Origin of the sequence: Kitasatospora sp. NBC_01246 (genome assembly GCF_036226505.1) — a bacterium.
Classification (GTDB): Bacteria; Actinomycetota; Actinomycetes; order Streptomycetales; family Streptomycetaceae; genus Kitasatospora.
Genome location: NZ_CP108484.1, coordinates 2,855,236 through 2,968,322 on the forward strand (window position 1 = coordinate 2,855,236; position 113,087 = coordinate 2,968,322).

A 113,087-nucleotide genomic window follows, 5' to 3' on the forward strand; every position below is an offset into this window, starting at 1 on the left:
ACCCCGCTCACCGTGACGTCCCCCTTGGCGTCCAGCCCGCCCTTGACGTTCGAGACCGCCGAGGAGGCCGCCGCCTGTGCCGAGGCGGCCACCGACGCCACCGCGGAGGAGGCCGCCGAGGAGAGCCCGCTCGCGGCCGACTCCACGGCCGAGGCGGCGGCGGAGGCGGCGGCCGAGAGGCCCGACTGGACCGCGCCGGCGGCCGAGGAGACGGCCTTGCTCGGCTCGCTGTCCGAGGAGCAGCCGGCCAGCGCCGCCGTGCCCAGGGCGGCCGCGGCCAGGACACCGGCCACCGCCCGGCGGGGACGGCGCACCACCGCGGCGGTGACGTCCTGGGCGGTGGTGCGGGTCGGGTGGGTCGGGCCGGTCGGGCGGTTCGCCCGGGTCGGCGACTGGCGGTCCATGGGTCCTCGATTCTGCGCGTCGTCGTCCGCGCTGCTTCGTCTCCGCGCTGCGGCGGCTCTGCTCCGGCTCGGCGCCGGGCTGCCCGGCACACCTCACGCCCACCCTCCGAGGGCGCGACCGCGCCCGCCAACAGGGTGGGCATCCGGGTGAGGGTCGCGGCGGGCCGCGACCGCGGGGTTCCGCGCACCGCCCCCGGCGCGCGGAACTCCGGTGGGGCGGTTTCAGGACAGCCCCGAGCCCTCCTGCGTCTGCGCCTCCACGGCGGCCCGCTCCTCGCGCAGCCGCACCACGTGCCGGCGGCGGGCCACCACGCCGTACGCCGAGGCGGCGCTCGCGGCGAACGCCACCAGGCCCACCCAGGGCCGGTCGAAGGCGTGGCCGGTCAGGTGGTCGAGCGAGTACCGCCCCGGGCCCGCCAGCCCCAGCGCGAGCCCGGTCGCCCCCAGGAACGCCGGGTACTCGTAGCCGCCCGACATCACGAAGAAGCCGGACGGGGCGTGCACCGCGACCGCGCCCGCCATGGTGCCGGCCACCACCGCGCCGGCCGCCGGGGTGGCCAGCCCGGCCACCAGCAGCGCGCCGCCGCCGGCCTCGCCGAGGCCGGCCGCCAGGGCGCTCTGCCGGGCCGGGTGGAAGCCCATGTGCTCCATCGCCTGGGTGGTGCCCTCCAGGCCGCCGCCACCGAACCAGCCGAACAGCTTCTGGGTGCCGTGCGCGATCAGCACCCCGCCGACGGCGCCGCGCAGGGCCAGCAGGCCGAGATCCTTACGGTTCAGACACATGTCGAGTCCTCGTTCCAGCGGAGGTGATCCCCTCGTTCCAGCGGAGGTGATCCGGCTTCCATAGGAGCCGAAAGGGCGGGCCGGCTCGACCCGGGGCCGCCATCCGGGCGAACATCGGAGCACCGAGGAATGGAGGAACGATGGCCACCGACCCGCCCGCGCCGCCGCCCGCCTACCAGCTGGACGGCCACGCGATCACCGACCGCGTCGCGTTCTACACCGCCCTGGGCGCCGCCCTGAACGGCCCCGGCGGCTACTACGGCAGCAACCTCGACGCACTGGCCGACTGCCTGCACGGCGGCTTCGGGCCCGCTCCCCCGTTCACCCTGGTCTGGCGGGACGCCGGCACCGCCCGGCGGCACCTCACGGGCACCGTCGTCATCGGCGGGCGGCGGCTGAGCTACTTCGACGCGATCCTCGACACCCTGCGCACCGAGGGCGTGGCGGTCGAACTGCGCTGAGCGTCCCGATCATGCTTGGCCCATGTTCGTCTTCAACCTGAGCAGCGCGTTCATCGCCTTCTTCGCCGTCGTGGGCCCGCCGAAGGTCCTGCTGTCCTTCGCCCGGCTGGCCGCCACCCGCAGCACCCACGAACTGCGGCGGCTGGCGGCCTGGAGTTCCCTGATCACCGCCCTGATCGGCCTGGTGCTCGCCTACAGCGCGGACTTCGTGACCTCGCTGTTCCACATCAGCGACCAGTCGCTGCAACTGGCCGGCGGGACGATCTTCTTCGTCTACGCCGTCGCCCTGGTCCTCGGCATCCACCTCGGCGCCGGCACCGGCGAGGACGACGACCACCTGCCGAACCCGATGGTGGACGGCATCCGCGAACTGATGCTCCCGTACGTGGCCAGCCCGCTGGCGGTCACCGCGGTGCTGGTGGGCTCGCTCAGCAAGGACGACTGGGGCTGGCGGACCACCGTCGTCGGTGCCTACCTCGCCGTGGTGGCGATCAACTACATCTGCGTGGCGGCGCTCGCCCCGCTGATGCGACGCACCCACCGGACGTCGCTGGAGGTGCTCTCCCGGCTGCTCGGCCTGCTGCTGGCGGCGGTCGGCGTGGAGCTGTTCCTGAACGGCCTGGCGGGGCTGGGACTGCACCTGCCCGAGGCGCACTGAGGGCGGCGCGGCGCCGGCGCGGGCGTCAGGGCGCGACCACCGGCCGCCAGGGCACCGGGCTGGAGAGGATCATCGAGCTGGCCGGCTGCCCATAGCCGCCGAGGCGGTCGATCAGTGCCTCGAAGGCGGCCATCGCGGGGACCGCCACCAGCAGCACGCAGCAGGCCCCGCCGGTCACCCGGTGCAGTTGGAGGACCTCCGGCCACCGCGGCACCTCCGGGTCGCGCAGCACGCAGCGCGGGCCGTAGCACTGGAGCTGGACCAGCGCGGTGATCGGCAGCCCGGCCCGGGCGGGGTCGACGTGGGCGTGGTACCCGCTGATCACCCCCTCGGCCTCCAACCGGCGCACCCGTTCGGCGACGGCGGGTGCGGAGAGGCTCACCCGGCGGGAGAGTTCGTTGTACGAGAGCCGGGCATCGGCCTGCAGCTCGGCCAGCAGGCGGCGGTCGACGGCGTCCATGGCGGCTCCCGGAGAGGTTGATCGACTGGCTGGATCCCGCTCTTTTGCGATCGTAAAGGGAATCGGTGGGAAGACCTCTCGATCGGCAGGTCCGGCTGCGGTTGCCGTGCCCGGTGCCCATTCAAGAGGGGGCAGTGACCGCCGCACAATGGGGCCCCGGCCACTACGGACCAGCAGGCGGCCGCGTCACCGGTAGGGCGGCATCCGCCGGCCGGGTCATCAGGAGGGATCGGGATGGGGCACGACACGGTGGAGACACCCAACCTGTCGTTCGGTCGGGGCGGTGAGCCGGGTCGGGGCACCCCCTACGCCCGGTACGCGCGCCTGGAGGAGCTGCACAGCCTGCAGCAGCCGCGCAGCAAGGTCCCGGCCGAGCTGTCGTTCATCGTCACCACCCAGGTGATGGAGCTGCTCTTCGGCCTGCTCCGGCACGAGTGGACGCTGGCCCAGCAGGCCATGCGCGAGGACGACCTGCCGGCCGCGCTGGCCGCGCTGCGGCGCGGCACCCATGTGCAGGACGTCCTGGTGGAGTCCTGGGACCTGCTGGCGACCATGACCCCGCAGGAGTTCAACGCCTTCCGCTCGGTGTTCGGCGAGGCCTCCGGGTTCCAGTCATCGGCCTTCCTGCACCTGGAGTTCCTGCTGGGCAACAAGAACGCCGGCCTGCTTCGGATGTACGACGAGATACCCGAGACGCGGGCCGAGCTGAGCGAGGCGCTGCGCGCCCCCGGTCTGTACGACGACGCCCTGGCGCTGCTCGCCCGGCGCGGACTGGCGGTGCCGCACGAGCCCTCCGAGCAGCGGCACCGGGCCGATCCGGCCGTGGAGGCCGCCTGGCGGCAGGTCTACGCCGACCCCGCGCACGCGGCGCTGCAGCCGCTCGCCGAAGCGCTGCTGGACGTCGCCGAGCGGGTCACCCGCTGGCGCCAGCGGCACCTGGCCGCGGTGAAGCGCGCGATGGGCGCCAAGCCCGGCTCGGGCGGCTCCAGCGGCCTCACCTGGCTGCGCAAGGCCGCCGAGCAGGACGTGTTCCCCGAGCTGTGGACCGTACGGGACGAGCTGTGAGCGAGAGAGTGGGCAGGACGTTGGGCATCATGACGCGCGAGGAGTGCGCGGCGCTGGACGCCGTCGACCCGCTGGCGGCGTTCCGCAAGGAGTTCGCCCTGCCCGAGGGCGTCGTCTACCTGGACGGGAACTCGCTCGGAGCGCTGCCGGCCCGCACCCCGGAGCGGGTGCGGCAGGTCGTCGAGGAGGAGTGGGGCCGCGAGCTGATCCGCAGCTGGAACGAGGCCGGCTGGTTCGAGCAGCCCTACCGGCTCGGCCGACGGATCGCGCCGCTGATCGGGGCCGGCCCCGAGGAGGTCGTGGTCTGCGACACCACCTCGGTCAACCTGTTCAAGGTGCTGACGGCCGCGCTGCGGCTGCGCCCCGGCCGGCACACGGTGCTCGGTGACGGCGCGGCCTTCCCCACCGACCTCTACATCGCCGAGGGCGTGACCGGGCTGTTCGAGGGCGCGCGCAGCGTGCTGACCACCCCCGGGGAGCTCGACCGGCACCTGGACGCGGACGTCGCCGTCGTCGTCCTCTCGCATGTGGACTACCGCACCGGCGAGCTGCTGGACATGCCCGGGATCACCGCCCGGGTGCAGGCCGCGGGCGCCCTGATGATCTGGGACGTCTGCCACTCGGTGGGCGCCCTGCCGATCGAACTCGACGCGAGCAACGCGGACTTCGCGGTCGGCTGCACCTACAAGTACCTGAACGCCGGCCCCGGCGCGCCGGCCTTCCTGTACGTGGCCCGGCGCCACCTCGCGGCCGGCCCGCGGCAGCCGCTGAGCGGCTGGTTCGGCCACGCCCGCCCGTTCGCCTTCGAGCCCGGGTACGACCCGAGGGAGGGCATCGGGCGCTTCCTGACCAGCTCGCCCTCGCTGCTCGGCCAGGCCGCGCTGGGCACCAGCCTGGACATCTGGGAGCGCGCCGACCTGGACGCGGTACGGGCGAAGAGCCTGGCCCTGACCGACCTCTTCATCGCGCTGGTGGAGGGGCTGGAGGGGATCGAGGTGGCCACCCCGCGCGAGCACGCCCGGCGCGGCAGCCAGGTCGCTCTGCGGCACGCCGACGGCTACCCGGTGGTGCAGGCGCTGATCGAGCGCGGGGTGATCGGGGACTTCCGCGCACCGGACCTCATGCGCTTCGGCTTCACCCCGCTGTACCTGTCGTACGTGGACGTCTGGGACGCCGCGCGGCAACTGGCCGAGGTGCTGGAGACCGGCGAGTGGCGGGCGGAGCGGTTCGGCCGGCGCGGCGAGGTGACCTGACCGGAGCGGACCGGGGCCGGCTCCGGTGCGGGGCCGGCTCCGGTGCGCACCGGCTCCGGTGCGGGGCCGACGCCGGAGCCGGGTCGGCGGTTCGGCCGCGGTTCGGCTGCGGTTCGGCGCCAACCAGGGCGGGCAACACCTTCTATGACTGGACATCAGGTCCTAGGGGGAGCAGATGAACTTCGAGCTCGGTCCGCTGAAGCCCGGACCCGGCCAACTGATCGTCGGCCTGATCTGCTTCCTCCTGATGGTCCGGGTGCTGGGCCGCCGGGTGCTCCCGCGGATCGAGCGGCTCCAGGCCGATCGCCGGGACGCCACCGAGGGCGGCGTGGAGCGGGCCGAGGCGCTCCACGCCGAGGCGGACCGCGTCTACGAGGCCTACCGGAACGAACTGGCGGACGCGCGGCACGAGGCGGCGCGGATCCGGCAGGAGGCCGCCGAACAGGGCGCGGCCGCCATCGCGGCGGCCCGCGAGGACGGGGTCCGGGAGCGCGACCGGCTGGTCGCCGAGGCCCACGCCCGGATCACCGTCGACCAGGCACTCGCGGCCGTCGCCCTCCGGCAGGACGTCGGCGAACTGGCGGTCGACCTGGCCGGCCGGATCGTCGGCGAGTCGCTGGCGGCCGTCGCCGCCGAGCGCGACACGGTGGAGCGCTTCTTCGCCGAGCACTGAGCCGGTGCGGCGCACGCCCGTTCGCACCGGCCGAACGGCCCCGCACCCGCCAGGGCGGGCCTGCCCGGGCCGGTCGATCCGGTGGCCAGCTCAGATCACCGCAGGTCACCGCAGGGCAGCCCCCGGACCGGGGCCCCGGCCGACGGCGCCGGAGCTCCGTCGGGTCGCCCGGTCGGCCGACCGGGCGACCCGACGGAGCTCCGGCGCCTCGGCGGTCAGGCGCCTCGGTCCGGTGGGGCCTGCGGGTCTGGTGGGGCCTGCAGGCCCTGCGGGCTAGCTGTGGCGTCCGCGTCGGCGGGCGACCAGGACGGCGAGGCCGCCGAGGCCGAGCACGGCGACACCGGCCAGGCCGAGCACGACCGGGCCGTCACCCGCGCCGGTCGACGGCAGCTGCCCGCCCCCGCCGGTCGACGAGCCGGGAGCCGGCAGATGGCTGGTCGGCCGGTGGCTACTGGGCCGGTGGCTGGTCGGGTGCTCGCTCGGACCGGTCGGAGCGGGGCTGGACGACGTGGGGGCCGGGGTGCTGGACGTGGAGGTCGGCGACGCCGGGGAGGGTGAGGCCGAGGTCGGGGAGGGTGAGGCCGAGGTCGGAGACGGCGAGGTGGAGGTCGGCGTGGGGCTGGGGGAGGTCGGCGACGGGCTCGGCGAGGTCGGCGACGGGCTGGGCGTCACGGCGCAGTCCGGCAGGTCCCCGTCGAACGGGTAACCGTGGATCTCGTAGCCGCCGTTGCCGGTCTGGATCAGATTGCCCGCCAGGTAGACCCGGCCGTTCATGCCGGGCTGGGCGAGGGTCGTGGTGCCCCCCGCGTTGCCCGCCATGACCGAGCCCTGGAACTGGGCGCCGCCGAGGATCCGCGCGTCGGTGGCCGTGGGGAAGTTCCACATCAGCCTGGAACGCATCTCGGTGGTCTGGTCCCCCGGGAGGCCGGTACCGGTGTAGGTGTTGATGACCGGGTCGGCCGCCAGCATGTTGACGACCACGGTGGCGCCGGCCGGGACGCCGGTGAAGACCAGGCCGATCTGCCGGGTGGCCGAGCCCAGGTTCCCGGTGACGTTGAAGACCTGCTTCATGCTGGTCCCGTCCCCCGCGAAGGTGGCCTCGCTGCCGGTCACCGTGACCGTGCCGGTGGCGGTCGCCCTGGCGACGCAGGCGGAGACCTCCTCGATCTGGTTCAGCACCGAACGGTAGGGCGCGGCGGCGTCCGGATCCGCGATCGACCGGCCGGTGGGGTCGATGTCGACGGTGCCGGTGACCGTGCCCGCGTGACGGAGGTTGCCGAAGGCCGCGCCCTTGGAGTCGCTGCCGCCGATGAGGATCCGGTTGCCGGCCTTGACGTCCACGGCGCCGCCGACGGTCACGAAGTCGCTGCCGTTGGGCGGCACCACCCGCGAACCGACCCCGACCACCCCCATGTTGAAGGCGCCGCCGCCCTGACTCTTGTCGACGGTGAGGTCCCCCAGGGTGACGATCTTGCCCTCGACCTCGGCCGCCCGGCCGTTCACGGTGTAGTCGCCGCCGGTGAAGACGTTGATCGTGGCGTCCCGCCCGGCGAAGTCCCCGTTGTGCGGCGGCGTCGGCCAGACCGCCGGGCAGTCGGGCCCGGAGCACGCCCCCAGCGGCGGGGCCAGTGGTGCGGCCGAGCCCACCGTCAGCACCGCGGCCATCGGGAGCGCGGCGACGGCGGTCGCCACCGCCAGTCGGACCGCCCCGCGTCCGCGGACGGCCGACGGCCTCCGGTCGGCGGCCGTCCTGCGCTCCGGTGAACCCATGCCCTGATCCATCGACACATTCCTCCGCACAGAGAGAGCGGCGGGTCGCACAACCCGCCACGTTTCAGTTGATCCCATCTGATACACGACAGATCCGGTACATCTAACACCAAATCGGACGAACCACACCCTACAGACCGTCAGGATCGATCCCAAGCAGTCCGGGCGGGCGCCGATCACGCCCGCGGGCGGCCACGACCACGGGCGGCCCCGCTAGGTTGGGACCATGACTTCCGAGGACCAGGACCCGCAGGCTCCGCTCGCCGCCGTCTCGGCCAGCGCGGACGTCCTGCGGCACCCCGAAGCCGGCGACCACCTGCTCACCGCCCTCGAACACGAACGCGCCGCGCGCTTCCGGCACGAGTCGGGGCGGGTCGACTTCACCGCCGCGCACATCCTGGTCCGGCTCTGCGCCGCCCGGCTGCTCGGCGTACCGGCGACCGGGCTGACGCTGGCCCAGAACTGCCCCGACTGCGGCAAGGGCGACCACGGCCGGCCCTACCTGCCGGACCACCCGGACGTCCAGGTGAGCCTCTCGCACACCCGCGGCGTCGTCGCGGCCGCCGCCGGGTACCAGCCGGTCGGCGTCGACGTCGAGCTGACGGCACGGAGCGGCTCGCTCCTCGACGTCGCCGCACGGGTGCTCAGCCCGGCCGAACTGCGGCAGGTCGAGGCGCACCCGGAGCCCGGGCGGGCGTTCCTGCGCCTGTGGGTGCGCAAGGAGTCGCTGATCAAGCTCGGCCGGGCCAGCCTGGACACCCTGGCCGGCGTCGACCTCTCCGCACTGCCGCTCGACGTGCCGGCGGGCGAGCCGCTGCACAGCCGCTACCAGGACCTCCACCTGCTCGACTGGGCGGACGTCCGACAGGGAGCGGCCGTCTCGGTCGCCAGCACCGCCGCCCCCCGGGTCGTGGTGCTGACGCCGCCGGCCGGCTGACCCACGGGCCCGCCCGCCCCTGGAACCGTGGTCCCACCCGCGCGGCCGGGGCCCGGATAAGCGGTGTTAGCGTGCCTGCTCGGGGCTCGGAAACCGGACGCCCCGGCTGCCCGCGCCGCGTCCCCGGCGCGCAGCCCCCGTTGGATCAAAGGGTGTTCCCGCCATGGCCAAGTTCCTGCTGAGCCTGCACGTCCTCGCCTCGGTGCTGTTCATCGGCCCGGTGGCGGTGGCCGTCAGCATGTTCCCGCGCCGGGCCGCTGCCGCACTGGCCGGCGGACCGGAGCGGGCCGCCGAGGCCGGCACCCTGCGACTGCTGCACCGGATCACCCAGGTCTACGCGCTGCTGGGGATAGCCGTCCCGATCCTGGGCATCGGCGTCGCCCAGGTGATGGACGTGCTCGGGCAGTCCTGGCTGATCGTCTCCATGGTGCTCACCGCGCTTTCGGCGCTCGCGCTGCTGCTGTTCGTACTGCCCGCGCAGCAGGCCGCGGTGGACGCGCTCGACCTCGACGCCGGGGCACCGGAGCACGGCAAGGCCGTCCAGGGCCTGCGGCTGCTGCCGATGACGGCCGGGGTGTTCAACCTGCTCTGGGCCGTGGTCGTCGTCCTGATGGTCATCCGGCCCGGTTCGACCACCGGCGCCTGACCTGCGGCCGCCCCGCCGGGGGGATACCGGCGCGGGGGATACCGGTGCGGGGGATACCGGTGCGGGGGCGCTGCCGCGCGCCCGGTGCCGCGAGCCGGTTCAGGGCCGTGGTCGCGGACGCCGCACCGGGACGCCCGCCCGCTTCACCGCGCGGGCGACGATCGCCGTCTCGGCCCGGTCGACGCCGAGTGGGCCGAGCGTTCCGGTGAGGAAGCGGTAGAGACCGCCGTGGTCCACGCAGAACAGGGTGGCCACCAGGTTCGCCGGACCGCTGGTCGCGAACACCCCGTGCACCTGGGGGTGGCGGGCCAGCGCCGTACCGACCTCGGCGAGCCGGCCCGGCGGGACGTCCAGCCAGAGGTTGGCGTCCACGGCCATGCCCAGCAGCCGTGGATCGACGGTGGCGTGGGTGCGCAGCAGCCCGGCGCCGGCGAGCCGGTGCAGCCGGCGGCGGACGGTCGACTCGGGAGCGCCGACGGCCGCCGCCAGGGCGGCGTGGGACTGCCGGGCGTCCACGCCGAGGCGGGCGAGCAGCGCGTGGTCCAACGCGTCGAGCGGGGGCTTCTCCGGGGCGGTCGCGACGGGCGGCGGGGTCAGGGCGGCCACCTCGGCCTCGTCCAGATAGCCGGCCCGCCACTGCCCCGCGTCGGAGAAGGCGTGCAGCACCGCGTGCGCGGTGGTCTCGGTGACCGCCGCGGTGGCGGGCAACCGCCCGTACAGCAGTTGGTCCCGCCCACCGGCGTCGCCCAGCATCACCGCACCGATCTCCTGACCGCCGAGCATGACGTCGACGAAGGGAACGTCCGGGCGGTCGGCCAGGGCCTGGGCGATGGTGTCGGCCTTGCCGCGCAGCACCCGGACGCGCAGCAGCAGCGCACCGACGGCGGCGTCCTCGACGTCGGGCATCCGGACCACCCGCAGCAGCCCGGTCTGCTGCAGCCGGGCCAGCCGGCGGGTGACCGTCCGCGTGGAGACGCCGAGCACCTCGGCGATCCGGCCGGTCTCGGCCCGGCCGTCGACCTGCAGCGCGCAGACCAGGCGGCGGTCCAGCGCGTCCAGCATGCTGTCCGGATCAGCAGTCGAGAGGTCCATGAAGTCCGATCTCCGCCGGAACCACCCGGCCGTCCGTCCTGTTCGGCAGCACCGACGGTACCCCTGGTAGCCGACGGCCGGGGGTTCCCCTCCCGGCGCGCGACGGATCGGAGGACGGCCATGGACGAGGTACGGGCGCTCAGGGAGCTGCTGCCCGGGGTCGAGGCGGCGGTGCGCGAGGTCGGCGCGGAGCTGGCGGCGGCGCGGCCGGCCGGGCCCACCCCCGGGCGGACGCTCGGGGAACTGACCGCGCGCTTCGCCGAGTTGGACGACCCGGCCGCCGCCCGCCTGCGGGCCCGGCTGGGCGCGCTGCGTCCGCAGGCCGGCTGGGTGAGCGACGAACCGGCGGGCACGCTACCGGCCGAGGGTGAGTGGTGGCTCTGCGACGCGACCGACGGCGCCGTGCAGTACCTGCTCGGCCAGCAGCAGTGGGCGGTCACCGCCACGCTGGTCCGGGACGGCGTCGCGGTGCTGGCCGTGGTGCACACCCCCGAGCTCGGCGGGCGGACGTACCGCGCGGTCCGCGGCGGCGGCGCCGAACTGGACGGGCGGCCCGTCGCACCGCTGGAGCGCGACCCGGCGGTGGCCGTCGCCGGGACGGCGCAGCCGCCGCCGGTGGCCGCGGACCCGGTGGCGCTGCGCCGCGCGGGCGAGTCGCTCACGGCGGTGCTGGGCTCGGTCCTGGCGGTCCGCTGCCTCGGCCCGACCTCCTTGCAGGTCGCCCAGGTCGGCTCCGGACACCTGACGCTGTTCTGGGAGTACGGAGCGGACGCGGGCAACCTGCTGCCGGGCGCCCTGATCGCGGCCGAGGCGGGCGCGACGGTGACGGACGCCGCCGGGGCGGCCTGGACGCCCGGCGCGGACAGCTTCCTCGCCGCCGCGCCCGGGCTGCACCCGGCCCTGGTGGAGGTGCTGCGGACCGTGCGGTGACCGGGGCGTGGTGGGTGCCCGGCCGGGCCGGCCGGGCACCGGGCGGGGTGGGCCAGGGCCGGCCTGCCGCCAGTCAGCCCGCCACCGGTCGGTCCGCCGGGGTCAGCCCTTCGGGGTCAGCCCTTCGGGGTGAGCACGAAGAGTGCGGCCGCGTTGTCGTGGCAGACCGCCCGCAGCCACTCCTCCCCCAGTCCCAGCCCGGCCAGCGCCTCCAGCTGGTGGACGTACCGGTACGGGATGTTGGGGAAGTCGCTGCCGAGCAGGACGCGGTCCTGGAGCGCTCGCAGGCGGGGCAGTTCGCTGCGCGGGAACGGGTCGTCGGCCTCGACGAAGTCGGTGAACGCCATGGTGGTGTCCAGCCGGACGGACGGGTGGCGCTCGGCGAGGTCGAGGAAGTCCCGGTACTCGGACATGCCGAGGTGGGCGACCACCAGGACCAGCCCCGGGTGCCGGTCCAGGACCTCGCCGATCGGGCCGGGGCCGGTGAACTTGCCCGCCACCGGCCCGGATCCGCAGTGGGTGACCACCGGCGTACCGGTCTCGGCCAGCAGCCCCCAGACCGCGTCCAGCCGGCGGTCCGTCGGGTCGTAGCCGCCGACCTGGAGGTGCGCCTTGAACACCCGGGCGCCGTCCTCGACCGCCCGCGCCACGTAGCCGGGCGCCTCGGGTTCGGCGAAGAAGGTCGCGGTGTGCAGGCAGTCCGGGGTGCGGGCGGCGAAGTCGGCGGCCCAGGCGTTCAGCCAGACCGCCATCCCGGGCTTGTGCGGGTACAGCATGGAGGTGAACGCCCGGACGCCGAACTCCCGCAGCCGCTCGACCCGTTCGGCCTCGGCGACGCGGTAGGTGATCGGCCAGGGCCGGTTGACGAGCGGACCTGCCAGGTCGAAGTACGCCCACACCTTGTCGAGGACGTTCTTCGGCATGAAGTGGGTGTGCACGTCGATCAGGCCGGGGAGGCCGAGCGCCTGCCAGAAGCCGCGGACCGCAGCGGCCTCGTCCGCTTTGGTTGCCTTGTCTACCTCGTTCGCCTCGTTTACCTCGTTCGCCTCGTTCGCCTCGTTCGCCTCGTTCGCCTCGTTCGCCTCGATTGCCTCGATTGCCTGGATGGCCTCGGTCGCCGTGTCCGCCTCGGCCACCTCGGCGGTCTCGGCGGTCTCGGCGGTCTCGGCGGTCTCGGCGGTCTCAGCCGCGTCGTCCGCGCTCATGCGGGCACCGGGCGGGCGCGGTCGATGATCGCCCCGGCGTCGAGGCCGGCGGGCAGGGTGCCGAAGGCCGCGCCGTGGTCGCCGCCGAGGCGGGAGGCGCAGAAGGCGTCGGCCACCGCCGGGTCGCCGTGGCGGACCAGCAGCGCTCCCTGGAAGGCCAGCGCCATCGCCTCGACCAGTCGGCGCGTCCGGTACTCCAGATCGCTCGGATCGGTGAGCTGCTTGCGGAGTTCGGCGACGGCGGCGTCCAGCCGGCGGTCCGCGCCGGCGGCGGCGTCCAGCTCGCCGAGGAAGGCCTCGACGGTCTCCGGGTGCTTGGCCATGGCACGCAGCGCGTCCAGGGCGGCGACGTTGCCGGAGCCCTCCCAGATCGAGACCAGCGGCGCCTCGCGGTAGAGCCGGGGCATCCCGGACTCCTCGACGTAGCCGTTGCCGCCCAGGCACTCCAGTGCCTCGGCGGCGTGCGCCGGGCCGCGCTTGCAGACCCAGTACTTGGCGACGGCCAGCCCCAGCCGGCGCACCAGCGCCTCGGTCCCGTCCCCCGCCAGCGCCCGGTCGGTGGTCTCGGCGAGGCGCATCGCCACGACGGTGGCCGCCTCGGACTCCACCACCAGGTCGGCGAGCACGTTGCGCATCAGCGGCTGGTCGACCAGCGCCTTGCCGAACGCCCGCCGGTGCAGGGCGTGCTGGACCGCCCGAGTGGCTCCCAGGCGCATGCCGGAGGCGGCGCCTACGGTGCAGTCGAGACGGGTCATGTTGACCATCTCGATGATGGTCCGGACCCCCCGGCCCTCCTCCCCCACCAGCCAGCCGACCGCGCCGTCGTACTCGAGCTCGGCGGAGGCGTTGGACTTGTTGCCCAGCTTGTCCTTGAGCCGCTGGAGGTGGAGGCGGTTGCGGGTGCCGTCCGGCAGGACACGGGGCAGCATGAAGCAGCTCAGCCCGCCCGGAGCCTGGGCGAGCGTCAGGAAGAGGTCCGACATCGGCGCCGAGGTGAACCACTTGTGGCCGGTCAGCCGGTAGGTGCCGTCCGCCTGCGGAGCGGCGGTGGTGGTGTTGGTGCGGACGTCCGAGCCGCCCTGCTTCTCGGTCATCGACATGCCGGCGATCAGTCCCCGTTTGCCGTGCGGCTCGCGCAGCCCGAAGTCGTACTCGGTCGCGGCCAGCAGCGGCTCCAACTCGGCAGCCAGCGCCGGGTTCGCGCGCAGGGCGGGGACGGCGGCGTAGGTCATCGAGATCGGGCAGGTGTGACCGGCCTCGACCTGGCCCCAGACGAAGAACTTGGCGGCGCGGGCGGAGTGCGCGCCCGGCCGGCCGTCCTGCCAGGGCGTGGCGTGCAGACCGTGGCCGACGGCGGTGCGCATCAGCTCGTGCCAGTACGGGTGGAACTCGACCTCGTCGATCCGGTGACCGAACCGGTCGTGGGTGCGCAGCACGGGCGGGTGCTCATTGGCCAACCGCCCCCAGTCGGCGGCCTGTTCGGAGCCGGCCAGCCGGCCGAGCTCATGCAGCTCGGCCTCGGCCCAGCCCGCGCCGGCCCGGTGCAGGCCTGCGAGCAGGGTCGGGTCGGCGGCGGTGTCGTGCCCGTACGGCAGCGGCACCTGGTTGGTGACCTCGTGCGTCCGGGAGGGCGCGTACACCGGAGCGAGGGCCACCGGAGTGGGTGCGGTCACGTCGGGTGCGGTCGTGGCGGGCGTGGTCGTGTCAGGCGTGGTCGTGTCAGGCGTGGTCGTCTCAGGCGTCGCTGTCATCGCGTCCTCCCAGGGCACGCAGGGTGAAGGAGACCAGGGCGGGGACCACCTCGGGCGGGGTGTCCCCGGAAACGGGTGCGTGGGCAGCGGCGAGCGGACCGGCCAGCGCCTCGCCCACGGCGCCGACCAGGGCGGCCGCGGTCAGCTCCGGGTCCTGCCGGGGCAGTTGGCCGGCCGCCACGGCGGCGGCGATCTCGGTGGCGATCACATCGCGGAACGCACGCCGGAACACCAGCCGTTCGGCGTCCACGACGGCGTCGGCCGGCTCGACCAGCAGTACGTGGGCGAGCCTGGGCGCCCGCAGGGCGCGGGCGGCGAAGGTCTCGACCACGGCGGCTATCCGCCGCTTCGGGGTCTCGTGGCGGGCGACGGCCGAGGTCACCGCGGCGATCTCGCGGTTGACCACCCGGCGGAACAGCTCGACCGAAAGCTCGGCCTTGTTGGCGAAGTGCTGGTAGAGGCTGCCGGTGGCGATCCCGGCGCGGTCCGCGACGGCGGCCATCGAGCAGCCGCCGTAGCCGCGCTCGGCGAGCAACCCGACCGCAGCCTGCAGGACCGCCTCGCGCTGGGCGTCCAGTCGGGCTTGTACGGCGGGGGTGCGTCGATAGGCCATGAAAGTATTGAAGCACCGATTCATTGCTTCGGGGAGGGGGCACGCGGCGTTCTCCGCGTCCGGCGGGGGGCCTGCGTCCGGCGGAGGCTCCGGGCCGGGCAGACGTTCCGCAGCGGCGGGGACGCCGAAGGGCCACCCGTCGCGATGGCGACGGGTGGCCCCGGTGGGTCGGTCGGCTCACGCGTGACACTCGGTGATGCGTGACGGCCGGCGACGCATGACAACCGTGCCGTGGCGCGTTACAGCCGTGGCGCGTTACAGCCGAGGCGCGTTACAGCCGGTGGTGCTCCAGCTTGAGGCCTTCCTCGTCCAGCGGCCCGAACGGCGGGATCTGGTGGGACTGCGCGAGGGACTTGGCGGCGGCCGGGTCGGCCAGGCCGGCCCACTCCAGCACCTTGGCGGTGGCCTGGACCGACTCGTCGGCCTTCAGCTTGCCGATGTTGGACCCGTGGTTGCCGCCGGCCACGGTGTAGACGTAGCTGTCCTCACTGCCCCGGCCCAGCCGGAACGGCTCGGCGCCCCACGGGTCGTTCTGGCCGTAGACGAAGATCATCCGCTCGGCGGAGTGCTTCACCCAGCGGTCGATGTCGCGCATCGCGGACGCGTCGAAGCGCATCGGGATGTTCTTCGGCACGTACGTGCGCGGCGAGTACAGCTCCTTGTAGTCGTAGTGCTGCAGGCCCTTCAGGTGCGAGACGTCGAAGGACGGCGAACCCAGCTGGGTGCCCGCCTGGTAGTAGTATGCGGTGTACTGGGCGAGCGACTGGTCGCTGTTGCCGGTGATGCCGGACTGGGTGTCGAACCACGCGTACAGCTCGTCGTCGGTGGCGGTGGCCGCCACCGGGACGGCGGCGCAGTCCGCCTCGGTGCTGTACTGCCAGAACGCCCAGACGACGTCGAGCACGCCCGCCTCGTAGGCCCGGTCGGCGCTGCCCGTGGTGGCGAAGGTGGAGCCGGCCGCCGCGTTGTCGGCCACGTAGCGGGCCTCCAGGCGGTCGCGGCGGACGAGCAGCTCGCGCTGCGCGGCGGCGAGCGTGGCCCGGCACTCCGGGGTGCCCACGGTCCGGAAGAACTCGGTGTAGGCGGAGTCCTCGCGGTTGTCGACGTCGTTCGGCGCGACGTACGCGATGGTGCCGTCCACGTCGTCCGGGAAGAAGCGGCGGTGGTAGGTCGAGGACATACCGCCCTTGCTGGCCCCGGTCGACAGCCACGCGCGGTGGTAGACGCGCTTCAGCGCGGTGATGATCCGGTGCGAGTCGGTGGCGGCCTGCTCGATGCCGGCCTTGGTCCAGTCGGCCGGCTCCGGGCGGGACGGCGAGAAGTAGCGGTACTCGATCGAGACCTGGTTGCCGTCGGTCAGCCGGGTCGGCTCGGTGCGCGAGGGGTTGGTGCCGAGCGTGTAGCCGTTGGTGTAGAAGACGGTCGGGCGGTCGTACCCCCGGTGCAGCACGCTCAGCCGCTGCTGGAAGGTGCCCAGCCAGGGGCGGAGGTGGTCGATCGGCTGGGTGTAGGTGAGCAGGAAGTAGCGGTGACCGGTGGTGGTCGGCTTCTCCTCGGTGACCGTCATCCCCGGGATCGCGGCCAGGCGGTCCTTGATGTCGGCCGCGGGGTTGTCCGCGGCCGACACCGGGCCGGCCGACGCGTCGGCGCCGGCCGCCAGGGCGGGCGTCGCCAGACCGAGGCCGAGCAGCGGCATCAGCAGAACGGAGACCAGCAGCCTTCTGAGCTTGGTGGACATCAACTCTCCATCGGGTCAACGGAACTGTTCGACACTCTCCGGCAATCGGCGCCCGACTGCCGGACGATCGGCCGTCCGGTAGACGGCCGAGTGGGCCACCCGCGGGATCGCGGATGGCCCACCGGGGAAAGATGTGCTGATCAGGGGCGCGGCAGGGTGCAGCCGGCCCGGGTGAGGTCGAGGCGGTTCCCGGCGGCGAAGCAGGCCGGGATGCCGTAGGTCTCCTGGGCATAGTTGATGCCCTGGCGGACGGTCACCACACCGTTCTGGTCGACCTCGCACGGGTTGTTGTCCGTGCAGCGCTCGCCATCCTCGTTACCCGTGTTGTTCACGGCGACGACCTGGCCGGTGCTGGTGTCGATCACCGGGGAGCCGGAGGTACCGCCGATCGTGTTGCAGCTGGAGGTGTAACGGACCGAGTCCTTCCAGGTCCAGGAGCCCTCCTTGAGCCGGTAGACGAAGCCGTCGACCGAGCACGAGTAGGTCTTCTTCCAGTACCCGGAGACGACCTTGATAGAGGTGCCCTGCACCGGGTGGCTCGCGGAGATGGTCAGCGGGGCGATGCCGTAGCTCGACTGGATCGCGGCATAGGTGGTGTTCAGCTGGTAGATCGACACGTCGGTGTCGGTCATCGTGCCGTAGACCACCTTGTTCGCACGCAGCGTGGCGACCTTGGAGCCGGTGCCGTTGAGCAGCGAGAACGTGCGGCTGGAGGACTGGTTGACGACCACCTGGCCGGGGCCGGGGAACCCGGTCTCCAGGCAGTGGCCGTTGGAGAGGATGAGCGCCGGGTCCGTCGCGGCGGAGGCCGGGAGCCGGACGAGCGAACCGGAACAGTTGCTGAGCGCCACCGTCCCGGCGAAGTTCACGGCAGCCCGGGCCTGCTGGTCCTGGGACGAGGCCTGGAGCTGGGGGTCGGCCAGGGTCTGGGCCGCGACCTGTGCCTCGGTCGCGGCCGCGGGGGCGGTCCGCGCGTCCGCGGGCGACGAGGCGACGGCGGCGGGGGCGCCGGCCAGGGCGGTCGCCCCGGCGAACAGGAGCGCGGCGAACGTGCCTATGAGCGGCTTCTTCATGAGAGACCTCTCGTTGTGGGGGTGCACCAAAACTGGCGCGGACATGACGAGTTGTCAAGGGTCCACCACGAGGGGAGGTCAGACGGAGGAAGGCCTCGGGGGCTGGGGAGCGGGGCGGGGACCGGGGCGCGGAGCGGCGGGAGTGGGGCGGCGGGAGTGGGGCGCGGCGGTGGGGCGCGGCAGTGGGGCGCGGGACCGAGCCCGGCGCGCGGGCGGTGCCCGGCGACGCGCCCCGGGTGGGGCCGGCACCGCCGGGCAGGGCTACCGTCAGCCGCCCTGCCAGTGGCGGCGACCGAGGCTGATCAGGCGCAGCTGCAGTCGGGCGGTGGCGGCGATGTGCCGTTCGCGCGCCGGGTCGACCTCCTGCGCCTCCAGGAGGGCGGCAGCCGTGGAGACCATGTGGTCGACGTACAGCTCGGCGAGCATCCGCAGATCCTCCTCACTCCACCCCTGCGACACCGGTTGGAGCGCGAGCGCCGCACCCACCTCCGTGGCGAAGCGCCCGAGTTCGACGTCGATCGCCTCCCGTACCTGCCGCACTCCCCCGTGCCGCTCGCGTGCCAGGAAGCGGACGTGCGGCCGGTGGTCCCGCACATGCTGCTCGATGACGTCCACCGTCCGGTCGATCAGCTCGTCGGACCCGCCCGCACCGGCGAGTACGGAACGGATCATCACATGGAGGCTGGCGAGCGACTCCTCGACCAGGGCCACCCCGAGGGCGGCGAGGTCCGGGAAGTGCCGGTAGAAGGCGGCCGGCGAGAGCCCCGCCTCCCGGGTGACCTCGCGGACGCCGACGCTCGCGAGGTTCTGATCGGCCAGCAGGTGCAGCCCCGCGTCCAGCAACGCGCGCCGACTCTGCTGCTTCTGGGCCTGTCTGGCCCCAACGGTGTGACTCACGCCATTCAGTAAACAATCGTTTGCCGAAAATGGCCAGCCCGCGTAGAGTGACAGAGGATTCAGCGAACACTTGTAAACCCAAGGCGGTGGAAGCCGCCGGAAGGGACCGCCATGATCCTGCTCACCGCCCTGGTCGCCATGGGCGTCCTCATCGGCGCCGCCGCGCACACCACGCTCCCGGTCTTCCTCACCGCCGCCGCTGCCATCGCCGCCTGGCTGCTCGCGTTCGGCGCCCGCGAGGGCATCGCCCGCCTGCGTCAGCGCTGACCCTCTCGCCACACCACCGTCCCGGAAGGACACCCGCCGTCATGAACACCGCCACCGCCACCAGCACCGGCGCCGCTGTTCGGCGCCACCGCACCGCCGAGGCCGACAACCTGGCCGTCGCCTCCTTCCTGCTCGGCCTGCCGGGCCTGCTGCTCTTCAACATCGTTCTCGGCCCCCTGGCCATCACCCTCGGCACGCTCGCCCTCGTCCGGGGCACCCACCGCCGCGGGCGCGCCCTGCTCGGCATCGTCCTCGGCGTCGCCGCGCTGGTCGTCCTCGCCGTCACCACCGCCACCAGCCACGGCGTGCTCTGGCAGATCGGCGACTGACCTCGGCGCCGGTCACGCCGCACTGACGGCCCAGCGGCTCCGGCGTCCTGGCGGCCCCCTCGGCCCTCGAACGCCCTGGTCGCCCTGGTCGCCCTGGCCGCTCCGGTCACCCTGGTCGCCCTGGTCACCCTGGTCCCAACGGCGGAACCGAGCCGCTCGAACGACTGATCCAGCCAACCTGCGGCGCGAAGCCCGTCCGCCCCCGTACTGTGGCGGCATCGGCCGGGTGACGACATGGGGGCTGGAGTGACGACCGAGTACCAGAGTGACGCGCAGTCGGGGCGGACGGGAGGCCCCGGACGGGCCGGTCGGCTGCTCGCCGTCAGCGATCTGCACGTCTCCTACCAGGAGAACCGCGACCTGGTGGCGAAGCTGCAACCCGACTCGCCCGACGACTGGCTGATCGTCGCCGGTGACATCGCCGAGATCAGCACCACCATCGAGTGGTCCCTGAGCCTGCTCGCCGAGCGCTTCGCCCGGGTCATCTGGGCCCCCGGCAACCATGAGCTCTGGACCCACCCCGACGACCCGGTGCAGCTGCGGGGTGTCGCCCGCTACGAGTACCTGGTGGACCTCTGCCGCCGACTCGGTGTCGTCACTCCCGAGGACCCGTACCCGGTCTGGGAGGGCGCCGGCGGACCGGTCGCCATCGCGCCGCTGTTCCTGCTGTACGACTACACCTTCCGGGCTCCCGGTACGACCACCAAGAAGGAGTCCCTGGAAGCCGCGTACAACAGCGGTGTGGTCTGCTCGGACGAGCGGATGCTCCACCCGGACCCGTTCCCCGACCGCGACTCCTGGTGCCGTGAGCGCGTCCGGCTCACCGAGAAGCGCCTGGCGGCCTGCGACCCGGAGCTGCCGCTGGTCCTGGTCAACCACTACCCGCTGGTCCGCCAGCCCACCGAGATCCTCTGGTATCCGGAGTTCGCCCAGTGGTGCGGCACCGAGCTGACGGCGGACTGGCACCGGCGCTTCAACACCGCCGCGATGATCTACGGGCACCTGCACATCCCTCGGGTGACCAACTACGACGGCGTCCGCTTCGAGGAGGTCTCGCTGGGCTACCCCCGCGAGTGGCGCCGCCGCGGCCTGCCGGACCCGCTGCTGCGTCAGGTGTTCCCCTAGCTCGACCGAGCGCCGGACCCGGCCGGGTTGGATCCGCCCGGCCGGGCACCGGGGCGACCCCGGTGCCCGGCTGGACGGAACGCCGGTCGGGCCGAGGTGACCGAGCCGGCGCCGGCTCGGACCGGTGGCCGGGGGCCAGGTGGGCCAGGTGGGCCAGGTGGGCCAGGTGGGCCGGGTGGGCCCACGGCGCGTGACGGCCCGCCGGCTCACCCACCCTGCGCTCACCCGGCCGCCGCCCCGACGGCCGTCACCTCGTCGTCCTGTCACCCCGCGCCTCCTCATGCCACACCTCCTCATTCCGTCGCGATCGCCCTGAGGATGTCGAGCCGCGCCGCCCGGCCTGCCGGGCGCAGGCCCGCGACCGCGCCCGCCGCCAGTCCGGCCACCAGCACCACCGCGAGCTGTCCCGGCGGGATCGCGAACGAGGCCGTCCCGGCACTGTCCGAGGCCCGCACCAGCGCCCAGCCGAGGAACGCCCCGAGACCGAGCCCACCGACCGTCCCGAAGGCCGCCACCAGGACGGACTCCCAGCGCACCATGCCCCGCAGCTGCGCCCTGGTCTGGCCGACCGCCCGGAGCAGCCCCAGCTCCCTGGTCCGCTCGTGCACGGCGAGGGTCAGGGTGTTGGCGATGCCGAGCAGGGCGATCAGCACCGCCAGGGCCAGCAGCGCGTAGACCACCGAGAGCATCATGTCGACCCCGCCGGCCGCGCTCGCCGCGTACTGCGCCCGGTCCTGCACCTGAGGGTTCCCGAAGGGGGCGGCGGCTTTCTCGACGGCGGCCCGGCCCGCAGCGAGCGGCACGGAGGCCTTGAGCCCGACGGCGACCATGGTGTCCGCGTCCTGCCCGCGGTGCGGCGCCCACGCCTGGCGGGTGATCAGATAGTCCCCGGCCAGACCGCTCTCGTCGTACAGGGCGCGGATCGTGAAGGGGCCGCTCACGCCGTCCGTGAAGGCGACGGTCACGCTCTGGCCGAGCCGCCAGCCGCGCTGCTCCGCCTCGCTGCGAGCCACCGCCAGGCCGTCGGTGCCGAGCGCGTCGAGGGCGCCGTCGACGCGGCCGAGGTCGACGATCCCGGTCAGTCGCGCCGGGTCGGTGACGTCCAGGACCCGCCCGTGACCGTCGATCCGCGCCACGCCTCGGCCGAGGCCCACCGTCTGTCGCACCTCCGGCAGTTGGGCGAGCGCGTCCGCCAGCTTGGGGCTGACCCCGCTGCCGCCCGCACCGAAGGAGGGCGCGGTGACGGCGAGGTCACCGGCGAAGGACGAGCTCACCGTGGAATCCAGGGTGGCCTTGACCGAGGCGCCGAACACCGTGAACAGCGTGACCACCGCGACGCCGATCATCAGGGCACTCGCCGTGGCCGCCGTGCGGCGCGGGTTGCGGGCCGCGTTGCGCCGGGCGAGCGTGCCGGACACCCCGCGCAGCCGTGGCAGCGGCGCGCCCAGCGCCCGGACGGCGAGTGCCGCGGCGACCGGACCGAGCACCACCACACCGGCCAGGACGGCCAGCCCACCCCCGGTGGTCAGGGCGACCGACGGCCCGTCCGTCGCGCCGAGAACGGTGACCGGGACACCCGCCGCTACCAGCAGGCCGCCGAGCCCGACCCGGGCCCTGCCGGACCACCCCTCGGCCGCCCGGTCCACTCCCGTCTCGCGCAGCGCCGCCAGCGGCGCGGTGCGCCCGGCCCGGACGGCCGGCAGGAGCGCCGAGCCGACCGCGACCAGCGTGCCCACGAGCAGCGGCAGCACGACCGCGGCCGTACTGATCACCATGCCGCCCGTCGGCAGCGAGAAGCCGAGTGCCGAGAACAGTGCCTTGAGCCCTGCGGCCACGCCGATCCCGGCGAGCAGCCCGCCGAGCGAGGCGAGCGCACCGACGACCAGCGCCTCCGCCAGGGTCGCCCCCAGCACTTGGCCCCGCACCGCCCCGAGCGCCCGCAGCAGGGCGTTCTCCCTCGTCCGCTGGGCGACCACGATCGCGAAGGTGTTGTGGATGGTGAAGGTCGCGACCAGCAGGGCGATCCCGGCGAAGACCAGCAGCAGGGTGGTGAACATCGTCAGGAACCGCCCCGAGACCATCGCGGTGCTCTCCTGGGTGGCCGCCGTACCGGTGATCGCCTCCACCCCGCCGGGCAGCTCCTGGGCGACCCTCCTCACCAGCTCCTGCTGGGAGATCCCGTCCGCCGCCCGGACCTGGATCGAGCCGGCCTGACCGGCGCCCTTGGGAGTGAGGTGGCGTTCGGCGTCGGCCAGCGTGAGTGCGGTGAAGGTGCTCGGGCCCATCCCGTCCGCGCTGTCCCCGAAGGTGGCGATGCCGACGACGGTGACGGTCACCGGGTCAGGGGTGCGCAGCACGGTGGTGGAGCCGATGTGCAGCCCGCCGGCCTTCGCCGCGCCGCGGTTGACCACGGCCTCGCCGGGCGCCTGCGGCGGGTGTCCCTCGGCGAGCCGGTAGGGGTTGAGCCGGCTGTCGGTGAGCCAGTTCCCGGCCAGGGTCGGCGGCCCCTGCCCGCCGACCGGCTTGCCGTCACTGCCGACCAGTTGGCCGGCGCCCTGGATCGACGCCTCGGCGGCGGCCACCCCGGGGACGGCCCGCAGCCGCTCGGTGAGCGCCGTGTCGACGGGTGCCCGGACACCTCCGGGTGTCCCGGGGGAGTCCAGGACGTCGGCGCTGCGGACCACCACGTCGGTACCGGCGTTGGCGTCGGCGAACAGCGTGTCGAAGTTGGAGCGCAGGGTGTCGCCAAGCACCATCGTCCCGGCCAGGAAGGCGACCCCGAGCAGGATCGAGAGGAAGGTGCCGACCAGGCGCCGCTTGTGCGCTCCCAGGGAGCGCACACTGAGCCGGGCGGCAGCGGTCGCGGCGGCCGTCGTGGAACTCATGACCGCCCCCGTTCGAAGGCCTTCATCCGGTCCAGCACCCGGTCGGCGCTCGGCTGTTCCATCCGGTCGACCAGCCGGCCGTCGGCGAGGAACAGGGCCTGGTCGGCGTAGCCGGCCGCGGTCGGGTCGTGGGTGACCATGACGACGGCCTGCCCCATCTCGTCGACCGCCCGGCGCAGCAGGCCGAGCACCTCGCCGCCGGTGCGGGAGTCGAGGTTGCCGGTCGGCTCGTCGGCGAAGACCACCTGGGGCCGCCCGGCAAGCGCCCGGGCCACGGCGACGCGCTGCTGCTGGCCACCGGAGAGTTCGCTCGGGCGGTGGTGCAGCCGGTCGCCGAGGCCGACGATGTCGATCAGCGCGTCCAGCCAGCCCCGGTCAGGTGCGGCGCCGGCCAGGTCGAGCGGGAGGGTGATGTTCTCCCGGACGGTCAGTGTGGGTACCAGGTTGAACGCCTGGAAGACGAAGCCGATCCGCTCCCGGCGCAGCAGGGTGAGGCGCCGGTCGCCGAGCGGGCCGAGCTCGGTACCGCCGATGTAGGCCCGGCCCGCGGTGAGGGTGTCGAGGCCCGCCGCGCAGTGCATCAGGGTGGACTTGCCCGAACCGGACGGCCCCATGATCGCGGTGAACCCCCCGGCCGGGAAGTCGACCGTGACGTGGTCCAGCGCCCGGACCACGGTGTCGCCGACGCCGTAGACCTTCACGGCGTCGACGACCCGCGCGGCGGTGTCGCGTACGACATCGAGTGTGCTCACTTCCCCGCGCCCCCTCGGCCCTGCTCGCGCCCGCGCCGGCTCTCGGTGAGGACGGCCCGCTTGGCGCGGTACTCCTCCGCGTCGATGGCGCCCTCGGCGTACCGGCGGCCGAGGACGGCCAGCGGGTGGTCCGCCCCGGCACCGCAGCCGCGGCGCCAGACCGTCCGGCGCAGCACGACGATCACAAGGAACACCACGGCGGCCCAGGCGAGCGGGATCAGCAGGATCCAGGGACCGGGCCAATGCCCGTCGTGGTCGGCCAGCAGCGTGTACATGGTGGTTCATCTCCTCGGCGGTGGGCTTCAGCCGCTTCGGGGTGCGTCCCGAAACGCCTAGAGCGTCCCGCCGGGGAGCCTGCTCCCGCGTCCTCCGGGCAGCGGCCGTTGAAGTACTCCCGCGGGAGTACGGACGGTCCGGCAGCCGCGCTTGGGAAGTAGCGGACAGGCACGGGGAAGGGGTGTACGACGTACCGGCCCAGGGCGTGCGGGACGGCCCAGGGCATACGAGAAGGCCCGGGCCGGGACGTCGTCCAGACCCGGGCCCCCACCCGCCGGAAGCCGCGCTCAGCCCAGCCAGCCGGGCCGGACCAGCCCCGACTCGTAGGCCAGCACGACGAGTTGCGCCCGGTCCCGCACGCCGAGCTTCACCATCGCCCGGCTGACGTGCGTCTTGACGGTCAGCGGGCTGACCACCAGTCGGCGGGCGATGTCCGCGTTGGACAGCCCCAGACCCACCAGCGCCAGCACCTCCCGCTCCCGCTCGGTGAGCGCCGAGACGTCCGAGAGCCCCGCCGGGGTCTGCTCCGGCGCCTTGGAGCGGGCGGCGAACTCGCCGATCAGACGGCGCGTCACCCCCGGCGAGAGCAGCGCGTCCCCCGCGGCCGCGACCCGCACGGCACGCAGCAGCTCGGCCGGCTCGGTGTCCTTGACCAGGAAGCCGGCCGCCCCCGATCGCAGGGCCTCGAAGACGTACTCGTCCAGCTCGAAGGTGGTCAGCACGACCACCCGCACCTCGGTCAGGGCCGGATCGGCGGCGATCCGCCGGGTCGCCTCCAGCCCGTCCGTCCGAGGCATCCGGATGTCCATCAGGACGACGTCCGGGCGGAGTTCGCGGGCGAGTCGGACGGCGGCGTCGCCGTCGTCCGCCTCACCGACCACCGTGAGGTCGTCCTGCTGGTCGAGCAGCGCCCGGAAGCCCGCCCGCACCAGCAACTGGTCGTCCGCCAGCAGTACCCGAATCACTCGTCCTCCGCCAGCAGTACCCGAATCACTCGTCCTCCGCACCGGTCGTGGGCAGCCTCGCCCGGACCCGGAATCCGCCGCCGACCAGCGGCCCCGCCGTGATGGCGCCGCCGAACGCGGCGGCCCGCTCCCGCATGCCGATGAGCCCGCTGCCGGTGCCACCCGCGTCGCCGACCGCGGCCGGACCGGGGTCGTCGACCGTGACGACCAGCGCGGTCGGGTCCGACCAGTCCAGACCGACCGTGGCCCGCCGGGCCACCGAGTGCCGGATCACGTTGGTCAACGCCTCCTGGACGATCCGGAACGCCGTGAGGTCGACGCCGGCGGCCGGTGCGCGCCGGTCACCCGTCTCGCGCACCTCGACGGCCAGCCCGGCCCGCTGCGCCTGCTCGGTCAGCTCGTCGAGCCGGGCCAGCCCGGGCGCCGGACCGCGCGGCGCGGCCGTACCCGGCCCGCGCAGCGTCCCCAGCACCTGGCGGACCTCGCCGAGGGCCTCCTTGCTGGTCGCCTTGATCGTCGTGAGCGCCGTACGGGCCTGCTCCGGCCTGCTGTCGATCAGTTCCAGCGCGACCCCGGCCTGGACCGTGATCAGCGACAGGCTGTGCGCCAGGATGTCGTGCAACTCGCGCGCCATCCGCAGCCGTTCCTCGTCGGCCCGGCGCTGCTCCTGCTGCTGGCGGTACTCGCGGTGGGCGGCGAGCTGCTCCCGCCGGAACCGGACGATCTCGGCCACCGACAGCACCAGCAGCAGCCAGGCCACCAGCCCGAGCTCCTGCCACCAGGCGATCTGCTGCGGCTCCGTACGCAGCCAGTCGGCCGGCACCACGAAGGTGATCAGCACATGGGCGAGGTAGACCCCGCCGAGGCCCGCCCAGGCGGCCTGACGGTGCCCGGAGGCGACCGCCACGCAGCAGGCGATCACCCAGCTGGCGAAGACCGGCCCGTACGGATAGCCGGCGGCCAGGTACAGCACCGTGACGGCCGAGCTCCCCGCCACCGCCGCCACCGGCCACCGGCGGCGCAGCACCAGCAACGCCGGCCCAAGGAGCAGCAGCAGGTAGCCGAACGGGTCCAGCTGGACCCGTCCGCTCTGGTGGCCGGCGGCCGCCGTGGACCCCACCACCTGCACCGCCGCGACGACCAGCGCGGTGGCGACCGGCCAGCCTGCCTTCGCCGCCCGCACCCACGGCGGGCGCCAGGGCTCGGCCCGCCCGCCCTCGGGCATGGCGGACCCCGGCCGGGGATGCTCTCCCGCCCCAGGGGGCATTCCCGACACGGGCTGCTCCTCCGACGACGACGGCCCGGGGTGCGCCCGCGACGGCTTGGGTGTACGCGGCGTCATGCCCGGAAGGCTAGACCCCGGGCCCGGCCCACCGCGTCACCCCGGGGTGGCGTTCGGGCGTACTCCCGCGGGAGTACGCCCGAACCTCGCTGACCGGTCCGACCTGGTCCGCACCGGCAGAGCCGACCGCACCGCTACTGCGGATCGGCGGCCTTCGCCCAGGCGTCCTCCGCCTTCGCCGAGGGCTCCGGCCGGGCCAGCGCCACCACCAGCTCGCCCCCGTCCACCTCCGCGATCAGCGTGTCCCCCTCTCGCACCGTGCCGTCCAGCAGCAGGTTGGAGATCCGGTTGTCCAGCTCGGACTGGATGGTGCGGCGCAGCGGCCGCGCCCCGAACTCCGGCTGGTAGCCCCGGTTGACCAGCCACTCCTTGGCCCCGTCGGTGATCTCCAGGTCGATGTTCTGCGCCTTCAGCCGGCGCCGGCTCCGCTCCAGCATCAGGTCGACCACCTTCAGGAGGTCCTTGCGGGAGAGCGCGTGGAAGACGATCACCTCGTCGATCCGGTTGAGGAACTCCGGCCGGAAGTGCGTCCGCAGGTCCCCCATCAGGTCGTCCCTGATCTCGTCCACGTCGCCCGCGTGCTCCAGGATCCGCTGCGAGCCGATGTTGCTGGTCATGATCACCACGGTGTTGCGGAAGTCGACCGTGCGCCCCTGGGCGTCCGTCAGCCGCCCGTCGTCCAGCACCTGGAGCAGCAGGTTGAAGACGTCCGGATGCGCCTTCTCCACCTCGTCGAAGAGCAGCACGCTGTACGGCTTGCGGCGGACCGCCTCGGTGAGCTGCCCCGCCTCGTCGTAGCCGACGTACCCGGGCGGCGAGCCGACCAGCCGGGAGACGGTGTGCTTCTCCTGGAACTCGCTCATGTCGAAGCGGATCATGCGGTCCGGGTCACCGAACAGCAGCTCGGCCAGCGCCTTCGCGAGTTCGGTCTTGCCGACGCCGGTCGGCCCGAGGAACAGGAAGGACCCGGTCGGCCGCTCCGGGTCGCCCATCCCGGCCCGGCCGCGCCGCACCGCCTGGGCGACCGCCGTGACGGCCTGGTCCTGCCCGATCACCTTCCGGTGCAGGTGCTCCTCCAGCTGGAGCAGCCGCTCGCGCTCGGTCGCGTTCAGCTCCGCGACCGGGATGCCCGTCCGGCCCGAGAGCACCTGCGCGATGTCCTCCGCGGTGACCGCGACGACCTCCTCGCGCGACTCCCTGACCGCGGCCAGCTCGTCCTCGGTCTGCCGCAGCTCGGTCTTGAGGTTGGCGGCCCGCACGAACTCCTCGTCCGCGACGGCCTCCTCCAGCTCCCGGCGCAGCTTGGTGATCCGGTCCTGCACCGGCATCGCCTCGGTGGAGCCGCTCAGGCTCCGCAGCCGCACCCGCGCACCGGCCTGGTCCAGCAGGTCGATCGCCTTGTCGGGCAGGAAGCGGTCGCTCACGTAGCGGTCGGAGAGGCTCGCGGCGGCGTCCAGCGCCTCGTCGGTGAACCGCACCTGGTGGTGCGCCTCGTAGGCGTCACGCAGCCCGTGCAGGATCTCGACCGTCTCCTCGACGCTCGGCTCCGGCACCAGCACCGGCTGGAAGCGGCGCTCCAACGCGGCGTCCTTCTCCACGTGCTTGCGGTACTCGTCCAGGGTGGTGGCGCCCACCACGCTCAGTTCGCCGCGGGCCAGCGCCGGCTTGAGGATGTTGCCCGCGTCCATCGAACCCTCGCCGCCACCGCCCGCGCCGACCACGGTGTGCAGCTCGTCCAGGAAGAGGATCACGCTCTTCTCGGCCGCCGTGACCTCGTCGATCACGCTCTTCAGCCGTTCCTCGAACTCGCCCCGGTACTTGGAACCCGCCACCAGCCCGGTGAGGTCGAGGGCGACCACCCGCTTCTCCCGCAGGCTCTGCGGCACGTCCCCGGAGACGATCCGCTGCGCCAGACCCTCCACGATGGCGGTCTTGCCGACGCCGGGTTCGCCGATCAGCACCGGGTTGTTCTTGGTCCGGCGGGAGAGGATCTCGACGGTCTGCTCGATCTCCTCGGCCCGGCCGACCACCGGATCCAGCCTGCCCGCCCGCGCCTCCTCGGTCAGGTCCCGGCCGTACTCGTCCAGCGTGGGCGTCTGGCTCGGCCGCGCGCCGGTGCCGCTGCGCTCACCACCCGTCCCGCGCCCTTCCATCACCGTGCGCAGCGCCTCCGGCGAGGGCGCCGCGTTGCGCAGCGCCGTGCCGGCGCCGGAGCGCTCCTCGTCCAGCAGCGCGCCGAGGATGTGCTCCGGCCCGATGTACGACGCGCCGGCCTCCTGGGAACGGGCGTGCGCGGCGAGCAGCGCGCGCTTGGCGGACGGCGTGAGCGCCGGGCGGCCGCCTGGCGTCTGCGCCCCGCCCCCGGACGGCAGTTCCCTGCCCAGGTCCTCGGCGAGCTGCTCGGGGTCGATGCCGGCACGCTCCAGCATCCGCCGCGAGGCCTCCACCTTGGTGGCGGCCCAGACCAGATGAGCGGTGTCGAGGTCGCTGCTCCCGTCCTCGGTGGCGCGTCGCGCGGCGAGCGCCAGCAACTCCTGCGAGGACTCGCTCAGCAGCCGCCCGATCGGCACCCGCTGCACGGCGGGCGGGGAGGCCGTCGGACTCATGCCGAAGAACCGGCTGAGCAGGTCGGAGAACGGATCGCTCGATCCGAACGGGGGCATGGTCACCGTGGTTCACCTCTCCCAAGCAGTCTGCGCTCACACAAACACAGCCTCCCTGGCCCCGCACCTGCTCGGACGCCGGTCAGGTGCCGGTCAGCCGCCCGTCACCCGATCGAGCAGGACACCGCCGCTGTAGGTGACGACCATCGCCAGCGAGCCGCCCGCCACGTTCCGCAGCACTGCCCGCAGCGGCCCCGCGCCGCCCAGCCGGGCGCTCACCCAGCCCGACGCGGTGAGCGCCAGCAGGACGGCCGCCACCGTCACGCCCAGCCGCCAGGACTCCGGCGGCAACAGCACGGCGAGCAACGGCACCAGCGCCCCCAGCGTGAACGCGGCGGCGCTGGCGAACGCCGCCTGCCAGGGGTTGGTGAGCGCCTCCGGGTCGATCCCCAGCTCGGTGTGCGCGTGCGCCGCCAGCGCGTCCCGCTCGGTGAGCTCCACGGCCACCCGACGGGCCAGGCCGTCGTCGAGCCCGGCGCCCCGGAAGAAGTCGGTCAACTCGTCCAGCTCCCCCTCCGGATCCTCCGCCAGCTCGCGCCGCTCCTTCGCCAACGCGGCCTGCTCGGTGTCACGTTGCGTGCTGACCGAGACGTACTCCCCGGCCGCCATCGACATCGCCCCGGCCAGCAGACCCGCCACCCCCGCCACCACCAGCGCCGTCCGCGAACCCGACGCCCCGGCGACACCGGTCACGATTCCCGCCGTCGAGACCACACCGTCATTGGCCCCGAGCACGGCCGCCCGCAACCAGTTCAGCCGCGACGACAGCTCGGCCCGACTCTCACCCTGCGCCGGCCCGTCAGCCTCCCCGGCCACCTCGGCCGAAGTCTGTCCGCCCATCAGCGATCACCTCCGATCATGCCCCGGGGCTACCCGCTCCCCCGATGATCAATCCGCCCACCCGCCCCCTCCCCGCAAACGCCTGCGGCCCAGACCAGAACAACCGTCCCGACCTGGGCCGACGATCGTCCGGGCCCACCACGAGTCGTCCGGACTGGCCGCGAGAGCCTGACTCGGCCGCTCCCGGGGCGGGTTGAGCAGCAAGGTCCATGCCGCTGTCGACTCCGCGGGCCGACCGGTGGATTGCGACATCTGCACCGGCGACCAGAAAGGCCTTGGCAGGGACTCTACGATGACGTCGCTTCCCTCTGAAGCCGCGCTGGTGGAGGAGCACTCCGTCGCCCGCACCACGGTGAAGCGCGCGCTCGATGTTCTGGCTGTTCTGGCTGCCAAGGGCCTGATCCGATCGCAGCCCGGTGTCAGTTGGGTCGTCGCGGGCGCCGAGCCCAAGGTACCCCGGTGCTCGACCGACTCACCGCGATCGCTCAGACGCTCGACTCGCCCAGAGGACTGGTGCCGCTCGGGAAACTGTCCGGCACGCGCTCGCGCAGCTGGAAGGGGCCGACGTTCTCGATGTACGCATGGGAAGGGCGGACGGGTCCGGGCTCTTCCCGCCAACCTCACCTGATCACGTGGCCCAGGACACCCAGCGCGAGGCGCTCGGGAACATGGACCGACTGCTCAAGCGTCGTCACTGATGTCGGTCTGAGGTGTCAAATGCCCCGGACCATGATCGGTCCGGGGCATTTGGGCTGGTGGGCGCGGACGGTTTCGAACCGCCGACATCTGCTTTGTAAGAGCAGCGCTCTACCACTGAGCTACGCGCCCCCCGTCGCGGCCCGGTGGGGGCACGACGACTGCCTAGAGTACCTGGTCCCGGGGGTGGTGTGGTGCGGGCGCTCGGGGAGTGGGACGGGTGGGGGTGCCGGTGTGGTGGGGCGATCGGGAACAATGGGCAGTGGATCAGCGGTCGGAACAGGGAGCGCGCAGTGAGGGTGGCCGACGGGAGTGGGTGGGGGCGGCGGCCGGGGAGTGCGGTGGCCGAGGCCCTGGTGTTGCCGCTGGTGATCGCGGGCGCGCTGGGCGCCGCCGGGGCGGCGTCGTTCGGTACGGGCGGGGGCTGGTGGGGCCGGCGCGGCGGCGAGGGGGTGCGGGCGGACGCGAAGGCGGCCCGGGACGCGGCGCAGCAGGCGTTCTACGAATTGGACTCCACCCAGCGCGAGGTGCGGCTGGCGGTGGAGACGGTGCGGGCGGCGGAGGACGGCGCGACGGCGCAGCGGGCGGCGGCGGATTTCGAGGCGATCTCCGGCCGGGTGGACCAGGTGACCGTGAACTACCTGGCGGCGCTGGACGCGCACGATCTGGATGCCGAGGAGCTGGAGTCCGGTGCCGCGGCGCGGGCCCGGCACCAGTTGCAGGACGTGAAGGGGCAGCTCGGGTCGGCGCAGGCTGAGCTGGACGGCTTCCTGCAGCGGTTGCAGCCGGTGCTGCAGCACGCCGAGTCGCAGCTGATGCGGGTGACCCCGGCGGTGGAGGGGGCGAAGCGGTCGTTGCTGACCGCGACCACCACGCTGGAGGCGGTGCGCGGCGCGGGGCTGAAGGCGGACGACCTGGCGGCCCGGTTGGCGGAGCTGAGCCCGGAGTTGGGCCGGCTGAACGAGGGCGCGGGTCGGCACGGGGTGGCGGCGACGCTGCAGCGCGCGGAGCGGGTGAAGGAGCGGGCCGACGCGATCACGGCGGACGCGGAGCACCTGCCGGAGCGGGCCCGGGAGATCGACCGGCGGGTGGCCAGCCTGCGGACCCGGATCCAGGCGCTGGAGACCAAGGCCGGCACGGTGGAGCCGGCCCTGAGCGAGCTTCGGCGGCGGTTCGCCACGGCGTGCTGGCAGGACCTCCAACGAGTGCCGGACCAGGTGGCGGAGGCGGGGCGGGCGGCGGAGCAGAAGCTCGCCGAGGCGGCGCGGGCGCGCGACGAGCAGCGCTGGCCGGACGCGACCGGCGCGCTCGGCACGGTGCGCGCGCTGCTGGACACCGCGGACGGCTCGGTGGTCGCCGTGAACGAGCGGCTGCGGCAGCTGAACGAGGTGCAGCACGATCCGAACCGGGAGATCGAGCGGACCCGCTTCGCGCTCCGGGACGCCCAGCGGCTCGCGATGGCGGGGCGGCAGGCGCCGGACCCGCGGCACGCGGCTCCGCTGGACGCGGCGGTCGGCCGGCTGGACCGGGCGGTCGAGGCGCTGGAGACGGCCGGCCGGCACCCCGACTACTGGCACTTCCTGACCGAGCTGGCGGCGGTGCGGGAGACGGCGGCGCAGGTGGTGGAGCTGATCCGCGAGGACCTGGGCGGCCATCGGTAGCGCGAGCCGCCCCCGGCCACCCGGCCGGCGGCCCCGGCAGCCCCGGCAGCCCCGGGGACCCCGGGACCTTGGCGGCCCCGCCGACCTCGGCGGCCCCCCACGGATCGTGCGGGCCCCCTGCACCGCCGGCCCGCGCCGGGCTACCCTGCGGGTATGCCACGCTACGACTTCCGCTGCCGCTCCTGCGGGGCCACCTTCGAACTCCGCCGCACGATGGCGCAGGCCAACGACCCCGCGGTCTGCCCGCAGGGGCACGAGGACACCGTGAAGCTGCTGTCGGCCGTCGCCGTCACCGGCGGCGCGTCCGGCGGCGCCGCGCAGCAGGCCCCGTCCGGTGGCGGGGGCGGCTGCTGCGGCGGCGGTTGCTGCGGCTGACCTGAGCGCGGAACGGCCGGCGGGCACGGGGAGCGGCTGACCTGAGCGCGGAACGGCCGGCGGCGCCGGGCCTCAGCCCTTGGCCACGGACTCCAGCGAGCCGGCCTCCGGCCCGCCGTCCGAGTCGGCGGTCCGCGAGACCTCCGCACCGACGGTCCGCGGGCCCTCCGCACCGACGGTCCGCGAGACCTCCGGGCCCGCACCCACACCCACACCCACGCCTGCCCCGCCCCGGACACGGGCCAGGAACTGACGGATGATCTCCTCCCCCGCCGCCACGCCCACCTGGTCGAGCGCGGTGACCCCGGGGGCCGTCCAGCCACTGTCGGCGAGTTCCCCGTGCCCGGGGCGCCAGGCCGCGTCGGCGGCCAGCAGCAGGTCCGCGTCGAGCAGCGAGTCGCCGGCGGCCAGCACGGTGGCGCCGCCGACGCGCCGCTCGACCTCGGCCAGCGCCGCGCTCTTGCTCAGCGGCGCCGGGACGGCGTAGACCTTGCGGCCCTGCAGCGAGACCGTCCACCCGCGCTCGGCGCACCAGCCGGTGAGTTCGTCGAGCCAGCCGGCCGGCAGCTCGGCGCGTTCGACGACCAGGTAGGCGAAGAGCTCGTCGGCGACCCGGCGCTTGTGGGTCCACTCCGGGTCCGCGCTGAGCGCCAGGTGTTCGACCACCTCGGCCAGCGGCACCGACGCGGTGGCCAGCCGGCCGGCCACCTCGGCCTGCCAGTCCTCGTCCGGGACGCCGTCGACGAGCAGCCGGCCGCCGTTGCTGCAGATCGCGTAGGCGGGGATCCAACCGGGCGTCGGGCCGGGCAGGTTGACCCGTTCGTACTGCGTCCTGGTCCGGGTGGTGGCGGGGACGAGCAGGGCTTCGCGGGCGAGTTCGACGAGCAGCCCGGCGGCCTGCTCGGTCATGAACGAGAGCGCCTTGCCGTCGTGCACCTCGACGGAGAGCAACCGCGGTGCGAGCCGGTCGGGCACGTCCAGGGCGAGGGCGCGGTTGCTGTAGATCAGGGTGCGGTCGAGGTCGCTCGCGACCAGGAAACCACTGGGGCTGCTCATCGGGTTCAGGACTCCTTCACCAGGACGGCCGTGCCGGAGGCGCCGGTCGCTCCCCGGCTGTAGCGGGGGTGGATCAGGCCGACGCACGAGTACGGCAGGTCGTCGACCTCCTCGACGGGGATGCCGCGCTGGGCGGCGAGCAGGCGGACGTGGTCGAGGTCGGCGCCGGTGCCGCGGCGGGCCAGCACCCGCCAGGGGACGCGGCGCAGCATGACCCGGGTGGTCTCGCCGACGCCGGGCTTCACCAGGTTGACGTTGTCGATGCCGTACTCGGTGCTGATCCGCTCGACGGCGGCCCAGCCGGCCCAGTCGGGGGTGCGGTCCTCGGCGGCGAGCCGGTCGGCCGCCGTCCGCACCTCGTCCAGGACCTCGGCGAAGTGGTCGGCGACGGTGTCCAGGAAGGCGCCGGAGACGTCCCCGCCGGCCAGTTCGGTGTAGTGCTTGGCGCCGTGGAAGTCGTCCGGGCCGATCAGGTCGGTGCGCAGCACGGTGCGGGAGACCAGGCCGGAGACGGTCGAGTTGAGGCAGGCGGAGGGGATGAGGAAGTCGTCCCGGGTGCCGTAGGTGCGCACGCAGCGGCCGGGGTCGGCCAGGACGGCCAGTTCGGGGTCGAAGGCGGTGCCGGCCAGGGCCTCGGCGAGTTCGCGGGTGATCGCGCCCTTGCCGGTCCAGCCGTCCACGAACACCACGTCGGGGGCGTGGTGGTGGGCGTCCAGGTAGCGGACGGCGACCGGGTCCAGGCCGCGGCCGCGGATGATCGAGACGGCGTAGTGCGGGGTGTCCAGGCCGTGTGCGAAGGCCAGCCAGCGGCGGATCAGGACGCCCACCGGGGTGCCGGCCCGGGCCAGCGAGGCGAGCACCAGGCCGCGGCCCCGCTCGCGGAGCAGCGTCTCCGCGACGGTGCCGACGGCGAGCGCGATCCGGCGGGCGGAGACCCGCAAGGCCTGGTGGAACAGCTCCTGGTACTCGGGGCTGGGCTGGTACTCCACCGGCAGGGACTCCGCATAGTGGGCGCCGCCGTTCTGGACGGCCTCCTCGCGCTCCTCGGTCGGGGCCTCCAGCGGGACGTCGGAGAGGTCCTTGAGCAGCCAGGAGACCTCGTCGGCGCGGTAGGAGGAGAACTCCGGGCCGTGCAGCGGCACGGGCAGCGCGCTCCGCTCCGGCCGGACGGCCGGGACCGGCCGGTGCGAGGGCAGCACGGCGAGCACCACCCGGTCGGTGACCTGCCGCAGCTGGGCGAGCAGAGAGCGTTCGCCGTCGTGCAGTTCGGGGGTGTCGGCCACGTCGTCGACCACCAGCACCACCGCGTCGAAGCGGCGGGCCGGGTCGGCGCCGGGGGCGACGTTGTAGACGAAGCGCTCGCGCGAACCGCCGTCCTGCGGATCGTCGTGGGCGGGGAAGGAGAGCCGGGTGCGGATGGCGTAGCCGGGGTCGTCCACCGCGAGGACGGGCGAGCGGGTGGTGGTGGAGTAGCGGACCCGCTCCTCGCCGTCGGGGAGGTGGTCCGCGAGGGCGCCGGCGAGGCGCAGCGGCGCGTACATCAGCTCCTCGCAGCCGAGGACCAGCACCCGGCCGGAGCCGGCCGCGCCGGACTCCCGGCCCTCGCCCGCCGCCGGGCCCTCGCCCGCCGCCGGGCCCTCTCCCGCTGCCGGGCCGGCGTCGCCCGGCTCCAGCGCGGCGGCCAGCTGGGACGCCAACCGCGGGAGCGCCTCTTCGAGTTGTGCCCGGTGCGCGGCGCTGAAGCCGTGCCGTCCGCCGTCCGGCAGGCCCGCGGGCCAGTCGAGGGCGACCCGGACCAGCGGGGCGGGGGCGGCCGGGGGCGGCTCCGGCGCGGGGCCGACCTCGGCGATCAGCTCGGCGGCGCGGGCGAGGATGTCGGCCGGCAGCTCGACGCCGCCGCCGGCCGCGGCGACCAGGTCGAGCCGGGTGCCGAGTTCGGCGGCGGTGTCGACCAGTCGGCGGCGGTCACTCTCGTCGCGCAGGTCGACCAGGGCGACCACGACGTAGTGGGCGCGCGGGTGGCGCGCGTGCAGCTCGCGGATGGTGTTGAGCACGGTGTTGCCGGTGGAGAACTCGTCGTCCACCAGGACCAGCGGGCCGTCACCGGCCAGCAGCGCGGGGTCGGCGGGCAGCAGCAGGTGGGAGGTGGCGTGCGAGTGCTCCTCCTCGAAGCCGCCGACCGGGGTCAGCCCGGCCACCGGGCGGCGCGTGGAGTGCAGGTAGGGGGCGTCCAGGGCGTCGGCGACGCTGTGGCCGAGGCCGGTGGCGGTCTCGGCGTAGCCGAGCACGACGGCACGGGCGGCCGCCTCCTCGCCCAGCAGCTCGCGCACCAGGCGGCCGAGGTCGAGACCGGCGCCGTGCACCACGGACGGGCGCTGCGGGACGTGCTTGCCGAGCACGGTGGAGACCAGCAGGTGGGCGCGCTTGGGGTTCTCGCGCAGGGCGAGGCCGACCAGGTCGGGGAGGCGGTCCGAGCCGGTCAGACCGACGCCCGCCCGGTCGGCCACCCAGCGACCGGTCCACTCTTGCTGTGCTGTCACTACTGGTCCTGCCTTCGATGGTGCGAGTCGTGCGGTCGGTGCGAAGCGGTGCGAGTCGTGCGGTCGGTGCGAAGCGGTGCGAGTCGTGCGGTCGGTCCGAGAGGTACGGGAAACGCGAGAGGTACGAAAGGTACGAGCGGCCCGCGAGGTACGAGAAGCGCGAGAGACCCACGCGCCACGAGCCCCCGCGGTCAGCCGCAGAGGCAGGCCGAGAGCAGCTCCGCGAAGCTGACGTCCTCCCTCGCCACCCCGAACACCTCGGCGCGCAGCATCACCCGCTCGGCCCAGGCCCGGTGCGGCTTGGCCTCGTTCATCTTGTTGGTGTACGCCGAACGCAGCACCCCGCCGCCGCCTCGCTCCTGGTCCAGGATGTCCCGCGCGTCGCTGTACTCCTCATGGGTGACCACGGAGAGCGCGTGCACGGCGGGGACGTGGCTGGGGTGGATGCAGGTCTTGCCGAGCAGTCCGTTGGCCCGGTCGAGCTCGATCTCGCGGATCAGGCCGTCCAGGTCGTGGTCGATGATCCGCTGGCGCACGGCCACCCCGGAGGGCTCCGCCTCGGCGAACGGGGTGCGGCGCAGCTGCGGCTTGAACATCCGCTCCTGGACGGGGAAGTACTCCCAGACCGGACCGGTCACGGTGAACCCGGTGCCGTCGGCCCGGCCGAGCACGTTGACCACGTCCCCGATCACCGACGCGACCAGCGCGACGTCGTACGCGGTCAGGTCGGGCGAGCGGCGCAGCCCGTACGCGGAGCAGAGGTCGGTGACTCCGAGCCGGACGGCGAGGACGCGCTCGCGGTGCTTGTCGAGCAGCCGGGCGATGCCGAACAGCTGCTCGCGGCGGGTCTCCAGGTGGGCCAGTTCGGGGGACTCCAGGACGGGCATGGCGAACAGCCGGCGGCCGGTGGCCGCCTCGGCTCCGGCGAGCGCCTCCAGGAACTCGCCGCCGCTCTCGTCGGTGAACTTCGGCAGGACGAAACCGGTGAGCAGCCCGATCGCCGGGCCGAGCCGGCCGGCCAGGTCGGTGATCTGGGAGGCTGCTCGGACCCTGATGAAGAGGAGGGGCAGATCCTGTGTGCGAGCCGTGGAGGTTTCGGCGGCCTCGACCGGCTCGGGCGTCACTCCCCGCACCTTCCCGAGCCACCCGCCGGGCATCTCCGGGCGCACCTCGCCGCGCGCCCGCAGGTCGTCGCGGACCGCCGCCTCCCCGGCCGCGCCGGGTGCCCCGCCCCGCGACGGAAGCCCGCCGTGCGGCCCCTCGAAGAGCTCGCCGAGCTGCACCACCAGGTTGGCCTCGGCCGCGGTCACCTCGTGGTCGGCGATCGCGTCCTCCAGGCAGAGCACCATCGAGACCACGCCTCGACCCGCCTGCTTGCGGATGTCCTCACCCAGCGTGGGCCGGGTGGCGGGGCTGTAGAGGGTCGCGCCCAGCGCGGTGGCGAGGACGGCCGCGTCGCTCTCCGCCGAGAAGGCCCTGGGCTGTTCGAGGAAGAGCCGGCCGCGTACGTCGTCGGCGAGGTGGCCGAAATGGCGCATGGTGCTCTCCTCAGGGGTTGCGGCCGCCGGTCCCGGCGGGGTTCGTGCTCAGGGGCGTGCGGGGTTCGTGCTCAGGGGCGTGCGGGGTTCGTGCTCAGGGGCGTGCGGGGCTCGTGCTCGGGGAGGTTCGGGCGGTGCTCGGGGGTGCGGAAGGGGGCCGGGAGGGAGTGCGGAGGCGGCTCGGGGGGTGCCGCGATCAGGTGGGGAGTCGGGCTGCGGGAGGTCGGAGTGCGGGCCGTCGGGCACCGTTGCGGGGTGCGGGGCGTCACGATGGTTAACCGGTCCACCGGGCCCGGTGGTTCCCGGGCGCGCGCTGCTGATCCCCCTCGCCGAACCCCCCCGGGGCCCTCTGGCCGCCTATCGTACGGACGACTTCCGGTCGAATGCGATTCGGAAACATCGAATTCTCGGAAGATTACCCTCCGCTTCACAAACCGCAAGCATTGGCAAAGTCCGATGGCCGCGCCCCCTCCGGTCACGTTGTCCGAAGGGGTGGCGAACAGGCAGGATGGTCCGCTATGACGCACGTGATGGCCAAGGGCGCCAACATCGCACTGCCGGTGGCGGCGGTCCGCGCCGTGCTGCGCTGGAGCGCCACGCCCGGTGCGCCGGACGTGGACGCCTCCGCGCTGCTCCTCGGCGCCGAGGGCAGGGTTCGTTCGGATGCCGACTTCGTCTTCTACAACCAGCCGAGGCACCCGTCGGGCCTGGTGCGCCACCTGCCCAAGCAGCAGACCGCCGCCGGCGCCGAGATCGCCGACACCGTGGAGGCGGAGCTCGCCAAGCTGCCGCCCGAGGTGGACCGGGTGGTGCTGGCCGGCTCCTCCGAGGCCGGATCGTTCCGCTCCGTGACCGGGCTGCGCCTGCTGCTCTTCGACGCCGGCGCCGGCGAGGGCGCCGCAGCGCTCGCCGAGTTCGCGATGCCCGAGAACGACGACGTCACCGCGCTGGTCGCGGGCGAGCTCTACCGCCGGGCCGGGTCGTGGAAGTTCCGGGCCGTCGGCCAGGGCTACGCGTCCGGGCTGATCGGCCTGGCCACCGACTTCGGGATCACCGTCGAGGACGGCGCGGCGGACGCCCGCGGCGCCGGTCCGGCCGACCCGCGCGCCGCCGTGCCGGACCCGCGCCCCGTCGCCCGCCCCGAGCCGGGCACGTACACCCTGGCGCCCGCCGTCCCGCTCGGCGCCGCGCAGGCCGCCGCCCCGCAGCCGCCCGCGTCGGCCCCGGCCGTACCCGCCCACGCTCCGCCGCCGCCGCAGGCGCCGCCCGCGATGCCGACGACCGCGCCGACCGTCCCGCCCGCGCCCCCGGCCCGGCAACCGGGGTACGGGTACCCGCAGCCCGGCCCCCAGCAGGGCGGCTACGGCTATCCCCAGCAGGCCCCGCGCCCCGGGTACGGCTACCCGCAGCCGGCCCACCAGGCACCGCAGCAGCCCTACCCGCAGCAGCAGGGCACCTACGGGTACCCGCCGCAGCCCGCACCGCAGCAGCAGGGCGGCTACGGCTACCCCCAGTCGGCCACCGCGCCGCCGTCCCAGCAGCAGGCCCAGCAGCCCGCGCCGCCGGCCCCGCAGCCCCCGGCCGCCCCCGAGGAGTTCGCGCTGCCGCCGCAGGGCCCGCAGTTCCAGCCCCGCTGACCGCCGCGCGGGGCCGCTACTCCGGCCCGGACGGGCCCTTGTACCCGCGCTGCCACTGCATCCCGAAGCCGTACAGCCGGTCGATGTCCGCCTGGAAACCGTTGACGTAGCGCACCTCGCGGCGCACCGTCAGCTGGTTGTCCCCGGAGTTCTCGATCAGCACCACCGCGCAGGAACGGGCGGCCGGGGCGCGTTCCTCCAGCTTGATCTCGATCCGCGGACCGGTCTGCGGCACGATCGTCACCACCGCGTTGGCCTGCTCGAACGCGGGTGTGCCGTCGTAGATGTAGACGAAGATGAGCAGCCGCTTGAACTGGTCCTTCTTCTCCAGGTTCACGTACATCGTCTCGCCGGACGGCGCCCCGTACTGGTCGTCGCCGCTGAGCTTGACGAAGGGCGCGCGCTGGAGGTCCCCGAAGTAGCCGCCGAGCGGTTGCACCACGCCCCGGCTGCCGTCGGACAGTTCGTACATGCAGGCCAGGTCGAGGTCGACGTTGAGCTGGGCGCCCTGCTGCGTGTCCGGCTCCACCGGGCTGAGGATGCGCGGGCTGAACCAGCGCTTGAGCGCGTCCCGGCCGGAGGAGCGCGGCGCTCCTATCCGGGTGGTCCAGTGCAGGTTGACGTAGAGGTAGCCGGTGGTGGCCGCGGCCCCGGTGATCGCGTGCTGCGGCGTCGACTTGGTGAGTGTGATCTTGTGCTGCCCGCCCGGGTCCAGGGTGTTCCGCTCCCCGCGCAGGTACTCCCAAATCGAGGCCATCCCAGTCCTCCCCCAGGGCCGCCGGTCGGTCCGGCGGTCCGTCGCCCAATGATCCGGCATCAGCCCGCCCGCCGGGTACCCGAACTGCTTACCCAGCCACGTGAACCGGACACCGACGGTGCACCGGCGGGACACCGGCCGACCACCCGCCAGCCGACCCGACGGCGGCCGGGAGCCGACGGCGGGTCGGCTGGCGGGACGAAGGTCCCCTCCCGTAACATGCCGCCCCTTCGGACGCGATATCGTCTAGCCGCACAGGTGTCCCGACCGCCCCTGCCCGGGCGCGGTGGGCGCCCGGCGGCAAGGACGTACCGTCAGGCCCTGTCCCGGCGACGGGATCTGATCGTCTGTGTCGCACTGTGACCTGTCCCCTGCGGAAACCCGAGGCCCGACCCGCAATGAACCTGACCTCCATACAGCTGGTCTGGACCGTCATCGGCGGCGCAGCCCTGCTGTTCACCGCCATCCTGGTGGCGACGCTGCGCTTCAAGAACACGACCAAGAACGAGGACTCGGGTGACTCCTGGGAGCGCACCGAGGAGCGCCGCCGGCGCAAGGAGATGATCTACGGAATCTCCTCCTACGTCCTGCTGTTCTGCTGCGCCGGAGTCGCCGCCGCGCTCTCGTTCCACGGCCTGGTGGGCTTCGGCAAGGAGAACCTGGGCCTGTCCAACGGCTGGGAGTACCTCGTCCCGTTCGGCCTGGACGGCGCCGCGATGTTCTGCTCCGTGCTCGCCGTGCGCGAGGCCAGCCACGGTGACGCGGCGCTCGGTTCGCGCCTGCTGGTCTGGGTGTTCGCGATCGCCTCGGCCTGGTTCAACTGGGTGCACGCCCCGCGCGGCGTGTCCCACGACGGCGCCCCGCAGTTCTTCTCCGGGATGTCCATCTCGGCCGCGATCCTGTTCGACCGGGCGCTGAAGCAGACCCGCAAGGCCGCGCTGCGCGAGCAGGGCCTCGTCCCGCGTCCGCTGCCGCAGATCCGGATCGTCCGCTGGCTGCGCGCCCCCCGCGAGACCTACGCCGCCTGGTCGCTGATGCTGCTGGAGAACGTCCGCAGCCTGGACGAGGCGGTCGAGGAGGTCCGCGAGGAGCGCCAGACGAAGGAGGCGGCCAAGCTGCGTGCCCGCAGCGCCGACCGCCGCGAGCGCGCCGAGCTCAAGGCCATCTCCCGCCAGAGCGGGATGCTGGCCCGGGCCCGCGGCGGCCGGCAGGTGCCCGCGCTCACCGCTGCCGGAGACGGCCCGAACGCTTCGGAGCCTGCCCTAGCCGCTGACGCCGACGCCACCTCCCAGACCGGCCGCTCCGTGCTGGAGCCCGCTTCGCTGAGCGCCCTGGAGGCCGGCCGCCGCCCGCGGGCCGCCGTCGGGTCCTCCTCGACCGACCCGTTCGGCGACTCGTCCTACCTCGGCAGCGGCTCCTCCTCGTCCTCCTACCGCAGCTCGACCATCGACCTGACGGCCGACGACGACACCCTGTCGATGCCCAAGCTGGACTCGCTGGAGCGCAAGCTGCGCGCCATCGAGCAGCAGCTCGGCTGACCCTCCCGCAGCGGGGACAACCGAACCGAGCACCGCGCACGCAGAACGGCCGCCCCCTCACCGGAGGGGGCGGCCGTTCTCGTCGGGCCCCGGGGCGACGGCCCCGGGTGCGGAGCGCTACTTGCCGGCGCTCGCCAGTTCGTGGTCGTCCCCGCCGCCGCCCGCGGCGGCCTCCTTGCGGTTGCGCAGGATCGACGAGCCGAGGGCGAGGCCGATGAAGGCGACACCGATCAGGCCGGTGACGATCTCCGGGATGTGGTACTCGATGCCGACCAGCAGGATCACCGAGAGCGCGCCGATCGCGTAGTGCGCGCCGTGCTCCAGGTAGACGTAGTCGTCGAGGGTGCCCTGACGGACCAGGTAGACGGTCAGCGAGCGGATGTACATCGCGCCGATGCCGAGGCCCAGGGTGATCTGGAAGATGTCGCTGGAGATCGCGAACGCGCCGACCACGCCGTCGAAGGAGAACGACGCGTCCAGCACCTCCAGGTACATGAAGAGGAAGAACGCGGCCTTGCCGCCCACCTGGACGATGGACTTCCCGGACTTGCCGGTCTCCTCCTCCTCCTCGGCCTCCTCCTCCAGGCCCGCCTCGAAGATCGAGGAGAGCCCGTTGACGGAGAGGTAGGTGACCAGGCCGAGCACTCCGGCGAGCAGCACCGTCTCGGCGTGCTCCCCGGCGAAGAAGTTGGACGCCAGCAGCAGCGTGACCAGCGCGACGACCGTCGAGAAGGCCTCCAGCTTGCCGACCTTCTCCAGCGGACGCTCGATCCAGGCCAGCCAGTTGTAGTCCTTCTCCTCGAAGATGAAGTCGAGGAAGATCATCAGCAGGAAGACGCCACCGAACGCCGCGATGGCCGGGTTGGCGGCCTCCAGGTACTGGGCGTAGGTGGAACCCTCGTAGGTCTTGTCGGAGTTGAGCGCGAGGTCGATGACGGTCGCGGGGCTGAGGTGCGCGGTGAGGCCGACGACCAGCAGCGGGAAGATCAGCCGCATACCGAAGACGGCGATCAGCACGCCGACGGTGAGGAAGATCTTCTGCCAGTACGGGTTCATCCGCTTCAGCACCGTGGCGTTGACCACCGCGTTGTCGAACGACAGGGAGATCTCCAGGATGGAGAGGATCAGCACGATGCCGAATCCTTCAGCTCCCCAGAGCAGGCCGGCTGCGATCAGCCCGATGACGGTGATCGCGAATGACCAGCCGAAGGTGCGGAGGAACACGGGACTTGGTTACCTTTCGAGTTCATGGCGCCGAGGACGTCGACCGCGTCGGACGCGGGTCTCGGGCCGCCGTTACTGTACGTTCACGCCGAAATCGAGGGCAATGCCGCGCAGACCAGAGGCGTACCCCTGGCCCACCGCGCGGAACTTCCACTCGCCCGCGTAGCGGTACAGCTCGCCGAAGATCATCGCGGTCTCGCTGGAGGCGTCCTCGGTCAGGTCGTACCGCGCGATCTCCTGCCCGTCCAGGGAGTTGACCACCCGGATGTAGGCGTTGCGCACCTGACCGAAGTTCTGCAGGCGCGACTCGGCGTCGTAGATCGACACCGGGAAGGCCACCTTGTCCACCTGCGGGGGGACGAGGTCCAGGTTGACCAGCACGACCTCGTCGTCGCCGTCGCCGTCGCCGGTGAGGTTGTCACCGGTGTGCTCGACCGAGCCCTCGGGGCTCTTCAGGTTGTTGTAGAAGACGAAGTACTCGTCACCGAGCACCCGGCCTCCCGAGCAGAGCAGCGCGCTCGCATCGAGGTCGAACGGCGCACCGGTGGTCGAGCGGGCGTCCCAGCCGAGGCCGATCTGGACCTGCGTCAGATTCGGCGCGGCCTTGGTGAGCGAGACGTTTCCACCCTTGGCGAGCGTGACACTCATGGCTGTCCTTCCTCCCTTTTCCTCCCGGGGCGCATCTCAAGGTCTATTCCCCCGTGGCCCCGCCCGGCCTCCTTCGGCCGGCTGAACTTCCTGAACTCCTATCCTTCCAGTGCGCCGGACCGGCTCGAAGCCGGGGCGCACGAACCGGTGACCCCCGGCCGGGCCCCACCCGCCGCCCGCCCCGGGCGCCACGAAGCCGCACAGCGCGAACCCGAGCGACACGGCCCCGGACAGCACGAAGCCGGGGCGGCCGCCGACGCCCTCGCGTCCGCGGCCGGCCCCGGCCCGGTGGTACTCCGTCAGGCCCGGCGGGCCCGCCGCCCGGCTCAGACGTTGACGCCGAAGTCCTGGGCGATGCCGCGCAGGCCGGAGGCGTACCCCTGGCCGATGGCGCGGAACTTCCACTCGGCGCCGTTGCGGTACAGCTCGCCGAAGACCATCGCGGTCTCGGTCGAGGCGTCCTCGGAGAGGTCGTACCGGGCCAGCTCCTTGTTGTCGGCCTGGTTCACCACGCGGATGAACGCGTTGCGGACCTGGCCGAAGTTCTGGGTCCGGTTCTCGGCGTCGTAGATCGACACCGGGAAGACGATCTTCTGCACATCGGCCGGCACGGTCGCCAGGTCGACCTTGATGGCCTCGTCGTCGCCCTCGCCGGCACCGGTCAGGTTGTCGCCGGTGTGCTCGACCGAGCCCTCGGGGCTCTTCAGGTTGTTGAAGAAGACGAAGTTGCCGTCCTTGTCGACCTTGCCCTGGTCGTTGCAGAGCAGGGCGCTGGCGTCCAGGTCGAAGTCCGTGCCGGTGGTGGTACGGACGTCCCAGCCAAGGCCGATGACCACGGCGGTCAGGCCGGGGGCTTCCTTGGTGAGCGAGACATTGCCGCCCTTGCTCAGGCTGACACCCACTTGTCCTCCAAGATTCGGGAGGCACGCGCTGGTGCCCCCGTGGTGCGGTCGGAGGTGCGGCGACGATTGCGCCGAGCCTCTGACCAGCCAACGGACCGATCGTAGTGCCGGGTTCCCGTCCTGGGCGGAGAACGGGCCCGGCGTGGCTGTTCGAATCCGCGCGGGGGCCCGCCCCGCGGTCCGTCCGCAGCCCGCCGGGCCCGTCGGGCACCCCCGGGAAGGGGCGCGCGGGGACCTCAGAGCGCGCCGAGGACCTTCAGGTACTCCTGCTCGTCACGGGCGTCCGGCAGGTCGTTGACGACGCTCCAGCGGACCACGCCGGCCTTGTCGATCACGAAGGTGCCGCGCACCGCGCAGCCCTTCTCCTCGTTGAAGACGCCGTAGGCGCGGGAGACCTCGCCGTGCGGCCAGAAGTCGGAGAGCAGCGGGTACTCCAGGCCCTCCTGCTCGGCGAAGACGCGCTGGGTGAACGGCGAGTCGTTGGAGACGCCGAGCACCTGGACCTCGTCGTTCTGCAGGCGCGGCAGCTCCTTCTGGATCGCGCAGACCTCGCCGGTGCAGACGCCGGTGAAGGAGAACGGGTAGAAGACCAGGACGACGTTCTTCTCGCCCCGGAAGTCGGAGAGCCTGACCAGCTCGCCGTGCTGGTTCTTCAGCTCGAAGTCCGGAGCCTCGGTGCCGACCTCGATGGCCATGGTGGGACCTTTCTGACGCGACAGGGCCGCGCGGCGGGCGCGGTGAGCGCCATCCTTGCATTCGCCGACCCCGATTCGGCCGAACGGGTGAGGCGGCCGGTGCTCGGGGCGCCTGCTTTCGCCCTCGGCGAACGCGACCCCGGCAGGGGATCCAGCCCGGAACGCGAAACGGCCGGGCCCCGCTGGAGGAAGCTCCAACGGGGCCCGGCTCTGGATCGCGGCTCAGGCGCGAGGGGCGCTCAGCGCTTGCCCGCCTTGGCGGCCTTGGTCGCCAACCGGGTGGCGGCCCAGTCCTTGGCGATGGCGATCGAGCTGGTCTGCGAGAGGCCGGCGGTCCGGGCCGCGTCGGCGATGTCGGACGCCTCGATGTGGCCGTCCCGGCCGGTCTTGGGCGTCAGAAGCCAGATCAGGCCGCCCTCGGCCAGGTATTCCAGGGCGTCGACGAGGGAGTCGGTGAGATCTCCGTCGTCGTCGCGGTGCCACAGCAGGACGGCGTCGGCGACGTCGTCGTAGTCCTCGTCGACGAGATCTGTCCCGGTGATCTCCTCGATGCCCTCGCGGAGTTCCTGGTCACTGTCTTCGTCGTACCCCAGCTCCTGGATGATCTGGTCCTTCTCGAATCCGAGACGGTGGGCCGGGTTGGACTTGTCCGCGGGGTCCGCGGTCGCGCTCACGGGAATAACCTCCAGTATTCGGCTCGGCATCCATGCCGAGGCTGTGGCCGTAGTCCACACGGGCGCGGCGGTTCGCGCAAGTACCCGACCCCCGATCCCCTCCAAAGGTTGACGTGTCGCAGGGGGACACGCCGGTCGACGTGTCGTGAATCACACCGATTTGCCCTTCTCTGCATGGGACAAGGATGCTTCGGGTGACCCCGGTCCACAGGCCGTACGCGTGCCCGAGATGCGAACGGCATTCGGGTCCGCGCGTGCGCGGGCGTAGAGTCTCCTGTTGGCCCTCACCCCGACCGCCCGCCATCGGACGATCGGGCAACCAGGTCGGACCACCTCTGTTCGTAACACCCGGTGGTGCGGGGCGCAGGCAATAGCGCCTGCTCCGCGCGCCGCCAGACCGCTCCGCCTACCGGGCGCAGCGGTTACCGATCGGTAGAGATGACGGATCTCCGAGCGCGGTAGCACGATGGAGGCGGCGCGACACACCTCAGTTTCGACCGACAGTGAAGGAACAGCGTGGCTTCCGGATCCGATCGCAACCCGATCATCATTGGCGGCCTTCCGAGTCAGGTCCCGGACTTCGATCCCGAGGAGACCGCGGAATGGCTGGAGTCGCTTGACGCGGCCATCGACGAGCGGGGGCGCGAGCGTGCCCGCTACCTGATGCTCCGCTTGATCGAGCGCGCCCGCGAGAAGCGTGTCGCCGTGCCCGAGATGCGCAGCACGGACTACATCAACACCATCGCCACCAAGGACGAGCCGTTCTTCCCCGGCAACGAGGAGATCGAGCGCAAGGTCCTCAACGCGACCCGCTGGAATGCGGCCGTCATGGTCTCCCGGGCGCAGCGTCCGGGCATCGGCGTCGGCGGCCACATCGCCACCTTCGCCTCCTCCGCGTCGCTCTACGACGTGGGCTTCAACTACTTCTTCCGCGGCAAGGACGCCGAGGGCGAGTCCGGCGACCAGATCTTCTTCCAGGGTCACGCCTCCCCCGGCATCTACGCCCGCGCCTTCCTCCTGGACCGACTGTCCGAGCAGCAGCTCGACGCCTTCCGCCAGGAGAAGTCGAAGGCGCCGTACGGCCTCTCCAGCTACCCCCACCCGCGGCTGATGCCGGACTTCTGGGAGTTCCCGACCGTCTCGATGGGCCTCGGCCCGCTCGGCGCGATCTACCAGGCCCGGATGAACCGCTACCTGGAGCACCGGGGCATCAAGGACACCTCCGCCTCGCACGTGTACGCCTTCCTCGGCGACGGCGAGATGGACGAGCCGGAGTCGCTGGGCCAGCTGTCGCTCGCCGCGCGTGAGGGCCTGGACAACCTGACCTTCGTGGTCAACTGCAACCTGCAGCGCCTGGACGGCCCGGTCCGCGGCAACGGCAAGATCATCCAGGAGCTGGAGTCCCAGTTCCGGGGCGCCGGCTGGAACGTCATCAAGCTGGTCTGGGACCGCAGCTGGGACCCGCTGCTCGCACAGGACCGCGACGGCGTCCTGGTGAACAAGCTGAACACCACGGTCGACGGCCAGTTCCAGACGTACGCCACCGAGACCGGCGCGTACATCCGCGAGAACTTCTTCGGCGGCGACCTGCGGCTGCGCAAGATGGTCGAGAGCATGACCGACCAGCAGATCCAGCACCTGGGTCGCGGCGGCCACGACCACGCCAAGGTCTACGCGGCGTTCAAGGCGGCCCGCGAGCACACGGGCCAGCCGACGGTCATCCTGGCCCAGACGGTCAAGGGCTGGACGCTCGGCCCCAACTTCGAGGGCCGCAACGCGACGCACCAGATGAAGAAGCTGACGGTCGAGGACCTGAAGCGCTTCCGCGACCGCCTGCACATCCCGATCACGGACAAGCAGTTGGAGGAGGGCTACCCGCCCTACTACCACCCGGGCCGTGACTCGGAGGAGATCCAGTACATGCACGACCGCCGCAAGGAGCTGGGCGGCTACGTGCCGACCCGCAAGGTGCGGCCGCGTCAGCTGGAGCTGCCGGGCGACGACGCGTACAAGGCGGTCAAGAAGGGTTCGGGCAACCAGACCATCGCCACCACGATGGCGTTCGTCCGGGTGCTCAAGGACCTGATGCGGGACAAGGGCATCGGCAACCGCTTCGTGCCGATCGCGCCCGACGAGTACCGCACCTTCGGCATGGACTCGCTGTTCCCGTCGGCGAAGATCTACAACCCGCTGGGCCAGACCTACGAGTCGGTCGACCGCGAGCTGCTGCTGGCGTACAAGGAGTCCCCGACCGGCCAGATGCTGCACGACGGCATCTCCGAGGCGGGCTGCACGGCCTCGCTGATCGCCGCGGGCTCCTCCTACGCCACCCACGGCGAGCCGCTGATCCCGGTCTACGTCTTCTACTCGATGTTCGGGTTCCAGCGCACCGGTGACCAGTTCTGGCAGATGGCCGACCAGCTGGCCCGCGGCTTCGTGATCGGCGCCACCGCCGGCCGGACCACGCTGACCGGCGAGGGCCTGCAGCACGCGGACGGCCACTCGCACCTGCTGGCCTCGACCAACCCGGGCGTCGTCGCGTACGACCCCGCGTACGGCTTCGAGATCGCGCACATCGTCCAGGACGGCCTGCGGCGGATGTACGGCTCGTCGGCGGAGTTCCCGCACGGCGAGGACGTCTTCTACTACATGACCGTCTACAACGAGCCGATCAAGATGCCGGCCGAGCCGGAGAACGTCGACGTCGAGGGCATCCTCAAGGGTCTGCACCGGTACGCCCCGGCGACCGCCGGCCAGATCCCGGCCCAGATCCTCGCCTCCGGCGTGGCGGTGCCGTGGGCCCTGGAGGCCCAGCGCGTCCTCGCCGAGGAGTGGAACGTCAAGGCCGACGTCTGGTCGGCGACCTCCTGGAACGAGCTGCGCCGCGACGCGGTGGAGGCCGAGGAGTTCAACCTCCTGCACCCGGAGGAGCAGCAGCGCGTCCCCTACGTGACGCAGAAGCTGCAGGGCACCGAGGGCCCGTTCGTCGCCGTCTCCGACTGGATGCGCGCGGTGCCGGACCAGATCTCGCGCTGGGTGCCGGGGCAGTACCAGTCGCTGGGTGCCGACGGCTTCGGCTTCGCCGACACCCGTGGCGCGGCCCGTCGCTTCTTCCACATCGACGCGCAGTCGGTCGTCCTGGGCGTGCTCACCGAGCTCGCCAAGCAGGGCAAGATCGACCGCAGCGCCCTGAAGGACGCGATCGACCGCTACCAGCTGCTGGACGTGGCCGCGGCCGACCCGGGTGCCGCCGGCGGCGACGCCTGAGCGCTCGGTGAGCCGGTGAACCGGTGAACCCAGGGGCCGGACCTCCTCCGTGGAGGTCCGGCCCTTCGCCGTTCCCGCCGCCGGATCCCCGGTGTGACCTCCGTCACATCCCCTTGAACCTCACACAGGTGTGAGCTCCTAGGGTCGTTCCCAGATGAACCGGACCACCCAGGAGGTCTCCCATGAACGCCGTCCACCCCGAGCCCGCCGCCGGCGGCAACGCGTACAACCGCGGTGTGATCACCGAGTTCCGGGCCTCGGCCGGCACGGTCGGCGGCTCCTTCGCGGGCACCCCGCTGCTGCTGCTCACCACCTGGGGCCGGCGCAGCGGCGAGCCGCGCACCACCCCGCTGGTCCATCTGACGGAGGGCGGCCGACCCGTCGTCTTCGCCTCGAACGGCGGCGCCCCGGCCGATCCGGACTGGTACCGCAACCTGGCCGCCCGCCCCGAGGTCACCGTCGAGCTCGGCGCCGAGCGCTACCCGGCGCTGGCCGTCCCGGTGACCGGCGGCGAGCGGTACGAGGCACTCTGGGCGGCCCAGATCGCCGCCCAGCCGGCGTTCGCCGCCTACCGGGCGCGGGCCGGGCGCGTGGTGCCGCTGGTGGAGCTGCGCCGCGCGGCGGGCTGACCCGGAAGGCCGACGCGCGAAGCCGGTGGCCCCGGACTCCCTCGGGAGTCCGGGGCCACCGGCTTCGCGGTCCGCGGGCGGTCAGATGTGGACGGCCGGGCCGGCCTCGCCCTTGCCCCGGCGGGCGAGCAGCCCGAGCAGGGCGGCGGCGAAGGCCACCACGGACGCCACCGCGAAGGCGAGCGACATCCCGCTGAGGAAGGACTGGTGGACGGCGCCGGCCATCGCGTCTACCACCTCGGCCGGGGTCCCCTCCGGGGCGGGCGGGGCGAAGCCGAGCTGGGCCGCCTGCTTGAGGCCCTCGGCCTCGGCGCCCTGGACCGGCGGCAGGCCGGCCTCGGCCCACTTGCCGGGCAGCACGTCGCCGACCTTGGCGGCCATCAGGGCGCCCAGCGCCGCGGTGCCGAGGCTGCCGCCGACCTGCATCGCGGCCTGCTGGAGGCCTCCGGCCACGCCGGAGAGCTCCATCGGCGCGTTGCCGACGATCACCTCGGTGGCGCCGACCATGACCGGGCTCATGCCCAGGCCCATCAGGACGAACCAGAGCGACATCACCCCGGCACCGGAGCCCTCGTCCAGGGTGGACATCCCGAACATCGCCACGGTGGTGATCAGCATGCCGGCCACGATCGGGACCCGCGGGCCGAGCCGGCCGATGGCCAGCCCCGCCACCGGCGAGCCGATGATCATCATGCCGGTCATCGGCAGCAGGTGGACGCCGGCCTCGACCGGCGCCATCCCGTGGACGTTCTGCAGGTAGAAGGTCACGAAGAAGATCGCGCCGAAGAACGAGAAGGCCATCAGCACCATCAGCAGCGTGGCGGCCGACAGCGGGACGGAGCGGAACAGGCTGAGCGGGATCAGCGGCTCGCGGGCGACCCGCTGCCAGAGCGCGAAGGCCGTCATCAGGACCAGCGCGCCGCCCAGGAAGAGCAGGGTGCTGGTGTCGCCCCAGCCCCACTCGGGCGCCTTGATGATGCCGAAGACCAGCGCGAACATCGCCAGCGAGAGCAGCACGATGCCGGGGACGTCGAAGGATTTGGCCGCCTTCTCGGCCCGGACGTCCCGCAGGATCCAGATGCCGAGGGCCAGCGTGAGCAGGCCGACCGGGATGTTGATGAAGAACACCGACTGCCAGCTGACGTGCTCGACCAGCAGACCGCCGACGATCGGACCGGCCGCCGAGGACGCGCCGATCACCCCGCCCCAGATGCCGATCGCCATGTTGAGCTTCTCGACCGGGAAGGCCCCGCGCAGCAGGCCGAGCGCGGCCGGCTGGAGCAGCGCGCCGAACAGGCCCTGCAGGACGCGGCAGGCGATCACCGTCTCGATGTTGCCCGCGAAGGCGATCGCGGCCGAGGTGGCGGCGAAGCCGGCCGCGCCGACCAGGAAGGTCCGCTTGTGGCCGAAGCGGTCGCCGATCTTGCCGGCGGTGATCAGGAAGACCGCGAGGGCGAGCAGGTAACCGCTGGTCACCCACTGGATCTCGGACGGCGCGGCCTTGAGGTCGGCCTGGATGACGGGGTTCGCGATCGCGACGATCGTGCCGTCCAGCGCGACCATCATCACGCCGACGGCGACGGTCAGCAGGGTCAGCCAGGGATGCCCCTTCAGGCCGCCCCCGGAGGACGAGTCGGGCTGCGGCGGGTCGTCCGCCTTGGTGCTCTTGACGACGGACTGGCTCATCTGGGGCCCTCCGGGGGCATGGCAGCGAACAGACGTGGTCGTGGCGCCCCGGGCCCACCCGTCCCCACGAGTTACCCGGCCTGGGGGCGCCACGCTCCGGAGATTATGTCAGCAACTGACATTTGGCAAACTCTGCCTTGTTGCGGGGACTGACATTTGTCAGGCCGCTACAGTTGTGCACCAGTACCCCCCTCCGCCTCGCCGTCCGGAAGGCCCCCGCCATGGCCGCTCAGCGCTCGCCCCTCGCCACCGCCCCGGCCCTCCGGCCGGCCGAGGGCGCCGGTCCCGGCCTGCGCGAGCGCAAGAAGCAGCGCACCCGGGACGCCCTGATCGAGGCCGCCCACCGGCTCTTCCTCAGCCAGGGGTTCGCCGGCACGACGGTGGACGAGATCGCCGCCGCCGTCGACGTCTCGCAGCGCACCTTCTTCCGCTACTTCGCCAACAAGGACGAGGTCGCCCTCGCCGTCATGGCCGACGCCGAGGACTACTTCATCGACCGGCTGCGGGCCCGCCCCGCCGAGGAGAACCCGCTGCAGGCACTGCGGGCCGCGATCGTCGAGTCCTGGCACGACCTCGGCTCCCGGCACCGGACCGGCCCGGGCTCGGTGACCAGCGCGCTGGAACTGATGCAGATGATCGAGGACACCCCCACACTGCTCGCCGCCCACCTGCGCCGGGTCACCGAGCAGGAGCGGGTGGTGGTCCAGGTACTGGCGGCCCGCGAGGGCCTCGACCCGGCCGAGGACCTGCGCCCCACCGTGATGGCCGCGGTCTTCGGCAGCGTGCTGCGCGCGGCCCACCTGTCCTGGAGCGCCGACCACGAGGCGTCCGGCCTGGAGGGCATGATCGCGCTGATCACCCGTCACTTCGACCAGCTCGGCCCCGCCCTGGCCGGCGACTGGCGGCACTAGCACCCCGTCCGGGAGCGGCCCCGGCGGCCACCGGGTCATACCGGAGTACTACGGCGGAGTCCGGTCCCCGGTCCGACGCCCGTCGGCACGGGCCGCCCTAGGCTGACGGGATGATCGATCCGCCCACCGGGCCGGCCCGGGGCGGCCTGCTCCCCGGTCTGCTCGCCCCGCTCGCCCGCCCGTCCACCGACCACACCCCGCTGCTGGCCCACGCCGCCGCCCGCTGGGCCCGCTGGCTGCCGTACGTCCTCGCGCTGGCCGCGATCAGCTCCCTGCTGCCCAGCGCGACCAACGTCCTGGCCACCGACTACGGCCTCAACGTCGGCCTCGCGGCGGCCCTCTCGATCGCCCAGACCGTGCCGCTGCTGCTCGCCGTGAGCCGCCCGCTGCCCGCCTGGTGGATGATCGGCGCCGCCGACCTGCTGACCTCCCTGCTGATCCTCACCACCGGCCGGGACACCTCCTCCTCCTGGCCGTGGCCGGCCCCCGGCGTGGTCGGCTACCTGCTGCTGATGCTGCCGCTCGCGCTGCGCGAACGGCGCCGCACCCTGCTCTCCGTCTGGCTGGCCACCACCGCCACGAGCCTCGCGCTGTCGCTGCTCGGCATCCGCGCGGACGTCGGCAGCGACAACAGCCTGCTCGCGGTGGCCCTGACCGGGGCCGTCCTGGTCCTGGGCGGCGCCCTTCGGGAACGGGCCGAGGCCCAGCGGCTGCTCGCCGAGCAGGAGCACATCAGCGAGGCCGAGCGCGAGCGCCGCACCCTGCTGGAGGAGCGCGCCCGGATCGCCCGCGAGCTGCACGACGTGGTCGCCCACCACATGTCGGTGATCGCCGTCCAGGCCGCCAGCGCCCCGTACCGGATCGCCGGCGTGCCGCCCGAGGCGGCCGAGGAGTTCGGCGCCATCGCCGGCACCGCCCGCGACTCGCTGTCCGAGATGCGGCGGCTGCTCGGGGTGCTGCGCAGCGAGGAGTCCGGCACCGAGAAGGCGCCCCAGCCCGGGATCGCGCAACTGGCCCAGCTGGTCGAGACGGTCGGCCGGGCCGGGGTGCCGGCCGAGCTGGCGGTGCTCCCGGAGCTGGTCGACGCCCTGCCGCAGGCCGTCGACCTCTCCGTCTACCGGATCGTCCAGGAGGCGCTGGCCAACGTCGTCCGGCACGCGCCCGGCGCCGAGGCCTGGGTGTCGCTGGCCGTCGACGGCCCGGCCCTGCTGGTCACCGTGGTGAACGGGGCCCCGCCCGCGCGCGCCGAGTCGCTGGAGGCCGCCGCCGAGGGCACCGGTCACGGGCTGGTCGGCATGCGGGAACGGGTGCGGCTGCTGGATGGGAAGCTGGACACCGGCCCGCTGCCCGACGGCGGCTTCAAGGTGGCCGCCGTCCTGCCGATCGACACCCCCCGGGAGCCCGCCGCATGACCATCCGCGTGATCATCGTCGACGACCAGGCGATGGTGCGGGCGGGCTTCGCCGCCCTGCTCGGCGTCCAGAGCGACATCGACGTGGTGGGCGACGCGGCGGACGGCGCGCAGGCCCTGGAGGTCTGCGGCCGCACCCACCCCGACGTCGTGCTGATGGACGTCCGGATGCCCGTGATGGACGGCCTGGAGGCGGCCCGCCGGCTGCTCGACCCGGCCGTCCCCGGGGCCCACCGGCCGAAGGTGCTGATGCTGACCACCTTCGACGTGGACGACTACGTGTACGAGGCGCTGCGGGCCGGGGCCAGCGGCTTCCTGCTCAAGGACGCGCCCCCCGCCGACCTGATCGCCGCGGTGCGGGTGGTGGCGGCCGGCGACGCGCTGCTCGCCCCCTCGGTCACCCGCCGGCTGATCGAGGACTTCGCCCGGACCAGGCCGGCCCGGCGCCGCGACCCCAAGCTGCGGCTGAACGGCCTGACCCCCCGGGAGACCGAGGTGCTGGAGATGATCGCCCGCGGCCTGTCCAACCAGGAGATCGCCGCCGGCCTGGTGCTCGCCGAACAGACCGTCAAGACCCACATCGGCCGGATCCTCGCCAAGCTCGACCTGCGCGATCGCGCCCAGGCGGTGGTCCTGGCCTACGAGTCCGGCCTGGTGACGCCGGGTCAGTGAGCGGCCCGGCCCCGGCCGGTCCCGTTCCCCTCCTGCTACCCGGGTAGTACCCGGGAGTTGGCCCCGCGGAGTGACGTCCGCGGGGCCGCCGCGTTTCTACCTTCCTCTCCGTCGACACCCGACGGACAAGGGAGAACACGCACATGCGGCAGCCTCGCACCGAGCACCGACCCCGGCCCCGGCGCTTCGCCCGCACGGTCGCCGCCGCCGCGGTCGCCCTGGCCGCCGTACTGGGCGCCGGGGGCTGGGCCTGCGACACCCAGCACCCGGTCACCGGCCCACCGCCCGGCACCGCCGGCTGGGTCGCCGACACCACCCTCGGCCTCCGGCTGCCCGACCCGGCCACCGCCTCCCCCGCCGCGGTGGCCGCCTTCTTCGCCGAACTGCCGACCGCCCGTCAGGACGCGCTGGCCGTCCGCCACCCGCTTGTGGTCGGCAACCTCGACGGCGCCCCCGTCGGCCTCCGCTACCGGGCCAACGCCCTGGCCCTGGCCGAGGAGCGCGGCCGCGAACTCGCCCGCGCCGCCGACCCGGCGCTCACCCCTCAGGACCGCAGCACCGCCCGCGAACGCGCCGAGCGCTACCGCACCCTGCTGGACGGCGACCGGCGGATCCTCGCCTTCGACCCGCGCGGACGCGGCCAGGTCGCCGAAGTCCTCGGCGACCTGGCCACCGCACCCCGGACGGCCGTCGTCGTGCCCGGCTCGGACATCGACCTGCGGAGCTTCGACCGGCCCACCGACCCGTACGGCACCCCGGCCGGGATGGCCCGCGCCCTGTACGAGGCCACCGGCCGGCAGACCGCCGTGATCGCCTGGGCCGGCTACACCACTCCGGTCGGCCTCGGCCCGGACGCCGCCACCGAGACCCTCGCCCGGGCCGGCGCCCGGCGGCTCACCCGGCTGCTGGACGGGCTCGCCGTCACCACCCGGCCGGCCGCGCCCGCCACGGTGTTCTGCCACAGCTACGGCTCGGTGGTCTGCGGCCTGGCCCGCCCCGGGCCGGAGCAGGCCGCCGCCCTGGTGGTGCTCGGCTCCCCCGGCATGGGCGTCGGCTCGGCCGCCGACCTCGACCCCCGGGTGCCGCTCTGGGCCACCCGGCGCAACGGCTCCGACTGGATCGGCGACGTGCCCAACGTCTCGCTCCTCGGCCTCGGCCACGGCGCCGATCCGACCGGTCCCGCGTTCGGCGCCCGCCCGCTGCCCGCCACCGGATCCCACGGCCACACCGGCTACTTCACCCCGGGCACCGCCTCGCTCGCCGCCTACGCCGCCCTCGCGCTCGGCCGCTGAGCCCCACCACCTCCCGAGGAGCAACGCCATGCCCCACCCGCTGACCGCCCTGCGCCGCGCCGCGCACCAGGTCGACACCCGCACCCCCGAGACCCGCGACCGCGCCCTGGACGGGCTGCGCGCCCTCGCCCTGCTCGCCGTCCCCGTCGGCCACTGGCTGCTCGGCGGCTTCACCCTCTCCGCCGACGGCGCCCTGCACAACGCCAGCCCGCTCGGCTCGCTCGGCTTCCTCGCCCCGGCCAGCTGGGTGCTCCAGATGCTCGGGGTGTTCTTCCTGGTCGGTGGCCACTCCTCGGTCCGCTCGCTGGAGCGGGCCCGCGCCCGCGGGGTCGGCCACGCCGGCTGGCTGCGGGCCCGCTCGGTGCGGCTGCTGCGCCCGGTCCTCGGGGTGGCGGCCGTCTGGGCGCTGCTGATCCCGGTGCTGGGCCGACTCGGCGTCCCCGGCGACACCGTCCGGACCGGCTCGGTGCTGGTGGTGCAGCCGCTCTGGTACATCGGCGTCTACCTGGGGCTGACCGCGCTGACCCCGCTCTGCGTAACCGCCGCCCGGCGGCTGCGCGGCTGGTCGGCGGGCGTCCTGGCGGCCGTGGTCGCGGTGGTCGACCTGCTGCGCTACGGCCCGTGGGCGGACGCGGTGCCGTCCTGGGTCGGGCTGCTGAACATCCTGCCGGGCTGGCTCTTCGGCTATCAGCTGGGCGTGCTCTGGGCCCACGGGCGGCTCGGCCGTCCGGCCGCGCGCCTGCTGCTGCTCGGCGGCGCCGCGCTGTTCACCGCGCTGCTGCTGGTCTTCCACTACCCCGCCAGCATGGTCGGCGTGCCCGGCGCCGGGCGGACCAACTCGCACCCGCCGTCCCTGCTGGTCCTGGCGCTGGCGGCGGTGCAGATCGGCGCCGCGGTGCTGCTGCGCGAGCGGCTCGGCCGGCTGCTGCGCCGCCCGATGCTCTGGCTGCCGGTGGTGGCGGTCAACCTCTCGGCGATGACGATCTTCTGCTGGCACCAGAGCGCGATGCTGGCCGTCGCGGTACCGGGCGCGGCCGTCCTCGGCACCGTGCCCGGCCTGACCGGCGCCCCGGACTCGCTGGCCTGGGCGGCCGCCCGGGTGGCGCTGCTACCGCTGTTCGGCGCCGTCCTGGTCGCGATCGGGTGGTTCACCCGCCGCTTCGACGGCCCCTGGACGGCGTTCTCCCGCCCCTGGAAGACGGTGGCCGGCGCCGCCGCGGCGCTGTTCGCCGCGTACGCGCTGGGCGTGGTGTGAGCCGGTCGGCGCAGCCGGGGAACTGACGGGGCGTGAGCCGCACACGGGGGCCCACGCCCCGTCCGTCGGCGACACGCACCCGGCCGGGGATGGATCCGCATGCGAACCGACACGCACTGTGATGTCCTGTGGCGGTCGGCGACGGTCGGTCTTCCCCGCCCGCCCACGGCCGGGCCGTCCGCACCCGCCGGCTTCTCCCCCACACCCCCTTCCGAGGAGTCCCATGTCCCTGTCCCGACCACGGCCGAGATCCGGCCGCCGGCTCGCCTCCGTCGCCACCGCCGTCGTCTGCGCGCTGACCACCGGCACCGTCCTGACCGCCGCCACCCCCGCCGTCGCCCTGGTCCTCGCCCACGGCGGCGGCCACGACGAGGCCGCGGTCCCGGCCGACACCGCCCCGCACATCACCGCGCCCCGGGTGCTGGCCGAGATGCGCGACGACGAGGTCGCCGCGCTCGGCCCGGAGCACGCCGAGGAGCACGCCCGGATGCGCGCGGCCGTCCGCGGCGTCGGCGACTACCCGCAGACCACCCGGACCAACCGGCTGAAGGCGCTGACGGACTCCCAGACCGCCGCCAACGCCGGCTTCGACCCGGCGACCTTCGGCGCGTTCAAGGCGTACTTCCCCTCCCCCGACTTCGGCGACCACATCGCCCTGCTGCCGACCGGCAAGGTGCTGCTGTTCTCCTTCGAACGGATCGAGACCAACCCGGAGAAGGAGCCGGCCCCCACCCAGACCATCGGCCGGGAGAACGCCGGCCGGGCCTTCCTCTGGGACCCGGCCAAGGGCACCGGCACCGCCGCCTTCAAGCAGGTCACGCCGCCGGTCGTCGACATGCCGGACGGCCTCGGCCAGGAGCGCCCGGCGCCGTTCTTCTGCGCCGGGCACTCCTACCTGCCCAACGGCATGCTGGGCGTCTTCGGCGGCAACCTGGGCGGCAACGGCGGCACCGGCGCCAAGCTCTCGCTGATCTTCGACCCGTGGACCGAGGCCTGGACCCGCAACCCCGACATGTCGGTCGGCCGCTGGTACCCCTCGGTGGTCACCGGCGCCGACGGCCGGCAGCTGATCATGTCCGGCCAGTCCGAGCTCGGCTGGGGCACCCCGACCCCGGTCGTCGAGCGCTTCCCCGCCAAGGGCCACCCGGTGCCGCACCTGAAGACCGAGACGCCGAGGAACACCCCGGTGGACCGGTTCAAGGCGGACGCGCCGTTCACCCTGGACTACCCGCACCTGTTCTCGCTCAACGACGGCAACATCTACGGCTTCGGCCGCCAGGCCGCCGAGCAGTGGAAGTTCGACCCGGTCAACGAGACCCGCAGCGACCTGACCGCCCGCCCGGACGGCCGCAAGCGCAACTACGGCTCGGCCGTCATGCTGCCCGGCGGCGTCAACGGCCCGGACTCCGCGCTCGTCCTCGGCGGGGACCGCGACAACCCGAGCACCCTGCGCTTCTCCAACGGCAGTTGGACCGCCGAGAAGTCCCGCGCCTTCGGCCGCACCCAGGACGACACCATCCTGCTGCCCGACGGCAAGCTGATGACCGTCAACGGCGCCTACGACATCCGGGACTACGGCAACGGCCCCTACAACCCGAACGCCGACCTCAAGTACCGCCAGGTCGAACTCCGCGACGACCAGGGCAACTGGAAGCTCGGCCCGGTCCAGCGGCTGCCGCGCGGCTACCACTCCAACGCCGTCGTGCTGCCCGACGGACGGGTCATGGTGACCGGCGACGAGCTGCAGCAGATCGCCAACAACCCGGACATCGACGGCACGGTGAGCGGCATCCCCGGCACGACCGGACCCGTCACCATGAACGGCACCATCGAGATCTACGAGCCCGCCTACCTGCACCAGGCCGACCGCCCCTCGCTCGACCGGGGGCCCACCTCCCCGGTCGGCTACGACAAGAAGTTCCTGGTCACCACCTCGACCCCGGAACGGGCCGCCAAGGCCGTCCTGCTGGCGCCGACCACCGCCACCCACTCGGTCAACACCAGCCAGCGCCAGATCGAACTGCGGCTCAGCAGCCGGGCCGGAAACCGGCTGGAGTTCCAGGCGCCGCCGGACGCCAAGGCCGCGCCCCCCGGCTGGTACATGCTCTTCCTGCTCAACGACAAGGGCGTGCCCAGCGTCGCGCAGTGGGTGCAGCTCGGCTCCCCGGCCTGATCCCGGCCTCCCCCACCCACCCCACGGAGGAACCCCATGGCAACGGATCTGAGACTGCGCCGGAGCGAGGAGATCCAGGGCGACATCGTCGCCGGCTTCAAGAAGGACAACGTCACCCTGCTGTTCCTGAAGTTCGAGGACGCCGCCAGGGCCCGCGACTGGCTGCGCGCGGTCGCCCCGCAGATCGCCACCACCCGGCAGGTCGCCGAGTTCAACGCGGCGTTCAGCGAGGCCCGCAAGAGCTCGGGCGGCGACGACCCCAAGACCCTCAAGGCCACCTGGCTGGGCCTCAGCCTCACCTACGAGGGCATGCGCCAGCTCTCCGCCACCGACCCGTTCGAACAGGCCCCGCCGGTCGGCAGCGGCCTGGAGGCGTTCAAGGAGGGCTCGGCCAAGCGGGCCGGCGCGCTCGGTGACACCGGCGACAACTCCCCGGAGAACTGGCTCTTCGGCAACGGCAGGAACCAGCAGGTGCACGCCGTGCTGACGATCGCCTCGGACACCGAGCAGGACCTCGCCGCCACCGTCACCGCCCAGCGCGAGGCGGCCGCCGAGGCGAAGATCGTCACCATCTTCCAGCAGAACGCCAAGACCCTGCTCGGCAGCCGCCGCGGCAAGGAGCACTTCGGCTTCAAGGACGGCATCAGCGAGCCCGGCGTCCGCTTCTTCGACCCGCCGAACCCGGCGAACGAGGAGGAGGTCGAGGGCCACCCGGGCACCCGGATCATTCCGGCCGGCGAGTTCGTCGTCGGCGAGCAGCCCGCCCCCGGCAGCTTCACCGACTTCCCCGCGTGGGCCCGCGACGGCTCCTTCCAGGTCGTCCGCCGGCTCTCCCAGGACGTCCCCGGCTGGTGGTCGCAGGTCTCGGTCAAGCTGAAGGAGCTCAAGCAGGCCAAGGCCGTCCCGGACACCGCCACCGCCGAGTGGCTGGCCGCCCGGCTGGTCGGCCGCTGGCGCTCCGGGGCGCCGGTCTGCAAGCACCAGGACCGCGACGTCCCGAACGACCCGAAGGCGTCCTCGGACAACGACTTCGACTTCCGGGACGACCTGGAGGGCCTGGTCACCCCGCTCTTCTCGCACCTGCGCAAGTCCAGCCCGCGGGCCGGGCTGCAGGCCCCCGACCCGAGCCGGCCGCCGTTCGACGCCAAGGAGCTCGACGGCCGGCGGATCATGCGGCGCGGCGCGCCCTACGGGTTCCCGTTCGACCCGGCCTCCGAGGGCCCCGGCGGGCCCGACGACCCGCGCGGCCTGCTCTTCGTCTGCTACCAGGCCGACATCGCCCGGCAGTTCGAGTTCATCCAGGCCGACTGGATCGACCAGCCGGACTTCCCGCCCGGCCGCAACCCCGTCCCCGGCAAGGACCCGGTGATCACCGAGGCCGACGACGTCGACTTCGAGAGCCGCGGCCCGGACGGCGCGATCAAGCACACCCCGCTGCACTTCCAGCAGTTCGTGCAGACCCAGGGCTCGGTGTACGCCTTCGCGCCGTCCATCAGCACCCTCAAGGCGCTCGCCGAGGGGCGACTCACCGGGCAGTCGCAGGGCCGGCAGGGCGGCCAGACCTCCTCGCGGCAGGACAGGGGCTACCCGTGCGACGACTTCGTCGCCGTCCCGGACCAGTGGCGCAAGGGCGGCCGGAGCCAGTTCTGGGCGTTCCACGGCCCGCAGTGCCGCCGGATCGCGGTCGAGGACGGCGCCGCGCACACCGACCACCCGGTCGAGCGCGACGCCGCGCTGACCACCTGGCCCTGCCTGCGGGGGGTCGAGCGGATCGACTGCGTCCTGCCGATGGCCGATCTGCAGAACCCGGCCGGCAAGAGCTGGTACTGGGTGTTCCACACCACCGGCGGCCGGCAGCAGTACCGGTCCGTCTCGATCACCTGCGGCGGCGGGACGCACACCGACGCCCTGGAGCGCCCGGACCGCGGCCTCTCGGCCTGGAACTCGCTCGTCGGCGTCGAGCGGATGGACTGCTTCCTCCCGGTGCCCGACCAGCAGCGGGTCGGCGGCAAGAGCTGGTACTGGGCGTTCCACACCACCGGCGGCCGCCAGCGGTACCGGCTGATCTCGGTGGCGGACGGCGCCGCGCACACCGACGTCTGCGAGCGCACCGACCGTGAACTCTCGCGGTGGAGTTCGCTGGACGGCATCACCGAGGTGGACTGCTTCCTGCCGGTGCCCGACGTCCAGCGGGTCGGCGGCCGCAGCGAGTACTGGGTGTTCCACGGCGAGAACTACCGCAAGATCTCGGTGGCCGACGGCAGCGGCCACCCGGACCGCAAGATCGCCGACGACCGCTCGTGCGACGGCTGGACCTCCCTGGTCTGAGCCGGTCACCGCGCCCCCGCCCGTGACGCGTGCCGGGGGCGCGGTGTCGGTCCACTGCCCTACGCTGCCGCCATGGTGACGTTCGATGAGTTCCGCGCGATGGCGCTCGCCCTGCCGGAGGCCGTGCAGCAGCCGACCTGGGAGATCGAGACCCTGCGGGTCCGCACGAAGATCTTCGCGATGGGCTCGCCGGACGGCACCGGCGTCAGCGTCAAGGCCTCCCCGGAGGACCAGAGCGAGCTGCTCGCCGCCGCGCCCGAGGTGTTCTCCTACCCCCCGTACGTCGGGCGGCACGGCTGGGTCGGTGTCCGGCTCGACCTGGTCGACCCGGAGGAGCTGCGCGAGCTGCTCACCGAGGCCTGGCGCCGCACCGCTCCCAAGCGCATGGTCAGGGAGTTCGACGCGGCGCAGGACCGGTGACGCCGAAAGGACACCGCCGGTTCATGTGATCCATCCCACAGTTTGAGCGGGCCCGACACCGCGCCACGCCCCCTACGCTTACCCAGGGAAGTTGGCAGTCGTACCACCTCCGGGCCCCGCCCGCAGAACGGTCACGGGCCCCTAGGGAGTTGACGCGATGCGCCGTCGGCGGTGGAAGCGTGTACTGATCGGTGCCTTCGCCGGATGCGCCGTGCTGGCCGACGCCGGCGCCGCCGCGGCCCAGGCCGCCGCGTCCACCGAGCAGTTGGCGATCTCCACTCCCCCGGCCGGCAGCGCCGCCTGGGTCGAGGACCACTCCTTCGACCGCACCCTGCCCGATCCGGCCCTCACCACGCCGGCCGCCGCCGCCGACTTCTTCGCCTCGCTGGCGCCCACCGAGCTGGACCGGCTGATCCAGGACTACCCGCTGGTCGTCGGCAACTTCGACGGCGCCCCGGTCGAGCTGCGCTACCGCGCCAACCGGATCGCCCTCACCGCCGAGCGGGACCGCGCCCGGGCCCGCGCCGCCGACCGGACCCTCGACTCCGACCTGCGCGCGCTCGCCGTCTCCCGCGCCAACGACGTCGAGCACCTGCTCGCCCCCGAGCGCCAGGTGCTCGCCTTCGACCCGCGCGGCCGCGGCCTGGTCAGCGAGGTCTGGGGGGACCTCACCGACGCCGACCGGATCTCCGTCCTCGTGCCCGGCTCCGACGCCGACCTCGGCCACTTCGACCAGGCCGCCGACCCGCTGCGCTCCCCCGCCGGGATGGCCCGCGCGCTGTACGCCGAGGAGCGGCGGCAGTCGCCCGGCACCCGGACCGCGGTGATCGCCTGGACCGGCTACGTCACGCCCTCCGGCCTCGGCCCGGACGCCGTCACCTCCCGGCTCGCCGACGTCGGCGCGCCCCGGCTGGAGCGGCTGCTCGCCGGCCTCAAGGAGACCACCCGGCCCGACGCGCCGCCGTCGCTGCTCTGCCACTCCTACGGCTCGGTGGTCTGCGGCACCGCCGCCCCCGAGATCCCCCGGGCGGCCGCCTCGCCGTCCGACACCTCCGGGATCACCGACCTGATGGTGTTCGGCAGCCCGGGCATGGGCGTGCAGAGCACCTCCGAACTGGGCGCCGGCGTACACGTCTGGGCCACCCGCAACGGCAGCGACTGGATCGGCAACGTGCCGTACCTGGAGGTCGGCGGGCTCGGCCACGGCGCCGACCCGACCTCGGCCGAGTTCGGCGCCGAGCAGATCTCCTCGGCCCGCTCCTCCGGCCACAACGGCTACTTCACCGAGGGCACCGACAGCCTGCACAACTTCGCGGCCATCTCGCTCGGCCACTACGAGGACGTGGTCCGGCCCGCTCCCGAGGCCTGACGGCCGCTCGGCCCCACCCCGGTCACTCCTGGTAGAGCCGGACCGCCTCGACGGCGGCCCGGGCCAGCTCCCGCCGGGCGGCCGGCGGCGCGAGCACCTCGGCGTCCGGCCCGAAGGAGAGCAGCGCGCGGACGGCCGGCAGCGCCGGGAAGCCCATCGCCAGCTCGACCCACTCGTCCGGGGCGCCCGCGCCCGACTCCGGCGGCGGCGCGGTGAGCCGGCTGCCGTGGATCCGGACGAACAGGTCCAGCCGCCCGCGCCGCACCCGGACCTTCACCAGCACCTCCTTCGGCAGCCGCTCCACCTGCTCGCGCAGCACCGCCCACACCTCGCCGAGCCCCAGCCCCGGGCGCCGGCGCACCGGCTCCTCGGTGGCCTCGGCCGCCAGCACCCGGTCGGCCCGGAACAGCCGGGGCTCACCGCGCAGATCGGCCACCAGGTACCAGACGGCGGCCTTGCTCACCAGGCCGTAGGGGTCGACGGTGTACTCGGCCGGGGCCGGCGCGCCGCTGTGCCGGTAGCGCAGCCGCAGCCGGCGGTCGGCGAAGACGGCGTACTGCAGCTCGCCGAGGTCGGGCCCGGCGGGTGCGCCGGCCTGGAGCCAGCGGGCCGGGTCCACCAGGATCCGCTCGCTGATCCGCTCGGCGGCCGGGCGGTGCGGGGCGGGCAGCGCGGCCATCACCTTGCGCAGCGCGGAGCCGAGCGCGCCGTCCAGCCCGAGATCGCTGTGCGCGCCCTGGGCGGAGAGCACGAACAGCGCCCGGGCCTCGTCGGCGGTCAGGCCGCTGACGTCGGTGCGGTACCCGGGCAGCAGGGCGATCCCGCCGTGCCGGCCCCGCTCGGTGTACACCGGGACGCCGGCCGACGAGAGCGCCTCGACGTCGCGGTAGATGGTGCGGACCGACACCTCCAGGCGCTCGGCCAGTTCGGTGGCGGACACCAGGCCGCGGGTCTGGAGCAACAGCAGGATCGAGAGCAGGCGGTCGGCCTTCATGGCACGAGGGTTCCAGAAACCCTGACGGCGGTTGTCAGGTTTTACCGGGAGATTGCCTCCCGAGAGCCGAAACCCCTTCCACTCGACGGAGCCGATCACCGATGGACACCACCCAGGACCCCCGCCCGCAGTACCTGCTCGCGCTCGGCCAGCTGGAGAAGCTGATCGCCGAGGTGACCCCGGAGGCGCTGGACCGCCCCACCCCGTGCCCCGAGTACGACCTGCGACAGCTGCTCAGCCACGTGGTCGGCGGCGTGCACCGGCTCGCCTACATCGGCGAGGGCGGCCGGGCGGAGGACGTCGTGGCGGCCACCGGCGAGCTGGCCGACGACGCCTGGCCGGCCGCCCTCGACCGGGCCCGCGCCCGGGCCGTCGCCGCCTGGGCGGACGACGCGAAGCTGGACCGCCCCGCCGTCGCCCCCTGGGGCGAGGTGCCCGGCCGGGCCGCGCTGGGCGGCTACGTGATGGAGACGGTCACGCACTCCTGGGACATCGCCCGAGCGCTCGGCAGCCGGCTCGCCCTGGACGAGCGGTTGGCGCTGACCGCGCTGGCGGTCGCCGAGGCCGTGCTGTCACCCGAGTACCGCGGCGGCCCGGTGCCGTTCGCCGCCGTGCAGCCCGTGCCGGACGGCGCCGACACCTACACCCGGCTGGCCGCCTGGACGGGCCGCGCGGTCTGAACCCCCGCACCGGGCGGGCGGTTCGCGGCCGGTGCGGGCAGGGGCGGATCAGGCGCTCCGCTTCCTCCCCCGCGGGCCGTCCGCCGGGTCCGGGGCGTCCTCGGGGGCGCCGCGGTCGGCGATCATTCCGGCGTACAGGTCGATCTTGTAGTCGATGACGGCGAGGGTGGCGTGCAGGTCGGCGATCCGCTGCCGGACCTCCTCGCGGTGGGCGAGCAGCAGCCCGCGCCGGTCCTCCAGGGTCCGCTCGCCGCGGCGGGCCAGCTCCACGTACCGGAGCATGTCGGCGACCGTCATGCCGGTCAGCCGGAGCCGGCCGAGGAAGGCCAGCCGGTGCAGGTCGGCGTCGCAGTAGCGGCGCTGGCCGGAGGCGGAGCGGTCGACCGGGTCGAGCAGGCCGATCCGCTCGTACCAGCGCAGGGTGTGGGCGGTCAGTCCGCTGGCCGCCGCCACCTCGCTGATCGTGTGCCGAGGAGTCCGGTTCGGCTCGCCGACCGGTGTGCTGAACACCTCGGAGCAGGTCCGCAGGTCGACGGCGACCGGTGCGAGTGTGGCCATGATCGGTACCCCCAGTGGTGAACGATGACGACGACGCTAGTGAGTTGGAGTGCACTCCAGGCAAGCCTGCCACCCGGGTGACCCGGCACCCGCCGTCGGCCGCCCGTTAGAGTCGGCGCCATGGAGAGCTTGCGGATGATCGAGACCTGGCCGGTGCCCAACGCCGCGGCGGCGGTGGTGCGGGGCGCGGACGGCGCGGTCCTGGGCGGGCACGGCCCGCGGCAGCACCTGTTCCCGCTCGCGTCGGTGACCAAGCTGCTCACCTCGTACGCGGTGCTGGTCGCGGTCGAGGAGGGCGTCTTCGAGCTGGACGACCCGGCCGGGCCGGCCGGCTCGACCGTCCGCCACCTGCTGGCGCACACCTCCGGGCTGGCCTTCGACGAGCACCGGGTGATGGCCGCGCCGGGCAACCGCCGGCTCTACTCCAACGCCGGGTTCGACGTCCTGGCGCGGACCCTCCAGGAGGCCTCGGGCATCGAGTTCGGCCGCTACGCCGCCGAGGCCGTGTTCGAACCGCTCGGGATGCACTCCACGCTGATCAACACCGCGCACAAGTCCCCGGCCGGCGCCGGCGGCCTCTCCACGGTGGCGGACCTCTCGCTGTTCGCGGCCGAGCTGCAGTCGCCCAAGCTGCTGGACCCGTCCACCCTGCGCGCGGCCACCCGCGAGGTCGCCTTCCCCGGGACGAGCGGCGTGCTGCCCGGCTTCGGCCACCGCCGGCCGAACGACTGGGGCCTCGGCTTCGAGATCCGGGACGGCAAGGCGCCGCACTGGACGGGCACCGCCAACTCCCCCGCCACCTTCGGCCACTTCGGCCAGTCCGGCACCTTCCTCTGGGTGGACCCGGAAGCCGGCGTGGCCTGCGTCGCGCTCACCGACCGGGACTTCGGGCCGTGGGCCGCCGAGGTCTGGCCGGCGCTCGGCGACGCGGTGCTGGCCGAGCTGCGCGGCTGAGCCCGGCGGGCCCGGTCGGCGGCGCGCCGACCGGGCCGCCCTCAGCCGTACGAGACCGGCGAGTGCATCTCCCAGAGCAGCAGGACGGCGCCGTCCTGGCCCGCCGTCGGGTCGGCGAAGGCCTCGCCGGTGATCCGCACGCTGTCGCCGGGCACCATCGAGCGGCCGCCGCCCTGCGGTCCGGGTACCGTCCTGAAGCCCAGCGAGCCGGCCGTCAGATGGGCGTACCGCCAGGCGGCGGGCGGGAGCGCGGGCAGCGGCTGCCAGGGGTCGGCGGTCACCAGCCAGAGCGCGGCGTCGCGGCGGCGCAGCCGCAGGGCGTCCGTCCCGGCGTCCCGCGCCAGCCCGGAGGCGAGCAGCGTCAACCCGCCGTCCGCCGGTTCCACCCGGCGCAGCCCGTACGCCGGCGGCGCGTCGAAGACGTCCGGCTGGAGCCACATCTGGACGAAGCGGACCGGCCCGTCGGCGCCGCCGACGTTGCGCTCGGTGTGGCTGACGCCGGAGCCCGCGCCGAGGTACTGGAGCATCCCGGGGCGGACCACCCCGCTGTGGCCCCGGGAGTCCCGGTGGGCCAGCGCGCCCTCCAGGACCCAGGTGAGGATCTCGGTGTCCCGGTGCTTGTGCTCCTCGAACCCCGCCCCGGGGGCGAGCAGTTCCTCGTTGCAGGCGAGCAGCGCGCCGAAGTGCGTGTTCTTCGGGTCGTAGTGGCCCGAGAAGGAGAACGCGTGTCTGGTCTCGATGCCCTCGGCCGGGGTGGAGCGGTAGCGCTCGGCGGTGCGGCGCAGGTCGGCGCGGGGGCGGGCGGGGGCGTCGGTCACGGGCTTCACCGTAGCGTGGTCCGCGGCCGGTTCGCGGGCACCGCGGCCCCGGCGGCGGCGCTCCCCGGCGGGCCCGGTGGCCGGGGCGGGGCCGGCGCGCGACGCCCGCCGTCGTGCCGCTCCGCCGGGGGCTGTGCACGAGCAGTCACTCCGGTGAGGCAGTCTTGTCCTTGTGCCAGCCGCCTCCGCGAACTCCAAGAACGATCCGACCGCCAAGCCCGACAAGAACGGGAAGAGCCCGACGCCCGGCTCCGGGCGGGACCGGCCCGGGCGGGCGGCGCCACGCCTGACCGCGCAGGAGCGCAGACTCGCGGCCGACCGGGCCGAACGGCGGGTCGCGACGCTGAAGCGGCTGGAGAAGTCCTCGGGCAAGCTGGCCACCGCCGCGATCGCGCGGATGGACGACCAGCTCGGCTGGTACCGGCGGATGCCCCCGGAGCACCGCTCCTGGATCGGCCTGGTCGCCCAGGCCGGCATCGCCGCCTTCACCGAGTGGTACCGCCACCCCGACGCCCCGCAGGCGATCTCCACCGACGTCTTCGGCACCGCGCCGCGCGAGCTGACCCGGGCGATCACGCTGCGCCAGACCGTCGAGCTGATCCGCACCACCATCGAGGTGATGGAGGAGGCCATCGAGGAGGTGGCCTCGCCCGGCGACGAGGCGGACATGCGCGAGTCCGTCCTGGTCTACGCCCGGGAGATCGCCTTCGCGACCGCCCAGGTGTACGCCCAGGCCGCCGAGGCTCGCGGGGCCTGGGACGCCCGGCTGGAGGCGCTGGTCGTCAACTCGCTGCTGTCCGGCGACGCGGACGAGGGCGTGCTGTCGCGGGCCGCCGCGCTCGGCTGGGGCCAGCCGAGCCAGGTCCGGGTGGTCATGGGCAGCGCGCCGGACGGCGACAGCGAGCTGGTGGTCGAGGCGATCCGCCGGGCCGCCCGCTACGCCAAGCTGCACGTCCTGACCGGGGTGCTGGGCAAGCGCCTGGTGGTGGTGGTCGGTGGCGAGAAGGAGCCGGTGCACGCGGCCCGGGCGCTGATCGGCCAGTTCGCGCCGGGGCCGGTGGTGGTCGGTCCGACCGTGCCCGACCTGCTGTCGGCGACCCGCTCGGCGCACGCCGCCGCGGCCGGCCTGCGGGCCTGCGCCGCCTGGCCCGACGCCCCGCGCCCGGCCCTGGCCGACGACCTGCTGCCCGAACGGGCGCTCGCCGGCGACCAGGCGGCGCGCCGTCAGCTGGTGGAGGAGATCTACACACCGCTCGACGAGGCCGGTTCGGCACTGCTGGAGACCTTGAGTGTCTACCTGGAGCAGGCCTCCTCCCTGGAGGGAGCCGCCCGGATGCTCTTCGTTCACCCCAACACGGTGCGCTACCGGCTCCGACGTGTGACAGACGTCACGGGCTACGCTCCCTCCGACGTACGTTCGGCCTTCACGCTGCGTATCGCACTGGCGCTGGGCCGACTCGCCGCAGCCGGGGAGCAGAGTTGACCCCGATGTAGGGAACTGACAATCCCGGATGCTTTTCTTCGTTACCGTCGCCTACCCGCCCCCGGGCGCCTGGCGAGAGAGGGTTGAACCGTGCTCGTAATCGTCGCCCCTGGACAGGGTGCCCAGTCCCCCGGTTTCCTCAGCCCCTGGCTGGAGCTCGACGGCGTCGCCGACCGCCTGCGCGGCTGGTCGGAGGTCGCCGGGCTCGACCTGGTGCACGCCGGCACAGAGGCGTCCGCCGAGGAGATCAAGGACACCGCCGTCGCCCAGCCGCTGCTGGTCGCGGCCGGTCTGGTGACCGCCCGCGCGCTGTTCCCGGACGAGGACCGCGCCCGTGCGCTGGTCGGTGCCGTGGCCGGTCACAGCGTCGGTGAGATCACCGCCGCCGCCGGCGCCGGGGTGCTGTCCGCCCACGACGCGCTGACCTTCGTCCGCGAACGCAGTCTGGCGATGGCCGAGGCCGCCGCCGCCACCGAGACCGGCATGCTCGCCGTGCTCGGCGGCGACCCCGAGGTCGTCGCCGCCAAGCTGGCGGAGCACGGCCTGACCCCGGCCAACAACAACGGCGGGGGCCAGATCGTCGCGGCCGGCACGCTGGCCCAGCTGGAGGCCCTGAAGGCCGACCCGCCGCCGGTCTCCCGGCTGATCGGGCTCAAGGTCGCCGGCGCGTTCCACACCGAGCACATGGCGCCCGGTGTCGAGCGGCTGGCGAAGCTCGCCCCGACCCTGACGGTCGCGAACCCGGAGGTCACCTACGTGTCCAACCGGGACGGCGAGGTCGTGACGGACGGCACCGAGGTGCTGGACCGGCTGGTCTCGCAGGTCTCCAACCCGGTCCGCTGGGACCTCTGCATGGAGACCCTGCAGCGGCTGGGCGCGACCGCGGTCATCGAGCTCGCGCCTGCGGGTACCCTCACCGGACTGGTCAAGCGCAACCTCAAGGGTGTGGCGACGCTTGCCCTCAAGACCCCCGCCGATCTGGACAAGGCCCGTGACCTCGTCGCGGAGCACGGCGGTCAGGATCAGGAGAACAAGGCATGAGCCAGCCCCAGATCAAGCCCGTCACCGGTGCCCGCTACTCGCGCATCCACGGCGTCGGCGGCTACCGCCCGGTCCGGGTGATCCCCAACTCCGAGGTCCTGAACTGGATCGACTCCTCGGACGAGTGGATCCGCACCCGCAGCGGGATCGCCGAGCGGCGCTGGGCCGGCCCGGAGGAGACCGTCGCCGAGATGTCGGTGCAGGCCGCCGGCAAGGCCATCGCGCAGGCCGGGATCAGCCCGGAGCAGATCGGCGGCGTGATCGTCGCCACCGTCTCGCACCTCAAGCAGACCCCCGCGATCGCCACCGAGATCGCCGAGCGGCTGGGCTGCGGCACCGCCCCGGCCTTCGACATCTCGGCCGCCTGCGCCGGCTTCGGCTACGGCCTGGGCCTGGCCGACGGCATGATCCGCGGCGGCAGCGCCGGGTACGTACTGGTGATCGGCGTGGAGCGGCTCAGCGACCTGACCGACCAGTCGGACCGCTCGACCGCCTTCATCTTCGGTGACGGCGCCGGTGCCGCGATCGTCGGCCCGTCCGACACGCCCGGTATCGGCAAGGTCATCTGGGGCTCGGACGGCTCCCAGAAGGACGTCATCTCGCAGACCCAGGCCTGGGACACCGCCTTCGCCAAGGAGGACGCCGTCAACGGCGCCGGCGAGGAGATCAAGTGGCCGGCCCTGCGCATGGAGGGCCAGTCGGTCTTCCGCTGGGCGGTCTGGGAGATGGCCAAGGTGGCCCAGCAGGCGCTCGACGCCGCCGGGATCACCACCGACCAGCTGGGCGCGTTCATCCCCCACCAGGCCAACATGCGCATCACCGATGCCATGATCAAGGCGCTGAAGCTGCCCGAATCGGTGCCCGTCGCACGCGACATCACCGAGACCGGCAACACCTCCGCGGCCTCCATCCCGCTGGCGATGGAACGCATGCTGGAAAGCGGTGAGGCCCGCAGCGGGGACCTCGCGCTGATCATCGGGTTCGGGGCGGGTCTGGTCTACGCGGCAGCAGTCGTTACGCTCCCCTAGGCAACTTTCGCCCCAACCCATCCACAAGCCTGCGTCCGTCCGCCGGGCGGCGCATTCAACACCGAAGAGGAGCAGCCAGTATGGCTACCAAGGACGAGGTCCTGGAAGGTCTCGCTGAGATCGTCAACGAGATCGCCGGCATCCCGACCGAGGACGTCGAGGTCGACAAGTCCTTCACCGATGACCTGGACGTCGACTCGCTCTCCATGGTCGAGGTCGTCGTGGCCGCCGAGGAGCGCTTCGACGTGAAGATCCCGGACGACGAGGTCAAGAACCTGAAGACCGTCGGCGACGCGGTGGACTACATCCTCGCCAACGCCTGAGCGTTCGACTCGTTCGACGCCTGACGTCGGCCGCCTCCAGCAGGCGGCCGACACGCCGGCCGGGACGCCCCACCGGGCGCCCGGCCGGGCCATCCACGGCTCGCCGCCGCCCCCCGCACAAACGTGAGAGAAGAAGATCCAGTGACCGCTGAAAACCGTACCGTGGTCGTCACGGGTATCGGCGCCTTCACGCCGCTGGGCGGCGACGCCGCCACCACCTGGGAGAACCTGGTCGCCGGGCGCTCCGGAGTGGCTGCCCTGACCGAGGAGTGGGCCACCGAGCTGCCCGTCCGGATCGCCGCGCGCACCGCGGTCGAGCCGGGCGAGGTCCTCCCCCGTCCGCTGGCCCGCCGGCTGGACCGCTCGGCGCAGTTCGCGCTGATCGCGGCCCGCGAGGCGTGGGCCGACGCCGGCTACGAGACGCCGGCCACCGACGAGTCCTCCAAGCTCGCGCCGGAGCGCCTGGGCGCCGTGATCGCCTCGGGCATCGGCGGTGTCACCACCCTGCTCGACCAGTACGACGTGCTGAAGGACAAGGGCGCCCGCAAGGTCTCCCCGCACACCGTGCCGATGCTGATGCCGAACTCCCCGGCGGCCAACGTCGGCCTGGAGGTCGGCGCCCGGGCCGGTGTGCACACCCCCGTCTCCGCCTGCGCCTCCGGCGCCGAGGCGATCGGCTACGCGATCGAGATGATCCGCAGCGGCCGCGCCGACGTCGTGGTGGCCGGTGGTACCGAGGCCGCGATCCACCCGCTGCCGATCGCCGCGTTCGCCAACATGATGGCGATGTCCAAGAACAACGACGACCCCGAGGGCGCCTCCCGCCCGTACGACAAGGGCCGCGACGGCTTCGTGCTCGGCGAGGGCGCGGGCGTGGTCGTGCTGGAGTCGGTCGAGCACGCCGAGGCCCGCGGCGCCCGGATCTACTGCGAGGCGGTGGGTCAGGGCCTCTCCTCGGACGCCCACCACATCGCCCAGCCCGAGCCCACCGGTGCCGGTGTGGCCCGTGCGCTGGCCGACCTGTTCGAGCGCAACCCGCTCGACAAGGCCGAGATCGTGCACGTCAACGCGCACGCCACCTCGACCCCGCAGGGCGACACGGCCGAGCTGAAGGCGCTGCGCAAGGAGCTCGGCGAGCACCTCGACCACATCGCCGTCTCGGCGACCAAGTCGATGACCGGCCACCTGCTGGGCGGCGCCGGCGGCATCGAGACCGTCGCCACCGTACTGGCCCTGTACAACCGGATCGCCCCGCCGACCATCAACGTCGGCGAGCTGGACGACGACGTGGACGCGGACATCGTCCGGGACGAGCCGCGCAAGCTGCCCGAGGGCCGGATCGCCGCGCTGAACAACTCGTTCGGCTTCGGCGGCCACAACGTGGTGCTGGCCTTCCGCACCGTCTGAGGCCCGCTCCGACGCCCATGACGAAGGGGCCGGCGCTCGTGACGAGCGCCGGCCCCTTCGTCATGGTCCGGGCCGGACGGCTCCGGCCCGGACCACCTGGCTCGGACCATCTGGCTCAGAGCACCTGCCTCAGACCACCTGGTGCAGCCAGCGCACCGGGGCGCCCTCGCCGGCGTAGCGGAAGGGCTCCAGTTCGTCGTCCCAGGGCTTGCCGAGCAGCCGGGCGATCTCCGCCTCCAGGTCGGCCCCCTCGCTGCGGGCCCGCAGCAGGACGGCGCGGAGCCGGTCCTCGGGGATCAGGATGTCGCCGTGGATGCCCGTGACGGCGTGGAAGATGCCGAGCGCGGGTGTGCTGCTGTACCGCTCGCCCTCCGCCGTGGCGCAGGGCTCGCTGGTGACTTCGTACCGCATCAACTGCCAGCCGCGCAGCGCGGAGGCGAGCTTCGAGGCCGTACCGGTCTCTCCCTGCCAGGAGAGCTCGGCCCGCCAGTGCCCGGGCGCGGCCGGCTGGCGGATCCAGTCCAGACTCACCCGCACACCGAGCACCCCCGCGACGGCCCACTCGACGTGCGGGCACAGCGCGCGGGGCGCGGAGTGGACGTACAGGACTCCACGTGTCGTCACCGGGACCTCCAGGCTGTGGACGAGGGTCGCCTTCCCCAGCTGCCTCGCGTTCGCGCCTGTAGTTGATCCACAGTTACCCACGTTAGCCGACATTAAGCCACTAAATTGAGCAAAACGGACAGGCTTTCGCTCAATGCTAATCGAATCCCCAAGGAGGTCCACCCCTCGGTGGGATCTCTCCCCCGAACGGCCCCATCGTCAGGCGGGACCACCGTACCGCGCCGTCCCGCACCATGACTGACGCACTTTCGGATCGGGCCGGAATGCGGTAGTGCGGCCCGCTTCCCTGCGCCCGGTACGCAAACCGCCCCGCGCCCGGGGAGGGCGGCGGGGCGGTCGACGGGCCGATCCGGCGTCAGCCGTTCAGGCGGACCACCATCTTGCCGGTGTTGGCGCCGCGCAGCAGGTCCAGGAAGGCCTCCGCGGTGTTCTCGAAGCCGTCCACCACGGTCTGCTCCTCGCGCAGCTTCCCCTCCCGCAGCCAGCCGCCGACCTCGGCGACGAACTGCGGCTGGAGGGCCGCGTGGTCGCGCACCAGCATGCCCTCCAGGCGCAGCCGCTTGCCGATCGCCTGCGCCAGGTTGCGCGGGCCCGCCGGGGCGGTGGTGTCGTTGTACTGGGCGATCGCGCCGCAGAGCACCGCGCGGCCGTGCACGCCGAGCGCGCCGATCGCGGCCTCCAGGTGGTCGCCGCCGACGTTGTCGAAGTAGAGGTCGATGCCCTCCGGGGCGGCCTTGGCGAGCTGCTCGTGAACCGGGCCGTCCTTGTAGTTGAACGCGGCGTCGAAGCCGAAGTCCTCGACCAGCCGGGCGACCTTCTCCGCCGAGCCGGCCGAGCCGACCACCAGCGAGGCGCCCTTGAGCCGGGCGATCTGGCCGACGATCGAGCCCACCGCGCCGGCCGCGCCGGAGACGAAGACCCGGTCGCCCTCCTTGAGGCCGCCGACCGCGAGCAGGCCCGCGTAGGCGGTCAGACCGGTCATGCCGAGGACGCCGAGGTAGGTGGAGAGCGGTGCGGCGGCCGGGTCGACCTTCACCGCCTGCTCGGCGGGCAGGGTGGCGTACTCGCGCCAGCCCAGGCCGTGCAGCACGGCGTCGCCCGGGGCGAAGCCCTCGGCCGCGGAGGCGACCACGTAGCCGACCGCGCCGCCGTCCATCGGCGCGCCGAGCCGGAACGGCGGGGCGTAGGACTTCACGTCGTTCATCCGGCCGCGCATGTAGGGGTCGACCGAGAGGTAGGCGTTGCGCACCAGGATCTCGCCGGGGCCCGGGGTCCGGACCGGTGCCTCGACCAGGGCGAAGTCCGTCGGGACCGGCCAGCCCTGCGGGCGGGCGGCGAGGTGCCATTCGCGGGCGGTGGCGGGCGCTTCCTGCGTTGCCATCGGTGGTGCTCCTTGAGGTGTCTGGGTGGTCCCCCGGTGATGCCGCGCGACCTGAAAGGTTGAGCGACTGAAGTAACGATGGACATGAAAGGTTCAGGTTGTCAACTGTTCAGGTAGACTGTCACCCATGGACACCCAGCCGACCGGGGCCGCCACGCCGCAGCCCGACGAGATCACCCGTGAGGTCGTCGACCTGATGGCCAATCTGGTCGCGCTCTTCCACCGCGAGTACGAGGAGGCCGCCGCCGCCCGCTCGCTCACCGGCGCCCAGGCCAAGGTCCTCGCCCTGCTGCGGCGCGGACCGATGCCGATGCGCCACATCGCCCAGACGCTCAGCTGCGAGCCCTCCAACATCACCGGCATCGTCGACCGCCTGGAGTCGCGCGGCTTCGTGACCAGGGAGGCCGACCGGCAGGACCGCCGGGTCAAGCTCGTCGCCGCCACCGAGACCGGCTCCGCCGCGTCCGAAGAGCTGCGCGAGTCGCTGAACTTCGCCCGCGAACCGCTGGCCGCGCTCGGCCCGGACGAGCGGACGGCGCTGCGCGACCTGCTCCGCCGGATGCTGGCGGGAGCCTCCGGCCCCGGCGCGTGAGAAGCGGCCGGGTGAGAAGCATCACAGGCCCCGGGGCCGATCCGGCCGAATTGGCCGCCCGTCGGCTGTAACCGAACCCTCCCCCGAAACGTCTAACGTTCGAGATTCGCACGGGCCTGCCCATGGGCCGGTGCGTGCGGGGACGACATCAGGAGACGGGGGGCCCGGGGGATGAGCAGCAGCTCGCGCCGGCGGCGCATCGTGAAGACCGCCGTGGGCCTCGCCGCCGTTCTCGTGCTGTCGGTGGCGGGGGCCGGGGCGTGGTTCTACCACCGGCTGGACAGCAACATCACCACCTTCGACGCGGGCGGCGTCGCGACCGAGCGGCCGCCGGCCCCCGTCCCGGTCACCCCGGGCGCGTCCGTCCCGGTCAACGTCCTGGTGCTCGGCTCGGACACCCGCACCGACGGCAACGCCGACCTCGGCGGCGGCGAGGAGGGCGTCGGCCACTCGGACACCGCGATCCTGCTGCACGTCTACGCGGACCACAAGCACGCCGTCGGCGTCTCGATCCCCCGCGACGCGCTGGTGACCATCCCGGCCTGCAAGCTGCCCAGCGGCCGGTGGACCGAGCCCCGGACCAACCAGATGTTCAACTCGGCGTTCACCATAGGCGAGTTCCCCCAGGGGAACCCCGCCTGCACGCAGAACACGGTCGAGGCGCTCACCGGCCTGCGGGTGGACCACACCATCGTGGTCGACTTCAAGGGCGTCGCCGCGATGACCGAGGCGATCAACGGCGTGGACGTCTGCGTCCCGAACGACGTGAACTCGCACAACATCAAGCTCAGGAAGGGGCTGCAGAAGCTCTCCGGGCAGCCCGCGGTCGACTACCTGCGGGCGCGGTACGGCTTCGGCGACAACTCCGACATCGGGCGGATGAAGCGCCAGCAGGCCTTCCTCTCCGCGATGATCAGCAAGATCCAGGGACTCGGCTTCTCGCTGCCGACCCTGCTCCCGCTGGCCGACGCCGCCACCCGCTCGCTCACCGTGGACGAGGGCCTGGGCACCGCGATGAAGCTGGTGGACTTCGCCCAGTCGCTGCAGGGCATCAAGCTCTCCGACATCACCTTCGTCACCACCCCCTGGCGCTTCTCCGGCGAACGGGTCGCGCTGGTCCACCCCGACGTGGACACCCTCTGGAAGCTGCTGCGCGAGGACCGCACCCTGGACGGGCAGAGCACCGGCCAGGCGGCCGACCCGGCCGCCGCCCCGCCCTCCCCCTCCGCCGCCCCGGACGCCTCGCCCACCGCGCTCTCGCCCGAGCAGTCGGCCGTACCGATCACCGTGGTCAACGGGGTCGGCACCCCGGGGCTGGCCGGGAAGGGCGCCGAGGCGGTCCGCACCAAGGGCTTCCAGAACATCACCCTGGACGCCACCGGCGGCAGCCGGCTGCGCACCGAGATCGCGTACGACCCGGCCTTCAGGACCGCCGCCGACCAGCTGGCGCTGGTCTTCCCGCAGGCCCGGTCCGTCGAGGAGCCGGGCGCCGGGGGCATCGTCATCACGCTCGGCCGCGACTACCACCCCGCCGCGGCCACCGGGCCCGTCCCGGGCACCCCCGGTGTCGCGGGTGCCCCGGGTGCCCCGGCCGGGCCGGCGGCCGACCGGACGGCCGCACCGGGCGCCGCCGCCACCGGCACCCCGACCGGCGTCCCCACCGGCATCGCCGAGAACGCCCGCGGGGCCGACACCGACCCCTGCGCCAACCTGACCTTCGGCTAGGGAGCGGCGGCGTCGGGGTCCGCGCGGCGCGGGCGGAGGAGATCCGTGCGATGGCGACACCTCCCGCCGGAAGGCCGGGGACGCGTGGTCGCACCAGCGGGCGTCCCGGGCCCGTCAGGTCGGCGAGGGCCGGCCCTGCTGCGGGTCGGGCAGGCCGGTGACCACCGCGGTCAGCCGGGTGCCGGCCGGGAAGGCACCGGCGGCGGCCAGCTCCGTCAGGGCGGCGAGCAGCTTGGCGACGTAGCGGTGCTCCAGCGCGATCCCGTGGCGCCGCTCGAAGTCCTCGGCGAAGGCGGCGAGCGCGGCCGGCACCTTGCCGTAGCCGCCGCCGTGGTGGTCGTGGTCGATCCGCCAGTTGTCGAACTCGCGGCCGTACGCGGCCCGGTGCAGCCGGGCGACCTCGCCCTCCAGGTAGCCGGCGCCGCCGCGCAGCACCGCCACGCCGAGCGCCCGCGCGCCGGGCGGCAGTCCGGCCGCGATCCCGGCGAGGGTGCCGCCGGTGCCGACCGGGCAGCAGACCACGTCCCGTGCGCCGAGGTCGGGCAGCTCCGCCGGGACGGCCGCCGCGCCGATCGCCGCCAAGGCGTTGGAGCCGCCCTCCGGCAGGACCAGGCACGGGCCCCAGCGCCGGCGCAGAGCGGCCTCGACCCCGGTGTCGGCCGCCCATCGGCCGGCCGTCTCCCGGTAGGCCGACCGCGGCAGGAACTCCAGCCGCATGCCCGCCGCCTCGGCCGCCCGCAGCGACCAGTTGCGCGGGGCGCCGGCCAGTTCCTCGCCCCGCACCAGCCCGACGCTCTCCAGCCCGAGTGCGCCGGCCGCCACCGCCACCGCCCGCAGATGGGTCGAGTAGGCGCCGCCGAAGGTCAGCAGCCGGGTGTGCCCCTGCTCCACGGCGGCCGCCAGGTTGGGTGCGAGCTTGCGCCACTTGTTGCCGGGCACCGTGGGGTGCAGCAGGTCGTCGCGCTTGAGCCGGAGCTCCACCCCGGCCCGCGCCAACGCCTCGTCGGTGCAGTCCGTCAGCGGGGTCGGCAGCAGTGCGGGTTCGAGCATCGGGCCAGGATACGGAGCCGACGGCGACGCCCCTGCGGCCGCGGGCCGGACGGGACAGCGGTCCGGCCGGGGCGCGGGGGTCGCTCGCCCGGGCCTCCCCGGTGCGCTGAGCACACGCACCATGGCTCACACTAGTGCTGGCACGGATATTCATACTTACTGCTCAATATTCTCAACTTTTCATCATGTCCATGGGGGATAGATGTCGATCGCGACGCCCGTCAGATCTGTGGAGGATCCGGTGACGACGGGACAGGGTTCCGCCGGGGGTGGACGGTTCCGCGTTCCGCGGGACCGCCGCCGCCCGGACTCCCGGCAGCTCTGGTTCGCCGCCGCCCTCCTCGGGCTCCCGCCGGTCCTCCACCTGGCCTCGGCCGACCTCGTGACCTTCACACTCGTCTGGTTCGCCGCCGCGTCGCTGATCCGCTCCCGGGCCTCCGCCTTCGACCGGCTGATGATCTCCGGCGCCGTGCTGATCGGCTGGACCTGCGCGCTCGGCCTGCTGGCCGGCTACTGGCCCTGGGGCCTGCACCCGGTGGCACTGGCGGAGGCCACCGCCCTCCCGCTGGCCGCGCTCCGGCTGGTCCGCCCTCCGGAAGCGCCCACCGGCCCGCAGCCGCTGCGCGCCCGGCTGCGCCGCGTCGTCCCGGTCCGCGACCGCCCGGTGCTCCTCGGCGCCGCGGCGGCCGCCGTGTTCCTCTTCTACCCACTGCTGCGGCGGGACGCCGTCGGCCGCCTCGGTACCGTCCTGGAGGCCGAGGACCTCGGCCGCCACGCGGCCCTCTACGACACCATCCTGCGCCTGGGCGGTCTCGCCTCCCTGCAGCGGGACGCGGCGTTCGACACCGTGACGCTGGGCCTCGGCACCTACCCGCAGGGCAGCCACCTGACGCTGGCGGTGGTGACCAGCTTCCTGCACGGGGGCACCGAGCGGGGGGCGCCGCTCGCCCAGGCGTCGCTGTTCGTCACACTCTTCACCCTGGTCACGGCCGCGCTGGCGGCAGCCGTCCTGTGGGCGGTGCGCCGCGCCGCCGGGCCCGCGCTGCGCGGCTGGCGGGGGCTGGCGCTCGCCGTCCCGGCCACCGCCTACCTGATCGTCGCCGAGCTGCCCCGTCTGCACGGCCGCGGCTTCCTGAGCGAGCTCTTCGCCCTCGGTCTGCTCGCGATCCTGGTCGGCCTGGCGATCCGCCCGCTCGACCGCACCCGCGAGCAGGTCGCCGTGCTGGCCGCGCTGACGGTCGGCGTCTCCTTCGGCCACTACCTGCTGCTCCCGGCGGCCGCCGCCACGGTGCTCGCCTGGGCCGTGGTGAACCGGCGCGGCTGGCTCCGGCACTGGGCGACCGTGCTGCCGGTCGCCCTGCTCGGCGGCGCGCTCGCGCTGTTCCCGCCGTACGTCAACCACCAGTCGGCCGGCTCCGCGGACGTCCTGACGCTGCCCGGCGGCATCGGCCCGGTCAGCCGGCACCTCCTGCTGCCGCTCGTGGTGGCCGCGTTCGCCGCCCTGCTGACGCGCGGCGCGCGCGCCAACCGGCCGCGCCGGGTGGCCCTGCTCTCGCTCACCGCGGTCTCGCTGCTCTGCTTCGGCGTGATGGAGTACCAGCTGGCCACCGTCGGCGTGACGTCCTACTTCTACGAGAAGATGCTCCACCAACTGCTGGTGGTCGGGCTGATCTGCTTCGCCGCCGCGCTGCTGCCGATGCTCGGCCGCCGGGCGCTGGCCGGGCAGCACCCCGGTACGACGGGCGGAACGGGCGCCGCCCGGCTCCGCTCGGGCGCGGCCGTGGCGGCCGTGGCGGGCTGCCTGACCTTCACCGTCGTCAGCAACGCCCAGCCGGACGGCGGGCGGACCGGCTGGGCGGGCAGCGCCGGCCGGGACCTGCTGCGCGGCGAGGCGGCCCGCCCCGGCGTGGCCGAGCGGGTCGCCGTGATCGAGGCGAGCGGCGCCGGGGACGGCCGGGTGGCGGTCTCCCTCGCCGGGAGCCGCGCCTGGGGCGAGACGGTGGAGGACTGGGGATCGGCCGAGGACAACCTCTGGCTCGGCGTGCTCAACCGTGACCAGGGCCGCTCCTGGCGGGCCTGGGAGTGGGCGCTGCACCGCCGCAGCGCCCAGGACGTGCTGGACTTCGCGGCCACCTCCCCGGAGCCGCTGAGGTTCTTCGTCGACGACTCCTCCCAGCTGCTCGCCGACCTCCGGGTCCTGACCGCCGGGGGCAAGCACCCGGAGCTGGCCGTCTCCGTGCTCCGCAAGGACGGCGACGGCGACCTGGTCGTGGAGCCGGCCCGGCTCGGCTGACGGCGGAGGGGCCGCCACGGCCGACAGCGGAACGCCCCCGGGCGGCCCATGGGCCGCCCGTGGGCGTCAACGTGGCTTCGAAGCGGCCCTATTCGGGTGATTCCCGGCCTGTCGGTACAGTCGCCGCCGTCGCCGGTCACTAGAGTTCGTGCAGATGACCACACCTGGTCAAGCCCGGTCGTCCGGGCGAAAGGTGGGGCGGGTGGGACTCGAACCCACGACCAAGGGATTATGAGTCCCCTGCTCTAACCGGCTGAGCTACCGCCCCGGTTCGCCGCGCGCGCCGGTGACCCGGTCACGGCAGCAGCAGACGGCCCCGGAAGGCCGTCCCGGGCAGCATAGCCGGTCGATCACCCGTGGTGCGCGCCGGGGGCGCACATGGGTGCGCCCGGCCACTCACGCCTCCCCGGCCGGAGCAGCCCCGCTGGCGGGCCCGTGGCGGCCCCGGGAGCCTGGGCGGATGACGGTACGTGAGCTGGCGGCGGCCGGCGCCGCGCTGGCGGTCCTGGCGGCGGCGGGCTGCACCACGGCGGCGGGCCCCGGCGGCGCCACCCCGACGGTGAGCTCCCACCCTGCCACGGCCCCCGCGGACAGCCACGGCTGGAGCAGCGAGCGGCTGCGCGGCGCGCTCGCCCGGCACACCGGCGTCACCCGCACCGCCAAGCCCACCGTGCTCAACGGCCTGGTCGGCGCCGTCTTCACGCGCAACGCGGACGGCGACCACTTCTGCACCGCCAGCGTGGTCGACAGCGCCGGGCTGAACCTGATCGTCACCGCCGCGCACTGCGTCTGGGACCCGAAGCTCGGTCAGCGCGGCGACCTGGTCTTCGTCCCCGGCTACCGGGACGGCGAGACCCCGAGCGGCGTCTGGCCCCTGCTGGCCGTCACCGTCGACCAGGCCTGGAAGGACGGCGCCGACCCGGACGTGGACGTCGCCTTCGCCGTGGTCCAGCCGCAGGGCGGCCTGCAGGTGCAGCAGGTGCTCGGCGCCAACCGGCTGGGCGTCGACCGCGGCCACCGGCTGCCGGTGAAGGTGACCGGCTACCCCGGCACCAGCGACGTCCCGATCACCTGTAGCAACACCACCTCCGAACAGAGCCCCTCCCAGCTGCGGATCGACTGCCCGGACTGGACCGGCGGCACCAGCGGCAGCCCCTGGGTGACGGATTTCGACCCGGACACCCGGACCGGGACCGTGGTCGGCGTGATCGGCGGCTACCAGGAGGGCGGCAACAGCCCCGACACCTCGTACAGCTGCTACTTCGGCGACCGCGTGCGGGCCCTCTACGACCGGGCCACGGGCTGACCGGGCCGGGCTGGCGTCGCCGCGCCCGGCCTGGTAGATCTTCCTCACGAACGGCGGACCGCAGGACCGGCAGGGCCCGCCCCGAGCACGAGACGGAGCCCCGATGGACTCCCGCCCGGTACGGCCCGCGCGCGCGGCCCAGGCGGCCGCCCTGGCGGCCCTGCTGCTGGCCGGCGCCGCCTGCGGCGGGAGCGACCGGGCGCCGACCGCCGAGGTGGCGCCGCGGAGCCCGGTGGGCGACCGGATCGGCACCCTCTCGGTGCGGACCCCGCAGGGCCCGCGGGCCTGTACGGCGAGCGTGGTGCAGAGCCCCGGGCGCAATCTGCTGGTGACCGCCGCGCACTGCGTGCAGAGCCGCCGGATCGGCCTGCTGGACGGCCTGGTGTTCACCCCTGGCTATCGCAACGGGTACTCGCCGTACGGGAGTTGGCCGGTCGAGTCGATCACCGTGGATCCGCGTTGGGCCTCCGACGACGACCCCGAGTACGACGTGGCCTTCGTCACCCTGCGGGGGGCGGGCGGGCGGGACATCGAGGACGCGGTCGGCGGCAACCCGCTCGGCACCGGCCAGGGCTTCGGCCTCGCCGTCTCGGTGACCGGTTATCCCAATGGAAGCGATGAACCGATCACCTGTTCGGCACATACCCGCTCACAGAGTCCGACCCAGGAGCGCTTCGACTGCGGCGGCTACACCGACGGCACCAGCGGGAGCCCCTGGGTCACCACGACCGGTGCGGTGGTCGGCGTGATCGGCGGCTACCAGGAGGGCGGCGAGACGCCCGGCACCTCGTACAGCGTCACCTTCGACGAGCGGGTCGCCGAGCTGTACCGGCAAGCCACCGCCTGACCCCGACTGCCCCGATCCGGCCCGGTCGGGGCGGGTCGGGGCGGGGCGGGTCGGGGCGGGTCGGGGAAACACGAAGGCCCCCCGGTGACCGGGGGGCCTTCGCTCTGAGCACTCACCGGGCGGGCCCGGTGAAGCTCCCGCATTTGGACTCGAACCAAAAACCTGCCGGTTAACAGCCGGCTGCTCTGCCAATTGAGCTATGCGGGATCGCGGTGGACCACAGTCGCACCACGGCCAGGACGGCCGACCCGAAGGCCCGCCACCTGAGCTCCCCCAATTGGACTCGAACCAATAACCTGCCGATTAACAGTCGGCTGCTCTGCCAATTGAGCTATGGGGGATCGAGCTTCCGCTTCGGCCCCCGGTTCCCCGGGCTCCTCGGCGCTCGCTGCGGGACATACATTAGCGCACTCGGGGGGGTGGTCCGCCAATCGCTTTCCCCGGCCGCCCCGGCGGACCCCCTGCCCGGCGTGCCCCGCGCGCGCCCGGCGCGGCACCCGGGGATGCTGGGGAGCGCGGACGGTTCGCCGCCCCGCTGAACGGGTAGAGCATTGCGGCAATGGCCGCCAGGAGAGGGTGGAATCCGATCATGTGGAAGCTGTCGTTGACCGTGGGACTCGCGGCGGGCTACATCCTGGGCTCGCGGGCCGGGCGCCAGCGGTACGAACAGATCGCCAAGGCCACCCGGCAGGTGGCCCGGAACCCCAAGGTGCAGGGCGCGGCCGACAAGGCCAAGCAACAGGCCGGCGCGGTGGCCGGGAAGGCGGCGGGTGCCGTCGCCGACAAGGTCGGCGACAAGCTGCCGAACGCCGTCACCGACCGGGTGTCGTACTTCAACCGCACCCGGGTCGAGGACGACAGCTGGGGTACCTTCCGCCCGTGACCGGGCGGTGACGGCGGGGCGGCCGGGACGGCTCCGGAGCGGTACCGAACGAGCAACACTTACCGGGCCTGGCAGCGTCCGGACGTGCGCTGAGGCATGATCTCGACATGGCCATCGTCGCGGGGATAGACAGCTCGACCGGTCGCACCCGGATCGTCGCGTGCGACAGCGAGACCGGCGCGGTGCTGCGGTCCGGCAAGGCGCCGCACCCCGTGCCGCAGGCGGCCGACCTGCGGGCCGGTGAGGCCGACCCGCAGGTCTGGCTGCACTCGCTGGGGGACGCCGCCGCCGGTGGTCTGCTGGAGGGCGTCCGGGCGATCGGCGTCAGCGCCCAGCAGCACGGCATGATCGGCCTGGACGCGGGCGGCGTCCTGGTCCGCCCCGCGATCCTCTGGAACGACCCGCGCTCCAGCGGCGCCGCCGCCGCGCTGCTGGACGCGCTCGGCGGCCCGGCGGCCTGGACGGCGGCGATCGGGGCCGTCCCCGGTCCGATGTACACCATCGCCAAGCTGCGCTGGCTGGCCGAGTTCGAACCGGCCAACGCCCGCCGGGTGGCCGAGGTGCTGCTGCCGCACGACTGGCTGGTCTGGCAACTGCTCGGCCACCCCAAGCGGCGCACCACCGACCGGGGCGACGCCTCCGGCACCGGCTACTGGTCGCCGATCACCGGTGAGTACCGGCAGGACCTGGTGGAGCTCGCGCTCGGCCACGAGCTGAGGCTGCCCGACGTGCTCGGCCCCGCCGAACCCGCCGGGCACACCCCCGAGGGCCTGCTGATCTCGGCCGGCACCGGCGACAACATGGCCGCCGCGCTCGGGCTAGGCCTGCGGCCCGGCGACGCGGTGGTCTCGCTGGGCAGCTCCGGGACGATCTTCGCGGTGAACGAGCAGGCCGTGGTGGACGCCACCGGGCTGGTCTCCTCCTTCGCCGACGCCACCGGCCGCCACCTGCCGATGGTCGCCACCCTGAACGCCGCCCAGGTGCTCCGCTCCACGGCGGCGATGCTCGGCTGCGACCTGGACGGCCTCAGCGACCTGGCCCTGCGCTCCTCCCCCGGCGCGTACGGCCTGGTGCTGCTGCCCTACCTGGACGGCGAGCGGACGCCCGCGCTGCCCCACGCGGCCGGCACCCTGACCGGGCTCCGGGCCGAGTCGATGACCCCCGAGCACCTGGCCCGGGCCGCCGTCGAGGGCATGCTCTGCAACATCGCGGACGCGCTGGACGTGCTGCGCGCCCAGGGCGTCGGGGTGAAGCGGGTCTTCCTGCTGGGCGCCACCGGGCGGCTGCCGGCCGTGCGGCAGATCGCCCCGCAGCTGTTCGGCATCCCGGTCGTGGTGCCGCCGCCGGGTGCCCACGCGGCGCGCGGCGCGGCCCGGCAGGCCGCCTGGGCGCTGGCCGGCACCCCCGAACCGCCGCACTGGGAGCTTCCGGAGGCCGTCACCGTCACACCGGACGCCGAGCAGGACCTGCCGGTCGGCTCGGCGGTCCGTCAGCAGTACCGCGCCGCCCGCGAGCAGATCCACCCGGAGACGGCCGCCTGATCCGCCCGGCGGCCCCCGGGAGCGGGCGTGCCGCGCCGCCGTGGAGATGCGCCTTCCGGTGGCCGGTGGCAGCGTGAGGAGCGACGCGGTCACCGGAGCGAAGGGCGACAGGACCACATGGCGCTGCACAAGGGGACCGGCGACGACCGCCGGCTGTCCGTCAATCCGTTCGTCGGCTCCGCCGACCCGCTGAGCGCGATGGAGCTGGCCCCACCGCTGCACCGCCTCTCCGACGGCCCGGTGGCGGCCGACACGGCGTACCAGCTGATCCACGACGAGCTGATGCTGGACGGGAACGCCAAGCTCAACCTGGCGACCTTCGTCACCACGTCGATGGAGGTCCAGGCCACCCGGCTGATGACCGAGTGCCTCGACAAGAACATGATCGACAAGGACGAGTACCCGCAGACCGCCGAGCTGGAGCGGCGCTGCGTGGCGATCCTCGCCGACCTCTGGCACGCGCCCGACCCGAGCGCCGCGGTCGGCTGCTCCACCACCGGCTCCAGCGAGGCCTGCATGCTGGCCGGCCTCGCCCTCAAGCGGCGCTGGATGAAGCGCAACGCCGACCGGTACGCGGCCGGCGCCCGCCCGAACCTGGTGATGGGCGTCAACGTCCAGGTCTGCTGGGAGAAGTTCTGCACCTTCTGGGAGGTCGAGGCCCGCCTCGTGCCGATGGCCGGCGAGCGCTTCCACCTCGGCACGGAGGAGGCGCTGGCGCTCTGCGACGAGGACACCATCGGGGTGGTGGCCGTGCTCGGATCGACCTTCGACGGCTCCTACGAGCCGGTGGCGGAGGTCAGCGCCGCCCTCGACGCGCTGCAGCAGCGCACCGGGCTGGACATCCCGGTCCACGTGGACGGCGCCTCCGGCGCCATGGTCGCGCCCTTCCTGGACCCCGAGCTGGTCTGGGACTTCCGGCTGCCGCGGGTCGCCTCGATCAACACCTCCGGCCACAAGTACGGCCTGGTCTACCCCGGGGTCGGCTGGGCGCTCTGGCGGGACCACGACTCGCTGCCCGAGGAGCTGGTGTTCCGGGTCAACTACCTCGGCGGGGAGATGCCGACCTTCGCGCTGAACTTCTCCCGCCCCGGCGCGGAGGTGATCGCGCAGTACTACACCTTCCTGCGACTGGGCCGCAGCGGCTTCACGGCCGTCCAGGGAGCCTGCCGGGAGGTCGCGGTCTACCTGGCCGGGCAGATCGAGGCGCTCGGCGACTTCCGGCTGCTGACCCGGGGCGACGAACTGCCGGTCTTCGCCTTCACCACCTCCGAGGAGGTGACCTTCGACGTGTTCGACGTCTCGCGGAGACTGCGCGAGCGCGGCTGGCAGGTACCGGCGTACACCTTCCCCGCCGACCGGGAGGACCTCTCGGTGCTCCGGGTGGTCTGCCGCAACGGCTTCTCCCGGGACCTGGCCGACCTGCTGCTCGCCGACCTCGACCGGCTGCTGCCGGAGCTGCGGAGCCAGCCCCGCCCGCTCAAGGAGTACGGCGTGCCGCCCAGGACGGCCTTCCACCACTGACACCGGCTCGGCCGAGGCGGGCGCCGGCGGGCCCGTGACCACGGCGGGGGAGGGCGCACAGAAGCGCCCTCCCCCGCCGTACGTCCCTCGGACGGGGCAGCCTCCCCCCGCGAGGCTGCCATGTCCGGTGGGGGATCGGGACGTCGGGGACCGGCCTGGAAAGCAGGGTCCGGACGAAACATCCGGACCGCGAAACGCACCGGTGAGAGAACTCTGCATGACGACCAGGCACCTGCTCGAGCGTCAGCCGGGGTTGTGAGACACTTCCGTCCGTCTCAGGGCCAGGACCTGGTGTTTGGGACAACATGCCGATGAGGTTGGAGACACGGGAGCGGCCCCCACGGCCCGGGCCGGAGCCCCTTCAGGCCCTTCCGGCGCCTCCGCCGCCCGCCTCCGATGTTGGGACTGACCGAAATGGGCTCCGCCTGGAAGCAACTGCCGGACGACCTCTCCGTGCCCGCGAGGCGCCTGACGGAGGAGCTCCGTGCGGTCAAGGACGCCACCGGGTTCTCGCTCTCCGAGCTCGCCTCCCGGACCCACTACAGCCGGGCCTCCTGGGAACGCTGGCTGAACGGCAAGCGGGTCATCACCGAGCAGGCGCTCGACGCCCTGATCAGGGCGGTCGAGTGCGACGGCCCCGCGCTGCGGGCGCTCTGGGAGCAGACCGCGGCGGGTGCGCGGGACGCGGCCGGCACCGACGGCGTGCCGGCGGACACGGAGGCGCAGGCGTACCCGGCCCCGGACGGCCCGGCGGTCCAGGACCCGGCGGTGGAAGGGGCCGGGGCGGACCCGGACCCGGAGCCGGAGGCGGAACCCGCGGAGCCCGACGGCGCCGAACCGGTGGTCGAGGACCGGCCGGACCTGGCGCCGTCCGTCCGCTGGTGGCGGCGGCCGGTCGCCCTGGTCGGCTGCGCGGCCGCGGTGGCCGCCCTGATGGTGCTGGCCGGGGTCCACTACACCCGCGGCGACGGCGCCGAACCGGCCGCCGTCGCACAGGTCACCGGGGCCGGGACGGCCACGGCCACCCCGACCGCGCGGACCGCCCCGACCGAGTCGTCCTGCCAGGCGATGGGCTGCTCGCACAAGGATCCCAAGGCGACCGGCTGCGGCGCCGACGCCCGCACCCTGCTGACCGGCAACATCGGCAAGGTGGTGATCTACCTCCGCTACAGCCAGCGCTGCCAGGCTGCCTGGGCCGCCATCACCGAGGGCGCGCCGGACGACTGGGCGACCATCACCAGCAGCGGCGGCGAGACCGAGACGGCGCTGATCCACTGGGGGTACGACAACTACTCGGCGATGGTGAACGCGGCGGACCCGAACGCCACCTTCCGGGTCTGCGGCCACCAGCCGGCCGGGGACGCCTGCACGGCGGGCGTCTCGGGGCTGGCCGAGATGATCGCCTCGACCCCGATCCCGATCGGCCCGGCCTCGCCGCCGGCCACCCCCGCCGCCCCGGTGCCCAGCTCCTAGTCGAGGTAGCCGCGGAGCTGCTCGGCGAAGGCGTGCTCCCGGAGCTTGACGAGGGTCTTGGACTCGATCTGGCGGATCCGCTCCCTGGTCACGCCGAACAGCACGCCGATCTCCTCCAGGGTCCGCGGGCGGCCGTCGTCCAGGCCGTAGCGGAGCTGGACGACCTGGCGCTCGCGGTCCCCCAGCGTGGCCAGCACCGCCTCCAGGTGCTGGCGCAGCAGCAGGAAGGTGGCGGACTCGGCCGGGGAGGCCGCGTCCGCGTCCTCGATCAGGTCGCCGAGCGCGACGTCGTCCTCCTCGCCGACCGGGGTGTGCAGCGAGATCGGCTCCTGGGCCAGCCGGAGCAGCTCGCGCACCCGGGCCTCGGTCAGCTCCAGGGCGACGGCGATCTCGGCCGGGCCCGGCTCGGTCCCGCTCTCCTGGAGCAGCGCGCGCTGCACCCGGATGACCCGGTTGATCAGCTCGACCACGTGCACCGGCACCCGGATCGTCCGCGCCTGGTCGGCCAGCGCCCGGCTCATCGCCTGGCGGATCCACCAGGTCGCGTAGGTCGAGAACTTGTACCCGCGGGCGTAGTCGAACTTCTCCACCGCCCGGATCAGGCCGAGGTTGCCCTCCTGGACCAGGTCCAGCATGGTGAGGCCGCGGCCGACGTAGCGCTTGGCGACCGAGACCACCAGACGCAGGTTGGCCTCGATCAGCCGCCGTTTGGCGATCCGCCCGGTCACCACCAGGGTGTCCAGCTCCCCGGCCAGCGGGTCGGGCGGCGGCGGCTCGCGGTTGAGCCGCTCCTCCGCGAACAGGCCGGCCTCGATCCGGCGGGCCAGCTCCACCTCCTCGGCGGCGTTCAGCAGCCGGATCCGGCCGATCTCGCGCAGGTACTGGCGGAAGAGGTCCGCCGCCGGGCCGGTGGCGCCCGCCGGGCCGGGGTCGGGCTCGGCGTCGAGGTCCGGCTCGGCCGCGGACCCCGGCTCCGCCGCCCGACCGGCGGCGGGCACGGTATCGGGATCGGGGTCGGCGGCCCCGGGGTGGCCCTCCGGGAGGCCCTGCGCGGGCACCCGGGCACCGTCGGCGGGCGGCGGGCCGGCCCGGCCGTGGTCGTCGTCGTGGGGGGCGAGCGGATCGGTGGTCGGGCGGGCGGTCGCGGCTAGGCCTTGGTCCACGGGCATCCCTCGGGGCGGGCGCGACTCTGGCGGACCCGCGCGCTGGACGGAGGTGGGACGCCCTCCAGTGTGCGGTACGCCACGCTTCGTGGCCGAGACTCGTGCGCGGACTTTCTCCGGCGGGCCGCGAGGGCCGCTCCTCCGGGAGGCACCCGCGCCGGCGCCGGACCGGACCCGGCGTCAGAGCGCGGCGGCGCCCCGGCTGCGCAGGCTCTGCCCGTACTGCTGGAGCTGCCACAGCTCGGTCTGCACCGCGTGCAGTTCCTCGGCGGAGGCCCGGGTGCCGAGCCGCTGGAGGTGCCCGCGGACCTCCTCGACGCGGCGGTCGACCGCCAGTAGCCGCAGCTTGACCAGGAACTCCCCGGCGTAGATCGCGTCCACCTTGCGGCGCGAGCGCACCGGTTCGACGATCAGCTCGGTGACCAGCGAACGGACCCGGTCGTCCGGGGCCGCCTCGCGGACCGTGCTGGTGAAGTCGGCCAGGGTGGCCCCGTACGCGGCGCCGCCGGCCTGGCCGATGGCGCGGCGCACGGCGGTGTACGGCGGCGTGGGGAACTCGTCCTCGCCGTAGTGGTCGAAGGCCGGGCTGACCAGGTCCGGGTGCTGCAGGGCCAGCTTGAGCAGCTCGCGCTCGACGAACTGGGCCGGGTCCCGCGGGTTGAGCCGGAAGGCCGGCGGGGCGGAGCGGACCGGCTGGCCCTGCTCGGGGCGGCGCTGCTGGCCGTTGGCGCGCGGGTTCTGCTGGCGCTCGCGCTCCCAGCGGGCCAGCTGGGAGATCCGGCGGACCACGAACTGCTCGTCCAGGATGCCGAGCATGCCGGCCAGCCGGACGGCGTACTCGTGCTGGATCGAGCGGTCCTTGATCTTGGCGACGATCGGCGCGGCCTCCTCCAGGGCCGCCGAGCGGCCCTCCGGGTTCTCCACCCGGTGCCGGGCGACGGCCGAGCGCAGCGCGAACTCGAACAGCGGGACGGGGTTGTCGATCAGCTCCCGGACCGCCTCGTCGCCCTTGGCCAGGCGCAGGTCGCACGGGTCCATGCCGCCGGGGCTGACCGCGATGGAGGTCTTGGCGGCGAACTTCTGGTCGTCCTCGAAGGCCCGCAGGGCGGCCTTCTGGCCGGCCGCGTCGCCGTCGAAGGTGAAGACCGTCTCGCCGCGGTACTGGGAGGTGTCCATCAGCAGCCGACGGATGATCTTGATGTGGTCCTCGGCGAAGGCGGTGCCGCAGGTGGCCACCGCCGTGGTGACCCCGGCCAGGTGGCAGGCCATCACGTCGGTGTAGCCCTCGACCACCACCGCCCGGCCCGACTTGGCGATCTCCTTCTTCGCCAGGTCGATGCCGTACAGCACGTGGGACTTCTTGTAGATCGGCGTCTCGGGCGTGTTGAGGTACTTCGGGCCGTTGTCGTCCTCGCGCAGCCGGCGGGCGCCGAAGCCGACCGTCTCGCCGGCGATGTCGCGGATCGGCCAGACCAGCCGGCCCCGGAAGCGGTCGATCAGGCCGCCGCGCTGGCCCTGCGAGGCCAGGCCGCCGAGCAGGATCTCCTTGTCGCTGAAGCCCTTGCCGCGCAGGTAGCGGACCAGGTTCTCCCAGCCGGCCGGGGCGTAGCCGACGCCGAAGGTCGCCGCCGCCGCCTCGTCGAAACCGCGCTCGGCGAGGAAGCGCCGCCCGATCTCGGCCTCCGGCGAGCCGAGCTGCTCCCGGAACCAGGCGGCGGCCACCTTGTGCGCCTCGACCAGCCGGGTGCGCTCGCCCTGCTGGTGGCGGGGGCTGTAGCCACCCTCCTCGTAGCGGAGCGTGATGTTGGCCTGGGCGGCCATCCGCTCGACGGCCTCGGCGAAGGTGAAGTGCTCGATCTTCATCAGGAAGGCGATGGTGTCGCCGTTCTCCTGGCAGCCGAAGCAGTGGAAGACGCCCTTGGCGGGGTTCACGTAGAAGGAGGCGGACTTCTCGTCGTGGAACGGGCAGACGCCCTTGTACTCGCCACCGCCACCGTTGGTGAGCTGTACGTAGTCGCCGACCACCACGTCGATCGGCAGTGCGCTCCGCACCGCCTGTACGTCTTCGTCCCTGATCCGCCCGGCCACCCCGGAAGTCTACTGGGGCGGCGCGGGTTACCGACCGCGCCGGGGCGACCTCCTCACGACCGGGGCGGCCCCACCAGTCGGGCGTGCAGCGCCAGGGCGGAGGCGTCGGTGAGGGTGGCGATCTGGTCGATCACCGCACGGAGGGCGCCGCGGTCGTCCTCCGCCTCGCGGTAGAGGGTGGCGAAGACCGGGTCCAGGCCCTCGGGCGCCCGCTCGGCGAGGACGTGGGCCAGCTCGGCGATCACGATCCGCTGGCGGGCCCGGAGCTGGGCCTGCTCGTCGCGCTGCATCACGAAGCGCACCGCGACGGCCTTGAGCACCGCGCACTCCAGCCGGACGTCCCGCGGCACCACCAGCTCGGCCGCGTACCGGCTGAGCCGGCCGGGGCCGTAGCGGGCCCGGGTGGCCTGCTCGGCGGCCAGGCAGAAGCGGCCGATCAGCTGGCTGGTGAGGTCCTTCAGCCCGGCCCGGGCGCGGGCCGAGCCGTCGTAGGCGCTGGGCCACCACTCCTGGCCGAGCAGCCGGTCCAGCGCGGCGGCCAGCTCCTCGGGCTCGGCGTCCGGCGCGTAGCGCTCGGCCACCTTGAACAGCTCGGCGCGCTCGCTCGGGGCGCGCAGCACGGCCGGCTCGATGTGGCCGGCCTGGAGGCCGTCCTCGACGTCATGGGTGGAGTAGGCGACGTCGTCGGACCAGTCCATCACGGTGGCCTCGAAGCACTTGCGCCCCGGCGGGGTGCCGGCCCGCAGCCAGCGGAACACCGGCAGGTCGTCGGCGTAGACGCCGTACTTGGACGAGGCCGGGTCGACCGGGTGCGCGCCGTACGTCCAGGGGTACTTGGTGGCGGCGTCCAGCGCGGCCCGGGTCAGGTTGAGGCCGACGCTGCGGCCGGGCCAGGGGGCGAGCCGGGCGGGCTGCTCGTCCTGCGGGGCGAAGCGCTTGGGCTCCAGGCGGGTCAGGATGCGCAGCGACTGCGCGTTGCCCTCGAAGCCGCCGCAGGCCTCGGCGGCCTGGTCGAGGGCCTCCTCGCCGGTGTGGCCGAACGGCGGGTGGCCGATGTCGTGGGCCAGGCAGGCGGTCTCGACGAGGTCCGGGTCGCAGCCGAGGGCGGCGCCCAACTCCCGCCCGACCTGGGCGCATTCGAGCGAGTGGGTGAGCCTGGTCCGGGGGAAGTCACTGCGCATCGGGGCAACGACCTGGGTGGTGCCGGCGAGTCGGCGCAGGGCTGCGGAGTGCAGCACGCGGGCGCGGTCGCGCTGGAAGGCCGTCCGGCCCGGACGCTTGTCCGGCTCGGGCACCCAGCGGGCCTCGGCGGCGTGGTCGTACGGGAACGGGGCGTCGGGGAGGCGGTGTGCAGTGTCGTCCATATGCCAATCACCGTACGCCGCCGCTCCGACAGCCGGGATGTGCGGCGCGCGAAGGGGTGCGGGCCGGGACGTGAACCCTGGCCGTCCGGCCGGGGCCGGTCCGGCACCCGGCCGGACCGGCCCCGGCTGGCGGGGGCTCAGCCCCGGACGGCCTTCAACACGGCTGCCGCCACGCCCTCCTGGCCCCTCGCGTTGGGGTGGATCGCCGCCAGCCCGGGGGCCGGGAACGGCGGCTCCACCCAGCGGGCCGCCTCGCCGGCGCACATGTCGTGACCGGCCGAGGGCGCGGCCGCGTCGACGAAGACGGCGCCCGCCGTCTCCGCGCGCCGCTTGAGCATCGCGTTCAACTGCTGCTCCTTCTCGGCGATGAAGCCGAGGTCGGCCGCGGCCAGGGCCCGGCCGAGCACCGGTGCGCAGCTCGCCGGGTCGGCCGGCAGCAGCACCGGGTAGCCGACCACGTAGACGCGGGCCTGCGGGGAGCGGCGCTTGACCTCCTGCAGCACCTGGCCCAGCCGTTCGCCGGCGGTGTCCACCTTGCGCTGCACCTGGTCGGCGGCGCCGCCGGCGGAGGCGTAGTGGTCCTTGCACGGCGCCGGCGCCCGCCCCGAGCCGATCAGGCTCTTCACCACGTCCGCCAGGTTCTCCTTGGCGCACTCGCCGACGACCTCCATGAACCCGGCGTCGTTGCCGCCGATCCCGACCGTGACCAGGCGGGTGGCCGGGGAGAGCGCGTCCAGCTGCGGCGGGTTGACCCCGCCGCCGTCGGTCTCCTGGGAGCCGGTGAGGTCCCCGGTGCGGGCACCGCTGCAGCTGACGTCCTTGAACCGGTCGTCCGCCAGGCCGAGGGCCTTCGCCACCAGGGACGGGTAGTTGACGGCCGAGCGGGCGCAGCCCCTCGGTTCGCCCACCTGCGGGGCGATCTTCAGCCCGGAGGTGTAGGAGTCCCCGAGGGCGACGTAGGGGCCGGTGGGGAGCGGGGTCGGGGTGGGGGTGGCCCGCACCGGCTCGGGGCCGCCCGGTGACCGGGCGGCGGTACCCGCGGCACCGCCGCCGCCGCTGCAGGCGGCCAGCAGCAGCGCGGCCAGCCCGGTGGCCAGAACCGCGGTCGGGCGTGTGGACACGGACATGGAATCCCCCCGGGGGCCGGAGCCGGCGACGCATCTCTTCACGGCGGCCCGTCCCCCGGGCACCTCACCGCCAACGAACGACGGCGCCCGAACTCTCCCGCCCGGGGCGGAGAGTCCGGCGGACGCCGGCGCGCGGACTACTCGGGGCCGCGCTCGTGCTCGGCCAGGAACTGCTCGAAGCGCCGGCCCAGCTCGTCCGCCGACGGCAGGTCGACCGGCTCGGCCAGCAGGCTCTCCCGGCCCTCCGCCCCCGCGACGGCGTCGTACTGGCCCTCCATGCCGCGGATCGCGGAGCGCAACTCGCCGTCCCCGTGGGCCAGCTGCTCCTCGATGTCGGCGTACACCTCGCCCACCCGCTCGCGCAGCCGGGTGCCCGGCAGCACCAGGCCGGTGGCGGACTGCACGGCCTCCAGGATCAGCACCGCGGCCGCCGGGTAGGCCGAGCGCGCCACGTAGTGCGGCACGTGCACGGCGAAGCCCAGCACGTCGTGCCCGGCCTCGGCCAGCCGGTACTCCAGCAGTGCCTGCGCGCTGCCCGGCACCTGGGCCTGCTCGAACCACTGCGGGTAGCCGGCGGCGAGGTCCAGCCGGGTGCCGTGCGGGGTCAGGCCGACCGGGCGGGTGTGCGGCACGCCCATCGGGATGCCGTGGAAGTCCAGCGTCAGCCGGACCTCGAAGCGCTCGACGAGCCGGCGCACGGCGGCGCCGAAGCGCTCCCACTCGACGTCCGGCTCGGGCCCGGTGAGCAGCAGGAACGGCGAGCCGGCCGCGTCGCGGACCAGCTGGAGGAGGATCTCCGGCGGCTCGTAGGAGGCCCAGTGCTCGCGGTCGAACAGCATGGCGGGGCGGCGGGCCCGGTAGTCCACCAGGCGGTCGTGGTCGAAGCGGGCCACCACCTGCGGCTCGCCCTCCTCCAGCAGGTGGGCGACCACCTGGCCGCCGGCCTCGCCGGCGTCCATGAAGCCCTCGAAGTGGTGGAGCAGCACCAGGCCCGCGCCGGTGTCGGCCAGCGCGGCCTTCGCCGCGGCCACGGCGGCCACGCCCTGCTGATCCAGCTCGTACAGCTCCTGGGGATCACGCACCGCGCACCCACACCCCGTTCTCTACTCGTCGACCGGTACCGGCTTGTCGTCGTCTCCAGCGTGCCGGACGCCGCCGGAATTCCCGCCGGCCGCAGCCGTCGCGCGGCCGCTTCCCCGGGGAACGCCCGGCGACCCGCCGGGGTGCCCCGGCGGCGCGCCGCGATGCCCTCCGGACCATGATCGCACCCGGCGGCAAACCCGCTGGTTACGGGCGCCCGAAGCCCCTCCCGGGCGTGCGTCCGGAAGGCCCGCGCGCCCATTCGTGTGCCGCGAGGTGACGCACCGCCTTCTGGCGGGTATCGTCCTCTCGCTGCCTCGCATCGCCGCGTCGTCGTCACGTCGTCCGTAACGCCGTCGATCACGTCCCGGCCCGGTGCTCGGCCAGTCACCCACGACGCATCTTGCCTTCATCTGGCCGCCTGCTCCCCTTCGCGCTCACGTTTCCTCTTCGGCCATCTCGCGGACGCACACTGTCCCCTCGCTCATCCCGCCGGACCGGTCCGTCGACCCGTGTCCGTTCCGGCACCGCGCTGCCCGCCTCCGGGCCGCCGCCCCCACCCCGTCCGACCGGTCCTCCGGCGTGCGCGGTCCCGGGCGGGCGGATTCCGGGGCCGGGGCGAACGTCCACGCAGCCCGAGCCGCACCCCGGCACGGGACGCGCCCTCCGACCGATGAAGGACCGATGGTTCCGTGCCCGTACCTGTCATCCTCACCGGCCGCACCGTGCGGCTGGAGCCCCTTGCCGCGCACCATGCCGAGGCCATCGCCGAGGCCGGCGCCGAGGACCGTACGACCTACGCCTTCACCCCCGTCCCGCACGGCCTGGAAGCGGCCCGCGACTACATCGCGCGCGCCCTCGCCGACCGGGCCGCGGGCCGGGCGCTGCCGTTCGCGACGGTGAACCTCGCGGACGGCCGGGTGGTCGGCTCCACCCGTTTCCTCGAACTCGACTACTGGCAGGGCCCGGTCGTCTGGCCGCCGGTGCCCGGCGTGCCGTTCGGCGATCCGGCCACGGCCGTCCCGGACGCCGCCGAGATCGGCAACACCTGGCTCTCCCCGCGTGCCCAGGGCACCGGCGTCAACGCCGAGGCCAAGCTGCTGATGCTGCGGTACGCCTTCGAGGAGTGGCGGGTGCAGCGGATCTCGATGCGCGCGGACGCCCGCAACCTGCGCTCCCGGGCCGCGATCGAGCGCCTGGGCGCGACGTCCGAGGGCGTCCGCCGGGCACACTCGCGCGGGCTGGACGGGGTGGTGCGCTCCACCGCGTTCTACTCGATCCTCGACTCCGAGTGGCCCGCCGTGCGGGACATCATCGAGCTGCGGATCGCCGCCGCCACCTCGCCGAGCGCCCCGGAACGCGCGATCAACCAGGAGTGCCTTAGACACGGCGGCGGTGCTGGGCAGCTGATCACGGCCTGACCGGCGACCCGCCGGTCGCGGCGTGCCCCAGCAGCCCGGGGCCGGCGCGGAGGGAAGTCATCGCGGCCAAGCCCACCCGGCCGACCGGCGCCGCGTCAACCCGATTGGCGGCCCGCTCCCCCGACGGGCGATGTTTCGCATACCCCCGACCCGGGCGGGAAGCACCCCGGCATGACCCGCACGGACCTCCTCGACCCCCTGCTGCTGCTCGGCGCCGACCAGCAGCACATCGTCACCCGGGCACAGCTGCGCCGGCTCGGGGTGCCGTCCGGCACCATCGCGCACCGGCTGCGGCCCGGCGGGCCCTGGCAGCAGGTGCTGCCCCGGGTGATCTGCCTGCAGAGCGGGCGGCTGACCCCGCATCAGCGGCTGCGCGCGGCGCTCGCGTACGCGGCTCCGAAGGGGCGGTCGGCGCGGCCCGGCGAGGTGCTGCTGACCGGGGAGGCGGTCCTGGCCTCGGCCGGGCTACCGTCCGCCGGGCACCCGGCGGACCTCGGGGACGTCGACGTGCTGATCGCGGGCCCGCGCCGGGTCTCGGACCGGGGCTTCGTCCGGATCCACCGGGCCGCCGGGCCGCTGCCGGGCGGGTTCGAGCGGGACGACGGGCTCTGGAGCACGACGGTCGCCCGGGCCCTGGCCGACCTCGTACCGCGGGAGGGCGGCCGGCGCCGGTTCCGGGCGCTCTGCGCGGAGGCGGTCCAGCGGCGGCACTGCGACCTCGGCGAGTTGCTGGACCAGTTGCTCACCCGGCCCGGGGCGCTCGCACTGCCGCAGGTCGCCCAGGTGGTGGAGGACCTCACCGCCGGAGTGCGCTCGGTCGTCGAGGGCGAGGCCCGTGAGCTGGTCCGCGGGGCCGGCCTGCCGGAGCCGCTCTGGAACCCGGTGCTGTTCCTGGACGGGCGCTTCCTCGCCGTCCCCGACGCCTACTGGCCGCAGGCCTGCGTGGCACTGGAGATCGACTCCCGGGCCTGGCACCTGCGCCCGGCCGACCACGAGCGCGGGCTGGCGCGGGCCAACCGCCTCACCGCCGCCGGACTCCCGGTCGTCCGCGCCACGCCGGTGCAGCTGCGGCGGGAGCCGGAGCCCGTGCTGCGGGAGCTGCGGACCCTGCTCGCCACCGGCCCGCACGGGCCGCACGCGCGGATCGGCTGGCGGCGGGCCCGGTAGGGCGGCGGGCCTGCGGGGGCGGCGGTGTGCGGGCGTAGCGACTTGCGGGCGTAGCGACTTGCGGGCGTACCGGTGGGCGGGCGCGGTCCGGTCGGCGCGTGGGCTCAGGCCGGGTCCTGGGCGGCGCCGGCGGACTCGGCCGCGGCCACCAGCCGCTGGAGTTCGGCGAGGTGGGCGGCCAGCGCCTTGCGGCCGGCCTTGGTGGCGCCGAGCCAGGTCCGCGGACGCTTGCCGACGTACCCCTTCTTCACCACCACGTATCCGGCCTCCTCCAGGGCGGCCGCCGCCTTGCTGAGCGTCGAGTCGGAGACCTCGCAGTGGTCCCGGACGGTGGCGAACTCGGCCTCGGTGCAGGCGCTCAGGAAGGCCAGGACGATCAGCCGGGTCGGGTGCTGGAGCAGGGGGTCGAGCGCGGCCGGCATCAGCGGGCCGCCGGCATCCGGCGGATCGACGCGGTGAGCCGGTCCGTGGCCACCCAGAAGGCCGCGCCCGCCGCCAAGCCCGCCGCCGCGCCCATCCAGCGCGCACCGCCGCCCGCCAGCCAGGCGAGCAGCAGGGCGGCCAGGCCCACCAGGATCACCGCGAGGACGGCCAGGACCACCGGCCGACCGATGCCGGGCGCCATGCGGTGCACGATGCCGCCCTGGTTCACGGCGACCCGGGCCAGCGCACCCGTCAGGGCGGCGAAGAGCGCCCCGAACAGCCCGCCCAGCCAGCCCATCCCGGCTCCGATCGCCTGTCCGACGCCGGTGCCGTAGACGGTGAACGCCACCGCGAAGGCCGGTCCGTACCAGCCGGGAAGGCGGCCCGGTGCCTGGGCGGCGGCCCTGGCCCGGTCGGCCAGGCGCAGCGCCTCGGCGGCGGGCAGGTCGGCGGCGGACCGGTCGGCGGCGGACGGGTCGGCGGGTTCGGCGGCGTTCATGGATCCCCCTGGAGTGCCCGGGACCCCGTGGGCGCCCCGGCGTTGCTGGTACTTCCACTATGGCATCTACTTTCCGATGTGGAAAGTACTTTCCAGAGCCGATGACTCAGCAGCGGGCGTCGATCTCCTGGAAGGAGCCGTAGTGGTCGGCCGTCCAGTACTGCTCCCCGGTACCGCCGGTGACGACGCGTCGGGCGCCGCGGTCGCCGGAGCCCGGGGTCACGACGGTGTACTCGTGGTAGTAGCCGGAGGCCTTGCGCGGGAGGCGGTTCTCCCGGTTCTCGAAGACGATGCCGTCCGAGCGGTACGGGTAGGGGCCGCCCTTGGCGATCAGGCCGAGGGTGTCGACGGCCTGGGCGGGCAGCTTGGTGCGGCAGACGTCGGCCAGCGCGGGGTCGGTGGGCACCCAGCCGCCGGCCGGGGCCGGGGTGGTGCCGACTGGCGGGGAGGACTTCGGAGCGGAGGGCTTCGGGCCGGTGGCGCTCGCTCCGGTGGAGGCGGCGACGGTGGCTTTCGGGCTGTCCGCCCCGTCGTTCGAGAGCTGGCACCCGGCGAGCGCGGCGAGCGCGCAGAGGAGGACGGCCACCAGGGCGAACAGGCGGTTCTTGCTGGTCATGCGCTCCAGCTTGGCAGCCGGCCGGGCCGTGGCCGGCCAGCCACACGCGTGGCCGCGGCCACACCCGCGGCCGCTCGTCGGGTGCGACGGGCGGGCGGCGCGGGTGGGCAGAGGAACGGTATGGCGGACCGGACGGGCAGACCCGGGCGGCCGGGCGGGCAGACCTTCGGGCAGAGTCGCCGCCGTTGCCCGCCGTTCCCCGCGGGTCTTCCGCACAGACAGACGAGCGGGGCGGGAACGGACGCCATTGTCCGTTCCCGCCCCGCTCGCGTTACGTACGCCGGTTCTCCTGCGCCGAGCTCCGGTGTACGCCCTCCCCGGTGGGAGGGGGTGCGGTCAGTGACCGCGTCGGCGGTGCCCCGGCCGATGCCTGGCCGGGGCTCCGCGTCAGCGCGAGTCGCTGCCCGCCGTCTCGATGGCGGCGCGGCCTGCCTCCAGGCGCGCCACCGGGATCCGGAAGGGGGAGCAGGAGACGTAGTCCAGCCCCACCTCGTGGAAGAAGTGCACCGACTCCGGGTCGCCGCCGTGCTCGCCGCAGACGCCCAGCTTGAGGTCGGGGCGGGTGGCCCGGCCGGCCTCGACGGCGTGCTTGACCAGCGCGCCGACACCGTCGCGGTCGATGGTCTCGAACGGGGAGACCCCGAAGATGCCCTTCTCCAGGTAGGCCGTGAAGAACGAGGCCTCCACGTCGTCCCGGGAGAAGCCCCAGACCGTCTGGGTGAGGTCGTTGGTGCCGAAGGAGAAGAACTCGGCGGCCTCGGCGATCTGGCCGGCCGTCAGGGCGGCCCGGGGCAGCTCGATCATGGTGCCGAGCTTGATGTCCAGCTGGACGCCGGTGGACTGGGCGACCTCGGCCAGCACGCGATCGCACTCGTCGCGAACCAGCTCCAGCTCCTGGACGGTGCCGACCAGCGGGATCATCACCTCGGGGCGGGGGTCCCCGCCGGCCAGCTTGCGCTCGGCGGCGGCCTCGGCGATGGCGCGCACCTGCATGCCGAACAGGCCGGGGATGACCAGGCCGAGGCGGACGCCGCGCAGGCCGAGCATCGGGTTCTGCTCGTGCAGCTTGTGCACCGCCTGGAGCAGTCGCAGGTCGTTCTCGTTCGGGTCCTTGCGGGCCTCGGCGAGGGCGACGCGCACCGAGAGCTCGGTGATGTCCGGCAGGAACTCGTGCAGCGGCGGGTCGAGCAGGCGGACGGTGACGGGCAGCCCGTCCATCGCCTGGAAGAGCTCCAGGAAGTCGCCCTTCTGCAGCGGCAGCAGGGTGGAGAGCGCGGTCTCGCGGTCCTTGTCGTTGTCCGCCAGGATCAGGTGCTCGACCTCCTTGCGGCGCTCCTCGCCGAGGAACATGTGCTCGGTGCGGCAGAGGCCGATGCCCTGGGCGCCGTAGCGACGGGCGCGGCCGCCGTCCTCGGAGTTGTCGGCGTTGGCCCGCACGGCCAGCCGGCGGCGGCCGTCGGCGTGCGACATCAGCCGGTGCACGGCCTGGACGAGACCGCCCTGGACGTCGGCGCCGGCGTGCAGGGTGCCCTCGAAGTACTCGACCACCGGGGACGGCAGGACGGGTACCTCGCCCAGGTAGACCTTGCCGCTCGCACCGTCGATGGAGACGATGTCGCCCTCTTCCAGCACCAGGCCGTCGGAGGTGGTCATCCGGCGGCGCTTGGTGTCGACCTCCAGCTCCTCGGCACCGCAGACACAGGTCTTGCCCATGCCGCGGGCGACGACGGCGGCGTGCGAGGTCTTGCCGCCGCGCGAGGTGAGGATGCCCTCGGCGGCGATCATGCCGTCCAGGTCGTCCGGGTTGGTCTCGCGGCGGACCAGGATGACCTTCTCGCCGGACCGGGACCACTTGACGGCGGTGTAGGAGTCGAAGACCACCTTGCCGATCGCGGCGCCGGGCGAGGCGGCCAGGCCCCAGGCGATCTGCTTGGACTCGGCGTTCGGCGCGAAGCGCGGGAACATCAGCTGGGAGAGCTGACCGCCGGTGACCCGCATCAGGGCCTCGTCCAGGTCGATCAGGCCCTGGTCGACCAGTTGGACGGCGATCCGGAAGGCGGCGGCGGCGGTGCGCTTGCCGACCCGGGTCTGGAGCATCCAGAGCTTGCCGCGCTCGATGGTGAACTCGATGTCGCAGAGGTCGCGGTAGTGGTTCTCGAGCTTCTGCATGATCGTCATCAGCTCGTCGTACGACCTCTTGTCGAGCTGTTCGAGATCGGCGAGCGGCAGGGTGTTGCGGATGCCGGCGACGACGTCCTCGCCCTGGGCGTTGGAGAGGTAGTCGCCGTAGACGCCGACGGCGCCCGTGGAGGGGTCGCGGGTGAAGGCGACACCGGTGCCGGAGTCCTCGCCGAGGTTGCCGAACACCATGGAACAGACGTTGACGGCGGTGCCCAGGTCGTTCGGGATGCGCTCCTGGCGGCGGTAGAGCCGCGCGCGGTCGCCGTTCCAGGAGTGGAAGACGGCGTGGATGGCGAGGTCCATCTGCTCGCGCGGGTCCTGCGGGAAGGCCCGGCCGGTCTCGCGCTGGACGATGCCCTTGAACACCTCGACCAGTTCCTGGAGGTCGGAAGCGTCCAGGTCCAGGTCGTTGACGGTGCCCTTGGCGTGCTTGGCCTCGTCCAGGGCCTCCTCGAACAGCTCGCCGTCGACGCCCAGCACGGTCTTGCCGAACATCTGGACCAGGCGGCGGTAGGAGTCCCAGGCGAAGCGCTCGTTGCCGGACTGCGCGACCAGACCGACCACCGAGGTGTCGGAGAGGCCGATGTTCAGGACGGTGTCCATCATGCCGGGCATGGAGAACTTGGCCCCGGACCGGACCGAGACCAGCAGCGGGTCGTCGGCCTGGCCGAGCTGCTTGCCCATCTCCTGCTCAAGGGCGTCCAGGTGGGCGCTGATCTCCTTGTGGAGGGAGGCGGGCTCGCTGCCGGTCTCCAGGAAGACCTTGCAGGCCTCGGTGGTGATGGTGAACCCCGGAGGGACGGGGAGGCCCAGGTTGGTCATCTCGGCCAGGTTCGCGCCCTTGCCGCCGAGAAGATCCTTGAGGTCCTTGTTTCCTTCGGTGAAGGAGTAAACAAACTTCTGCTGGGACGGCACGGGTCGGTCTCCTCGCACACGGTTGCCCTGACGCCGGAGAACATACCCATTTCGAAGGCGCTTCTGCGCCGCCAATAGGCCGTATGAGGCCGGTACCCAGTGGTAACCCAACAGATCGAATGCACGTAAAGGCGTTCACCTCTGTTGGTGAAATCGTCCGGATGACGCGAGCATTCCTTCAAGTCTTGAACTCAAGGAAACAGGAAGATCACACGAGGGGGACGCAGGGTAGCGGTCGGCGGTCCAGCGTGTTGCCCCGGCTTGATTTCCTGCACCCCGAGCACCCGATCCCGCGCCACCCCCTTCGGGAAGCGATTCCCTGCCGACCTGTCCATTTCGTCACCTGAAGGGCCGTCAGTCGCCACCGTATGTGGCAAGCGTCACGGACGCATCTCGCCCGTCGGGCGTAGGTCTCCTCCGCCGATCGTCGCACTGCGTCCGGATTCGTGCTCTTTCCGTGATACTCGTACACCGAAAAGGAGCCCTCTTGTCCAGATGGGACAAGAGGGCTGGGCCGCGGTGGCGAGGGGTCGCCGAGCGCCATTTTTGCCTAAGCGGCCAGATCAACCGCCAGAGGTGTCCGATTCGGCGTCTGCACTGGGAAGAGCGCAGTCATACGGATCGTCCAACCAGCCTTCCGGCAGAACCACCCGGTTGTTGCCGCTCGTCCGCCCGCGCGGCCCGTCCGCGCCGGCCGGCCAGAGCTGCGACTGCTCCACCATGGACAGGGTTTCGGCCAACTCGGCCAAGGAGGAGGAGTTCGCCAGCTTCACCCGCAGCTCGGAGCCGACCGAGAAGCCCTTGGTGTACCAGGCGACGTGCTTGCGGAAGTCGATCACGCCGCGGGTCTCGTCCCCCAGCCACTCCCCGAGCAGCTGCGCGTGGCGCACCATCGCCCGCGCCACGTCGGCGAAGCTCGGGCGGGCGTAGTCGACCTCGCCCTCGAAGATCGAGACCAGGTCCTTGAACAGCCACGGCCGGCCGAGGCAGCCGCGTCCGACCACCACCCCGTCGCAACCGGTCTCGCGCATCATCCGCACCGCGTCGTCCGCCGACCAGATGTCGCCGTTGCCGAGCACCGGGATGTGCGCCGGGACGGACTCGCGCAGCCGGGCGATCGCCGACCAGTCCGCCGTGCCCCCGTAGTGCTGGGCGGCGGTGCGCCCGTGCAGGGCGATGGCGGCCACGCCCTCCTCGGCGCCGATCCGGCCCGCGTCCAGGTAGGTGAGGTGGTCGTCGTCGATGCCCTTGCGCATCTTCATGGTGACCGGGAGGTCCCCCGCGTTCGCCACGGCCTCGCGCAACAGCTCGCGCAGCAGGTTGCGCTTGTACGGCAGCGCCGATCCGCCGCCCTTGCGGGTCACCTTGGGGACGGGGCAGCCGAAGTTGAGGTCGATGTGGTCGGCCAGGCCCTCGTCGGCGATCATCCGGGCGGCCTTGCCGACGGTCACCGGGTCCACTCCGTACAGCTGGATCGAGCGCGGCTTCTCGCTCGCGTCGAACTTGATCAGCTGCATGGTCTTGGCGTTGCGCTCGACCAGGGCCCGGGTGGTGATCATCTCGCTCACGTACAGGCCCTTGCCGCCGCTCTGCTCGCGGCAGAGGGTGCGGAAGGGCGCGTTGGTGATGCCGGCCATGGGTGCCAGGACGACCGGCGGCCACACCCGCATCGGGCCGATCGTCAGCGGCGCGAACTCGGAGCTGGTCGCGGGCGCGGCGGCGGCCGCGGGCTCGCCGGCGGCCGCGTTCGCGGCGGCGGGGGCCGTGGCGGGCGCGGGCGCGGGCGCGGATGCCGTGGCGGACGCGGTGGTGTCGAGCGGGGCTGTCATGCGCGGCTGACCTCGTGGACGGGGGCTCGGGACTCTTCATTGTCCCCCACCGCGCGCCGGGGCCGGTCGGCGCTGCTCACCGGGCCCTTCCGGGGGCCGGGCGGTGGGCCTTTGGCCGTGGGCCTTCGTCCGTGGGCCCGCGTCCGTGGGCCCGCGTCCGTCGGCCCTTGTCCGTCAGCCCGCCGCGGTGACGATGCGCACCGAACCCGATGTAGTCACCACCCGGACGGTGTCGGAGCTGGTGGAGTCGGCCAGCTCGGGGTCGATGTGGCGGTCGCCCGGACCGGCGGCGCCGCTGAAGTCGAAGGCGTACCGGGAGCCCTTCGGGAGTCCGATCGCCACCGACCCGGAGGTGGCACCGGCGTCCACCAGCTGCGGCGGCCGCACGAAGCCCAGGTCGATCTCCCCGGAGAAGGCTCTCACCTCCACCCGCGGCGACCCGAGGCCGGCGGCCTTCAGCTCCCCGGAGGTGGTGCGTGCGTACACCTGTCCGGAGAGCCCGGTCAGCCGGATCGTGCCCGAGGTCGCGGTGAGCCGGACGTCCCCGGTGAGGTCCCGGACCTCCAGGGCACCGGACGTCCCGCCGCCGGACACCGACGCCGCGGCCGGCACCTCCAGATCGATCGAGGCGCCGCAGCCGACGTCCACCGCAGGCAGCAGCTGGTTGCAGCGCATCCGGACGGTGAGGACGTCCCCCTGGAAGATCGCCGAGACCGTGGGCTTGCGGACCGTCCAGTCCAGGTACTGCCTCATCGTCACCCGTCCGGGGACGCCCGGCTTGATCCGGACCTCCGCCGTCCCGGTGTCCAGCTCCACCCTGGTCACCGCGACCTGGTAGGAGTGCTCGGACACCGCCTTCTGCTGCACCACCACCGCCCAGGTCTGCACGGCGCCGAACAGCATGGCGAAGGCCAGCGTGAGCGTCCCGGTGATCTGCCAGGCCCGACGTGCGCCCACGGCTACCCGACCTCCAGGAACCGCAGCACCGCGAGCACCCGGCGGTGGCTGTTGTCGGCCGGCGGCAGGTCGAGCTTGGTGAAGATCGAGTTGATGTGCTTCGCCACGGCGCTGTCGCTGACCACCAGGGCGGCGGCGATCGCCGCGTTGGAGCGGCCCTCCGCCATCAGGCCGAGCACGTCCCGCTCGCGCGGGGTCAGCTTCTCCAGCGGATCGCGGTGGCGGCGGACCAGCAGCTGGGCGACCACCTCCGGGTCCAGCGCGGTGCCGCCCTCGGCCACCCGCTGGAGGGCGTCCACGAAGTCGTCCACATTGGCCACCCGCTGCTTGAGCAGGTAGCCCACCCCACTGGTGTTCGTGGCCAGCAGATCGGCCGCGTACCGCTCCTCGACGTACTGCGAGAGCAGCAGCACCGCGACCTCCGGCCACTGCCGGCGGATCATCAGTGCGGCCCGGACGCCCTCGTCGGTGTAGTCGGGCGGCATCCGGACGTCCGCCACCACCACCGCCGGACGGTGCTCCTCGACGGCGGCGAGCAGCGCCTCGGCGTCCCCGACCGCGGCCGCCACCTCGAAGCCCACGGCCTCCAGGACCTTGACCAGACCGACCCTCAGCAGGACCGAGTCCTCGGCGATCACAGCACGCACGGCAACTCCACGGTGATGGTGGTGGGGCCCCCGAGGGGGCTCAGAACGGACAGCGTGCCGTCGACCGAGGCGGCGCGCTTGCGCAGCCCGGTCAGGCCGGTGCCGCGCGCGGCGTCCGCGCCGCCGACACCGTCGTCGCTGACGACCAGGCGCAGCCGGCCGCCCGCCGTCCGCACCGAGAGGTCGACCCGGGAGGCACGGGCGTGCTTGGCGACGTTGGTCAGCGCCTCGGAGACGGTGAAGTAGGCGACCGCCTCGACGGTCGGGGCGACCGGCTCGGTCAGGGCGACGTCGACGCGCACCGGCAGCGGCGAGCGGGCGGCGATGCCGGACAGCGCCGCGTCCAGGCCGCGGTCCTCCAGAACGGCGGGGTGCAGGCCGCGCACGAGGTCCCGCAGTTCGTCGATGGCGGCCTGGGCCTCCTCGTGCGCGTCCACTATCACCTGCATGACCTCGGGCGGGGCGTGTTTGAGGGTGCGCCGGGCCAGGCCCAGGTTCATCGCCAGCGAGGTGAGCCGCTGCTGGGCGCCGTCGTGCAGGTCGCGCTCGATCCGGCGGCGCTCGGCGTCGACGGCGTCGACCAGGCCGGCCCGGCTCTCGGCGATCTCCTCGACCCGGCGCTCCAGGGCCTCCGCCCGGCCGGGGCCGAGCAGCCGCAGGGCCGTCCACTCCTCCAGCCGGGCCAGCAGGACCGTCGCCCACGGCAGCACGAGGAGCAGCAGCACGCCGCCCACGGTGACCGCGACGTCCAGCGTGACCAGCTGCCCGCGGACCGGGCTCGACGACGGCATCAGCCACGTCCAGCCGTAGACGGTGGCCATCACCAGGCCCGCGCCCCAGGCGTAGAGCAGCCCGACGGCGCCGAGCGCGAGCAGCGGGCCCGCGAGCAGGTGGTAGCCGACCTGGCGCCAGCTCACCCCCGTGCGCAGCCCGGTCAGCAGACCGGCCGAGGTCCGGACCGGACGGAGCAGCGGCGGCACCTCGACCCCGCGCAGGGCGCGCAACCGGCCGCGCTGGGCCGTCGTCAGCAGGCGCATGCCGGCCAGGCTCAGGCCGAGGACCAGCAGGAACACCTTGAGGTAGAGGACGGCCAGCCAGATCGGCGCGGCCAGTGGGACGCCGGCGGCTATGAACCGGGTGTCGCGCCAGACGGCCGCCCACAGCGGCCGCCCGACGCTCCTGGCGAGCGCACGGCGCAGCGGGGTGGAGGGCATGACGGACAGCGTAGGGCGCGAAGATCGACGGCCGCCATGAAGGGGAGTGGAGACCTGGGGTGTAGCTGGGTACACCCCTGATTCGGTGTGGTGCACTACCGACAGCGAGCGCCGTCCACGGAAGTCTTGACGGCATGACGAGCACTCCTTCGCACCCCACCACCGCGCCGTACCCGCGGCCCGCCGCCGGTCTCGGCGACGCCGGCGCCGCGTGGGCGCGGCCGGTCGGCCTTCTCGGGTCGGCGGCCCCGCTCGGGCTGCTCGGGCCCTGGTCGGTGCGGGGCGTCCCGGCGTCCCGGGGGCGGGCCGCGCTGGAGGTGTACGAGCACGGCGAGTTGGTCGACGTCGTGGTCGCGGCCCGGCTCGCCCCGGAGCTGCTGCGCGGCGCCCGGCGGTGCCCGGCCCTCGGCGCGCGGGAGTCGTACGGGCTGGTCTGGGGCCGGCTGCCGCAGGGCGGCCCGGCGCCCGCCGTGGGCTTCACCGCCGGGCGGCTGCGCCGGGCGGGGCGGCGGGCCGGGGTGGTCGAGGCACCCGAGGTGGTCACGGTGGCCGGGGAGTTCTGGCTCGCCTGGGCGCGGGGCCCGTTCGACGGCGTCCTGGTGGAGCACCCGGCCGGCCGGGTGCGGCGGTCGCTGGAGCGGGTCCGCCCGCGTGGCCGGAGCGCACGATGAGCGCCGTCCTGCCGGGAGCCCGGCCGACGTCGTTCACCTGGCCGGCTCCGCGCGTCCGGCCGACCCGGCCGACCGCCCCGGCGCTGCCCGGCTGGGCTCCGCAGGTGCCCGCCCTGGCGGCGCTGGCCCTGCTGCCCTGGCTGGCCGTGCTGGTGCTCTGCCACGAGACCGTCTGGGTCGTCCTCGACCTGGGCGAGCTGAGCGCCCTGCTCTGGCTGGACGCGCTGCTGCGCCGCCGCAGTCCGGGCGCGCTCGGGCCCGCCTGCGTGGTGGCGCTGCTGCTCGCGGGCGACGCCCTGGCCGACGTCGGCACCGCCGGACGCGGGCTGCCGCTGCTCGCCGCCCTGGTGATGGCCTGCGGTGTCGAGCTGCCGCTGGCCGTCCTCTGCCTGGCGCTCGGTCGGGGCGCGGCGGCTGCCGAGCCGGGGTCGGGGCCGGTACCGGGCGCGGCGGGCCGGCTCGGCGGCGGCCGGGCCCCGACCGAGCGGCCCGACGGGCGGCCCGACGCCCGGTCCGACGGCCGTCCGGGTCAGAGGCCGCCCGCCATGAGGGCCATCCGTGCCCGGGTCTCCTCGTCCCTGGGGGTGTAGGCGATCAGGCGGGTGCTGGGGCGGGGCCCGAGCCAGAAGCTCGTGTAGTCGCAGTGCAGCAGCCCGACCCCCGGGATGAGGAACTGCTTGAGTCCGTTGCCGGGCCGCTGGACGTCGTGCCGCTGCCAGGCCGCCTCGAAGTCCGGCGAGGCCTTGCGCAGCCGGGCGAGCAGTGCCTTCCAGGCCGGTTCGGCGGTGTGGTCCGCCATGCCCGACCGGAACCGGGCCACCATTCCCTCGCGCTCCTGCTCGTGGTTCACCAGCACGTCCCGGAAGCGCGACGGTGTGAACGCCATCCAGACCAGGTTCCGCTCCTCGAACGGCAACTCGTCGACGTTCCCGACCAGGTGGGTGTAGGAGGGGTTGTGCGCCAGGATGTCGTACCGGGCGTTGATCACCGCCGCCGGCATCGGCGCCATCTGCTCCAGCACCAGCCGCACCGCCGGGGTCACCGTCGGGCACTCCAGCACCGGAGCGGGGTCCTCGGCGGCCGCCAGGGCGAACAGGTGCGACCGCTCGGCCGGATCGAGCCGCAGGGCACGGGCGACGGCGTCCAGTACCTGGGTGGAGACCTGGATGTCCCGGCCCTGCTCCAGCCACGTGTACCAGGTGACCCCCACGGCGGCGAGCTGCGCGAGCTCCTCGCGGCGCAGCCCCGGCGTCCGGCGGCGGCCGGTCGTCGGCAGGCCCACCTGCTCCGGTGCGATCCGCTCGCGGCGGCTGCGCAGGAACGCCGCCAGCTCGTGCCGTCGGGCCTCGGCGGCGAGCGGGGTCGACGGAGCGGCTGCGGGGCTCGCGGTCGCGGTCGACCCGGCGGGCGCGGCGGTGCTTCGGACGGGCGCGGTGGTCAGGCTCATGGACTCAGCATGCGCCATGCGGGAGCCGGGTGCCAGGTACTTCTGATACCTGGATAAGCACACTCTGGTACCAGGTTGTCGGACGGAAGATCGTATGACCCGTGACCCAACAACTCGCCGTCGCCACGACCACCACCGCTACCGCGTCAGCCCGCCCCACCGGCTCCACCACGGCCGGTACCACCACCACCGGTAGCACCACCGCCTCTGCCGCCTCCGGCACCACCTCGCCGAGCAGCGCTTCGATCGGCAGCGCTTCGATCGGCACCGCCGGACTGGTCACCGTACTGCTCGGGGCGTTCCTGCCGATGCTCGACTTCTTCATCGTCAACGTCGCCCTGCCCACCATCGACCGCGACCTCGCCGCCGGCCCCGCCGTGCTGGAGCTGGTCGCCGCCGGGTACGGCATCGCGTTCGCCGTCCTGCTCGTCCTCGGCGGACGGCTCGGCGACATCTTCGGCCGCCGACGGCTCTTCGTGGTCGGCGCCGCCGCGTTCGCCCTCACCTCGCTCGCCTGCGGGCTCGCCCCCGGTGCCTGGTCACTGGTCGCCGCCCGCGCCGCCCAGGGCGCCTCGGCCGCCCTGATCGTCCCCCAGGTCCTCGGCACCATCACCGCCGCCACCCACGGCGCCCGCCGCGCCCACGCGCTCAGCGTCTACGGCGCGGTCGCCGGGATCTCGGTGGTGGTCGGCCAGGTGCTCGGCGGGATGCTGGTCGCCGCCGACGTCCTCGGCACCGGCTGGCGCTCGGTCTTCCTGCTGAACGTCCCGTTCGCCCTGCTCGCCCTCGTGCTCGCCCTCCGGTACGTGCCGGAGAGCCGCTCCCCGCAGGCCGCCCGGGTGGACGTCCTGGGCACCCTCCTGCTCACCGCGACCATGCTCGCCCTGCTCGTCCCGCTGATGGAGGGCCGCGCCGCCGGCTGGCCGCTCTGGTCCTGGGTGCTGCTCGCGCTCTCCCCGGTGCTCGCGGTCGCCTTCGCCCTGGTCGAGACCCGCGCCGAACGCCGGGGCGCCACCCCGCTGGTGCCGCCCAGCCTGCTGCGGATCCCCGAGATGCGGCGCGGGCTCGGCATCGCCCTCCCCTACTTCGGCGGCTTCGGCGGCTTCATGTTCGTGATCGCGATCGCCCTCCAGCAGGGCCTGCGGCTCGGCCCGGTGGCGGCCGGCTGGGCGCTCGTCCCGATGGCCGTCGGCTACTTCGGGGCCTCGCTCGCCGGCCCCCGGCTGATCGGCCGCTTCGGCAGCCGGGTACTGACCGCCGGCGCCGTCGTCCAGGCGCTCGGCCTGGCCGCCCTGATCCTGACGGTGCTCGCCGACTGGTCGCACTTCTCCCCACTGCGGATGGCCCCCGGGGTCGCGCTCGCGGGCATCGGGCAGGGCCTGATCGGCACCCCGCTGTTCCGGGTGGTCCTCTCCAAGGTGCCCGCCGACCGCGCGGGCGTCGGCAGCGGCGTCCTCGCCACCAGCCAGCAGTCCAGCCTGGCCCTCGGCGTGGCCACCCTCGGCAGCCTCTACCTGGCCCTCGCCCCGACCGTGGGCATGGACCGCGCGCTGGCCCTCTGCCTCGCCGTCCAACTGCTGGGCTCCTTCAGCATCCTGTACCTGACCACCCGGCTCCCCCGCTCCATCGGGTGACCCCGGACGGCCGGGTCACGACCGGCTCCCGCACAGCCCGCGCGCCCGCCCGCGAAGTCGCGGTCGGGCGCGCTCGGGTGCGCGGGGCGTCGTCAGCCGGACCCGGCGACGGTCAGCCGGCACTGGCCGTCCGCCGTGCAGGAGCGCTCCAGGCGGCCCCGCGAGACGGTCTGGATCAGCCCGATCGTCCAGCACATCGGGCATCCGCGCAGGGCGAGCACGCCGATCGGAAGGAGCAGCAGCGCGGCCGGCCCCACCACCGGGAGCAGCGCGAAGGCGCCGATCAGGCCGCCGAACCCCACCGCGCCGCGCACCAGGTGGCGGGGCAGGGACGCACTCGCGAAGTCGGGTCGATCACTCACCGATGCCTCCGAGGACGGTCTCGGGCGCGGCCCGCAGCTCGCAGCGGACGGCCGATCGCGCCCGGTGCAGTCGTGACTTCATCGCCGCGCCGCTCAGCCCCAGCGCGTCGGCGACCGTCCGCCCGTCGAGGCCCTGGATGTCCCGCATGACCAGCACCCGCCGCTGGTCTGCCGGGAGCGCGGCGATCGCCGCCGCGACCCGCCCGGCCTCCAGGCGTCGCAGCACCTCCTCCTCGGCCGACAGCACGGTCTCGTCCCCCGACGGCACGGGGTCCCGCCGCAGTACCCGCGCCCGGCGCAGGCACTCGTTGCGCACGATGCGGAACATCCACGACGCCAGCGCACCGGAGGCCCGCAGCATCCCGATCTTGCGGTACAGGATGATCAGCGCCTCCTGCGCCGCGTCCTCGGCATCCTCCGGCGAGGCGCACAACGTCCGGGCGAACCGCCGCACATGCGGGTGCGCCCCCGACACCAGCGCGGCGATCGAGTCGACGTCCCCCCGCTGCGCCGCGTGGACCAGGCGCTCCCCCGGCCAGCCCCCCGCGTCAGCCACGGCCCCGCCCCCGCTTCCTCATCACGACCACGGTGCAGGTGCACAGCAGCAGCAGGGCGACAGCCACGGCGATGCCAACGATCACGAGAACCTCCCAGTCCGGTCCGACCCTTTCGTCGGAGACATTCATAAGAGGCACACCCCTGCGCAAAGGATTCAGCCCCGTTCCCGGAGTCGGTCACGGGCGGACCGCCCCGATCAAATCACTGGCACCAAGCGCCCCTTTGCGTCAGGATGACGATATGAGCAGCATGGAGAAGGGGAACCCCCTCGACACCCGCAACCGGGCCGAGCTGGTGGCGGCCGTCGCCTCCGGCGCCGAGCCGAAGTGGCTGATGTTCTGGGGGCATCAGCCGCAGCAGGACGGTTCGGTCGGGCAGGGGGCGCTGAGCCAGTGGTGGCCGTCCCCCTTCACCGTGGACGGCGTGACGTACGCGAGCGCCGAGCACTGGATGATGGCCGGGAAGGCCCGGCTGTTCGGCGACGAGGCGATCGTGCCGCGGATCCTCGCCGCCCGGAGCCCGGCCGAGGCGAAGAAGCTGGGGCGCCAGGTGCGGGGGTTCGACGAACCCACCTGGGCCGCCGGGCGGTTCGAGCTGGTGGTGACGGGCAATGTCGCCAAGTTCGGGCAGGACGACGCCCTCCGCGACTACCTCCTCGGCACCCGGCAGCGCGTCCTGGTCGAGGCCAGCCCGGTGGACCGGCTCTGGGGCATCGGTCTCGCCGCCGACGACGAACGGGCCGCACGACCGGCCGACTGGCGCGGGGAGAACCTGCTCGGCTTCGCCCTGATGGAGGCCCGCACCCGGCTGGCCCGGTGAGCATCGCGAGCGCCACGAGCAGGACGGGCACGACGAGCGCCACGAGCGCCACGAGCGCCACGAGCGCCACGAGCGCCACGAGAACGACGAGCACGACGAGCCGGAGAAGCGCGACCCGCCGGAGGAGCCGATGAGCACGATCGCCCCGGCCCTGGACGCCACGGCGGTGCTGTCGGTGGGCGCCGCGCTCGCCCTCACCCCGAGGGTGCTGCGGCGGGAGGTCCGGCCCGGGCGCGGGGGAGCGCCCGGGCCGGAGGCGTTGCTCGCCGCCGTCGTGGCGCTGCTCCTCCTCAACCAACTGGCCTTCGCCGTCTACGTCCAGCGCGTGCACGACGGCAGCACCGCGTTCGTCGCGCGCTACCTGCCCCCCGGGTGGTTCGCCGTGCCCCGCGGCAACCCGTTCGTCGACTGGGTCGCCGCCCACACCCCCGCACCCGAGCTGCTCGCGCCGTCCGTGCTGCGCGTCCAGGCCTTCCTCGAACTCCCGCTCGTCCTGCTGGCCTTCCTCGCCGTGCTGCGCCGGCTCGACCGGCAGCTGTACGTCCGGGTGGCCCGCTCACCGCTGCTCCCGCTCGCCGCCGGCTCGTACACCGTCGCGTTCTGCGCGGTGGAGTGGGAGCTGCGCAACCCGTACACGGTGGACGACCTGGTCATCCGGGTCGTGTCGGCGCTGGTCACCGCGCCGCTGCTCGCCCGGATCGCGGGGCGGGAGGCGGACACCGCGCCCCGCTCCCCCGGGCCGCTCGTCCTCGCGGTCGAGCTGTGGGCCTTCGGCTCCCTGATGCTGGCCCTCTACGACACCGTGCTGCTCTACAACCTCTCCCGGCTCGGCGAACGGCTCACGGGCATGATCACCGCGGTCGCCGTGCTCGGCGCGACCCGCGTCCTGGCGGCGAAACGGCCCGGCGCCCCGGCCGGCCCCCGCGTGGCCGCGCTCACGGACTCCCTCGGCCGGGGCCTCGCGCTGTTCCTCGTCCCCGCCCTCGCTCTCCGGTACGCCGGGAGCTTCGGCACGCCCCGGCTGGCCGCCGCGGCGGGCGCCGCGGTGCTGATCGCCGCCGTCGGCCGGCGCGCGGGCCGGCTCGCCCTGCCCGCCACCGTCGGCGCGGGGGCGGGATACCTGGCCGTCCGGTGGTCCACCGACCCGTACTTCGAGGCGGCTCTGCTCCGGGCGGC

General features: G+C 73.8%; 99 protein-coding genes, 4 tRNA genes and 1 pseudogene (2 of these 104 only partly in view). 50 read left to right on the forward strand and 54 right to left on the reverse strand.

Going from position 1 to position 113,087, the window contains the following annotated elements; translation table 11 throughout:
- Window positions 1-404, reverse strand: the 5' portion of a protein-coding gene (locus OG618_RS12465) for a hypothetical protein (RefSeq protein WP_329487435.1). It extends 238 nt beyond the left edge of the window; only the first 404 of its 642 coding nucleotides appear in the window; it begins with the start codon at window positions 402-404; the stop codon falls past the left edge of the window.
- Window positions 405-626: 222 nt separating this feature from the next.
- Window positions 627-1,187: a DoxX family protein gene (locus OG618_RS12470; protein ID WP_329487436.1), complete on the reverse strand. Its 561-nt coding sequence runs from the start codon at window positions 1,185-1,187 to the stop codon at window positions 627-629.
- A 140-nt stretch (window positions 1,188-1,327) separates the two neighbouring features.
- Between OG618_RS12470 and OG618_RS12475 the strand changes: the two genes are divergently transcribed.
- Window positions 1,328-1,648 (forward strand): barstar family protein, encoded by a 321-nt coding sequence (locus OG618_RS12475; protein ID WP_329487437.1) that lies wholly within the window; start codon window positions 1,328-1,330, stop codon window positions 1,646-1,648.
- A gap of 22 nt (window positions 1,649-1,670) precedes the next feature.
- Window positions 1,671-2,306: a MarC family protein gene (locus tag OG618_RS12480; protein WP_329487438.1), complete on the forward strand. Its 636-nt coding sequence runs from the start codon at window positions 1,671-1,673 to the stop codon at window positions 2,304-2,306.
- 25 nt (window positions 2,307-2,331) lie between these two features.
- Here the strand turns inward: OG618_RS12480 and OG618_RS12485 are convergent, their stop codons facing one another.
- Window positions 2,332-2,766, reverse strand: coding sequence for an Lrp/AsnC family transcriptional regulator (locus OG618_RS12485; RefSeq protein ID WP_329487439.1), 435 nt, complete (start codon window positions 2,764-2,766; stop codon window positions 2,332-2,334).
- A gap of 234 nt (window positions 2,767-3,000) precedes the next feature.
- Here OG618_RS12485 and OG618_RS12490 point away from each other — a divergent pair, with 234 nt between their 5' ends.
- The 3 genes from OG618_RS12490 to OG618_RS12500 all read left to right on the forward strand — a co-directional run bounded on the left by OG618_RS12490 (window position 3,001) and on the right by OG618_RS12500 (window position 5,757).
- Window positions 3,001-3,831: a tryptophan 2,3-dioxygenase gene (locus tag OG618_RS12490; protein ID WP_329487440.1), complete on the forward strand. Its 831-nt coding sequence runs from the start codon at window positions 3,001-3,003 to the stop codon at window positions 3,829-3,831.
- Between the two features lie 29 nt (window positions 3,832-3,860).
- Window positions 3,861-5,084 (forward strand): kynureninase, encoded by a 1,224-nt coding sequence (gene kynU / locus OG618_RS12495; protein ID WP_329487441.1) that lies wholly within the window; start codon window positions 3,861-3,863, stop codon window positions 5,082-5,084.
- Between the two features lie 175 nt (window positions 5,085-5,259).
- Entirely contained in the window at window positions 5,260-5,757 is a 498-nt protein-coding gene (locus OG618_RS12500) for a F0F1 ATP synthase subunit B family protein (protein ID WP_329487442.1), read from the forward strand.
- Between the two features lie 273 nt (window positions 5,758-6,030).
- Here OG618_RS12500 and OG618_RS12505 read toward each other — a convergent pair whose 3' ends face one another.
- On the reverse strand, window positions 6,031-7,539 hold the full coding sequence (locus OG618_RS12505) for a choice-of-anchor A family protein (protein ID WP_329487443.1): 1,509 nt from the start codon (window positions 7,537-7,539) through the stop codon (window positions 6,031-6,033).
- A 214-nt stretch (window positions 7,540-7,753) separates the two neighbouring features.
- Between OG618_RS12505 and OG618_RS12510 the strand changes: the two genes are divergently transcribed.
- Together OG618_RS12510 and OG618_RS12515 are read left to right on the forward strand one after the other, a co-directional pair.
- A complete protein-coding gene (locus tag OG618_RS12510; RefSeq protein WP_329487444.1) occupies window positions 7,754-8,464 on the forward strand; it encodes a 4'-phosphopantetheinyl transferase family protein in 711 nt (236 codons plus the stop codon).
- Window positions 8,465-8,627: 163 nt separating this feature from the next.
- Window positions 8,628-9,110: a DUF2269 family protein gene (locus OG618_RS12515; RefSeq protein ID WP_329487445.1), complete on the forward strand. Its 483-nt coding sequence runs from the start codon at window positions 8,628-8,630 to the stop codon at window positions 9,108-9,110.
- 99 nt (window positions 9,111-9,209) lie between these two features.
- On the opposite strand, the gene OG618_RS12520 is transcribed toward OG618_RS12515, so the two are convergent.
- The gene (locus tag OG618_RS12520; protein WP_329487446.1) at window positions 9,210-10,202 is read right to left on the reverse strand and encodes an Lrp/AsnC family transcriptional regulator; all 993 of its coding nucleotides are present in this window, start codon (window positions 10,200-10,202) and stop codon (window positions 9,210-9,212) included.
- Window positions 10,203-10,322: 120 nt separating this feature from the next.
- Between OG618_RS12520 and OG618_RS12525 the strand changes: the two genes are divergently transcribed.
- On the forward strand, window positions 10,323-11,132 hold the full coding sequence (locus OG618_RS12525; protein WP_329487447.1) for an inositol monophosphatase family protein: 810 nt from the start codon (window positions 10,323-10,325) through the stop codon (window positions 11,130-11,132).
- 116 nt (window positions 11,133-11,248) lie between these two features.
- Here OG618_RS12525 and OG618_RS12530 read toward each other — a convergent pair whose 3' ends face one another.
- The 6 genes from OG618_RS12530 to OG618_RS12555 form a co-directional block, all read right to left on the reverse strand.
- On the reverse strand, window positions 11,249-12,337 hold the full coding sequence (locus tag OG618_RS12530; protein ID WP_329487448.1) for an amidohydrolase family protein: 1,089 nt from the start codon (window positions 12,335-12,337) through the stop codon (window positions 11,249-11,251).
- Window positions 12,334-14,088 (reverse strand): acyl-CoA dehydrogenase family protein, encoded by a 1,755-nt coding sequence (locus OG618_RS12535; protein ID WP_442906788.1) that lies wholly within the window; start codon window positions 14,086-14,088, stop codon window positions 12,334-12,336. Before OG618_RS12535 ends, OG618_RS12530 begins: the two co-directional genes overlap by 4 nt.
- Complete coding sequence (locus OG618_RS12540) at window positions 14,072-14,701, reverse strand: TetR/AcrR family transcriptional regulator (protein WP_329487450.1); 630 nt, start codon at window positions 14,699-14,701, stop codon at window positions 14,072-14,074. The genes OG618_RS12535 and OG618_RS12540 overlap by 17 nt, the downstream gene beginning before the upstream one ends.
- A 271-nt stretch (window positions 14,702-14,972) precedes the next feature.
- Window positions 14,973-16,439, reverse strand: coding sequence for a S28 family serine protease (locus OG618_RS12545; RefSeq protein ID WP_329487451.1), 1,467 nt, complete (start codon window positions 16,437-16,439; stop codon window positions 14,973-14,975).
- A 140-nt stretch (window positions 16,440-16,579) separates the two neighbouring features.
- Window positions 16,580-17,512 carry a S1 family peptidase gene (locus tag OG618_RS12550; RefSeq protein WP_329487452.1) on the reverse strand — a complete coding sequence of 311 codons (933 nt, stop codon included), beginning with the start codon at window positions 17,510-17,512 and terminating at the stop codon, window positions 16,580-16,582.
- Between the two features lie 267 nt (window positions 17,513-17,779).
- On the reverse strand, window positions 17,780-18,409 hold the full coding sequence (locus tag OG618_RS12555; protein ID WP_329487453.1) for a TetR family transcriptional regulator: 630 nt from the start codon (window positions 18,407-18,409) through the stop codon (window positions 17,780-17,782).
- A 111-nt stretch (window positions 18,410-18,520) separates the two neighbouring features.
- On the opposite strand from OG618_RS12555, the gene OG618_RS12560 reads away from it, so the two are divergent.
- From OG618_RS12560 to OG618_RS12570, 3 genes are all read left to right on the forward strand, one after another.
- A complete protein-coding gene (locus OG618_RS12560; RefSeq protein ID WP_329487454.1) occupies window positions 18,521-18,676 on the forward strand; it encodes a hypothetical protein in 156 nt (51 codons plus the stop codon).
- Between the two features lie 41 nt (window positions 18,677-18,717).
- The gene (locus tag OG618_RS12565) at window positions 18,718-19,005 is read left to right on the forward strand and encodes a DUF4190 domain-containing protein (RefSeq protein ID WP_329487455.1); all 288 of its coding nucleotides are present in this window, start codon (window positions 18,718-18,720) and stop codon (window positions 19,003-19,005) included.
- A gap of 246 nt (window positions 19,006-19,251) precedes the next feature.
- Window positions 19,252-20,130: a metallophosphoesterase family protein gene (locus OG618_RS12570; RefSeq protein WP_329487456.1), complete on the forward strand. Its 879-nt coding sequence runs from the start codon at window positions 19,252-19,254 to the stop codon at window positions 20,128-20,130.
- A 293-nt stretch (window positions 20,131-20,423) separates the two neighbouring features.
- Here the strand turns inward: OG618_RS12570 and OG618_RS12575 are convergent, their stop codons facing one another.
- From OG618_RS12575 to OG618_RS12605, 7 genes are all read right to left on the reverse strand, one after another.
- Window positions 20,424-23,015, reverse strand: coding sequence for an ABC transporter permease (locus tag OG618_RS12575; RefSeq protein WP_329487457.1), 2,592 nt, complete (start codon window positions 23,013-23,015; stop codon window positions 20,424-20,426).
- Entirely contained in the window at window positions 23,012-23,767 is a 756-nt protein-coding gene (locus OG618_RS12580; protein ID WP_329487458.1) for an ABC transporter ATP-binding protein, read from the reverse strand. Before OG618_RS12580 ends, OG618_RS12575 begins: the two co-directional genes overlap by 4 nt.
- On the reverse strand, window positions 23,764-24,042 hold the full coding sequence (locus tag OG618_RS12585; protein WP_329487459.1) for an SHOCT domain-containing protein: 279 nt from the start codon (window positions 24,040-24,042) through the stop codon (window positions 23,764-23,766). The genes OG618_RS12580 and OG618_RS12585 overlap by 4 nt, the downstream gene beginning before the upstream one ends.
- A gap of 288 nt (window positions 24,043-24,330) precedes the next feature.
- A complete protein-coding gene (locus OG618_RS12590) occupies window positions 24,331-25,008 on the reverse strand; it encodes a response regulator transcription factor (RefSeq protein WP_329487460.1) in 678 nt (225 codons plus the stop codon).
- A 25-nt stretch (window positions 25,009-25,033) separates the two neighbouring features.
- Window positions 25,034-26,233, reverse strand: coding sequence for a sensor histidine kinase (locus OG618_RS12595; protein WP_329487461.1), 1,200 nt, complete (start codon window positions 26,231-26,233; stop codon window positions 25,034-25,036).
- 251 nt (window positions 26,234-26,484) lie between these two features.
- Window positions 26,485-29,013, reverse strand: a complete 2,529-nt coding sequence (locus tag OG618_RS12600; RefSeq protein ID WP_442906939.1) for an ATP-dependent Clp protease ATP-binding subunit — start codon at window positions 29,011-29,013, stop codon at window positions 26,485-26,487.
- Between the two features lie 93 nt (window positions 29,014-29,106).
- Entirely contained in the window at window positions 29,107-29,853 is a 747-nt protein-coding gene (locus OG618_RS12605) for a VIT1/CCC1 transporter family protein (RefSeq protein ID WP_329487463.1), read from the reverse strand.
- A 292-nt stretch (window positions 29,854-30,145) separates the two neighbouring features.
- Between OG618_RS12605 and OG618_RS38025 the strand changes: the two genes are divergently transcribed.
- Window positions 30,146-30,481 carry a GntR family transcriptional regulator gene (locus OG618_RS38025; RefSeq protein ID WP_442906789.1) on the forward strand — a complete coding sequence of 112 codons (336 nt, stop codon included), beginning with the start codon at window positions 30,146-30,148 and terminating at the stop codon, window positions 30,479-30,481.
- A 125-nt stretch (window positions 30,482-30,606) separates the two neighbouring features.
- Here the strand turns inward: OG618_RS38025 and OG618_RS12615 are convergent.
- Window positions 30,607-30,681 (reverse strand) — tRNA-Val (locus OG618_RS12615).
- 209 nt (window positions 30,682-30,890) lie between these two features.
- On the opposite strand from OG618_RS12615, the gene OG618_RS12620 reads away from it, so the two are divergent.
- Complete coding sequence (locus OG618_RS12620) at window positions 30,891-32,210, forward strand: hypothetical protein (RefSeq protein WP_329487464.1); 1,320 nt, start codon at window positions 30,891-30,893, stop codon at window positions 32,208-32,210.
- Between the two features lie 153 nt (window positions 32,211-32,363).
- Window positions 32,364-32,585, forward strand: coding sequence for an FmdB family zinc ribbon protein (locus OG618_RS12625; protein WP_329487465.1), 222 nt, complete (start codon window positions 32,364-32,366; stop codon window positions 32,583-32,585).
- A gap of 219 nt (window positions 32,586-32,804) precedes the next feature.
- Here the strand turns inward: OG618_RS12625 and OG618_RS12630 are convergent.
- From OG618_RS12630 to OG618_RS12640, 3 genes and pseudogenes are all read right to left on the reverse strand, one after another.
- A pseudogene (locus OG618_RS12630) lies at window positions 32,805-33,641 on the reverse strand (HAD family hydrolase); the annotation flags it as partial.
- A gap of 5 nt (window positions 33,642-33,646) precedes the next feature.
- Entirely contained in the window at window positions 33,647-36,181 is a 2,535-nt protein-coding gene (locus OG618_RS12635) for a phosphoribosyltransferase (RefSeq protein ID WP_329487466.1), read from the reverse strand.
- A gap of 191 nt (window positions 36,182-36,372) precedes the next feature.
- A complete protein-coding gene (locus OG618_RS12640; RefSeq protein WP_329487467.1) occupies window positions 36,373-37,719 on the reverse strand; it encodes an HpcH/HpaI aldolase/citrate lyase family protein in 1,347 nt (448 codons plus the stop codon).
- 518 nt (window positions 37,720-38,237) lie between these two features.
- Between OG618_RS12640 and OG618_RS12645 the strand changes: the two genes are divergently transcribed.
- On the forward strand, window positions 38,238-39,356 hold the full coding sequence (locus OG618_RS12645) for a TerD family protein (protein WP_329487469.1): 1,119 nt from the start codon (window positions 38,238-38,240) through the stop codon (window positions 39,354-39,356).
- Window positions 39,357-39,372: 16 nt separating this feature from the next.
- Here OG618_RS12645 and OG618_RS12650 read toward each other — a convergent pair whose 3' ends face one another.
- Entirely contained in the window at window positions 39,373-40,113 is a 741-nt protein-coding gene (locus OG618_RS12650) for a Tellurium resistance (RefSeq protein ID WP_329487470.1), read from the reverse strand.
- Between the two features lie 398 nt (window positions 40,114-40,511).
- Between OG618_RS12650 and OG618_RS12655 the strand changes: the two genes are divergently transcribed.
- Window positions 40,512-41,651 (forward strand): DUF2637 domain-containing protein, encoded by a 1,140-nt coding sequence (locus OG618_RS12655; protein ID WP_329487471.1) that lies wholly within the window; start codon window positions 40,512-40,514, stop codon window positions 41,649-41,651.
- A 117-nt stretch (window positions 41,652-41,768) separates the two neighbouring features.
- On the opposite strand, the gene OG618_RS12660 is transcribed toward OG618_RS12655, so the two are convergent.
- From OG618_RS12660 to OG618_RS12680, 5 genes are all read right to left on the reverse strand, one after another.
- A complete protein-coding gene (locus OG618_RS12660; protein WP_329487472.1) occupies window positions 41,769-42,875 on the reverse strand; it encodes a DUF475 domain-containing protein in 1,107 nt (368 codons plus the stop codon).
- 72 nt (window positions 42,876-42,947) lie between these two features.
- Window positions 42,948-43,523, reverse strand: a complete 576-nt coding sequence (locus OG618_RS12665) for a TerD family protein (RefSeq protein ID WP_329487473.1) — start codon at window positions 43,521-43,523, stop codon at window positions 42,948-42,950.
- Between the two features lie 326 nt (window positions 43,524-43,849).
- On the reverse strand, window positions 43,850-44,425 hold the full coding sequence (locus OG618_RS12670) for a TerD family protein (protein WP_329487474.1): 576 nt from the start codon (window positions 44,423-44,425) through the stop codon (window positions 43,850-43,852).
- A 236-nt stretch (window positions 44,426-44,661) separates the two neighbouring features.
- Entirely contained in the window at window positions 44,662-45,120 is a 459-nt protein-coding gene (locus OG618_RS12675) for a peroxiredoxin (RefSeq protein WP_329487475.1), read from the reverse strand.
- Between the two features lie 239 nt (window positions 45,121-45,359).
- On the reverse strand, window positions 45,360-45,794 hold the full coding sequence (locus OG618_RS12680) for a DUF3052 domain-containing protein (protein WP_329487476.1): 435 nt from the start codon (window positions 45,792-45,794) through the stop codon (window positions 45,360-45,362).
- Window positions 45,795-46,310: 516 nt separating this feature from the next.
- On the opposite strand from OG618_RS12680, the gene aceE reads away from it, so the two are divergent.
- A complete protein-coding gene (aceE, locus tag OG618_RS12685) occupies window positions 46,311-49,061 on the forward strand; it encodes a pyruvate dehydrogenase (acetyl-transferring), homodimeric type (RefSeq protein ID WP_329487477.1) in 2,751 nt (916 codons plus the stop codon).
- Window positions 49,062-49,243: 182 nt separating this feature from the next.
- Window positions 49,244-49,690 carry a nitroreductase/quinone reductase family protein gene (locus OG618_RS12690; protein WP_329487478.1) on the forward strand — a complete coding sequence of 149 codons (447 nt, stop codon included), beginning with the start codon at window positions 49,244-49,246 and terminating at the stop codon, window positions 49,688-49,690.
- An 81-nt stretch (window positions 49,691-49,771) separates the two neighbouring features.
- On the opposite strand, the gene OG618_RS12695 is transcribed toward OG618_RS12690, so the two are convergent.
- Complete coding sequence (locus tag OG618_RS12695; RefSeq protein WP_329487479.1) at window positions 49,772-51,376, reverse strand: MFS transporter; 1,605 nt, start codon at window positions 51,374-51,376, stop codon at window positions 49,772-49,774.
- 221 nt (window positions 51,377-51,597) lie between these two features.
- On the opposite strand from OG618_RS12695, the gene OG618_RS12700 reads away from it, so the two are divergent.
- The 9 genes from OG618_RS12700 (at window position 51,598) to OG618_RS12740 (ending at window position 63,207) form a co-directional block, all read left to right on the forward strand.
- Window positions 51,598-52,287 carry a TetR family transcriptional regulator gene (locus tag OG618_RS12700; protein WP_329487480.1) on the forward strand — a complete coding sequence of 230 codons (690 nt, stop codon included), beginning with the start codon at window positions 51,598-51,600 and terminating at the stop codon, window positions 52,285-52,287.
- 110 nt (window positions 52,288-52,397) lie between these two features.
- A complete protein-coding gene (locus OG618_RS12705; protein ID WP_329487481.1) occupies window positions 52,398-53,699 on the forward strand; it encodes a sensor histidine kinase in 1,302 nt (433 codons plus the stop codon).
- Window positions 53,696-54,370, forward strand: coding sequence for a response regulator transcription factor (locus OG618_RS12710; RefSeq protein WP_329487482.1), 675 nt, complete (start codon window positions 53,696-53,698; stop codon window positions 54,368-54,370). The genes OG618_RS12705 and OG618_RS12710 overlap by 4 nt, the downstream gene beginning before the upstream one ends.
- A 143-nt stretch (window positions 54,371-54,513) precedes the next feature.
- Complete coding sequence (locus OG618_RS12715; RefSeq protein ID WP_329487483.1) at window positions 54,514-55,662, forward strand: alpha/beta hydrolase; 1,149 nt, start codon at window positions 54,514-54,516, stop codon at window positions 55,660-55,662.
- 28 nt (window positions 55,663-55,690) lie between these two features.
- Window positions 55,691-56,917 carry an acyltransferase family protein gene (locus tag OG618_RS12720; protein ID WP_329487484.1) on the forward strand — a complete coding sequence of 409 codons (1,227 nt, stop codon included), beginning with the start codon at window positions 55,691-55,693 and terminating at the stop codon, window positions 56,915-56,917.
- A 223-nt stretch (window positions 56,918-57,140) separates the two neighbouring features.
- Window positions 57,141-59,090 carry a galactose oxidase-like domain-containing protein gene (locus OG618_RS12725; protein ID WP_329487485.1) on the forward strand — a complete coding sequence of 650 codons (1,950 nt, stop codon included), beginning with the start codon at window positions 57,141-57,143 and terminating at the stop codon, window positions 59,088-59,090.
- Between the two features lie 36 nt (window positions 59,091-59,126).
- Window positions 59,127-61,418: a Dyp-type peroxidase gene (locus tag OG618_RS12730; RefSeq protein WP_329487486.1), complete on the forward strand. Its 2,292-nt coding sequence runs from the start codon at window positions 59,127-59,129 to the stop codon at window positions 61,416-61,418.
- Between the two features lie 72 nt (window positions 61,419-61,490).
- A complete protein-coding gene (locus OG618_RS12735; RefSeq protein ID WP_329487489.1) occupies window positions 61,491-61,838 on the forward strand; it encodes an MmcQ/YjbR family DNA-binding protein in 348 nt (115 codons plus the stop codon).
- A 157-nt stretch (window positions 61,839-61,995) separates the two neighbouring features.
- Window positions 61,996-63,207: an alpha/beta hydrolase gene (locus tag OG618_RS12740; protein WP_329487490.1), complete on the forward strand. Its 1,212-nt coding sequence runs from the start codon at window positions 61,996-61,998 to the stop codon at window positions 63,205-63,207.
- Between the two features lie 22 nt (window positions 63,208-63,229).
- On the opposite strand, the gene OG618_RS12745 is transcribed toward OG618_RS12740, so the two are convergent.
- On the reverse strand, window positions 63,230-64,201 hold the full coding sequence (locus OG618_RS12745) for a helix-turn-helix transcriptional regulator (RefSeq protein WP_329487491.1): 972 nt from the start codon (window positions 64,199-64,201) through the stop codon (window positions 63,230-63,232).
- Window positions 64,202-64,302: 101 nt separating this feature from the next.
- Between OG618_RS12745 and OG618_RS12750 the strand changes: the two genes are divergently transcribed.
- Window positions 64,303-64,881 (forward strand): TIGR03086 family metal-binding protein, encoded by a 579-nt coding sequence (locus tag OG618_RS12750; protein WP_329487492.1) that lies wholly within the window; start codon window positions 64,303-64,305, stop codon window positions 64,879-64,881.
- Between the two features lie 48 nt (window positions 64,882-64,929).
- Here OG618_RS12750 and OG618_RS12755 read toward each other — a convergent pair whose 3' ends face one another.
- Window positions 64,930-65,439, reverse strand: a complete 510-nt coding sequence (locus OG618_RS12755) for a MerR family transcriptional regulator (RefSeq protein ID WP_329487494.1) — start codon at window positions 65,437-65,439, stop codon at window positions 64,930-64,932.
- Window positions 65,440-65,559: 120 nt separating this feature from the next.
- On the opposite strand from OG618_RS12755, the gene OG618_RS12760 reads away from it, so the two are divergent.
- Window positions 65,560-66,393 (forward strand): serine hydrolase domain-containing protein, encoded by an 834-nt coding sequence (locus OG618_RS12760; protein ID WP_329487495.1) that lies wholly within the window; start codon window positions 65,560-65,562, stop codon window positions 66,391-66,393.
- Window positions 66,394-66,434: 41 nt separating this feature from the next.
- Here OG618_RS12760 and OG618_RS12765 read toward each other — a convergent pair whose 3' ends face one another.
- The gene (locus OG618_RS12765; protein ID WP_329487497.1) at window positions 66,435-67,211 is read right to left on the reverse strand and encodes a pirin family protein; all 777 of its coding nucleotides are present in this window, start codon (window positions 67,209-67,211) and stop codon (window positions 66,435-66,437) included.
- A 286-nt stretch (window positions 67,212-67,497) separates the two neighbouring features.
- Between OG618_RS12765 and OG618_RS12770 the strand changes: the two genes are divergently transcribed.
- The 5 genes from OG618_RS12770 (at window position 67,498) to fabF (ending at window position 72,493) form a co-directional block, all read left to right on the forward strand.
- The gene (locus tag OG618_RS12770) at window positions 67,498-68,694 is read left to right on the forward strand and encodes a PucR family transcriptional regulator (RefSeq protein WP_329492090.1); all 1,197 of its coding nucleotides are present in this window, start codon (window positions 67,498-67,500) and stop codon (window positions 68,692-68,694) included.
- A gap of 90 nt (window positions 68,695-68,784) precedes the next feature.
- Window positions 68,785-69,735, forward strand: a complete 951-nt coding sequence (locus OG618_RS12775) for an ACP S-malonyltransferase (protein ID WP_329487498.1) — start codon at window positions 68,785-68,787, stop codon at window positions 69,733-69,735.
- Window positions 69,732-70,763: a beta-ketoacyl-ACP synthase III gene (locus OG618_RS12780; RefSeq protein WP_329487499.1), complete on the forward strand. Its 1,032-nt coding sequence runs from the start codon at window positions 69,732-69,734 to the stop codon at window positions 70,761-70,763. The genes OG618_RS12775 and OG618_RS12780 overlap by 4 nt, the downstream gene beginning before the upstream one ends.
- 80 nt (window positions 70,764-70,843) lie before the next feature.
- Window positions 70,844-71,086, forward strand: a complete 243-nt coding sequence (locus tag OG618_RS12785) for an acyl carrier protein (RefSeq protein WP_329487501.1) — start codon at window positions 70,844-70,846, stop codon at window positions 71,084-71,086.
- Window positions 71,087-71,227: 141 nt separating this feature from the next.
- Window positions 71,228-72,493 (forward strand): beta-ketoacyl-ACP synthase II, encoded by a 1,266-nt coding sequence (gene fabF, locus OG618_RS12790; RefSeq protein ID WP_329487502.1) that lies wholly within the window; start codon window positions 71,228-71,230, stop codon window positions 72,491-72,493.
- Between the two features lie 129 nt (window positions 72,494-72,622).
- On the opposite strand, the gene OG618_RS12795 is transcribed toward fabF, so the two are convergent.
- Window positions 72,623-73,117, reverse strand: coding sequence for a DUF3145 domain-containing protein (locus OG618_RS12795; protein WP_329487504.1), 495 nt, complete (start codon window positions 73,115-73,117; stop codon window positions 72,623-72,625).
- Between the two features lie 355 nt (window positions 73,118-73,472).
- Complete coding sequence (locus tag OG618_RS12800) at window positions 73,473-74,498, reverse strand: NADP-dependent oxidoreductase (protein WP_329487506.1); 1,026 nt, start codon at window positions 74,496-74,498, stop codon at window positions 73,473-73,475.
- Window positions 74,499-74,625: 127 nt separating this feature from the next.
- Here OG618_RS12800 and OG618_RS12805 point away from each other — a divergent pair, with 127 nt between their 5' ends.
- Window positions 74,626-75,090 carry a MarR family winged helix-turn-helix transcriptional regulator gene (locus OG618_RS12805; RefSeq protein WP_329487507.1) on the forward strand — a complete coding sequence of 155 codons (465 nt, stop codon included), beginning with the start codon at window positions 74,626-74,628 and terminating at the stop codon, window positions 75,088-75,090.
- Window positions 75,091-75,261: 171 nt separating this feature from the next.
- Window positions 75,262-76,815: an LCP family protein gene (locus tag OG618_RS12810; RefSeq protein WP_329487508.1), complete on the forward strand. Its 1,554-nt coding sequence runs from the start codon at window positions 75,262-75,264 to the stop codon at window positions 76,813-76,815.
- 114 nt (window positions 76,816-76,929) lie between these two features.
- On the opposite strand, the gene OG618_RS12815 is transcribed toward OG618_RS12810, so the two are convergent.
- Window positions 76,930-77,865: a 1-aminocyclopropane-1-carboxylate deaminase/D-cysteine desulfhydrase gene (locus tag OG618_RS12815; protein ID WP_329487510.1), complete on the reverse strand. Its 936-nt coding sequence runs from the start codon at window positions 77,863-77,865 to the stop codon at window positions 76,930-76,932.
- A 241-nt stretch (window positions 77,866-78,106) separates the two neighbouring features.
- Here OG618_RS12815 and OG618_RS12820 point away from each other — a divergent pair, with 241 nt between their 5' ends.
- The gene (locus OG618_RS12820; protein WP_329487512.1) at window positions 78,107-80,158 is read left to right on the forward strand and encodes a hypothetical protein; all 2,052 of its coding nucleotides are present in this window, start codon (window positions 78,107-78,109) and stop codon (window positions 80,156-80,158) included.
- Between the two features lie 194 nt (window positions 80,159-80,352).
- Here OG618_RS12820 and OG618_RS12825 read toward each other — a convergent pair.
- Window positions 80,353-80,426: transfer RNA gene (locus tag OG618_RS12825), tRNA-Ile, on the reverse strand.
- 192 nt (window positions 80,427-80,618) lie between these two features.
- Here OG618_RS12825 and OG618_RS12830 point away from each other — a divergent pair.
- Window positions 80,619-81,464, forward strand: coding sequence for a trypsin-like serine peptidase (locus tag OG618_RS12830; RefSeq protein ID WP_329487514.1), 846 nt, complete (start codon window positions 80,619-80,621; stop codon window positions 81,462-81,464).
- Between the two features lie 103 nt (window positions 81,465-81,567).
- Complete coding sequence (locus OG618_RS12835; RefSeq protein ID WP_329487515.1) at window positions 81,568-82,311, forward strand: trypsin-like serine peptidase; 744 nt, start codon at window positions 81,568-81,570, stop codon at window positions 82,309-82,311.
- Window positions 82,312-82,445: 134 nt separating this feature from the next.
- Here the strand turns inward: OG618_RS12835 and OG618_RS12840 are convergent.
- Window positions 82,446-82,518, reverse strand: a tRNA-Asn gene (locus tag OG618_RS12840).
- 61 nt (window positions 82,519-82,579) lie between these two features.
- Window positions 82,580-82,652: transfer RNA gene (locus OG618_RS12845), tRNA-Asn, on the reverse strand.
- Window positions 82,653-82,870: 218 nt separating this feature from the next.
- Here OG618_RS12845 and OG618_RS12850 point away from each other — a divergent pair.
- The 4 genes from OG618_RS12850 (at window position 82,871) to OG618_RS12865 (ending at window position 87,729) form a co-directional block, all read left to right on the forward strand.
- Window positions 82,871-83,194, forward strand: coding sequence for a hypothetical protein (locus tag OG618_RS12850; protein WP_329487516.1), 324 nt, complete (start codon window positions 82,871-82,873; stop codon window positions 83,192-83,194).
- A gap of 107 nt (window positions 83,195-83,301) precedes the next feature.
- Window positions 83,302-84,735: an FGGY family carbohydrate kinase gene (locus tag OG618_RS12855; protein WP_329487518.1), complete on the forward strand. Its 1,434-nt coding sequence runs from the start codon at window positions 83,302-83,304 to the stop codon at window positions 84,733-84,735.
- A gap of 117 nt (window positions 84,736-84,852) precedes the next feature.
- Window positions 84,853-86,256, forward strand: a complete 1,404-nt coding sequence (locus OG618_RS12860; RefSeq protein ID WP_329487519.1) for a glutamate decarboxylase — start codon at window positions 84,853-84,855, stop codon at window positions 86,254-86,256.
- Between the two features lie 414 nt (window positions 86,257-86,670).
- Window positions 86,671-87,729: a helix-turn-helix domain-containing protein gene (locus tag OG618_RS12865; protein ID WP_329487520.1), complete on the forward strand. Its 1,059-nt coding sequence runs from the start codon at window positions 86,671-86,673 to the stop codon at window positions 87,727-87,729.
- Here OG618_RS12865 and OG618_RS12870 read toward each other — a convergent pair.
- From OG618_RS12870 to OG618_RS12890, 5 genes are all read right to left on the reverse strand, one after another.
- Complete coding sequence (locus tag OG618_RS12870; RefSeq protein WP_329487522.1) at window positions 87,726-88,898, reverse strand: RNA polymerase sigma factor; 1,173 nt, start codon at window positions 88,896-88,898, stop codon at window positions 87,726-87,728. The genes OG618_RS12865 and OG618_RS12870 overlap by 4 nt on opposite strands.
- 174 nt (window positions 88,899-89,072) lie before the next feature.
- Window positions 89,073-90,980: a DNA primase gene (gene dnaG, locus OG618_RS12875; protein ID WP_329487524.1), complete on the reverse strand. Its 1,908-nt coding sequence runs from the start codon at window positions 90,978-90,980 to the stop codon at window positions 89,073-89,075.
- A 53-nt stretch (window positions 90,981-91,033) separates the two neighbouring features.
- Window positions 91,034-92,344, reverse strand: a complete 1,311-nt coding sequence (locus tag OG618_RS12880) for a deoxyguanosinetriphosphate triphosphohydrolase (RefSeq protein ID WP_329487526.1) — start codon at window positions 92,342-92,344, stop codon at window positions 91,034-91,036.
- Between the two features lie 137 nt (window positions 92,345-92,481).
- Complete coding sequence (locus OG618_RS12885; RefSeq protein ID WP_329487528.1) at window positions 92,482-93,465, reverse strand: SGNH/GDSL hydrolase family protein; 984 nt, start codon at window positions 93,463-93,465, stop codon at window positions 92,482-92,484.
- A 143-nt stretch (window positions 93,466-93,608) separates the two neighbouring features.
- A complete protein-coding gene (locus OG618_RS12890; protein ID WP_329487530.1) occupies window positions 93,609-94,553 on the reverse strand; it encodes a PAC2 family protein in 945 nt (314 codons plus the stop codon).
- A 690-nt stretch (window positions 94,554-95,243) separates the two neighbouring features.
- Here OG618_RS12890 and OG618_RS12895 point away from each other — a divergent pair.
- Window positions 95,244-95,972, forward strand: coding sequence for a GNAT family N-acetyltransferase (locus OG618_RS12895; protein ID WP_329487531.1), 729 nt, complete (start codon window positions 95,244-95,246; stop codon window positions 95,970-95,972).
- Window positions 95,973-96,143: 171 nt separating this feature from the next.
- Entirely contained in the window at window positions 96,144-97,139 is a 996-nt protein-coding gene (locus OG618_RS12900) for a hypothetical protein (RefSeq protein WP_329487533.1), read from the forward strand.
- A 104-nt stretch (window positions 97,140-97,243) separates the two neighbouring features.
- Here the strand turns inward: OG618_RS12900 and OG618_RS12905 are convergent, their stop codons facing one another.
- The 8 genes from OG618_RS12905 to OG618_RS12940 form a co-directional block, all read right to left on the reverse strand.
- Window positions 97,244-97,561 (reverse strand): winged helix-turn-helix domain-containing protein, encoded by a 318-nt coding sequence (locus OG618_RS12905; protein ID WP_329487535.1) that lies wholly within the window; start codon window positions 97,559-97,561, stop codon window positions 97,244-97,246.
- Complete coding sequence (locus OG618_RS12910; RefSeq protein ID WP_329487537.1) at window positions 97,561-98,061, reverse strand: hypothetical protein; 501 nt, start codon at window positions 98,059-98,061, stop codon at window positions 97,561-97,563. Before OG618_RS12910 ends, OG618_RS12905 begins: the two co-directional genes overlap by 1 nt.
- Window positions 98,062-98,167: 106 nt before the next feature.
- Complete coding sequence (locus OG618_RS12915) at window positions 98,168-98,677, reverse strand: ribonuclease (protein ID WP_329487538.1); 510 nt, start codon at window positions 98,675-98,677, stop codon at window positions 98,168-98,170.
- Window positions 98,678-99,064: 387 nt separating this feature from the next.
- The gene (gene ppdK, locus OG618_RS12920; RefSeq protein WP_329487540.1) at window positions 99,065-101,773 is read right to left on the reverse strand and encodes a pyruvate, phosphate dikinase; all 2,709 of its coding nucleotides are present in this window, start codon (window positions 101,771-101,773) and stop codon (window positions 99,065-99,067) included.
- A 563-nt stretch (window positions 101,774-102,336) separates the two neighbouring features.
- Window positions 102,337-103,443 (reverse strand): tRNA dihydrouridine synthase DusB, encoded by a 1,107-nt coding sequence (gene dusB / locus OG618_RS12925; RefSeq protein ID WP_329492091.1) that lies wholly within the window; start codon window positions 103,441-103,443, stop codon window positions 102,337-102,339.
- 333 nt (window positions 103,444-103,776) lie between these two features.
- A complete protein-coding gene (locus OG618_RS12930) occupies window positions 103,777-104,559 on the reverse strand; it encodes a DUF4097 family beta strand repeat-containing protein (RefSeq protein WP_329487542.1) in 783 nt (260 codons plus the stop codon).
- A 2-nt stretch (window positions 104,560-104,561) separates the two neighbouring features.
- Window positions 104,562-105,206, reverse strand: a complete 645-nt coding sequence (locus OG618_RS12935; protein WP_329487545.1) for a response regulator transcription factor — start codon at window positions 105,204-105,206, stop codon at window positions 104,562-104,564.
- Entirely contained in the window at window positions 105,194-106,420 is a 1,227-nt protein-coding gene (locus OG618_RS12940) for a sensor histidine kinase (protein ID WP_329487547.1), read from the reverse strand. Before OG618_RS12940 ends, OG618_RS12935 begins: the two co-directional genes overlap by 13 nt.
- Before the next feature lie 134 nt (window positions 106,421-106,554).
- Between OG618_RS12940 and OG618_RS12945 the strand changes: the two genes are divergently transcribed.
- Both OG618_RS12945 and OG618_RS12950 read left to right on the forward strand, forming a co-directional pair.
- Complete coding sequence (locus tag OG618_RS12945) at window positions 106,555-107,091, forward strand: hypothetical protein (RefSeq protein WP_329487548.1); 537 nt, start codon at window positions 106,555-106,557, stop codon at window positions 107,089-107,091.
- Window positions 107,088-107,681 (forward strand): hypothetical protein, encoded by a 594-nt coding sequence (locus OG618_RS12950; RefSeq protein WP_329487549.1) that lies wholly within the window; start codon window positions 107,088-107,090, stop codon window positions 107,679-107,681. Before OG618_RS12945 ends, OG618_RS12950 begins: the two co-directional genes overlap by 4 nt.
- Here the strand turns inward: OG618_RS12950 and OG618_RS12955 are convergent.
- Entirely contained in the window at window positions 107,621-108,538 is a 918-nt protein-coding gene (locus OG618_RS12955) for a helix-turn-helix transcriptional regulator (protein ID WP_329487551.1), read from the reverse strand. The two genes, OG618_RS12950 and OG618_RS12955, sit on opposite strands and share 61 nt — an antisense overlap.
- 308 nt (window positions 108,539-108,846) lie before the next feature.
- Here OG618_RS12955 and OG618_RS12960 point away from each other — a divergent pair, with 308 nt between their 5' ends.
- The gene (locus OG618_RS12960) at window positions 108,847-110,172 is read left to right on the forward strand and encodes an MFS transporter (protein WP_442906940.1); all 1,326 of its coding nucleotides are present in this window, start codon (window positions 108,847-108,849) and stop codon (window positions 110,170-110,172) included.
- A gap of 92 nt (window positions 110,173-110,264) precedes the next feature.
- Here the strand turns inward: OG618_RS12960 and OG618_RS12965 are convergent, their stop codons facing one another.
- Both OG618_RS12965 and OG618_RS12970 read right to left on the reverse strand, forming a co-directional pair.
- A complete protein-coding gene (locus tag OG618_RS12965) occupies window positions 110,265-110,534 on the reverse strand; it encodes a hypothetical protein (protein WP_329487553.1) in 270 nt (89 codons plus the stop codon).
- Window positions 110,527-111,090: an RNA polymerase sigma factor gene (locus OG618_RS12970; RefSeq protein WP_329487555.1), complete on the reverse strand. Its 564-nt coding sequence runs from the start codon at window positions 111,088-111,090 to the stop codon at window positions 110,527-110,529. The genes OG618_RS12965 and OG618_RS12970 overlap by 8 nt, the downstream gene beginning before the upstream one ends.
- Before the next feature lie 242 nt (window positions 111,091-111,332).
- Between OG618_RS12970 and OG618_RS12975 the strand changes: the two genes are divergently transcribed.
- Window positions 111,333-111,911: an NADAR family protein gene (locus OG618_RS12975; protein ID WP_442906790.1), complete on the forward strand. Its 579-nt coding sequence runs from the start codon at window positions 111,333-111,335 to the stop codon at window positions 111,909-111,911.
- A gap of 130 nt (window positions 111,912-112,041) precedes the next feature.
- Window positions 112,042-113,087 carry the 5' portion of a hypothetical protein gene (locus OG618_RS12980; protein ID WP_329487557.1) on the forward strand. The gene runs 79 nt beyond the window's last position, so 1,046 of the gene's 1,125 nt are visible here — the first part of the coding sequence; the start codon lies at window positions 112,042-112,044; its stop codon lies off the right edge, out of view.

Excerpts from the sequence above, each read along its gene's own strand:
- OG618_RS12470 (WP_329487436.1), bottom strand. The coding sequence starts at position 1,187 with ATGTGTCTGAACCGTAAGGATCTCGGCCTGCTGGCCCTGCGCGGCGCC.
- OG618_RS12475 (WP_329487437.1), top strand. The coding sequence starts at position 1,328 with ATGGCCACCGACCCGCCCGCGCCGCCGCCCGCCTACCAGCTGGACGGC.
- OG618_RS12480 (WP_329487438.1), top strand. The coding sequence starts at position 1,671 with ATGTTCGTCTTCAACCTGAGCAGCGCGTTCATCGCCTTCTTCGCCGTC.
- OG618_RS12485 (WP_329487439.1), bottom strand. The coding sequence starts at position 2,766 with ATGGACGCCGTCGACCGCCGCCTGCTGGCCGAGCTGCAGGCCGATGCC.
- OG618_RS12490 (WP_329487440.1), top strand. The coding sequence starts at position 3,001 with ATGGGGCACGACACGGTGGAGACACCCAACCTGTCGTTCGGTCGGGGC.
- kynU (WP_329487441.1), top strand. The coding sequence starts at position 3,861 with ATGACGCGCGAGGAGTGCGCGGCGCTGGACGCCGTCGACCCGCTGGCG.
- OG618_RS12500 (WP_329487442.1), top strand. The coding sequence starts at position 5,260 with ATGAACTTCGAGCTCGGTCCGCTGAAGCCCGGACCCGGCCAACTGATC.
- OG618_RS12505 (WP_329487443.1), bottom strand. The coding sequence starts at position 7,539 with ATGGATCAGGGCATGGGTTCACCGGAGCGCAGGACGGCCGCCGACCGG.
- OG618_RS12510 (WP_329487444.1), top strand. The coding sequence starts at position 7,754 with ATGACTTCCGAGGACCAGGACCCGCAGGCTCCGCTCGCCGCCGTCTCG.
- OG618_RS12515 (WP_329487445.1), top strand. The coding sequence starts at position 8,628 with ATGGCCAAGTTCCTGCTGAGCCTGCACGTCCTCGCCTCGGTGCTGTTC.
- OG618_RS12520 (WP_329487446.1), bottom strand. The coding sequence starts at position 10,202 with ATGGACCTCTCGACTGCTGATCCGGACAGCATGCTGGACGCGCTGGAC.
- OG618_RS12525 (WP_329487447.1), top strand. The coding sequence starts at position 10,323 with ATGGACGAGGTACGGGCGCTCAGGGAGCTGCTGCCCGGGGTCGAGGCG.
- OG618_RS12530 (WP_329487448.1), bottom strand. The coding sequence starts at position 12,337 with ATGAGCGCGGACGACGCGGCTGAGACCGCCGAGACCGCCGAGACCGCC.
- OG618_RS12535 (WP_442906788.1), bottom strand. The coding sequence starts at position 14,088 with ATGACAGCGACGCCTGAGACGACCACGCCTGACACGACCACGCCTGAC.
- OG618_RS12540 (WP_329487450.1), bottom strand. The coding sequence starts at position 14,701 with ATGGCCTATCGACGCACCCCCGCCGTACAAGCCCGACTGGACGCCCAG.
- OG618_RS12545 (WP_329487451.1), bottom strand. The coding sequence starts at position 16,439 with ATGTCCACCAAGCTCAGAAGGCTGCTGGTCTCCGTTCTGCTGATGCCG.
- OG618_RS12550 (WP_329487452.1), bottom strand. The coding sequence starts at position 17,512 with ATGAAGAAGCCGCTCATAGGCACGTTCGCCGCGCTCCTGTTCGCCGGG.
- OG618_RS12560 (WP_329487454.1), top strand. The coding sequence starts at position 18,521 with ATGATCCTGCTCACCGCCCTGGTCGCCATGGGCGTCCTCATCGGCGCC.
- OG618_RS12565 (WP_329487455.1), top strand. The coding sequence starts at position 18,718 with ATGAACACCGCCACCGCCACCAGCACCGGCGCCGCTGTTCGGCGCCAC.
- OG618_RS12575 (WP_329487457.1), bottom strand. The coding sequence starts at position 23,015 with ATGAGTTCCACGACGGCCGCCGCGACCGCTGCCGCCCGGCTCAGTGTG.
- OG618_RS12585 (WP_329487459.1), bottom strand. The coding sequence starts at position 24,042 with ATGTACACGCTGCTGGCCGACCACGACGGGCATTGGCCCGGTCCCTGG.
- OG618_RS12595 (WP_329487461.1), bottom strand. The coding sequence starts at position 26,233 with ATGCCCGAGGGCGGGCGGGCCGAGCCCTGGCGCCCGCCGTGGGTGCGG.
- OG618_RS12600 (WP_442906939.1), bottom strand. The coding sequence starts at position 29,013 with ATGCCCCCGTTCGGATCGAGCGATCCGTTCTCCGACCTGCTCAGCCGG.
- OG618_RS12605 (WP_329487463.1), bottom strand. The coding sequence starts at position 29,853 with ATGGGCGGACAGACTTCGGCCGAGGTGGCCGGGGAGGCTGACGGGCCG.
- OG618_RS38025 (WP_442906789.1), top strand. The coding sequence starts at position 30,146 with ATGACGTCGCTTCCCTCTGAAGCCGCGCTGGTGGAGGAGCACTCCGTC.
- OG618_RS12625 (WP_329487465.1), top strand. The coding sequence starts at position 32,364 with ATGCCACGCTACGACTTCCGCTGCCGCTCCTGCGGGGCCACCTTCGAA.
- OG618_RS12640 (WP_329487467.1), bottom strand. The coding sequence starts at position 37,719 with ATGCGCCATTTCGGCCACCTCGCCGACGACGTACGCGGCCGGCTCTTC.
- OG618_RS12645 (WP_329487469.1), top strand. The coding sequence starts at position 38,238 with ATGACGCACGTGATGGCCAAGGGCGCCAACATCGCACTGCCGGTGGCG.
- OG618_RS12650 (WP_329487470.1), bottom strand. The coding sequence starts at position 40,113 with ATGGCCTCGATTTGGGAGTACCTGCGCGGGGAGCGGAACACCCTGGAC.
- OG618_RS12655 (WP_329487471.1), top strand. The coding sequence starts at position 40,512 with ATGAACCTGACCTCCATACAGCTGGTCTGGACCGTCATCGGCGGCGCA.
- OG618_RS12665 (WP_329487473.1), bottom strand. The coding sequence starts at position 43,523 with ATGAGTGTCACGCTCGCCAAGGGTGGAAACGTCTCGCTCACCAAGGCC.
- OG618_RS12675 (WP_329487475.1), bottom strand. The coding sequence starts at position 45,120 with ATGGCCATCGAGGTCGGCACCGAGGCTCCGGACTTCGAGCTGAAGAAC.
- OG618_RS12690 (WP_329487478.1), top strand. The coding sequence starts at position 49,244 with ATGAACGCCGTCCACCCCGAGCCCGCCGCCGGCGGCAACGCGTACAAC.
- OG618_RS12695 (WP_329487479.1), bottom strand. The coding sequence starts at position 51,376 with ATGAGCCAGTCCGTCGTCAAGAGCACCAAGGCGGACGACCCGCCGCAG.
- OG618_RS12700 (WP_329487480.1), top strand. The coding sequence starts at position 51,598 with ATGGCCGCTCAGCGCTCGCCCCTCGCCACCGCCCCGGCCCTCCGGCCG.
- OG618_RS12705 (WP_329487481.1), top strand. The coding sequence starts at position 52,398 with ATGATCGATCCGCCCACCGGGCCGGCCCGGGGCGGCCTGCTCCCCGGT.
- OG618_RS12710 (WP_329487482.1), top strand. The coding sequence starts at position 53,696 with ATGACCATCCGCGTGATCATCGTCGACGACCAGGCGATGGTGCGGGCG.
- OG618_RS12715 (WP_329487483.1), top strand. The coding sequence starts at position 54,514 with ATGCGGCAGCCTCGCACCGAGCACCGACCCCGGCCCCGGCGCTTCGCC.
- OG618_RS12720 (WP_329487484.1), top strand. The coding sequence starts at position 55,691 with ATGCCCCACCCGCTGACCGCCCTGCGCCGCGCCGCGCACCAGGTCGAC.
- OG618_RS12725 (WP_329487485.1), top strand. The coding sequence starts at position 57,141 with ATGTCCCTGTCCCGACCACGGCCGAGATCCGGCCGCCGGCTCGCCTCC.
- OG618_RS12730 (WP_329487486.1), top strand. The coding sequence starts at position 59,127 with ATGGCAACGGATCTGAGACTGCGCCGGAGCGAGGAGATCCAGGGCGAC.
- OG618_RS12735 (WP_329487489.1), top strand. The coding sequence starts at position 61,491 with ATGGTGACGTTCGATGAGTTCCGCGCGATGGCGCTCGCCCTGCCGGAG.
- OG618_RS12740 (WP_329487490.1), top strand. The coding sequence starts at position 61,996 with ATGCGCCGTCGGCGGTGGAAGCGTGTACTGATCGGTGCCTTCGCCGGA.
- OG618_RS12745 (WP_329487491.1), bottom strand. The coding sequence starts at position 64,201 with ATGAAGGCCGACCGCCTGCTCTCGATCCTGCTGTTGCTCCAGACCCGC.
- OG618_RS12750 (WP_329487492.1), top strand. The coding sequence starts at position 64,303 with ATGGACACCACCCAGGACCCCCGCCCGCAGTACCTGCTCGCGCTCGGC.
- OG618_RS12755 (WP_329487494.1), bottom strand. The coding sequence starts at position 65,439 with ATGGCCACACTCGCACCGGTCGCCGTCGACCTGCGGACCTGCTCCGAG.
- OG618_RS12760 (WP_329487495.1), top strand. The coding sequence starts at position 65,560 with ATGGAGAGCTTGCGGATGATCGAGACCTGGCCGGTGCCCAACGCCGCG.
- OG618_RS12780 (WP_329487499.1), top strand. The coding sequence starts at position 69,732 with ATGAGCCAGCCCCAGATCAAGCCCGTCACCGGTGCCCGCTACTCGCGC.
- OG618_RS12785 (WP_329487501.1), top strand. The coding sequence starts at position 70,844 with ATGGCTACCAAGGACGAGGTCCTGGAAGGTCTCGCTGAGATCGTCAAC.
- OG618_RS12800 (WP_329487506.1), bottom strand. The coding sequence starts at position 74,498 with ATGGCAACGCAGGAAGCGCCCGCCACCGCCCGCGAATGGCACCTCGCC.
- OG618_RS12805 (WP_329487507.1), top strand. The coding sequence starts at position 74,626 with ATGGACACCCAGCCGACCGGGGCCGCCACGCCGCAGCCCGACGAGATC.
- OG618_RS12810 (WP_329487508.1), top strand. The coding sequence starts at position 75,262 with ATGAGCAGCAGCTCGCGCCGGCGGCGCATCGTGAAGACCGCCGTGGGC.
- OG618_RS12815 (WP_329487510.1), bottom strand. The coding sequence starts at position 77,865 with ATGCTCGAACCCGCACTGCTGCCGACCCCGCTGACGGACTGCACCGAC.
- OG618_RS12830 (WP_329487514.1), top strand. The coding sequence starts at position 80,619 with ATGACGGTACGTGAGCTGGCGGCGGCCGGCGCCGCGCTGGCGGTCCTG.
- OG618_RS12835 (WP_329487515.1), top strand. The coding sequence starts at position 81,568 with ATGGACTCCCGCCCGGTACGGCCCGCGCGCGCGGCCCAGGCGGCCGCC.
- OG618_RS12850 (WP_329487516.1), top strand. The coding sequence starts at position 82,871 with ATGGCCGCCAGGAGAGGGTGGAATCCGATCATGTGGAAGCTGTCGTTG.
- OG618_RS12855 (WP_329487518.1), top strand. The coding sequence starts at position 83,302 with ATGGCCATCGTCGCGGGGATAGACAGCTCGACCGGTCGCACCCGGATC.
- OG618_RS12860 (WP_329487519.1), top strand. The coding sequence starts at position 84,853 with ATGGCGCTGCACAAGGGGACCGGCGACGACCGCCGGCTGTCCGTCAAT.
- OG618_RS12865 (WP_329487520.1), top strand. The coding sequence starts at position 86,671 with ATGGGCTCCGCCTGGAAGCAACTGCCGGACGACCTCTCCGTGCCCGCG.
- OG618_RS12870 (WP_329487522.1), bottom strand. The coding sequence starts at position 88,898 with ATGCCCGTGGACCAAGGCCTAGCCGCGACCGCCCGCCCGACCACCGAT.
- OG618_RS12880 (WP_329487526.1), bottom strand. The coding sequence starts at position 92,344 with ATGGACGACACTGCACACCGCCTCCCCGACGCCCCGTTCCCGTACGAC.
- OG618_RS12900 (WP_329487533.1), top strand. The coding sequence starts at position 96,144 with ATGACCCGCACGGACCTCCTCGACCCCCTGCTGCTGCTCGGCGCCGAC.
- OG618_RS12905 (WP_329487535.1), bottom strand. The coding sequence starts at position 97,561 with ATGCCGGCCGCGCTCGACCCCCTGCTCCAGCACCCGACCCGGCTGATC.
- OG618_RS12910 (WP_329487537.1), bottom strand. The coding sequence starts at position 98,061 with ATGAACGCCGCCGAACCCGCCGACCCGTCCGCCGCCGACCGGTCCGCC.
- OG618_RS12915 (WP_329487538.1), bottom strand. The coding sequence starts at position 98,677 with ATGACCAGCAAGAACCGCCTGTTCGCCCTGGTGGCCGTCCTCCTCTGC.
- dusB (WP_329492091.1), bottom strand. The coding sequence starts at position 103,443 with ATGCGGGTGTGGCCGCCGGTCGTCCTGGCACCCATGGCCGGCATCACC.
- OG618_RS12940 (WP_329487547.1), bottom strand. The coding sequence starts at position 106,420 with ATGCCCTCCACCCCGCTGCGCCGTGCGCTCGCCAGGAGCGTCGGGCGG.
- OG618_RS12945 (WP_329487548.1), top strand. The coding sequence starts at position 106,555 with ATGACGAGCACTCCTTCGCACCCCACCACCGCGCCGTACCCGCGGCCC.
- OG618_RS12950 (WP_329487549.1), top strand. The coding sequence starts at position 107,088 with ATGAGCGCCGTCCTGCCGGGAGCCCGGCCGACGTCGTTCACCTGGCCG.
- OG618_RS12955 (WP_329487551.1), bottom strand. The coding sequence starts at position 108,538 with ATGAGCCTGACCACCGCGCCCGTCCGAAGCACCGCCGCGCCCGCCGGG.
- OG618_RS12960 (WP_442906940.1), top strand. The coding sequence starts at position 108,847 with ATGCTCGACTTCTTCATCGTCAACGTCGCCCTGCCCACCATCGACCGC.
- OG618_RS12975 (WP_442906790.1), top strand. The coding sequence starts at position 111,333 with ATGAGCAGCATGGAGAAGGGGAACCCCCTCGACACCCGCAACCGGGCC.